117 protein-coding genes, 1 other RNA gene and 4 pseudogenes (1 of these 122 running past the window's edge) are annotated in these 115343 nt (G+C 39.1%); 77 read left to right on the top strand and 45 right to left on the bottom strand.

The window, feature by feature from the left end:
* The 8 genes from EXE09_RS12560 to EXE09_RS12525 all read left to right on the top strand — a co-directional run.
* On the top strand, nucleotides 1–2519 hold the 3' portion of the coding sequence (locus EXE09_RS12560) for a hypothetical protein (RefSeq protein ID WP_130117505.1). The gene continues 649 nt to the left of window position 1, outside the view; the window shows 2519 of its 3168 coding nt (coding positions 650–3168); the start codon falls outside the window, past its left edge; its stop codon occupies nucleotides 2517–2519.
* A gap of 94 nt (nucleotides 2520–2613) precedes the next feature.
* Nucleotides 2614–2946 carry a DUF4258 domain-containing protein gene (locus EXE09_RS12555; RefSeq protein ID WP_130117504.1) on the top strand — a complete coding sequence of 111 codons (333 nt, stop codon included), beginning with the start codon at nucleotides 2614–2616 and terminating at the stop codon, nucleotides 2944–2946.
* A gap of 2 nt (nucleotides 2947–2948) precedes the next feature.
* Nucleotides 2949–3398: a helix-turn-helix domain-containing protein gene (locus EXE09_RS12550; protein WP_130117503.1), complete on the top strand. Its 450-nt coding sequence runs from the start codon at nucleotides 2949–2951 to the stop codon at nucleotides 3396–3398.
* A 115-nt stretch (nucleotides 3399–3513) separates the two neighbouring features.
* Nucleotides 3514–3855, top strand: a complete 342-nt coding sequence (locus tag EXE09_RS12545; protein WP_130117502.1) for a hypothetical protein — start codon at nucleotides 3514–3516, stop codon at nucleotides 3853–3855.
* A gap of 2 nt (nucleotides 3856–3857) precedes the next feature.
* Nucleotides 3858–5510: a phage terminase large subunit gene (terL, locus tag EXE09_RS12540; RefSeq protein WP_130117501.1), complete on the top strand. Its 1653-nt coding sequence runs from the start codon at nucleotides 3858–3860 to the stop codon at nucleotides 5508–5510.
* Between the two features lie 10 nt (nucleotides 5511–5520).
* The gene (locus EXE09_RS19090; protein ID WP_228257208.1) at nucleotides 5521–7986 is read left to right on the top strand and encodes a hypothetical protein; all 2466 of its coding nucleotides are present in this window, start codon (nucleotides 5521–5523) and stop codon (nucleotides 7984–7986) included.
* A 74-nt stretch (nucleotides 7987–8060) separates the two neighbouring features.
* The gene (locus EXE09_RS12530) at nucleotides 8061–8441 is read left to right on the top strand and encodes a hypothetical protein (protein WP_130117500.1); all 381 of its coding nucleotides are present in this window, start codon (nucleotides 8061–8063) and stop codon (nucleotides 8439–8441) included.
* The gene (locus EXE09_RS12525; RefSeq protein WP_130117499.1) at nucleotides 8441–8998 is read left to right on the top strand and encodes a lysozyme; all 558 of its coding nucleotides are present in this window, start codon (nucleotides 8441–8443) and stop codon (nucleotides 8996–8998) included. The genes EXE09_RS12530 and EXE09_RS12525 overlap by 1 nt, the downstream gene beginning before the upstream one ends.
* An 11-nt stretch (nucleotides 8999–9009) precedes the next feature.
* Here EXE09_RS12525 and EXE09_RS12520 read toward each other — a convergent pair whose 3' ends face one another.
* Nucleotides 9010–10161 carry a tyrosine-type recombinase/integrase gene (locus EXE09_RS12520; RefSeq protein WP_130117498.1) on the bottom strand — a complete coding sequence of 384 codons (1152 nt, stop codon included), beginning with the start codon at nucleotides 10159–10161 and terminating at the stop codon, nucleotides 9010–9012.
* Between the two features lie 185 nt (nucleotides 10162–10346).
* Nucleotides 10347–10705, bottom strand: a transfer-messenger RNA (tmRNA) gene (ssrA, locus tag EXE09_RS12515).
* 130 nt (nucleotides 10706–10835) lie between these two features.
* Here ssrA and glpK point away from each other — a divergent pair.
* On the top strand, nucleotides 10836–12317 hold the full coding sequence (gene glpK, locus EXE09_RS12510) for a glycerol kinase GlpK (protein WP_130117497.1): 1482 nt from the start codon (nucleotides 10836–10838) through the stop codon (nucleotides 12315–12317).
* Nucleotides 12318–12661: 344 nt separating this feature from the next.
* Here the strand turns inward: glpK and EXE09_RS12505 are convergent, their stop codons facing one another.
* The 4 genes from EXE09_RS12505 to EXE09_RS12490 form a co-directional block, all read right to left on the bottom strand.
* Entirely contained in the window at nucleotides 12662–12850 is a 189-nt protein-coding gene (locus EXE09_RS12505) for a hypothetical protein (RefSeq protein WP_087554423.1), read from the bottom strand.
* A gap of 270 nt (nucleotides 12851–13120) precedes the next feature.
* Complete coding sequence (locus tag EXE09_RS12500; protein ID WP_130117496.1) at nucleotides 13121–13654, bottom strand: DJ-1/PfpI family protein; 534 nt, start codon at nucleotides 13652–13654, stop codon at nucleotides 13121–13123.
* Between the two features lie 169 nt (nucleotides 13655–13823).
* Nucleotides 13824–14342 (bottom strand): chromate transporter, encoded by a 519-nt coding sequence (locus EXE09_RS12495; protein ID WP_130117495.1) that lies wholly within the window; start codon nucleotides 14340–14342, stop codon nucleotides 13824–13826.
* Nucleotides 14343–14348: 6 nt separating this feature from the next.
* On the bottom strand, nucleotides 14349–14942 hold the full coding sequence (locus EXE09_RS12490) for a chromate transporter (RefSeq protein ID WP_130117494.1): 594 nt from the start codon (nucleotides 14940–14942) through the stop codon (nucleotides 14349–14351).
* Nucleotides 14943–15090: 148 nt separating this feature from the next.
* Between EXE09_RS12490 and EXE09_RS12485 the strand changes: the two genes are divergently transcribed.
* The 3 genes from EXE09_RS12485 to EXE09_RS12475 all read left to right on the top strand — a co-directional run bounded on the left by EXE09_RS12485 (nucleotide 15091) and on the right by EXE09_RS12475 (nucleotide 19790).
* On the top strand, nucleotides 15091–15978 hold the full coding sequence (locus EXE09_RS12485; RefSeq protein ID WP_130117493.1) for a LysR family transcriptional regulator: 888 nt from the start codon (nucleotides 15091–15093) through the stop codon (nucleotides 15976–15978).
* A gap of 187 nt (nucleotides 15979–16165) precedes the next feature.
* Nucleotides 16166–18238 carry a M13 family metallopeptidase gene (locus EXE09_RS12480; RefSeq protein WP_130117492.1) on the top strand — a complete coding sequence of 691 codons (2073 nt, stop codon included), beginning with the start codon at nucleotides 16166–16168 and terminating at the stop codon, nucleotides 18236–18238.
* A gap of 574 nt (nucleotides 18239–18812) precedes the next feature.
* Nucleotides 18813–19790, top strand: a complete 978-nt coding sequence (locus EXE09_RS12475; RefSeq protein ID WP_130117491.1) for a hypothetical protein — start codon at nucleotides 18813–18815, stop codon at nucleotides 19788–19790.
* A 34-nt stretch (nucleotides 19791–19824) separates the two neighbouring features.
* Here EXE09_RS12475 and EXE09_RS12470 read toward each other — a convergent pair whose 3' ends face one another.
* Complete coding sequence (locus tag EXE09_RS12470; protein ID WP_130114247.1) at nucleotides 19825–20307, bottom strand: hypothetical protein; 483 nt, start codon at nucleotides 20305–20307, stop codon at nucleotides 19825–19827.
* Nucleotides 20308–20454: 147 nt separating this feature from the next.
* On the opposite strand from EXE09_RS12470, the gene EXE09_RS12465 reads away from it, so the two are divergent.
* The 3 genes from EXE09_RS12465 (at nucleotide 20455) to EXE09_RS12455 (ending at nucleotide 22805) form a co-directional block, all read left to right on the top strand.
* A complete protein-coding gene (locus tag EXE09_RS12465) occupies nucleotides 20455–20976 on the top strand; it encodes a hypothetical protein (RefSeq protein ID WP_130114246.1) in 522 nt (173 codons plus the stop codon).
* A 234-nt stretch (nucleotides 20977–21210) separates the two neighbouring features.
* On the top strand, nucleotides 21211–22251 hold the full coding sequence (locus tag EXE09_RS12460) for a molecular chaperone DnaJ (RefSeq protein WP_130117490.1): 1041 nt from the start codon (nucleotides 21211–21213) through the stop codon (nucleotides 22249–22251).
* A gap of 170 nt (nucleotides 22252–22421) precedes the next feature.
* Nucleotides 22422–22805, top strand: coding sequence for an endonuclease domain-containing protein (locus tag EXE09_RS12455; RefSeq protein WP_265937152.1), 384 nt, complete (start codon nucleotides 22422–22424; stop codon nucleotides 22803–22805).
* A gap of 98 nt (nucleotides 22806–22903) precedes the next feature.
* Here the strand turns inward: EXE09_RS12455 and EXE09_RS12450 are convergent, their stop codons facing one another.
* From EXE09_RS12450 to EXE09_RS12440, 3 genes are all read right to left on the bottom strand, one after another.
* On the bottom strand, nucleotides 22904–23593 hold the full coding sequence (locus tag EXE09_RS12450; RefSeq protein WP_130117488.1) for an HNH endonuclease: 690 nt from the start codon (nucleotides 23591–23593) through the stop codon (nucleotides 22904–22906).
* Nucleotides 23586–25004: an AAA family ATPase gene (locus EXE09_RS12445; RefSeq protein ID WP_130117487.1), complete on the bottom strand. Its 1419-nt coding sequence runs from the start codon at nucleotides 25002–25004 to the stop codon at nucleotides 23586–23588. The genes EXE09_RS12450 and EXE09_RS12445 overlap by 8 nt, the downstream gene beginning before the upstream one ends.
* 72 nt (nucleotides 25005–25076) lie before the next feature.
* Nucleotides 25077–27971 (bottom strand): valine--tRNA ligase, encoded by a 2895-nt coding sequence (locus EXE09_RS12440; RefSeq protein ID WP_130117486.1) that lies wholly within the window; start codon nucleotides 27969–27971, stop codon nucleotides 25077–25079.
* Nucleotides 27972–28321: 350 nt separating this feature from the next.
* Between EXE09_RS12440 and EXE09_RS12435 the strand changes: the two genes are divergently transcribed.
* The 4 genes from EXE09_RS12435 (at nucleotide 28322) to EXE09_RS12420 (ending at nucleotide 31840) form a co-directional block, all read left to right on the top strand.
* Nucleotides 28322–29017 (top strand): hypothetical protein, encoded by a 696-nt coding sequence (locus EXE09_RS12435; RefSeq protein ID WP_068974436.1) that lies wholly within the window; start codon nucleotides 28322–28324, stop codon nucleotides 29015–29017.
* A gap of 353 nt (nucleotides 29018–29370) precedes the next feature.
* Complete coding sequence (locus tag EXE09_RS12430) at nucleotides 29371–30168, top strand: SDR family NAD(P)-dependent oxidoreductase (protein WP_130117485.1); 798 nt, start codon at nucleotides 29371–29373, stop codon at nucleotides 30166–30168.
* A gap of 58 nt (nucleotides 30169–30226) precedes the next feature.
* A complete protein-coding gene (locus EXE09_RS12425; protein ID WP_130117484.1) occupies nucleotides 30227–30976 on the top strand; it encodes a hypothetical protein in 750 nt (249 codons plus the stop codon).
* Nucleotides 30977–31066: 90 nt separating this feature from the next.
* Nucleotides 31067–31840: a hypothetical protein gene (locus EXE09_RS12420; RefSeq protein ID WP_130117483.1), complete on the top strand. Its 774-nt coding sequence runs from the start codon at nucleotides 31067–31069 to the stop codon at nucleotides 31838–31840.
* A gap of 25 nt (nucleotides 31841–31865) precedes the next feature.
* Here EXE09_RS12420 and EXE09_RS12415 read toward each other — a convergent pair whose 3' ends face one another.
* The 9 genes from EXE09_RS12415 to sdsA form a co-directional block, all read right to left on the bottom strand.
* On the bottom strand, nucleotides 31866–32273 hold the full coding sequence (locus EXE09_RS12415) for a hypothetical protein (RefSeq protein ID WP_130117482.1): 408 nt from the start codon (nucleotides 32271–32273) through the stop codon (nucleotides 31866–31868).
* A 13-nt stretch (nucleotides 32274–32286) separates the two neighbouring features.
* Nucleotides 32287–32721 carry a YbjQ family protein gene (locus EXE09_RS12410; RefSeq protein WP_130117481.1) on the bottom strand — a complete coding sequence of 145 codons (435 nt, stop codon included), beginning with the start codon at nucleotides 32719–32721 and terminating at the stop codon, nucleotides 32287–32289.
* A gap of 9 nt (nucleotides 32722–32730) precedes the next feature.
* A complete protein-coding gene (locus EXE09_RS12405; RefSeq protein ID WP_087553166.1) occupies nucleotides 32731–33081 on the bottom strand; it encodes a YbjQ family protein in 351 nt (116 codons plus the stop codon).
* Between the two features lie 112 nt (nucleotides 33082–33193).
* A complete protein-coding gene (gene adeK / locus EXE09_RS12400) occupies nucleotides 33194–34648 on the bottom strand; it encodes a multidrug efflux RND transporter AdeIJK outer membrane channel subunit AdeK (protein WP_068974443.1) in 1455 nt (484 codons plus the stop codon).
* Nucleotides 34648–37866 (bottom strand): efflux RND transporter permease subunit, encoded by a 3219-nt coding sequence (locus tag EXE09_RS12395; protein ID WP_130117480.1) that lies wholly within the window; start codon nucleotides 37864–37866, stop codon nucleotides 34648–34650. The genes adeK and EXE09_RS12395 overlap by 1 nt, the downstream gene beginning before the upstream one ends.
* A 12-nt stretch (nucleotides 37867–37878) precedes the next feature.
* Complete coding sequence (locus tag EXE09_RS12390; protein ID WP_068974445.1) at nucleotides 37879–39153, bottom strand: efflux RND transporter periplasmic adaptor subunit; 1275 nt, start codon at nucleotides 39151–39153, stop codon at nucleotides 37879–37881.
* The gene (locus EXE09_RS12385) at nucleotides 39153–39791 is read right to left on the bottom strand and encodes a phosphatase PAP2 family protein (RefSeq protein ID WP_130117479.1); all 639 of its coding nucleotides are present in this window, start codon (nucleotides 39789–39791) and stop codon (nucleotides 39153–39155) included. Before EXE09_RS12385 ends, EXE09_RS12390 begins: the two co-directional genes overlap by 1 nt.
* Nucleotides 39792–39952: 161 nt before the next feature.
* Entirely contained in the window at nucleotides 39953–42001 is a 2049-nt protein-coding gene (locus EXE09_RS12380) for a site-specific recombinase (RefSeq protein WP_165382065.1), read from the bottom strand.
* A 30-nt stretch (nucleotides 42002–42031) separates the two neighbouring features.
* Nucleotides 42032–43015: an All-trans-nonaprenyl-diphosphate synthase gene (gene sdsA / locus EXE09_RS12375; RefSeq protein WP_068974448.1), complete on the bottom strand. Its 984-nt coding sequence runs from the start codon at nucleotides 43013–43015 to the stop codon at nucleotides 42032–42034.
* A 428-nt stretch (nucleotides 43016–43443) separates the two neighbouring features.
* Between sdsA and rplU the strand changes: the two genes are divergently transcribed.
* The 8 genes from rplU to EXE09_RS12335 all read left to right on the top strand — a co-directional run bounded on the left by rplU (nucleotide 43444) and on the right by EXE09_RS12335 (nucleotide 51121).
* The gene (gene rplU / locus EXE09_RS12370; RefSeq protein WP_010113102.1) at nucleotides 43444–43755 is read left to right on the top strand and encodes a 50S ribosomal protein L21; all 312 of its coding nucleotides are present in this window, start codon (nucleotides 43444–43446) and stop codon (nucleotides 43753–43755) included.
* Between the two features lie 20 nt (nucleotides 43756–43775).
* The gene (rpmA, locus tag EXE09_RS12365) at nucleotides 43776–44030 is read left to right on the top strand and encodes a 50S ribosomal protein L27 (RefSeq protein WP_004828213.1); all 255 of its coding nucleotides are present in this window, start codon (nucleotides 43776–43778) and stop codon (nucleotides 44028–44030) included.
* Between the two features lie 245 nt (nucleotides 44031–44275).
* A complete protein-coding gene (gene lolA, locus EXE09_RS12360; RefSeq protein ID WP_130117478.1) occupies nucleotides 44276–44974 on the top strand; it encodes an outer membrane lipoprotein chaperone LolA in 699 nt (232 codons plus the stop codon).
* A 239-nt stretch (nucleotides 44975–45213) separates the two neighbouring features.
* Nucleotides 45214–46686, top strand: coding sequence for a carotenoid oxygenase family protein (locus EXE09_RS12355; protein WP_130117477.1), 1473 nt, complete (start codon nucleotides 45214–45216; stop codon nucleotides 46684–46686).
* Nucleotides 46687–46901: 215 nt separating this feature from the next.
* Complete coding sequence (locus EXE09_RS12350; protein ID WP_130117476.1) at nucleotides 46902–47711, top strand: RsiV family protein; 810 nt, start codon at nucleotides 46902–46904, stop codon at nucleotides 47709–47711.
* 108 nt (nucleotides 47712–47819) lie between these two features.
* Nucleotides 47820–49091 (top strand): serine--tRNA ligase, encoded by a 1272-nt coding sequence (serS, locus tag EXE09_RS12345; protein WP_087553174.1) that lies wholly within the window; start codon nucleotides 47820–47822, stop codon nucleotides 49089–49091.
* Nucleotides 49092–49180: 89 nt separating this feature from the next.
* Nucleotides 49181–50554, top strand: a complete 1374-nt coding sequence (gene cysG / locus EXE09_RS12340) for a siroheme synthase CysG (RefSeq protein ID WP_130117475.1) — start codon at nucleotides 49181–49183, stop codon at nucleotides 50552–50554.
* 87 nt (nucleotides 50555–50641) lie between these two features.
* Nucleotides 50642–51121 carry a tRNA (cytidine(34)-2'-O)-methyltransferase gene (locus EXE09_RS12335; RefSeq protein ID WP_130117474.1) on the top strand — a complete coding sequence of 160 codons (480 nt, stop codon included), beginning with the start codon at nucleotides 50642–50644 and terminating at the stop codon, nucleotides 51119–51121.
* 70 nt (nucleotides 51122–51191) lie between these two features.
* Here the strand turns inward: EXE09_RS12335 and EXE09_RS12330 are convergent, their stop codons facing one another.
* From EXE09_RS12330 to EXE09_RS12320, 3 genes are all read right to left on the bottom strand, one after another.
* On the bottom strand, nucleotides 51192–51563 hold the full coding sequence (locus tag EXE09_RS12330; protein ID WP_130117473.1) for a hypothetical protein: 372 nt from the start codon (nucleotides 51561–51563) through the stop codon (nucleotides 51192–51194).
* A gap of 15 nt (nucleotides 51564–51578) precedes the next feature.
* Nucleotides 51579–51950 carry a hypothetical protein gene (locus EXE09_RS12325; protein WP_130117472.1) on the bottom strand — a complete coding sequence of 124 codons (372 nt, stop codon included), beginning with the start codon at nucleotides 51948–51950 and terminating at the stop codon, nucleotides 51579–51581.
* A 107-nt stretch (nucleotides 51951–52057) separates the two neighbouring features.
* On the bottom strand, nucleotides 52058–52462 hold the full coding sequence (locus EXE09_RS12320; protein ID WP_087553179.1) for a winged helix-turn-helix transcriptional regulator: 405 nt from the start codon (nucleotides 52460–52462) through the stop codon (nucleotides 52058–52060).
* A 177-nt stretch (nucleotides 52463–52639) separates the two neighbouring features.
* On the opposite strand from EXE09_RS12320, the pseudogene EXE09_RS12315 reads away from it, so the two are divergent.
* The 3 genes and pseudogenes from EXE09_RS12315 (at nucleotide 52640) to EXE09_RS12305 (ending at nucleotide 55112) form a co-directional block, all read left to right on the top strand.
* A pseudogene (locus tag EXE09_RS12315) lies at nucleotides 52640–53377 on the top strand (SDR family NAD(P)-dependent oxidoreductase).
* Nucleotides 53378–53418: 41 nt separating this feature from the next.
* Complete coding sequence (locus EXE09_RS12310) at nucleotides 53419–53973, top strand: flavodoxin family protein (protein WP_087553180.1); 555 nt, start codon at nucleotides 53419–53421, stop codon at nucleotides 53971–53973.
* Nucleotides 53974–54161: 188 nt separating this feature from the next.
* Nucleotides 54162–55112, top strand: a complete 951-nt coding sequence (locus tag EXE09_RS12305) for a tyrosine-type recombinase/integrase (RefSeq protein WP_130117471.1) — start codon at nucleotides 54162–54164, stop codon at nucleotides 55110–55112.
* A 312-nt stretch (nucleotides 55113–55424) separates the two neighbouring features.
* On the opposite strand, the gene EXE09_RS12295 is transcribed toward EXE09_RS12305, so the two are convergent.
* The 8 genes from EXE09_RS12295 to EXE09_RS12260 all read right to left on the bottom strand — a co-directional run bounded on the left by EXE09_RS12295 (nucleotide 55425) and on the right by EXE09_RS12260 (nucleotide 60177).
* On the bottom strand, nucleotides 55425–55670 hold the full coding sequence (locus tag EXE09_RS12295) for a hypothetical protein (RefSeq protein ID WP_130117469.1): 246 nt from the start codon (nucleotides 55668–55670) through the stop codon (nucleotides 55425–55427).
* Nucleotides 55667–56287, bottom strand: coding sequence for a lambda exonuclease family protein (locus tag EXE09_RS12290; protein ID WP_130117468.1), 621 nt, complete (start codon nucleotides 56285–56287; stop codon nucleotides 55667–55669). The genes EXE09_RS12295 and EXE09_RS12290 overlap by 4 nt, the downstream gene beginning before the upstream one ends.
* Nucleotides 56268–57149 carry a phage recombination protein Bet gene (gene bet, locus EXE09_RS12285; RefSeq protein WP_130117467.1) on the bottom strand — a complete coding sequence of 294 codons (882 nt, stop codon included), beginning with the start codon at nucleotides 57147–57149 and terminating at the stop codon, nucleotides 56268–56270. The genes EXE09_RS12290 and bet overlap by 20 nt, the downstream gene beginning before the upstream one ends.
* Nucleotides 57150–57160: 11 nt before the next feature.
* Complete coding sequence (locus EXE09_RS12280) at nucleotides 57161–58174, bottom strand: hypothetical protein (RefSeq protein ID WP_130117466.1); 1014 nt, start codon at nucleotides 58172–58174, stop codon at nucleotides 57161–57163.
* Complete coding sequence (locus EXE09_RS12275) at nucleotides 58171–58605, bottom strand: hypothetical protein (RefSeq protein WP_130117465.1); 435 nt, start codon at nucleotides 58603–58605, stop codon at nucleotides 58171–58173. The genes EXE09_RS12280 and EXE09_RS12275 overlap by 4 nt, the downstream gene beginning before the upstream one ends.
* Nucleotides 58602–58940, bottom strand: coding sequence for a hypothetical protein (locus tag EXE09_RS12270; protein ID WP_130117464.1), 339 nt, complete (start codon nucleotides 58938–58940; stop codon nucleotides 58602–58604). Before EXE09_RS12270 ends, EXE09_RS12275 begins: the two co-directional genes overlap by 4 nt.
* On the bottom strand, nucleotides 58940–59287 hold the full coding sequence (locus EXE09_RS12265) for a hypothetical protein (RefSeq protein WP_130117463.1): 348 nt from the start codon (nucleotides 59285–59287) through the stop codon (nucleotides 58940–58942). The genes EXE09_RS12270 and EXE09_RS12265 overlap by 1 nt, the downstream gene beginning before the upstream one ends.
* A gap of 200 nt (nucleotides 59288–59487) precedes the next feature.
* Nucleotides 59488–60177, bottom strand: a complete 690-nt coding sequence (locus EXE09_RS12260; protein ID WP_130117462.1) for a S24 family peptidase — start codon at nucleotides 60175–60177, stop codon at nucleotides 59488–59490.
* A gap of 103 nt (nucleotides 60178–60280) precedes the next feature.
* On the opposite strand from EXE09_RS12260, the gene EXE09_RS12255 reads away from it, so the two are divergent.
* From EXE09_RS12255 to EXE09_RS12080, 36 genes are all read left to right on the top strand, one after another.
* A complete protein-coding gene (locus EXE09_RS12255; RefSeq protein ID WP_008303823.1) occupies nucleotides 60281–60466 on the top strand; it encodes a hypothetical protein in 186 nt (61 codons plus the stop codon).
* A gap of 23 nt (nucleotides 60467–60489) precedes the next feature.
* Nucleotides 60490–60741, top strand: a complete 252-nt coding sequence (locus EXE09_RS12250; protein ID WP_228257207.1) for a hypothetical protein — start codon at nucleotides 60490–60492, stop codon at nucleotides 60739–60741.
* 44 nt (nucleotides 60742–60785) lie between these two features.
* Complete coding sequence (locus tag EXE09_RS19085; protein WP_228257206.1) at nucleotides 60786–61691, top strand: helix-turn-helix domain-containing protein; 906 nt, start codon at nucleotides 60786–60788, stop codon at nucleotides 61689–61691.
* On the top strand, nucleotides 61684–62559 hold the full coding sequence (locus EXE09_RS12235) for a hypothetical protein (protein ID WP_130117460.1): 876 nt from the start codon (nucleotides 61684–61686) through the stop codon (nucleotides 62557–62559). Before EXE09_RS19085 ends, EXE09_RS12235 begins: the two co-directional genes overlap by 8 nt.
* Nucleotides 62556–62786, top strand: a complete 231-nt coding sequence (locus EXE09_RS12230; RefSeq protein ID WP_130117459.1) for a hypothetical protein — start codon at nucleotides 62556–62558, stop codon at nucleotides 62784–62786. The genes EXE09_RS12235 and EXE09_RS12230 overlap by 4 nt, the downstream gene beginning before the upstream one ends.
* A complete protein-coding gene (locus EXE09_RS12225) occupies nucleotides 62783–63046 on the top strand; it encodes a winged helix-turn-helix domain-containing protein (protein WP_130117458.1) in 264 nt (87 codons plus the stop codon). The genes EXE09_RS12230 and EXE09_RS12225 overlap by 4 nt, the downstream gene beginning before the upstream one ends.
* 33 nt (nucleotides 63047–63079) lie before the next feature.
* Complete coding sequence (locus tag EXE09_RS12220) at nucleotides 63080–63616, top strand: hypothetical protein (RefSeq protein WP_130117457.1); 537 nt, start codon at nucleotides 63080–63082, stop codon at nucleotides 63614–63616.
* A complete protein-coding gene (locus EXE09_RS12215; protein WP_130117456.1) occupies nucleotides 63613–64023 on the top strand; it encodes a hypothetical protein in 411 nt (136 codons plus the stop codon). The genes EXE09_RS12220 and EXE09_RS12215 overlap by 4 nt, the downstream gene beginning before the upstream one ends.
* Nucleotides 64016–64432 (top strand): hypothetical protein, encoded by a 417-nt coding sequence (locus tag EXE09_RS12210; RefSeq protein ID WP_130117455.1) that lies wholly within the window; start codon nucleotides 64016–64018, stop codon nucleotides 64430–64432. The genes EXE09_RS12215 and EXE09_RS12210 overlap by 8 nt, the downstream gene beginning before the upstream one ends.
* Nucleotides 64425–64877, top strand: coding sequence for a hypothetical protein (locus EXE09_RS19080; protein ID WP_228257205.1), 453 nt, complete (start codon nucleotides 64425–64427; stop codon nucleotides 64875–64877). Before EXE09_RS12210 ends, EXE09_RS19080 begins: the two co-directional genes overlap by 8 nt.
* Nucleotides 64870–65364, top strand: coding sequence for a hypothetical protein (locus tag EXE09_RS12200; protein WP_130117454.1), 495 nt, complete (start codon nucleotides 64870–64872; stop codon nucleotides 65362–65364). Before EXE09_RS19080 ends, EXE09_RS12200 begins: the two co-directional genes overlap by 8 nt.
* Nucleotides 65357–65713 (top strand): DUF1064 domain-containing protein, encoded by a 357-nt coding sequence (locus tag EXE09_RS12195; RefSeq protein WP_130117453.1) that lies wholly within the window; start codon nucleotides 65357–65359, stop codon nucleotides 65711–65713. The genes EXE09_RS12200 and EXE09_RS12195 overlap by 8 nt, the downstream gene beginning before the upstream one ends.
* 9 nt (nucleotides 65714–65722) lie before the next feature.
* Complete coding sequence (locus tag EXE09_RS12190; RefSeq protein ID WP_130117452.1) at nucleotides 65723–66166, top strand: antiterminator Q family protein; 444 nt, start codon at nucleotides 65723–65725, stop codon at nucleotides 66164–66166.
* Nucleotides 66167–66596: 430 nt separating this feature from the next.
* The gene (locus EXE09_RS18825) at nucleotides 66597–66755 is read left to right on the top strand and encodes a hypothetical protein (protein ID WP_165382064.1); all 159 of its coding nucleotides are present in this window, start codon (nucleotides 66597–66599) and stop codon (nucleotides 66753–66755) included.
* Between the two features lie 57 nt (nucleotides 66756–66812).
* Nucleotides 66813–66998: a hypothetical protein gene (locus tag EXE09_RS12185; RefSeq protein ID WP_130117451.1), complete on the top strand. Its 186-nt coding sequence runs from the start codon at nucleotides 66813–66815 to the stop codon at nucleotides 66996–66998.
* A complete protein-coding gene (locus EXE09_RS12180; RefSeq protein ID WP_130117450.1) occupies nucleotides 66976–67716 on the top strand; it encodes a terminase small subunit in 741 nt (246 codons plus the stop codon). The genes EXE09_RS12185 and EXE09_RS12180 overlap by 23 nt, the downstream gene beginning before the upstream one ends.
* Nucleotides 67717–67720: 4 nt before the next feature.
* Complete coding sequence (locus EXE09_RS12175; RefSeq protein WP_130117449.1) at nucleotides 67721–69265, top strand: terminase; 1545 nt, start codon at nucleotides 67721–67723, stop codon at nucleotides 69263–69265.
* 1 nt (nucleotide 69266) lies between these two features.
* Complete coding sequence (locus EXE09_RS12170; RefSeq protein WP_130117448.1) at nucleotides 69267–71513, top strand: portal protein; 2247 nt, start codon at nucleotides 69267–69269, stop codon at nucleotides 71511–71513.
* Complete coding sequence (locus EXE09_RS12165) at nucleotides 71503–72279, top strand: hypothetical protein (protein ID WP_130117447.1); 777 nt, start codon at nucleotides 71503–71505, stop codon at nucleotides 72277–72279. Before EXE09_RS12170 ends, EXE09_RS12165 begins: the two co-directional genes overlap by 11 nt.
* A 3-nt stretch (nucleotides 72280–72282) precedes the next feature.
* Nucleotides 72283–73479 carry a P22 phage major capsid protein family protein gene (locus EXE09_RS12160; protein WP_130117446.1) on the top strand — a complete coding sequence of 399 codons (1197 nt, stop codon included), beginning with the start codon at nucleotides 72283–72285 and terminating at the stop codon, nucleotides 73477–73479.
* A 60-nt stretch (nucleotides 73480–73539) separates the two neighbouring features.
* Complete coding sequence (locus EXE09_RS12155) at nucleotides 73540–74025, top strand: hypothetical protein (protein ID WP_130117445.1); 486 nt, start codon at nucleotides 73540–73542, stop codon at nucleotides 74023–74025.
* A gap of 1 nt (nucleotide 74026) precedes the next feature.
* Nucleotides 74027–74251, top strand: coding sequence for a hypothetical protein (locus tag EXE09_RS12150; protein ID WP_130117444.1), 225 nt, complete (start codon nucleotides 74027–74029; stop codon nucleotides 74249–74251).
* 10 nt (nucleotides 74252–74261) lie between these two features.
* Nucleotides 74262–74873, top strand: a complete 612-nt coding sequence (locus EXE09_RS12145) for a hypothetical protein (RefSeq protein ID WP_130117443.1) — start codon at nucleotides 74262–74264, stop codon at nucleotides 74871–74873.
* Nucleotides 74861–76327, top strand: coding sequence for a packaged DNA stabilization protein (locus EXE09_RS12140; protein WP_130117442.1), 1467 nt, complete (start codon nucleotides 74861–74863; stop codon nucleotides 76325–76327). Before EXE09_RS12145 ends, EXE09_RS12140 begins: the two co-directional genes overlap by 13 nt.
* Nucleotides 76328–76903 (top strand): hypothetical protein, encoded by a 576-nt coding sequence (locus EXE09_RS12135; protein ID WP_130117441.1) that lies wholly within the window; start codon nucleotides 76328–76330, stop codon nucleotides 76901–76903.
* Nucleotides 76900–77340 carry a GNAT family N-acetyltransferase gene (locus tag EXE09_RS12130; RefSeq protein ID WP_130117440.1) on the top strand — a complete coding sequence of 147 codons (441 nt, stop codon included), beginning with the start codon at nucleotides 76900–76902 and terminating at the stop codon, nucleotides 77338–77340. The genes EXE09_RS12135 and EXE09_RS12130 overlap by 4 nt, the downstream gene beginning before the upstream one ends.
* An 8-nt stretch (nucleotides 77341–77348) precedes the next feature.
* On the top strand, nucleotides 77349–78215 hold the full coding sequence (locus EXE09_RS12125) for a DNA transfer protein p32 (protein ID WP_130117439.1): 867 nt from the start codon (nucleotides 77349–77351) through the stop codon (nucleotides 78213–78215).
* 7 nt (nucleotides 78216–78222) lie between these two features.
* On the top strand, nucleotides 78223–79503 hold the full coding sequence (locus EXE09_RS12120; protein ID WP_130117438.1) for a hypothetical protein: 1281 nt from the start codon (nucleotides 78223–78225) through the stop codon (nucleotides 79501–79503).
* A gap of 39 nt (nucleotides 79504–79542) precedes the next feature.
* Nucleotides 79543–79923, top strand: a complete 381-nt coding sequence (locus EXE09_RS12115) for a hypothetical protein (RefSeq protein ID WP_130117437.1) — start codon at nucleotides 79543–79545, stop codon at nucleotides 79921–79923.
* A gap of 58 nt (nucleotides 79924–79981) precedes the next feature.
* Nucleotides 79982–80617 (top strand): glycoside hydrolase family 104 protein, encoded by a 636-nt coding sequence (locus EXE09_RS12110; RefSeq protein ID WP_130117436.1) that lies wholly within the window; start codon nucleotides 79982–79984, stop codon nucleotides 80615–80617.
* Nucleotide 80618: 1 nt separating this feature from the next.
* On the top strand, nucleotides 80619–82856 hold the full coding sequence (locus EXE09_RS12105; protein ID WP_130117435.1) for a hypothetical protein: 2238 nt from the start codon (nucleotides 80619–80621) through the stop codon (nucleotides 82854–82856).
* 9 nt (nucleotides 82857–82865) lie between these two features.
* Nucleotides 82866–83777, top strand: coding sequence for a hypothetical protein (locus EXE09_RS12100; protein WP_130117434.1), 912 nt, complete (start codon nucleotides 82866–82868; stop codon nucleotides 83775–83777).
* Nucleotides 83770–84693, top strand: coding sequence for a hypothetical protein (locus EXE09_RS12095; RefSeq protein WP_130117433.1), 924 nt, complete (start codon nucleotides 83770–83772; stop codon nucleotides 84691–84693). Before EXE09_RS12100 ends, EXE09_RS12095 begins: the two co-directional genes overlap by 8 nt.
* Entirely contained in the window at nucleotides 84680–86200 is a 1521-nt protein-coding gene (locus EXE09_RS12090; protein ID WP_130117432.1) for a hypothetical protein, read from the top strand. The genes EXE09_RS12095 and EXE09_RS12090 overlap by 14 nt, the downstream gene beginning before the upstream one ends.
* A 44-nt stretch (nucleotides 86201–86244) precedes the next feature.
* Complete coding sequence (locus EXE09_RS12085) at nucleotides 86245–86526, top strand: holin (RefSeq protein WP_130117431.1); 282 nt, start codon at nucleotides 86245–86247, stop codon at nucleotides 86524–86526.
* Complete coding sequence (locus EXE09_RS12080) at nucleotides 86523–87314, top strand: TIGR02594 family protein (RefSeq protein ID WP_130117430.1); 792 nt, start codon at nucleotides 86523–86525, stop codon at nucleotides 87312–87314. The genes EXE09_RS12085 and EXE09_RS12080 overlap by 4 nt, the downstream gene beginning before the upstream one ends.
* A 116-nt stretch (nucleotides 87315–87430) precedes the next feature.
* Here the strand turns inward: EXE09_RS12080 and EXE09_RS12075 are convergent, their stop codons facing one another.
* The 6 genes and pseudogenes from EXE09_RS12075 to rpoD form a co-directional block, all read right to left on the bottom strand.
* Nucleotides 87431–88816, bottom strand: coding sequence for an APC family permease (locus tag EXE09_RS12075; protein ID WP_130117429.1), 1386 nt, complete (start codon nucleotides 88814–88816; stop codon nucleotides 87431–87433).
* A 263-nt stretch (nucleotides 88817–89079) separates the two neighbouring features.
* On the bottom strand, nucleotides 89080–90267 hold the full coding sequence (locus EXE09_RS12070; protein WP_068974675.1) for an iron-containing alcohol dehydrogenase: 1188 nt from the start codon (nucleotides 90265–90267) through the stop codon (nucleotides 89080–89082).
* A gap of 3 nt (nucleotides 90268–90270) precedes the next feature.
* Nucleotides 90271–90804: a hypothetical protein gene (locus EXE09_RS12065; protein ID WP_130117428.1), complete on the bottom strand. Its 534-nt coding sequence runs from the start codon at nucleotides 90802–90804 to the stop codon at nucleotides 90271–90273.
* Nucleotides 90805–90884: 80 nt separating this feature from the next.
* A complete protein-coding gene (gene lipB, locus EXE09_RS12060; protein WP_130117427.1) occupies nucleotides 90885–91544 on the bottom strand; it encodes a lipoyl(octanoyl) transferase LipB in 660 nt (219 codons plus the stop codon).
* Nucleotides 91545–91735: 191 nt separating this feature from the next.
* Nucleotides 91736–92023 (bottom strand): YbeD family protein, encoded by a 288-nt coding sequence (locus tag EXE09_RS12055; protein WP_068974678.1) that lies wholly within the window; start codon nucleotides 92021–92023, stop codon nucleotides 91736–91738.
* Between the two features lie 132 nt (nucleotides 92024–92155).
* Nucleotides 92156–94054 (bottom strand): annotated as a pseudogene (gene rpoD / locus EXE09_RS12050) (RNA polymerase sigma factor RpoD); the annotation flags it as partial.
* 388 nt (nucleotides 94055–94442) lie between these two features.
* Between rpoD and EXE09_RS12045 the strand changes: the two are divergent.
* Together EXE09_RS12045 and EXE09_RS12040 are read left to right on the top strand one after the other, a co-directional pair.
* Entirely contained in the window at nucleotides 94443–94649 is a 207-nt protein-coding gene (locus EXE09_RS12045; protein WP_004722524.1) for a PA3496 family putative envelope integrity protein, read from the top strand.
* Between the two features lie 67 nt (nucleotides 94650–94716).
* Complete coding sequence (locus EXE09_RS12040; protein ID WP_068974680.1) at nucleotides 94717–95241, top strand: YecA family protein; 525 nt, start codon at nucleotides 94717–94719, stop codon at nucleotides 95239–95241.
* Between the two features lie 238 nt (nucleotides 95242–95479).
* On the opposite strand, the gene EXE09_RS12035 is transcribed toward EXE09_RS12040, so the two are convergent.
* Both EXE09_RS12035 and EXE09_RS12030 read right to left on the bottom strand, forming a co-directional pair.
* Nucleotides 95480–95749 carry a DUF4282 domain-containing protein gene (locus tag EXE09_RS12035; RefSeq protein WP_130117426.1) on the bottom strand — a complete coding sequence of 90 codons (270 nt, stop codon included), beginning with the start codon at nucleotides 95747–95749 and terminating at the stop codon, nucleotides 95480–95482.
* A 466-nt stretch (nucleotides 95750–96215) separates the two neighbouring features.
* Entirely contained in the window at nucleotides 96216–97025 is an 810-nt protein-coding gene (locus EXE09_RS12030) for a rhomboid family intramembrane serine protease (RefSeq protein WP_087553185.1), read from the bottom strand.
* 74 nt (nucleotides 97026–97099) lie between these two features.
* Here EXE09_RS12030 and mtgA point away from each other — a divergent pair, with 74 nt between their 5' ends.
* Together mtgA and ppk1 are read left to right on the top strand one after the other, a co-directional pair.
* On the top strand, nucleotides 97100–97774 hold the full coding sequence (gene mtgA, locus EXE09_RS12025) for a monofunctional biosynthetic peptidoglycan transglycosylase (RefSeq protein ID WP_130117520.1): 675 nt from the start codon (nucleotides 97100–97102) through the stop codon (nucleotides 97772–97774).
* A gap of 159 nt (nucleotides 97775–97933) precedes the next feature.
* Entirely contained in the window at nucleotides 97934–100015 is a 2082-nt protein-coding gene (gene ppk1, locus EXE09_RS12020) for a polyphosphate kinase 1 (protein ID WP_130113972.1), read from the top strand.
* 510 nt (nucleotides 100016–100525) lie between these two features.
* On the opposite strand, the gene oxyR is transcribed toward ppk1, so the two are convergent.
* From oxyR to rubA, 4 genes are all read right to left on the bottom strand, one after another.
* Nucleotides 100526–101431 (bottom strand): LysR family transcriptional regulator OxyR, encoded by a 906-nt coding sequence (gene oxyR, locus EXE09_RS12015; RefSeq protein WP_068974684.1) that lies wholly within the window; start codon nucleotides 101429–101431, stop codon nucleotides 100526–100528.
* Nucleotides 101432–101444: 13 nt separating this feature from the next.
* Nucleotides 101445–102383, bottom strand: coding sequence for an esterase EstB (estB, locus tag EXE09_RS12010; protein WP_130117425.1), 939 nt, complete (start codon nucleotides 102381–102383; stop codon nucleotides 101445–101447).
* A 74-nt stretch (nucleotides 102384–102457) separates the two neighbouring features.
* Nucleotides 102458–103648: an NAD(P)/FAD-dependent oxidoreductase gene (locus tag EXE09_RS12005; protein WP_130117424.1), complete on the bottom strand. Its 1191-nt coding sequence runs from the start codon at nucleotides 103646–103648 to the stop codon at nucleotides 102458–102460.
* Nucleotides 103649–103750: 102 nt separating this feature from the next.
* Nucleotides 103751–103915 carry a rubredoxin RubA gene (gene rubA, locus EXE09_RS12000; protein WP_068974687.1) on the bottom strand — a complete coding sequence of 55 codons (165 nt, stop codon included), beginning with the start codon at nucleotides 103913–103915 and terminating at the stop codon, nucleotides 103751–103753.
* 519 nt (nucleotides 103916–104434) lie between these two features.
* Here rubA and EXE09_RS11995 point away from each other — a divergent pair.
* On the top strand, nucleotides 104435–104971 hold the full coding sequence (locus EXE09_RS11995) for an adenine phosphoribosyltransferase (protein ID WP_171422363.1): 537 nt from the start codon (nucleotides 104435–104437) through the stop codon (nucleotides 104969–104971).
* 315 nt (nucleotides 104972–105286) lie between these two features.
* Here the strand turns inward: EXE09_RS11995 and EXE09_RS11990 are convergent, their stop codons facing one another.
* Nucleotides 105287–105805 carry a YqiA/YcfP family alpha/beta fold hydrolase gene (locus tag EXE09_RS11990; RefSeq protein WP_416332366.1) on the bottom strand — a complete coding sequence of 173 codons (519 nt, stop codon included), beginning with the start codon at nucleotides 105803–105805 and terminating at the stop codon, nucleotides 105287–105289.
* A gap of 253 nt (nucleotides 105806–106058) precedes the next feature.
* A complete protein-coding gene (locus EXE09_RS11985; protein ID WP_228257204.1) occupies nucleotides 106059–106733 on the bottom strand; it encodes a hypothetical protein in 675 nt (224 codons plus the stop codon).
* Nucleotides 106734–106869: 136 nt separating this feature from the next.
* On the opposite strand from EXE09_RS11985, the gene lysS reads away from it, so the two are divergent.
* Nucleotides 106870–108402 (top strand): lysine--tRNA ligase, encoded by a 1533-nt coding sequence (gene lysS, locus EXE09_RS11980; protein ID WP_130113966.1) that lies wholly within the window; start codon nucleotides 106870–106872, stop codon nucleotides 108400–108402.
* A gap of 345 nt (nucleotides 108403–108747) precedes the next feature.
* On the opposite strand, the gene trpS is transcribed toward lysS, so the two are convergent.
* Nucleotides 108748–109761, bottom strand: a complete 1014-nt coding sequence (gene trpS, locus EXE09_RS11975) for a tryptophan--tRNA ligase (RefSeq protein ID WP_068974692.1) — start codon at nucleotides 109759–109761, stop codon at nucleotides 108748–108750.
* A gap of 254 nt (nucleotides 109762–110015) precedes the next feature.
* Here trpS and EXE09_RS11970 point away from each other — a divergent pair, with 254 nt between their 5' ends.
* The 5 genes and pseudogenes from EXE09_RS11970 to EXE09_RS11955 all read left to right on the top strand — a co-directional run.
* Complete coding sequence (locus EXE09_RS11970; protein WP_087553191.1) at nucleotides 110016–110942, top strand: DUF808 domain-containing protein; 927 nt, start codon at nucleotides 110016–110018, stop codon at nucleotides 110940–110942.
* Nucleotides 110943–110994: 52 nt separating this feature from the next.
* Nucleotides 110995–111885, top strand: coding sequence for a neutral zinc metallopeptidase (locus EXE09_RS11965; RefSeq protein ID WP_130117422.1), 891 nt, complete (start codon nucleotides 110995–110997; stop codon nucleotides 111883–111885).
* Nucleotides 111886–112106: 221 nt separating this feature from the next.
* On the top strand, nucleotides 112107–113606 hold the full coding sequence (locus tag EXE09_RS11960; protein WP_068974695.1) for a cation:proton antiporter: 1500 nt from the start codon (nucleotides 112107–112109) through the stop codon (nucleotides 113604–113606).
* A 393-nt stretch (nucleotides 113607–113999) separates the two neighbouring features.
* Nucleotides 114000–114350 (top strand): annotated as a pseudogene (locus EXE09_RS19195) (BapA/Bap/LapF family prefix-like domain-containing protein); the annotation flags it as partial.
* 60 nt (nucleotides 114351–114410) lie between these two features.
* Nucleotides 114411–115343: pseudogene (locus tag EXE09_RS11955) on the top strand (Ig-like domain-containing protein); the annotation flags it as partial.

Genomic DNA, 115343 nt, shown 5'->3' with positions numbered 1-115343 from the left:
ATGAGTGGGTAAATCAATCTGAAAAGCTCATTGATACATCGAAATATGTTCATGAATCTGGTGAGCTATATTCTCAGCAAGAAATACGTGAATTGCTTGAATATGCGTTTGATACGCTCACCAGTAATGGTGCAAATAAAACTGAAATTGGTCGTCAAGCCACTGGTGGCATATCCAAAGTTACCAGCCGACATTCTGAAAGCCGTGTTTTACATTTTAAAGATGCTGATGCATGGATGGAATATCAAAATAATTTTGGTGGCATGCCCTTTGTTGATCTCGTTGAAGCTCATGTAAATGGACTTTCTAAAGATATTGCCATGGTTGAAAATCTAGGAAGTAATCCTAAAAATGCCATGCGTATTTTGATGGATGCAGCAGAAAAAAAAGACTGGTCAAACGGCTTAAGCCCGAAAGATACAACAGTATCAAGAAAGCGTGCTCAGACCATGTTTGAAGAATTCTCAGGGCAAAATACACCGCAATCAGAAGTATTAGCAAATCTAGGTTTAGCATATCGATCTATGAATGTCGCATCGATGTTAGGCGGTACAACACTGTCATCGATCACAGATCAAGCCATGATTGCTAAAACAGCATCGGTACACAATATTGCATTTCGCAAAACTTTTGGCGAGTTAATTAGTCAGTTAAACCCAGCAAATAAAGAAGATCGTGATCTTGCGCGTAGCTTAGGTTTAGCTACTGAAGAAATGCTAGGCTCTATCAATCGCTGGTCAGATGATGGATTGGCTTCTGTAAGTGGTAAATCAGAAAAAATTGCACGTGTGTCTAGTTCAGTAGCAACACAGGTCATGAGAATTTCAGGGCTAAATGCATTAACTGCCGCTTCAAAAGTCGGCTTCTCAAAAATGCTGATGGATAAATACGGTACTTTATCACGCTCAAAATCTTGGGATGAATTGACCGATATTGATCGTGAACTTATGACCAAAACTGGACTGAATGAGCGTGCATGGAAAGTCATGCAAGTGGCTGAACCTGTAGTTGATCGCAGGGGAAATCAACTCATGTCAGCAAAATCAATCTATGAAATTCCAGATGAGAAGATCATCGGCGCAATGGATGGAGATTTTAAAAAACTTCAAGATGATACAAACGCCCAGCTGGACGAACTTAATCAGCGTAATTTTGAAGATGAACAACGTATAGCAAACAAAGCACAACAGCATGATGACTTGAAACAACAGCTATCACAGCGATTACAGGACTATGCAAATCGAACAGATTCAAAAGCCAATGCAGAAAAACAGGCTTTGCAAAATCGAATTGATTTGATCGATTTACAGAAAGAAGTTGCTTCAGCTCAATCTGACATGAATGCTTATATTCAAACATTGAATCAATCAGATCGCATCCATGATTTTTTACAAGAAGTCGAAGATGGTCGTCACTCAGATCAAGTTGCTGTTGATGCTAAGAAGAATGTCAAACGCAATGCAGGGCAGTTTAATCGACGTGGTGAGGAAATAGGAAAGCGCATAGGTAACGCTGAACGCCGAATGACTGAGTTACGCGCCCAGATTCGCAAAGCTGAAAGTGAAGCAAATAAGGCAATAAATCAAAAATACAATGAACTTGATAAACGTGTGAATGCGTTAGATGAAGATTTTGCAAAATATCAAGAACGTCTCAATGAGCGTTTAAATAAGCGCTCACAGATCATAGTGAGCATCACAAACAGCATTGATGACAATCGCAAAGAATTGGCTCAAAAGATACGAGATGAGGTCGCTACACAGTTTCAGGCGCATATTTTAGATGAGCAAGGTATGGCCGTCATTGAAGCTGGCTTACGTGAGCGCACATGGATGAGTGGTGGTGCTAAAAAAGGCACAGTAATGGGGGAAATATTTAAGGGGATAACTCAGTTTAAATCATTCCCAACTGCGTTTTTAATGCGCCATGGCTCACGTGCTTTATCAATGGAAAAAGGTACATCTAAAGCAGCTTATGGCTTATCAATTTTTGCAATGACAACATTGTTGGGTGCTTTGGTCGTTCAACTTAAAGAAATCGCAAACGGTAATGATCCTCAAACAATGTGGGATAGCGACGACCCAAAAAAAACGGCACAGTTCTTTACACGATCAGCTGTTCAAGGTGGTGGTTTGTCTGTATTGGGAGATATTCTTGTGGCTGGTGCAGACCCATCAGGACGTGGGGTATCAGACTTTATTGTAGGTCCAGCAGGTGGAGATACCAAGACTTTGTTAGGTGTTACAGTTAGCAATGCATTGCAGGCTTATGAGGGCAAGGACACTAATGCTGCAAATGAGACATTTAAGTTAATTAAATCAAAAACACCTGGACAAAATCTTTGGTACACCAAAGCCGCTATGAATCGTATGATCTTTGATGAAATGCAAGATGTGATTGCACCAGGCTATCGTGAAAAATTATTGCGTAAAGCGGAACGTGAACAAGATCGCACACGTTTTTGGGGCGATGATATTGGCGATATTCAAGCGCCAGATTTTGAGAGGGTTGTTAAATGAGAATACATAAAAATAGTTAACAAATTTTCACCAAAATGTATTGCATATAAAAATGTATTATTCAATAATACCGTCAGAAACTGACGGTGCTGATATGAACCAACCCGACAATATTATAATGTTTTCAGACCTCTCAGAAGTGGTTGCTAAATCTACGCTGAGAGAGATTGCGAAAGATTCTAGTAAGGTTTTTCTTACAGATCATGTTCGTAAGCGTATGAAACAACGAAAAATAACCCTACCTCAAATACTTTGCTGTATGGAGCACGGTCAGTTTGAAGAAGGTCCTTACAGAGAAGCTAATGGATCTTGGAAAATGAAGTTATCTGTCATTAGTGCAGGTGATGTCATTAGTGTGGTTGTAGTATTGGACTACGATGATATAACTCAGAACCACTGTATTGTGGTTACTGTAATCAGAGGTTAATTATGTACCATTACACCGAAAGCGGGTTACGCGATGTTTGGTTAGTAAATGGTTACATCGAGAAAGATACAGCATACGGAAAAGTTGTTTCTTTTATAGATGTTGAAGGTTTACATCGTGTGATTGGACTTAACTTAGTTACCCATAAGCCTCGTTTATCGGGCGCTGAGGTTCGTTTTTTGCGCAAAGAGATGAATCTGTCACAAAATGGATTAGCTGAAATTTTAGGTGTTTCAGAGTCAAGTGTTAGAGCTTGGGAAACACATCGATCTAAAATTCCAAAACCAAGCGATCGTTTGTTGAGAGTTTTATACAAAGGCAGTGTTGAAAAAGGCAGTGATATTAGAAACATGCTTGATAAAATTGCGCATCTTGATCGTCAAAAGGGTGAGACTAAATCTAGTTTTTCGCATGAAAAACAAGGTGGATGGTCTGAGCAATTATTTGCATAAATAATCCAAACTAAAAGCTACCAAGTGTAGCTTTTTTATTGTAACTTGGTTGGACTCACCCAACAAACCATAACTCAAACCCTCGTATAACTTCTTATTATGCGAGGGTTTTTATATGTCAGATGAAAAGAAAAAAGTAGGTCACTTAAAGCCTGAAACAAAAGAAAAATTAGTTCTCTGTCTTGAGATGGCTGGTGGTGATGCAGTTGATTTGATGACTGAGGCTTATGGTCAAGATATTTTTAGCAAAGAGGGTCGAGGGGATAAGGTTTGGCTTTACAAAGGGGCTAAAGAAGCCCTCACATGTATGGAAAAGCTTAAGCGAATTTTGAATGATGATGAACTTTCTGTGGGTGATCCAAACGATAGAAAAGTATCTGCTGAGTCTCAAGCTGCTGAATTATTAAAGTCTGTAGCTGAAAAGCTTGAAGCGCGTAAAAATCAACGTCCAAGCTAATTATGATTCAAGTCGGCTTTGCTGCGTTCTACCTCGTTTATGCTGAAACGCTGAATTGGGTAGTGCCTGATTTTCATTTAGACGTCTGTGATTTCTTAGAGGATTACGGCTCGCTTGGCTTATTGATGATGCCACGTGGACACGGTAAATCGACAATTCTTGATATCTATAACGCTTGGAGGCTCTACAATAATCCTGATCATTTGATTTTGCACCAAGGCGCAACCGATCCTGATGCATACAAAGTCAGTCGAGGTACCGAACAAGTATTAGAACGGCATCCGCTTTGCCAATTATTTAATGTAAAAAAAGTACGTGGTGAAACTCAAAAATGGTGGGTCACTGGTTCAAGTGATGTACGTCACGGTTCTATTCATGCTCGTGGCATTATGTCTAACGTAACTGGTTCACGTGCCAATGAAATTCAGAATGATGATGTGGAAGTCCCAGGGAATATTGGTACACCTGAAGCACGTGAAAAGCTTCGCTATCGCCTAGGTGAACAGACGTTTATTTTAATACCGGGTGGACAAGAATTATATGTAGGTACACCGCACACACATGATTCTTTATATTCTGAAATCATGCAAAACCCTGACGCAAAATGTTTAATTTTCAGAATGTTTGAAAAAGAAAAACGTTTTGAAACGATCATTGAATGTTTTGTGGATTTTGCTCCAGTTTATATTTTTAGTGGGATTGGTCGAAATTCTAAATTATTGACTGCTGGTAAAGACTATCAAGTCCATAAAAGCGGTTCAGGTTTTAAAATCACATTTGATGAATCTCACGCCCTCCTCGATGTTTACAGTGAAGCACTTTGGCCAGAACGTTTTACTGCGAAAGAAATGCAGAAACGTAGACGTAAATGCCGAACTCTCAATGAGTGGGATTCACAGTATCAATTACATGCCAAGCCTGTCGGGGATGTTCGTTTAAATCCTGAAAAGCTTATTCCGTATGATGTAGAGCCAATTTTAAAACGTGCCAATGGTCAATATTACATGACTCTTGGTGAGCGTAAAATTGTTGGTATGACGTGTAGCTGGGACCCATCATCTGGAAAACTTAAGTCTGATACTTCTGCAGTTGAATTAGTGTTGCATGATGATATTGGCAATAAGTATTGGCATCGATCTATTGAGCTTACTGGTGAAGTTGTCACACATGATAGTCAAGGCAACATTACAGGCGGTCAAGTTTGGCAACTTTGCGATCTTGTAGAGCAATATAAAATTCCACGAATCACCATTGAAACCAATGGTATTGGGGGATTCGCACCATCTGCACTAAAAGGGGCATTAAAAAAACGTCGAATTCGATGTGGTGTAAAAACTCAGCATTCAAGCCAAAATAAAAATAAACGAATTTTAGAGGGGATTGAGGGGCCCTTAATTTCAGGCATGTTATGGGTACATGTTTCTGTGATCGACACGCCAGATGGTGAAAATACATCAAAACAATACAAACAAATGCAGCGTTTTAACCCTGCATTGACCGAGCAAGAAGATGATCATCTTGATTCTTTAGCGCGCGCAATCACTGAATCACCTGAACGTGTAGGTAAATTACACAGCAATCTTGAAGCGAATGAGTCGCCTAATTGGAGAATGGATGGTGGTGTCGTTGAAGCCACCTTAGATTTTGAACATTAAGGTGATAATCATGGCAGTACCTGAACAGACTCCATATAAAGAATATACAGCTAATGGTGTAACTAAAATATTCCCATTGGGGTTCGATGTTTTAGAGCAAGATCATTTGATTGTTTTGGTCAATGATATTGAGCCACCTGTGGGGAGCTGGTCTTTAGATGCTGTAAATGACACGGTTGTATTTAAAAATGCACCTGTCGACGGCGCTGATATCAAGATACGTCGTGACACACCTCTTAAACGATCCACAGACTATAAGACATATAACGCATCTCTCAACCCATCTTCTGTGAATACCGATTTCGATAATATTTGGCGAAAACTCCAAGAAATGGGTGTGCTTAATTGGATGGTCAATAATGATGTCAAGGACTTAAATGAATATGTTGACTCGTTGAATGATGAAACAAAAGCTCAATTTTTAGCAGAAATTCAAAAACAAGGAATTTCATTAAATCAACTTGAGAGTTTCACAAATCAAATCTATCAAAATTTGGCAAATGTGGCAGTAAGTAAAGGTTGGTTTGCTGAATTTGTCGCGGATGGTACAGAAAATCAAAAGCAAATTAATGATTTAACTACAAGATATTGCAAAAATATTAATGAATTAATAGCAATAAAAGTTAGAAAGAATGGACAAGAGGTATCTGTGTCTTGTTTGAGGCAAGGTGGTGTATTTTATTATGATGAGGATAGAAAAAATGAAAATAATAAAGGTACGTGTTTTAACGGTTGGATTCGTAAATATTTCGGATCAGTGTATTTAGATTGGTTTTGCGAAACAGACCCATCAACAACAGACTGTTCACTCTATCTAGAAAGAGCGTTAGCTGTATCAAAAAGTGTGAAATGTAGTGGGCGTGATTATCTGTTCACTGGACGCGTTGGTATCCCTGATATCGAGCAGTCAAACTATGCATTTAGATTGATAAAAATTCACGGTGATGGCGACACTGTATTTAAAATTGATTGTAAAACGCATGGTCGTGCTGTATTTACAAGTAGATTAGGAAAAGCAGACCCGACAAGCACAGCGAACAACTTTGTTGGAAAAGTTGATTTTAAAGAAATTAATTTTATCGGCGTTAATTCAAATTTAAAGCATGACCTGACTGAAGCTAACAAAAATTTAATTGATATAGTGTTCGATGGGGATCGTTTGTATAACAGCTTTGCGAGAGACTGTAATTTTATACATTTACGTTCGCCTTTAACTTGTGTTCAGAGCAGAGGTGCTAATGTAGAAGGAGGAAATGCTTACTCTCAATCTTTCTCTTTTTTGCATAATCACTTTTATCACAATCTAAACATTGTTGAAGCGGATCAATTGTTGAATTTCCGCTTTGTATTTAATAAATGTGAAAAAAATTATGCTGGATTTAAAGTTAAATCTAAAAGTTCTTCCCCAGCTTTGGGTGTTTGTACTATTGATTACAATTTATTTGAAGCTGGTGGGCAATTTATAGATATTTTTGGTGATGTAGTTGGTGGGGCAATCTGGAATAACTACCTAGAATATAATGTATTCGAAGATGTTCCTGTTAACTTATGTCAAATTTTGATTTCAGGTGCAGCCAATGGCTGTGTAATTGGCACTAATAATTTTGGAGGGCAGATTGATTTTACAGGCTATGATACAGAATATGTTGATATCAAAATACAGGGTGCAGCATACGATGATTCTTTTGGAACTGATTATAGTAAAACAAAGCCTGTCTTGATCGGCAACACTACAACTAGTCGGCAACTTAATAGCATGAGTCGAGTTATAGATATTTCTAATTCTTCACCTAATTTCACAGTGAATGGCTGGGGAAAAACAAAAACATTATCACACTTAAATTCAGCAAACATTAAAAGTCATCAAGAGTCTGATGTTACATTCAATCGCGGAATTTTTAATAAACCTCTAGAGTATTCAGCAGTTGCTAAAAATGGCACAACTGTTAAAACACATCGGGATTCTGATGCATCTGTGATTGTTGCTATTTTAGATTTGAAACAAATGGAAAATGGAAAGTCTAAAAATAAATTCTCAACAATTACAGGTGAGTTAAACGCTAATATAGAATTAATAAGAGATAATTTAAACATCGGACATGCGTCGGCACGTATACATGTTGCTATTTATGCTACAGGAAAAGGTATTGAAGAAGCATTACAATATAATGAAGTTAGAGTCCAAGCAAAATTATTATCTATACTTCAACCTTTTGATATTCCAATTTCTACTAATTTTCCAGAAACAAATTTATTAAAAAAACAGTTTGTAGAGCCCGATGTTAGCGCTGTTATAGAATCTCTTGGTGATGGTAGATATGCAGTACGTTTAACAAATTATCTTGGCGTAGGTGTCGGTACTTATGGAGCACCGTTAGAAATTTATAGCTCACTCACATGGCAAGCGAGTGTTGGTTGTCGAAATGTAATCGAGCAAATTGGAAATCGTGTTTCATTCATTGGATATTGGTGGTAATACACAACGAATCACACTAAACCCTGATCTTTAATTAGATCAGGGTTTTTTAATATCTAATTTGTGAGGTTTATATGCAAGAGAATACGATACTTGGGATGCTTAAAGTTATTCCTGCAGTCGTTGGGGCATTGGTTGCGCTTGTGTTGAGTGGTGATATTGATCGTGATGGAAAAATTCAAATTTCGCTTGGAGTGATTGGGAAGTTTGTTGCAAGTGTAACTATCAGTTTATACGGTGGTTCAGCTTTTATTGAACATTTTGATTTATTGGCTAAATCAACAATGTATAAAGGCTTTGTAATGTTGATCTTTGCTATCTTCGGTTTACTAGTAATTGGCATTGTGTATCAGTCGATTGCTTTATTAAAAGGAAAACCACTGTCTGAAGTAATCACAGAAATTAAAGCTGCTTTTATTTCAATTATTGGCAACAGTAAGGGAGGGCAGAACTAATGACTAAAGCATTTTTTGATGAAGCTCGCATAATTGCTGGTGGTAAATTGACTCAAAAACAGGTTGATACATTAAATAAAGTAATCACTGATCTAACACCAGTTCAGGCAGTGAAAAAATTAAGCGCGTCAGGTATTAAATTGATTCGCAGTTTTGAAAGTCTAGAACTGGAAGCCTATGACGATGGTGTAGGTGTATGGACAATTGGTTTTGGTACAACAATAGCTAATGGTGTGAAAGTCAAAAAAGGTGATGTATGCACACTTGAGCAAGCTGTAGCATACATGACTAATGATCTAAAGCGTTTCGAGCAAACTGTAAATAGTGCTGTGACTGTGCCCTTAAATCAGAATCAATATGATGCACTGGTTTCGCTGACATATAACATTGGCCAAAATGCTTTTAACAATTCCACACTATTAAAAAAATTGAATACGAAAGACTATAAAGGTGCGGCCGCTCAATTTGATGTTTGGAATAAAGCAGGTGGCAAAGTGATGAAAGGCTTAGTGAATAGACGAGCCGTAGAACGAAAATTATTTGAAACCCTCATTTGAGGGTTTTTCTTTTACAAGCCGCGCCATTGATCCACCTCATTAGCATACCAGTGCATTAATTCTAAACGCTCATCCCAGTACATTGCTCTGTTGTAAATTTTGCTTGTGGCATCATGTGTCGTTGATTTATTAACGTGAGCAATTTGATAATCAATCACTTCACCGCGAAACAACTTACTTTCATTAGCGTGTGTTGAAAGTAGAGATCGGAACCCATGTGTCACCATCTTATCTTTATAGCCCATTGTTTTAATCATTTTTAAAACTGATTCTGAGGTCATGTATTCATGTGGTTTTCCACGTTTCTTAAACAAATAACCATCATCTGTTCTGACATCATATAGTTGCTTAAATAAGTCATAAATTTGAGGAACCATTGGAACGAGCAAATCTTTTCTTCTTTTCATGCGCTCTGCTGGAATTATCCAAATCTTATTTTCCCAATCAAATTCACCCGAATCCCATCGAGCTTTTAATAATTCACTAATACGTGTACCTGTGTAGCAAACAAGATACAAAGCAGTCTTTACAAGTGAGCCTGATTTTGATGATTTAATATTTTTAAAAAACTCAGGCATTTCTTCAACTGGTAAACATGGATGACTATCAGAATCATAGTCAGGAATTACATCCTCAACTAACACACAAGGATTTTTCTGTGTGTAGTCTGAAGCAATGGCAAAATTAAATAATGCGTGCCCGAGTCGCAAGGTACGAGTGGCTGTTTCAAGTGTACCTTTCCCCACGATCTCTTTAATTTTTGCTGAAATTTGTCGGCGCTCAATTTCATCTATTGATTGATTTTCAAAATCTTCTGTTAAGTATTTAAGACGATATTCAACTGTTTCGTAGTATTTTTTACTTGACCACTGTGGCTTCATCATTGCAAGCCATTCCGTGCGAACTGATTTCACGGTTGGCGCATCAAGAACCTTTCCTGACAACTCAGTTTTAAAAGTACGCGCAAGTTGACGCGCATCCTTGCAACCAACTTCGGGGTATGTCCCAATGTTGCGTTGATTCTGTTTCCCATTTACCCGATATGACAAAACCCATCTTTTCTTCCCATTCGGCAGAACAGAAACATTCAACCCCTCACCATCGGCGACTGAATATCTTTTTTCTTTCGGCTTTAAAGCTTTAACTTGAGCATCTGAGAGCATGTTGTTATACCGTGTAACAGTTGTATAACACTGTATATTGATAAACATTGATTATCAATATTTAAGTTTGATCATGTTTAACTGATAAATAGGCAATAAAAAAGCCCTAAATCGTTAAGAATTAAGGCTTTTTCACTAAATTTGATTAACTTTAATTTACATTAATCAACTTTGATTTTCATATTTGGTGGAGATGGCGGGAGTTGAACCCGCGTCCGCCAACACTACACTCGAGAATACTACATGCTTAGATATCGTCAATTATTTTAACGCTAAGTGACCCGACGAACAGGGTACAAAACGCGATCCTCTAAATTTAGTACAAAGCCCCGAGGCTTGACTTTATACGGACTTGTGTGCGTGCGCTTCGGTCGGGTTCACTGACCACAAGTATTCAGTGAAGCGGACAAACTGCCCTTAGGCAGCTAGAGCGTAAGATTCGTCGTTTGCGACTAAAATATGCAAATTTGATTTACGAGAGAAAATGCGCTCTCGGCATGCATCTATGAGCTTCATCATCAGCGTCGAAGCCAATAACATCCCCAGATAACGACGCTATCATAACATAACTGTTGCAAATTAATCAGATAATTCACTACATTTATATCACATGATGCGCTTGTTTCTATAATTGCGTTACTATCACTATTTTTCAAGGGACAAATATAAAAAAGATGAGCTATTTACTCGCACTTGATCAAGGAACAACCTCTAGCCGAGCGATTATCTTCGATGAACATGGAAAAGTTCATGCAACAGCTCAAAGAGAAACACAAATTAAAACCCCGCATTCAGGTTGGGTTGAACAAGATGCAATGGAAATTTGGACCACACAGATTGCCGTGGTACAGCAGGCGATCGCTTCAGCACGATTGCTCGCTAAAGATATTAAAGCATTAGGTTTAACCAATCAGCGAGAAACCACGGTTGTTTGGGATAAACGCACAGGAAAACCGCTTGCACCTGCGATCGTATGGCAAGACCGTCGTGCGGCAGAGTGGTGTAATCAACTGCTTGAAAATAATCACGCAGAGAAAATTCATAAAACCACAGGTTTGCGCATCGACCCATATTTCAGTGCAGGAAAATTAGTCTGGTTGTTGGAAAATGTCGATGGATTAAGAGCGCTTGCAGAACAAGGGCATGTTGCTTTTGGAACCATTGACAGTTGGTTGATCTGGAACTTGACGCAAGGTTCAGAGCATGTGATTGAAGCGAGTAATGCATCACGTACCATGCTGATGAATTTAAGCACTCAACATTGGGATCAAGAACTTCTTAATTTATTTAATATTCCTGAAAATGTATTACCGAAAATTATTCATTCAGATCAATATATTGCCAATACAGCAACGGGATTATTAGGCGCTGAAATTCCGATTTCTGGCGTATTAGGTGATCAACAATCTGCATTATTCGGACAATCTTGTTTTGAAGCAGGTACAGCAAAAAATACCTATGGCACAGGTTGTTTTATGCTATTTAACACTGGAACAAAAATTCAATATAGCCAAAATCAATTACTAACAACACTTGCGTGGAATTGCCAAAACCAGACCAATTATGCACTTGAAGGTAGTGTTTTCATGGCAGGGGCAATTGTCCAGTGGCTTAGAGATGGTTTAGGCATTATAAAAAATAGTGCCGAAGTGGAAAAGTTAGCGTGCCAAGTCAATGATACCGATGGTGTGGTTTTAGTACCTGCATTTACAGGGTTAGGTGCGCCACATTGGGACACCGATGCCAGAGCTTTGCTTTGTGGTATGTCACGTGGAACCAATAAATCACATATTGCTCGAGCAGCCTTAGAATCCATTGCATTCCAAGTGTCGGACGTTCTTACCGCCATGCAGTCGGATATTGCACAACCTTTAAAAGAGTTGCGAGTCGATGGTGGGGCAAGTCAAAATGACATGCTGATGCAATTCCAAGCCGATATTTTAAATGTACCCGTATTACGTCCTAAGCTTTTAGAATCCACAGCATGGGGTGCAGCCGCGATGGCAGGATTGAAAATTGGAGTATTTTCAAATTTAGAAGAAATTTCTGAATCTTGGCAATTAGATCGGGCTTTTGAACCCAATATGAGTGATGACCAAAGACAACATCATTTAGTTTTATGGAATGAAGCTTTACATCGTGCTAAATCGCACTGATTTGGCTTTTAGATCGCTGAATATTCGTAATTGATGTTACGCACTTCAAAAGAACAGCATGTTTTAAACTGTTTTGAAGCTTACTTAGCGGAGTCTTACATCAAAAGTTTTAATTTCAGGATCAGCCTTCGGCTCGAGGTACTTTTGTTTTGGCAAAAGTACCCAAAACCATTGTCATCCGCAGAACTCGTCCACTACCGTCAAGTTATTGGAGACTTCGCAGAAACATTTATAATTAGAATGAGTCCTGCCTCAAACAATTGCGGATGACGCTTTCGCGTATCCACTTTTTTCGAGACTTTAAAATATGAATTTGATGTTACTGCGTAACACCAGTTTATAATTTATAGCTTTTGCCATTTCACATTTTCATCTGCAAAATTGACTAGAAATGAAAGACCTGTATCATCACCGACGAGATAAGAAGATTGGTTGACCATGAGAACTTTCAACAATCGACCTGATTCGACAACGATCGGTTGTAATTCTGCTTTCTTCAAAGTCACTGGCTCTAATAATTCAATGATTTCCATTTCTAAGGTTAACCTATTGTTAAAAAATAAAATTGATGAATTGATTATTACATAGAAGATTAGGACTATGCTGAATAGCAACTTAAAATTTGCAAATAATCTTCCAGTTCTTCTGTGTATTTTCAATCAAAAAATTAAAGCCAAGCGAAGTTTAAATCCAACTGATTTGGAATCAAACATCGCTTGGAAGCTGTCTTTTACCTTCTTCTTGAGTCTTTTCTGAATTTATAGCGTGATTGTTGCACCGAGTGCTTTGACAAATTGAGCCAATCAAACTGGATGCGCAGGCCAAGCTGGTGCAGTGACCAAGTGACCATCGGTAACTGCTTCAGTCACTGCAATATCAGCATATTGTCCGCCAGCAAGTTTTACTTCCGCTGCGCAAGCAGGATAAGCTGAACATAAACGTCCTTTTAAAACATCGGCAGCAGCGAGTATTTGCGCACCATGGCAAACTGCGGCAATGGGTTTTTTAACTGCATCAAATTCGCGAACAATTTCAATAATACGTGCATTCATACGTAAATACTCTGGCGCGCGTCCACCTGGGATTACTAAGCCAACATACTCCTCGGTATTCACATTGGCAAAATCATAGTTAATCGCAAAGTTATGACCACGCTTTTCACTATAGGTTTGTTCGCCTTCAAAGTCGTGAATCGCGGTTGCAACAGTGTCACCCGCTTTTTTATCTGGGCATACAGTATGTACCGTATAGCCTAATCCAGTGAGGAATTGAAACGGAACCATTGTTTCATAATCTTCAACATAATCACCAACTAACATGAGAATTTGTTTAGCCATTTTTATACCCTCTATAGAATCTTTATTCACGATTAAATGAGATAATCAGATCAGAAAATTAATTAAGAATTAAGTTAAAAATAGCATGCCAAGATTTCAGTTTTAAGTTGAATGTATACGGCTTTAGTCTTAATGAGGAAGACTAAACTGTAATAAAAATTATCCTATTTTAAAGCAATGCGACTCCAGCACCTGCACCAATCACCATTAACCAAACAGGGTGGACATTTTTAAATAAACTGAGTGCGATGGTAAGGATCACGATAGCGATGAGTAGAGCATTTTGAACTGATGCTTGTGCAATAATCCAAGCACTGATCAAGACTAAACCGACGGTAATTGGTTTCAGCGCTTTTTCAAATTGAAGTCGTAAAGGATTGTCTTTGAAACGATTCCAAAATTTCAAAGCATAGATGGTAATGATTGAAGAAGGTCCGAACTTCGCCAATGACGTGACCAATAAGCCCATTGGTCCTGCAACATGCCAACCAACAAGAGGGACAATCATCATATTCGGTCCAGGTGCAGCTTGTGCCATTGCAAACATTGAACTGAATTGTTCAGCAGTCATCCATTGGTGTACGACAACCACTTGATGTTGCATTTCAGGCAAGATCACATTTCCGCCACCAAAAGCCAATAATGACAATTGTGTAAATACTAAAGTCAGTGCAATGAGTACATACATTTTTGATTACTCCTGAATGTTGTTGGCTTGTTCGGAACGTCGTTTAAATGTCAGAACAGACATATTTATGGTCACGAGAATCAGTAAAGTCAGCGCCAAAGGAAGTTTGATCAACAGCATGAAAATAATAGTCAGTAGGATAGTGAAATAAGTCAGTTTCTTTTTCATCAAGGGTTTTAGCATTTTAAAACCTGTGGCAAATAACAAGCCTGCCGCAGCGGCAGCTAAACCTTGAATCATGTGTTGTACCAGTTGAATCTCTTGGAAATTAACATAGATTTGATAGAGCGAAATCACGATCACAGTTGGAGCGAGCATTAGCCCAAATACAGCACTGAAAGCACCTTTTGCACCTGCAAAATCATAGCCTATAGCAACTGCCATATTGACAATATTGCCACCTGGGAGGATTTGACAAACGCCGAGTAGATCGGTGAATTTGTCCGAGCTGAGCCATTTTTGCTCCTCAACAATCATGTGGCGAGCAAGGGGTAAAACACCACCAAAGCCCATAAGTCCAAGTTTCATAAAGCCTAAAAATAATGTTTTGCAATTTGGTACTACGAGGTTTTGTTGCATGGAAATAGCATCTGTATTCATTTCGGTCTCAAGTCACTCACATCATTCTGTCTATCTTGAGAATGATTATCTGCTTGTTGAGTTATGATGAAAAATGCTATTTTTGCTCTTATTCATACCTTAAAAGTATGAATTGGTGCTGAGATAATAATTAATCAAGGGATGGCAGATGATTGATATTCATAAATTGAAAGCTTTCGTTGCTGTGGTTGAGGAAAGTAATATTTCACATGCAGCCGTGCGTTTGAATATGCAACAACCGCCTTTGACGCGCTTAATCAAAAGTCTTGAAGATGAATTAGACACGGCATTGCTGACTCGTTTACCACGTGGCGTAGAAGTCACCGAAGCAGGTAAGGCGTTGTATCAGGAAGCATTAACCATTCTGGCGCATGCACAAGCGATTCCGAAACGAGTACAAAATATTTCCAAAGGTTTAGAAGGACAGATCAATATTGGTTTTACCAACTCCGTTGGATTGCATTCTTTTTTACCGAGTTTATTGCGGAACTTTCGTGAAGCCTTTCCAAATGTTTCGATTCATTTGGAAGAAGATGGCAGTAGTGCTTTAATTGACTCTATTCTCAATCAAAAGAATGGCATTGTCTTTTTACGCAAGCCTGCACCAATGAGTCTGGGGCTGACGAGTTTGCATGTCCTAGATGAGCCGCTGATTGTTGCTTTACCGAATAATCATCCATTGGCTGAACATGCAGATCCTATCCATTTATTAGACTTAGAACCCTATGATTTTGTGTTGTACCGTCGTTTAGCAGGGCAAGACCTGTTTGATAATATTTTGGCAAGTTGTTACCAAGCGGGTTTTAGTCCCAACATCGTGCAAGAAGCGCCACGTCTTACATCAAGTCTAAATTTAATCGCGGCAGGGATTGGTTTATCGATCGTGCCAGAAGCGATTCAGGATTTTTGGAATAAGCAAATTGTTTATAAAACGCTTGAAGCTGAAACGCCGTGTATTGCGCCAATTTATGCGATTTATAAAGAAAATTTAGACCATGTTCATTTAAAACATATTTTAAAATTACTGGTGGAATAGTTTTTATTCATAAAGTTCATTCAAAAATTTAAGCATTTGGAATAGGGAAAAAATCTATGTCGATGTTGTTGAACATTTCTAGAATATGAATTTGGCTTTATTACACTTTTCTACAATGAAAAGATAAAACTAAGCTTAGTATGAACAACTTAGCGTTCATCACTAAAAGAAAATTGAGGATAAAGCATTGAAAAACAGATGGGTAAAAAGTGTCTTAACTGTTGCAATCATGGCAGCATCGGCTTCGCTATGGGCAGAGACTGTGACTCCAGTCAGCCAATCTGTTCAAACTGTCACTAAAGCTCAAATCAAGTCAGGAATAGATAAGCAATACTTTGATCATGAAGTGCGTGCCAATGATGATTTTTTTAAACATACCAATGGCTTGTGGTTGAAAAATACTGAGATTCCAGCAGATAAAGCGGGCTGGGGAATATTCTATCAATTGGCAGAAGAGTCAATTGTAAGACTGCATGGTATTGTCGAAGAGCTTTCAAAGCAAAATAATGCCAAAGGCAGTACAGAGCAGAAAGTTGCAACTTTGTATGCAGATTTTATGAATGAAAAAGCCATTGAAGACTTAGGCATCAAACCCATCCAAGCTGAAATTGATCGTGTTGAACACATGAAATCGAAGCAAGATATTGCTCAAGTGGCAGCACATTTTTCCCGTATTGGCGTGACTAGCCCATTCGATGTGGGGATTGATCAAGATATGAAGCAATCGACGGAAATGATTGCCATGCTTGTGCAAAGTGGTTTAGGTCTACCAGACCGTGATTATTATTTAAAAGATGATGCGAAGTTTAAGCAAACGCGTAGCCAATACTTGGCCTATATCGAAAAAACCTTAACACTAGCAGGCGATCAACACGCGAAGCAACGTGCACAAGAGATTCTTAAACTGGAAACGCAAATTGCCAAAGCGCAATGGAGCAATGTTCAGAATCGTGATCTACCAAAACTCTATAATATTTATAAAGTTGAAGACTTAAGCAAACTTACGTCGAAAGTGGATTGGAAAGCCTATCTCGATGGACAGCAATTAAGCGGTAAAATTAGCAAAATCCAAGTGGCTCAACCGAGTTATTTTAAAAATTTAACGCCGATTATTAACAATACATCACTAGATGCATGGAAAGCTTATTTTAAATTCCATTTGATCAGCGATTTTTCGCCACTACTGAGCAAAGCTTTTGTGGATAATAGTTTCGAGTTTTATAGCCACCAATTACGTGACATTAAAGAACCTAAAGTTCGTTGGAAGCGTGGTGTGGCATTGGTGAATGGCACACTCGGTGAAAGCTTGGGGCAAGTCTATGTTGAAAAATATTTCTCTCCTGAGAAAAAGCAACGCATGGAACATTTGGTTCAAAACTTGATGAAAGCCTATTCACAAAGTATTGAACAATTGGATTGGATGAGTCCAACCACCAAAGTACAAGCGCAGAAAAAGCTATCCAGTTTTGCTGTGAAAATTGGCTATCCGAACAAATGGCGTGACTATTCTGCATTAGATATTCAAGAAAATGACTTGGTAGGTAACGTGTTACGTTCACGTGAGTTTGTCCATCAGTTTGAATTGAATAAATTGGGTAAACCCGTAGATCGTGATGAATGGCATATGACCCCACAAACGGTCAATGCATATTACAATCCATCCCTCAATGAAATTGTATTTCCTGCAGCAATTTTACAACCGCCATTCTTTGATATAGACGCAGATGATGCAGTGAATTATGGGGCGATTGGTGCAATTATTGGACATGAAATCAGTCATGGTTTTGATGATCAAGGAAGCCAGTTTGATGATGTTGGAAATATGAAAAATTGGTGGACTGCGGAAGACAATAAGAAGTTTAAAGAAAAAACCCAAGCACTGGTTCAACAATACAAGAGTTATGAAGTTGTGAAAGGCTACCATGTCGATGGTGAACTGACATTGGGTGAGAATATTGCAGATAACTCAGGACTGGCAATTGCGTATAAAGCTTATCAACTGTCTTTAAATGGTCAAGCTGCACCAGTATTGGATAATTTAACTGGTGAGCAACGTTTTTACATTGGTTGGGCGCAAGCTTGGCGTGAGAAGATGAAAGATGCACAACAAATTGAGTATTTAAAATCTGATCCACATTCTCCAAGTGCGGTACGTGCCAATGCAACATTGAAAAATCAACAACCGTTCTATGATGCGTTTAAGCTGAAAGAGGGCGATAAAATGTATTTGCCTGCCAATAAACGTGTGACGATTTGGTAAGTTAACGTCAGTTCGATAAATTATTTTAATAATTTCAGTAGGGTAAGGTTCATTGTGACGGAGTCTTATCGGTTTTGTTCATATATTAGGATTAGCCTTCGGCTCGACCACACTTTTGTTTCGGCAAAAGTGGGCAAAACCATTGTCCTTCGCAGAACTCGTCAGCTACCGAAATATATCAAGATTATCGCAAAAACATTAACTTGCAAGTTGAGCCTAGCCTCAAACAATTGCGAAGGACGTTTCCGCGTATCAAATTTTTGGAAGAAATCAACTCCGAACCTAGGTTAAGTCAATTTTATAAGCTGTCGTATTCTTATTGAGTACGACAGTTTGGTTCAGTATTCTTTAATCAAGCCTTCAAAGTTAATTTTCTAGACAAATAAGTGAAAAAATAATCACGACTAAATACAGCTATTTGCAGTTTCAATTGATTGGCTGTCACTCGTATGTTTTTATGTGATTTTCTTATCATTTTATTTAGATAAATAGTGAGTAAATTCAATGCAATAAGTTTGTTATTTTAAGTGATTTCATATATTTTCATTTGAAAAATATCATTGAGAAATGTGTCGTGAACTTAAAAATATTCTTATTGCTAGGTGGGATGGGCTTTGTATTGCATGGCTGTAGCAGTATGAATGCACTGACATCAGATAGTTTGAAAAGTTTTACATCTCCGCAGGATGTTATTGATAAAAAAAATATTAATGAAAACAATAGTTCTGCTAAAGAATATGTTTATGATTGGGGCAAGAATTACCCTGAGCGTCAGGTTGAGTCTTTAATCCCTCGAAGTTCATTGAGTAATTACTGTATTTCTCATGGTGGACGATTTTCATTGTTCCAAAAAAGTTCAATGCATTTGGTGAAAGATACAGGCTCAAAAAAATTACTCAACACTTATAGTAGTGTGAAACAAGGTATTGGCACGTATTATTGTAAGCAAAGTGACGGTCAGCAATGGTATGTTTCGATTGAACCTTTGTCTGAGCGTAGGATGGATAATGCAAGTCGCGTGGTCAATTTACAGACCAAAATCATGAACTTGGATGAGGTTAAAGCGTTTTATAGTAAAGCGCATACGACGACTACGCTTGCTGAAAAGAAACAAAATACTGTGAATAGTAAAACTCTAAATAATGTAACGTCTAAGACCACCACAGCGAAAGCGATCGAAGATAAAAAAGTGACTCAGCCTGTGGTCGAAGACACAAAAGTTCAGCAAACGACCAATACGGTGGTATCTACACCACAAACTCAACAGATGCAGTTGTATACCTCTGCACGAAAAGATTTAGGACGAGGTCAGAATCAAATCAATGCCTGTAATACTGCCGAGCGCGCATATAATTATGGACGTTTACGCGGTACAAGCAGTGTTAATGCTTATGCGGAATCAGGTATTTTGGTAGCAAAGTGTTTGACTTCAGTTCCGAGTTATAGCCGTCGTTTTTCCAATCCGAATGATCGTGCTAAACGTATTTTACAAAACTTAGCGACTAATCAGAATCATGCAGTGGCAAAGCATATGTTGAATCAAATGAAGTAGTTTAACTTGATCTTATTCTGTTGATGGTATCTTGTTAGATGCCATCAAATAGACGAAAAATTAAAAGAAAAAAGCCTTTAATCAAGAAGAAAATACCACGAATGATGATATTGAAAATAAGTTCAACGAAAATTTCTGCAATTACTTCTAGAATAAATTTAAGTATTTTAATGGCATAGCGTAAAAGCAGACGAATTAATCGGAATAATAACGCAAATGGGTAAATGATTATACTGATTAATATTCTCAATGGCTCTGCAATAGAAAATCCCCAGATTGATTTTGGAGTAAGTTCATCCCATTGCATATCGAAAATATGCTTTTGATGCGATTTCATTTCATCCACAGAGGCGGTATCAGGATTTATTTCGGGTGAGTGATATATTTTTTTCAGTGGTGGTAAGGGTTTTAGTTCTGTATGTGTTGGTATTTCATCTGTTTGTGAAAAGAATAATTTATAAAAAACGATAACTAAAAAAATCGCTAAACATGTGAATAGTATTGCAGTTGTTGTCATTACTTTTATTTTTCATTATTGGTGATTTCAGCATAGTATAAATTTGAAAATATTTTTTATAAAGTTGCACTGGCTTTACAGAGTCATAAAAGTGATGGAGATTCTTTTGTGTTAAAAAGGATTTAATTTCGAAAGAGTACGATTGTTATGTCTCGCCAAGTTTTTTTATCTGTTCAAGGTCATCTTTCACGATTCAGCCGTTCTGCTTTGGTTGCTGTAAGTTTATTGGGAACAGCTCAATTCGCTCAAGCCAGTCAAGCAGGTGATCAGCTCAGTGATTGTTTGGTCAAAGCCACCACAGCAACAGATAAAACCACAGTATTGCAATGGACGTTTGCAGCTTTGTCCGCACATCCAGATTTAAAAACGATGAGTAATATTTCTGATGATCAGAGAACAGCTCTAGATCAGAAGTTTGCACAAGTGGTTCAGCGTGTGATTGTGGAGCAGTGTTCAGCTCAAACGAAGGCTGTGATTCAGGCAGATGGGATTCAAGCTGTAGGTGAAAGTTTTCAAGCTTTGGGGCGCAGTACAGGTGAGGATATTTTAAAGAATCCAGACGTGAAAAAGCAGTTACAAGGTGTGATTCGCTATGTGGATATGGGCAAATTAGTCACTACTTTTTTAACCCCAGATATTTGGAATAAGTTGGGTGTAATACGCCAATAACTGAATGTTCATTTAAGTACGGTCTTTCCCAAAAGATGATTTAAATATTTAATATCGTATTAGAAATGATGCTCTATTTCCGTTGTGAGTTAGAGCATGTGCTTCATCGAATCGTATCCATATTAGAGACTCAAAGAAAATGAATATTTCAGTGTATTTGAATTGAATCGTAAAACGAATTTTTTATCTAAATATGAGTAGAATAGGGCTGTTGTCTTTTAAAAACATTGAGCTATGTCTTTCGAGTTACAAACCATTCTTCAGCCAGATACAGTGTCCACTCCACAGCAGAAAAAACTGTATCGCCTGATTGAAAAAATAGAACAGCAGAAGCTTGAACTGGCAAAGTGGCAACAGGCTAAAGATGAGGTTTTACAATATACCCGTAAGCATTTAATTCCAGTTTATCAGGAATTACACAACATTTTATTTAGTCAGTTGCAACAGCTTTGGGAGCACCTCAGTCATGGCGACTTTTCCAAAGCTGATACTGCTCTGCTGGATAATAAAATTCAGTCGCTTGCACAGTATTTAAAAAGCTCACAATCACTTTCCAGCGAACAGTTAAATAAAGTAGATGAGTTCCATCAGTACTATCAGCAATCATTCGAGCATGAAAAATCCAGGAAAAAGAAAGCGTCAGCAGATCAAACGAAAACTGTTGATCTGGACATTCATAATGATCCTGAAGCATCAGTTGAAATAGAGGACTGGGATCAGGAGCAATATCAGCAACTTCGTGAGCAAGCCAAACTCAAAAGACAGCAGGATAAAAAACAGCAAGCTGAAAAAATGGCGGAGCAGTCTTTAAAAACAGTCTATCTAAAATTAGCTTCAACGATTCATCCTGACCGTGAACCTGATGAAGCTAAAAAACTGGAAAAGACTGAAATTTTTCAGCATGTAAATACAGCCTATGAACAGCAGGATTTGTTTGCTTTACTGAAACTGCAAATACAGATTGAGCAGGATAACGGCTCAAATAAAAAGGGTTTAAGTGAAGAACAGCTTAAGTTTTATAAGATGGCACTGGACAGTCAAAGTCAGAAACTGGCAGATCAACTGGCTGAGTTGATTGATGCTTTGGTCTGGTCTGAAAAAGCTAAAATTAAGGTACGCAAAGCACAAGGGAAACTACAGATTTCTGATCTGTATGGGCAGATTGATGAAGATACTTCTGCGTTGAAACAGCAAGTGAAGTGGGAAAAAGAACGGCTGAAATATATGGGGAAAGTGAAAGGATTGGAGATGTTGTTGGGGAATGGGGTGCTATAAGGTTTGCTTTTCTCCCTTAAAATCACCTTTCCCTCACCCCAACCCTCTCCCAAAGGGAGAGGGAGTTGCATCTAATTAAATACCGTCAATCAGCTTAATAATGAATATTCCCTCTCCTTGTAGGAGAGGGCTAGGGAGAGGTTATAAAATTTGATAATCTAAAGGAAATAATAAAAGCAAAACATAATAAACTCGACCCCCAACTTTTAATTTTCGCCAAATCTATGCGCCAAACTGCCACCGATGCTGAAAACCTGATGTGGCAACTTTTACGTAATAAGCGTTTTATGAATCTTAAATTCCGCCGTCAGCATGTGATTGCGCCGTATATTGTGGATTTTTTCTGTCATGAAATTGGTTTAGTGATTGAGTTGGATGGCAGTCAGCATGGAACAGATGATGCGATTGAATATGACGCTGAACGAACTCAGTTTTTAGAGGCTTTGGGTTTGAAAGTGGTGAGATATTGGAATCATGAGGTGTTGGGGCGGACGGATGTGGTTTTGGAGGATTTGTGGAGTGTTTGCAATGAATTAAAAAGCACCTCTCCCTAACCCTCTCCTGAGAGGAGAGGGGACGCCATTGCGAAATTTATATAGGCGTTAAATCAAATGACGCTCCCTCTCCCTATGGGAGAGGGCTGGGGTGAGGGTTATGCAGGTTGTCGAAGCTTTAACTGTTCAATTTCTTCAAGAGCCGTACGCCATTTTGTATCTTTTTCTAAATAGCCACGAAGAATAGCTGAGAATGCATAATGAGATTTGAGACGATGTCTAATATCATCAGCTTTTTTTATCTTTTCGTCTTCTTGCCAATTATCTAGTTCTTTAAAGAATTCTCTTCTTAAAGTTAGAAAGTCATTATGAACTTCGAAAATTTTTTCTCTTAAATCTTCTTTACTTACTTCTTGGATACCACTATTTGCATTATTAAAGCATTTAGATATTAGTTCCTTGGCTGTTTCAGTTTTAGCATGATATGCATGATTATTAGGACAGGAATTAATTACTTCAATGTCCTCATCAGGCATTCTGTAATAGACTTTTATCCATTCTTCAACTAGATGATCATCATTACAACAATCTAACATATCATCGTAGTATTTATTTTTGATTGAATTGCATCTTGAACATGCGTAATAGAGATTGTTCCAATCAAGCTTAAGCATTTCATTATCTAAATGTGGAATGAAATGTTCAACATTTAGGTTCGGGAAATGCTTCTGTTCACAGATATAGCATTTACCATGGAAATCTTTCTTTAATTGCCTAACAACCACAGGATCTTTATAGTCTTTAGTAGTCCAATCTGTTGGTCTAGGAGATTTGGATACTTTAAACATTTAAATCCTCCAACTCATTATGATCTGCAAGTAGATTAATTGCTTGTAAATATAGATTTTTTAAACTTTTATCTAATAGATCATTTTTTTCTAGCTCGATTAAATTTTTGACAATTGATCTTATATTTTCATAATTGCTGGGGTTTTCATTTAATAGATTTTTTAGTGTGTTGATTAATTCTTTTGTGTCTGAACTAATAGGATTTACGTGGAATAATCCTTTAATAATAGATCCATAAGAATAGCGGCTTAAATCTTCTTCAAAAAATTCACCACTAGAAATGTCATAAACCACGGTATCGTTATCTGTTGATGTAATAACAAAAGGTGAATGTGTACTTACAATGAATTGGATTTCAGGAAACGATTGGCTTAAAAATGGAAGAATCTTTTTTTGAAGCGAAATATGCAAGTGAGCATCAATTTCATCAATGAGTACAACCCCATTTAATTCATTTGGTAAAATATTTAGTAATCTTGATCTCATTAACAGATCACTATAAATATCAAATATAGCAGTAAATCCTGATGAGAGTGATTGGAAAGTGAACTCTCGATAGGATTGCAATAAACTAAATTTTCTTAATTTATAATCGAATTTTAATTGAGTTGTTGGATCTTCAAATAAAAACTTTAGATCTTCATCAAATTTTTTAAACCACTGATCTATTTGATTGGCATGATTTGTATCTTGTTCTTCGGATAAAGCGAGTGATTTTTCAATTTTGATATTTAATAAATATTGTTCGAGGAACTGCCCTAACTTCGAAGAATAATCATGTTTTGCTGTATTAATATATTGATTTAAGTCAGTTGTATTTGTAGATGCGGTAATTTGTGATTGTCTATGAGCTGGGAAGAAATTAAATGTTACTTTCGATGCTTGAATATTTTCGCTCAAATTACCAATGCCAGTTACGATCAAATCAATATTTTCATGAGAATTCATAAAGCCTAATTGATGAAAGTAATGTTCAATCTGATGTATTTGTGAATTTCGGTGTCTGAAGTTACCATCATTTGATAAATTTTGATTTTGGATGATTATATTTTTTAACTCTTTTGCAATTTCTACAAATTTTTTATTTTCAATAATGTTATAACAATCTGTTTTAACTAATAAATTTTCTAATTTTGTCAAATACTGTTGGTAAATAATATTGGATGATAAGTTTTGAATCTCTGAACTTACTATATTAATAATTTGTTGCTTACATGAATAATGCTGTTGAGACAAACGTGGAATTTCATGAATTAACTTATTTAGAACTACACTATTTAATTGGCTCAAAAATCTGGTTTTACCGACTCCATTTTTACCAGTGAGAATTAAGTTACGTCCTTTTAGGTCGATATTTATATCATGATTAAGGAAGTCTAATTTTGCACTGATTTGTTGAATATATTTCATAGCTATTAAAATCAATAAAAGGCTGATTAATCAGCCTTTTATCTTACATCTTATTTATTAAATTACAACACATCAAAGCGCCGCAATCTGCTCCATATTCGCTTTAATCTTCGCTAACTGATCAGCAAATTCAGCAAGTTTCACTTTCTCACCTTCAACTACAGTAGCAGGCGCTTTCGCTACAAAACCTTCATTACCCAGTTTAGTTGCAATCTGGTCATGTTGCTTTTGAACTTTGTCGAAGTCTTTTTGTAGACGACCCAATTCAGCTTTAGGATCAATCAAACCTTTCATTGGAACAAATACAGACACATGACCAACTACACTCGATGAAGACAATGGCGGTTGTTCAGCATCTGCAAGGAAAGTAATGCTTTCAACTTTAGCCAATGCTTTAAACAACGGCTCAATACGTGAAATCTGTGCTTTCTCAGCATCAGTGGTATTTTGAAGCAACACAGGTAACAAACGTGCATTACCTAAGCCCATTTCACCACGGATGTTACGTACCGCACCAATCAAACCTTGAAGCCATTGCATATCTGCTTCCGCTTGATCATTGATCTTCGCTTCGTCAGCAACAGGGTACTTCGCCAGCATGATGGTTTCGCCTTGAATACCAATAATTGGTGCAAGCGTCTGCCAGATTTCTTCAGTTAAGTAAGGCATCAAGGGATGAGCAAGACGTAACGCAGCTTCCATCACAGATAAAAGCACACGACGAACTTCAGCTTTACGTTCTTCAGCGACATTTTCATCATTTAGAACTGGTTTAGTTAATTCTACATACCAGTCACAGTATTCATTCCAGATGAACTCATAAATCGCTTGAGCAGCCAAGTCTAAACGATAAGTTGCAAATGCAGTTTGAACCGCAGCTTCCGCTTTCTGTAAACGGCTCACGATCCATTGTTCAGGTAATTCCCAAAGATCAGGACGTGCAGTCTGACCAACAGTCTGACCTTCAACATTCATCAGAACGAAACGTGTACCATTCCAGATTTTGTTGGCAAAGTTACGGTAACCTTCAACACGTTTCATGTCGAATTTGATGTCACGCCCCGTATTTGCAAGCGCACAGAATGTGAAACGAACGGCATCTGTACCATAAGCCTGAATGCCTTCAGGGAATTCTTTACGGGTCGCTTTTTCGATTTTTGGTGCAGTTTTCGGGTTCATCAAACCAGTGGTACGTTTCTGTACCAAAGTTTCAAGATCAACACCGTCAATCAAATCTAATGGGTCAAGTACGTTCCCCTTAGACTTAGACATTTTCTGACCTTCGCCATCACGTACTAAACCGTGTACATAGACAGTTTTGAACGGAACTTGTGAAGTACCATCTTCATTTTTCATAAAATGAAGCGTCATCATAATCATACGGGCAACCCAGAAGAAAATGATGTCAAAACCAGTCACAAGAACGTCAGTCGGGTGGAACGTATTTAAGAAATAGTTTTCTTTATCTTTCGCTTCGTCACCCGTCCAGCCTAAAGTTGAGAATGTCCACAGTGCAGATGAGAACCATGTATCCAGAACGTCTTCGTCCTGTTTAAGTTCAACATCAGCGGCAATATTGTTTTTCGCACGAACTTCCTCTTCATTACGACCAACATAGATATTGCCTTCAGCATCGTACCAAGCAGGGATACGGTGACCCCACCACAATTGACGTGAAATACACCAGTCCTGAATGTTATTCATCCAAGCCATGTACATGTTGCTGTATTGCTCAGGTACAAATTTGATGTCGCCATCTTTTACCGCTTTGATCGCAGGTTCAGCAAGTGGCGCAATTTTCACATACCATTGGTCTGTCAATAATGCCTCAACGATTACACCTGAACGGTCACCGCGAGGTGGCTTCAATGTGTACGGTTGGATTTGATCTAACCAGCCTTCAGCTTCAGCTTGTTCAACTAACTTTTTACGTGCAGCAAAACGCTCTAAACCAACATATTCAGCAGGTGCTGCGATGGTTTTAGAAATCTGTTCGCCAGCTTTTGCGATATATTCAAACTCAGCCAGAATTTCAGCATTTTTGTTGAAAATGTTGATAATTGGCAATTCACAGCGTTTACCCACTTCATAGTCATTGAAATCATGTGCAGGGGTGATTTTTACACAGCCTGTACCGAACTCTTTGTCTACATATTCATCTTTAACAATCGCAACTGCACGACCTGTAATCGGCAGGATAATGTTTTTACCCACCAACGGTGCATAGCGTTCATCATCAGGTGCAACAGCAACAGCGGTATCACCAAGCAATGTTTCAGGGCGAGTGGTCGCTACTACGATGTAATCTTTACCATCGTGGGTACGAAGTGATTTATCTTCAAAGAAATATTTGAAGTGCCACAGTGAACCTGCTTCTTCTTTATCAGACTCAACTTCTAAGTCAGAAAGGGCGGTTTGTAGTTTTGGATCCCAGTTTACAAGGCGTTTACCACGGTAGATCAAGCCATCTTCATGCAGTTTTACGAAAACTTCTTTTACCGCATTGGATAAACCTTCATCCATGGTGAAGCGTTCACGTGACCAATCTACAGAAGAACCCAAACGGCGGATTTGGTTGGTAATGTTGCCACCAGATTGTTCTTTCCATTCCCAGATTTTTTCGATGAATTTTTCACGACCCAAGTCATGACGGCTTACACCTTGCGCACCAAGTTGACGCTCAACTACCATTTGCGTTGCAATACCCGCATGGTCAGTCCCCGGTTGCCATAAGGTATTTTTACCTGACATACGGTTGTAGCGAGTTAGGGCATCCATGATGGCATTGTTAAAACCATGACCCATGTGCAAGCTACCAGTGACGTTCGGTGGCGGAATCATGATACAGAATGATTCGCCCTCACGAGATGGTTTGAAGTAGCCATTCTCTTCCCAAGTCTTATACCATTTTTTCTCGATCTCAGTCGGATCGTAGGTCGTAGCAATATTTTGCGCTGAATCAGTCATAGTAAAAACAGATCAAAAGTGAGTAAAAATTGGATCTATTGTAGCAAAATATTTGTCAGGAATGTTGATTCCTGTAGTGGAGTATTGGTGTTGTTTTAATTTATTTGATCTTGCTCCACAGCTTTATTTTCTGTTTGGGAAATGAGAATTTCAGAAAAATAAAACAAATGTTGGATTTAAACCATATTATTCAGTTTGAAATGCGAATAAATGATTTTAAGTGTTTGTTTTAAATTAAGTATTTTTTAATTATAAATAATCATTTGGAGTCATTAAAAGACAATGCATCCATTTTCGAGTTTTGCTAATATCAGTTCAATCTCGTTAAAACAACAATAGGGAAAAGTAGGATGCAATATAAAATCGATTTATTGATCAAACAGCAGACTTACCAAGAATTAAAAAACATTACCCAAAGTTTGAATAATGGTGAAAAGAAAGATTTAGCCAAACAATTGGGTACAGCATTTACTGAAATGTCTTGCCAAGTTCTAGATCAAGTCTTTGGTTCTTTGTTAAATGAGCAACGCTCACGCAGTGACTTGGATGCTAACGGCAAGAAAAAGCTTAAAGAAGCGGAACAAATTTTTGACCAGATTGAAGGTGCTTTGAAAAAATACATGCCATGGTCGATTTCATTTTTTAGTAATGACCGTTTAAAACCAGTTGCAAACCATATTCTGAAAAAGTTTGAAGATTCCAATGCCAATGAAGTGGTGATGTATTATCAACTTGACCGTAATTTAGGTGAGCAAGCCAATGCCAATATTCAAAAAGTCATTGATGGTGATGTACATGCTTTACCAGCAGCATTAAAAGACTTGGTCAAAGTGATTGATTTAGGTGTTTCTGAGTTTATTCGTGATCCTAAAACATTATTGAAATTTAATTTTGTGGTCGATAAAACCTTGAATGGTGTGATCAATATGATCACCAGTACAGGGTATAAGCGTTTAGAAAAAGCGGGTGAAGAATATGACCCTGCCAATGTTGAAAAAGCACAGCATTATGCACAGCATTTTAAAAAGTTTTTGATTGTTGCTTAATTGCTTGAAAGCGCAATTGCTTTGATCAATCCTTTGAACTAATCTCATTGATATATAACGTAATGGTTTAAATTATACTTTGTGTATTAATGAGTGTGGATACGCGGTAACGTCATCCGCAATTGTTTGAGGCAGGACTACTTCTAATTAAGAATGTTTCTGCGAGGTGTCGAATAACTTAACGGAAGTGAACGAGTTCTGCGGATGACAGTGGTTTTGGGTACTTTTGCCGAAACAAAAGTACCTCGAGCCGAAGGCTAAACCCTGAATCAAAATTTTTGATGTAAGACTCCGTGAAATAAAAACTTTAAATTAAGTATTTGATATTATTTGTTAAATTTAGGAGTGGTGACATGGAAAGCTTAGAGGGAAAAGTCGTTTGGATTACTGGTGCATCTTCTGGGATTGGCAAGGCATTAGCGGCAGAATGTGCTCTGCAAGGGGCACAAGTGATTCTCAGTGCGCGACGTTTAGAAGAACTCGAAAATGTGCGCGTCAGTATTTTAAACCCTGATCGACATATTTCAGTGGCAATGGATATTACTGACGAAGCTCAAATGCGCCATGCTTATGAACAAGTATTGCAAGAAAAAGGGCGCATTGATTGGTTGATCAATAATGCAGGCTTGAGTCAGCGAGCTTTAATTGCAGATACCACCATGCAAACTGAACGTGCCATCATGGAAATTGACTATTTTTCTCAAGTCTTTTTGACCAAATTGGTTTTACCGACATTCTTAGCACAAAAGTCTGGACGTATCGCTTATGTATCGAGTGTGGCAGGTCTACTCGGTACACAATATCGTGCGAGCTATTCAGCAGCTAAAGCAGCGATTCACATGTGGGCAAACAGTCTACGTGCAGAAGTAGCACAAGATGGTGTCAATGTTTCCGTGATTTTCCCTGGTTTTGTCAAAACCAATGTGTCTTTTAATGCACTGAATGGTGCAGGTCAACCGCAGGCACATCAGGACGAAGCGATTGAAAATGGCTTAGAAGCTGATGATTTTGCAACACAAACAGTTTCAGCTTTGATGAAAGGTCAAGAATACATCGTTGTCGGTGGTCGTAAGGAAAAATTAGGCGTTTTAGTTTCTCGTTTATCGCCATCAACACTGTATAAAATGATTCGTAAAATGAAAGTTAAATAATTGTTTAAGAACATCTTAAAAATTTATTTACACAATGGTTGTCTTAGGTAAGTAGGAAATGTACGTCTCATTTTATCAATTAAATCGCTGTTTCCTTTTGATGTTATGTGTATTGTTGATTCCGTTTAGCACTTTTGCAAAACAAACAGGTCAAGAAGAAGCGCGGGCATGGGTAGAACCCTCAGATGAAGAAAAGCAAGGCTGGCGACCACGTGAACATTTTTTTGATTCACAAAAGTGGTTAAAGCCGGAGTTTTATAATTTGAAAAGTTCAGCTAAGACAACCCAAAGTCGTTTACCACCAGCCCAATTAGATACACGTCAAATTCCATATCGCTTTGAAATTTTAAATCATCAACAATATTTAAAGACGCCATCTGCAGATACGAAAAAGTGTCCTGTACGCTGTATTTTATTGAACGGACATATTTTTTCAGATCAATTGACGATTTTGAATAGCAGTTGGTTGAAAGAGGTTGGACGTTTTGTATATGCCGATACGACAGTACATATTATTGATATGCGTAATCATCAGTCACAATATTATGGTGGTATTGGTTTTTTGAGTATTCAAAATAATCAGATTAACTTTGAATATTTTGATGGTTTTAGAAAGGCTGTTGGCAACACCATGTACCGTATTCAGAATCAAGGTTTGGATATTAAAATGGATGATGGAACTTATCAGTCTATGATTCGATTCGATCAAAAGGGCTTTCACTTGACTGAATTGACGACTTATCCATTAGCGATGGAAACATGTACAGAGAAAAAAGATGGGAAATGGGAATGCGAGATGTCTCGTTAGTCGTGAACCATTTTACTGAACGAGTTAAGCAGTTTCATTTAATTTTAAGTCTAAGCGAGATTTGATTGTAATCTCGTGGGCGAGGTGGTCATGTTAAAAGTAAAATTTCGTCCCTTAATTGTTCCATTGGCTTTATCGAGTTATTTATTGTGCATGAATGAAGCGCGTGCTGATCTTTGCGATAGCAATGAATTGGTTGATAAAGTGATTGCACAGACCGAGATAGCCAATCGTGAGCAAGCCAGAATCGCCTGTAAAATTGACCCAACCAATACTTCAAATGTGATTATGGCGTATGCACAGTGGATTCCTGTTAAAGATGAACCAGAAAGTGGGACATATTATTTGACTTTGCTTAAGTTTGATCGGAACAACCAACAGGTGAATTATCGTTATCTTACAAGAAAAGCGATAGTTTCCGATGCAATTAGTTTAGATTCGATCGAACTAGATACAGCCAATTATAAAATTGCAAATCAGCAACGTGCTTTGGGCCTAAGATTGAATTATTCAGGGCATTCCCAACCGAATCCTTACGCAATGCAGTTGTTGAATCTCTATAATTTGCAGAATAAACAACAAGTTTTAGATAGCTTGATTGTAGAGCGTTACCGAGCTGAAACAGATACTCGTTGTAATGCTGATGTCGAAGAACGAAAAAGTATTTTAAAAATGCTGAATAGTACAAGCAAAAATTATTATGATATTCAGGTCAAAACTACAGCACAGAAGTCTAAATTTCGTGGTACTTATGATCACTGTCATGAAACCAAACAAAATCCAACTAAGCAGATTATGACGCTTAAATTTGATGGGAGGCAGTATCAGATTCCCACCCAGTATAAAGATGACTATGTCTATTGATGTAGGTTTTTAAATATTGATTTCGCTAGATAGAGCAGGAGGTTTGATTGACTGGAATGGTGAGCAATGTCGTTCCATTTTCATTCTTATAAATGTAATCATACTCAACCCCAAACTTAAAAGACGCTTTCATCAGTTCGCATAATTCAGCTTTTTTAGTTGCATTGGAAAAAGCAGGAAGTACGGACTGATCAATTTCGTAGGTATATGCGATTTTTAAATCTCGTCGATCAACTGCTGTTAGTGTTGAACTTTGTTCGATCTGCATTGGGATTTGTTGACGTAGCATATTTAATTCAGTATCAAGTGCTTGTGTTATTTCAGTTTGATTGGGCTGTTTATTTTTAAAAATCAAGGGTGAAATCAAGTAGTGGCTAATCAAATAGCCACCAATAATTCCGATAATAGAGCCTAAAATTTTCTTTTTATTCATTTTTCTACTCTGGTTAAGATTGAATCGCTGTACCATAGGCAAAAACTTCAACCATGCCACCTTGCATGCCGAGTTCAGTGGTACTTAAACGTAAGCCCATAATCTGTTTAGCACCGACATTTTCAGCCTGTTGTTTTAATCTGACAATTGCCTCACGCCGTGCGCGTTCAACCACGCTTTCATAGGTGGTGAGTCGCCCGCCAAAAAAGTTTTGGATTTGAGCAATGATATATTTAAAATAATCATGTGAAATCACTACATTACTACTGATCAGCTGTCCCTCTTTTTCAGAACTCTGAAATTTATGGGTATCAATACGGATATGCGCAAGGCGTCGTTCATTTTGCTCAAGTTCAATTAAATGTTTACGTTCAATATAGCGCCCAAATCCCCAGCCGATACAAAACAAAATGAGTGTGATGACGATTTTAAAAACTAATCCATCCATACGCGTCACCTAGTGTGAAAATGGGTCTGGAAGTGGATTTGAATTTGCTTGAACAATGACGGCTGTTCCATAAACAAATAGTTCTGAAGCACCTTGCGCAATATTTGAAGTGGAAAAACGAATTCCGACAATTGCATTAGCCCCTAAAGCGCGTGCTTTTTCAATCATTCTATTCATCGCTTCTTGGCGTGATTCTTCTAATAATTCGGTATAACCTTTGAGTTCACCACCGACAATATTTTTTAATCCAGCCATCAAATCACGTCCAACATGTTTACTGCGCACAGTACTGCCATAAACCACATCTAACTGCTGAATAATTTGGTGCCCTGGCACACTTTCAAGGTTGCTTAATTTCATGGTGTGGTTGATTTACTTCGATGAATGAGATGTATTGAACATAGGAAATAATTGATCAAAAAGCAATAAAAAAAGCCCACCGAAGTGAGCTTTCATTTAAAACGATGCAAACTTACTTTTTATCTTTTGAATGGTATTTCAATTCAGAAGAAGAAGCAGGTTGAGCGATTTGATCAGCAGTGTTGGCTTTGATCCCACCACCGAGTGATTTATACACTTCAACTTGGTTATTTAAGTTCGCTTGCTCTAAAAGTAATAGACCTTGTTCAGCTGCATAAGATGAACGTTGTGCATCTAAAACAGTCAAATAGTTATCAATACCCGCACGGAAGCGAGCATTTGAAAGTTTATAGGTTGTATTGGTTGCATCGACCAAGCGTTTTTGTGCAGTGAGTCGGTCACCGATATTTTGGCGAACCGCTAATGCATCATTCACTTCACGGAAAGCAGACTGAATTGATTTTTCATAATCAGACAACGCAATTTGTTGATCTGTTTCTGAAATCTTCACATTAGCTTTACGTGTACCCCAGTCCCATAAAGGAATATCGAGGCTAGGACCCAATGACCATACAAATGCGCCTGATTTAAATAAATCACTTAAATCAGTAGATGCATAGCCTGCAGAACCAGTCAAACTGATTGTCGGGAACATGCGTGCTTTTGCCGCTCCAATATTTGCACCCGCAGCTGAAAGTTTATATTCAGCAGCTTTTACATCAGGACGGTTATTCAACAAGTCACTTGGTAAACCAGAAGCAAATGCTGAGTTTGAGGTAATTTTAGTCACACGCTGTTTAGGCAATAAGTTGTCAGGAACTTGTTGACCTACAAGAAGGTTCAATAAGTTTTGAGCCTGAGCAACTTGTGTCTTATAGCTTGCAACATCATTACGCGCTGTTTCAACAGAAATCTGCGCTTGACGAAGTGGAACTTCACTGTCGATCCCAACATCAAAACGTTTTTTGTTCAGATTGTATGAATCAAGCTGTGCTTTTAAGGTTTGGTCTGCAAGTTTAAGTTGAGCTGTAGAAAAAGAATAGCTTAACCATGCTTGCGCAACCTGACCAATCAAACTGATTTGTGTTGAATCACGCGCACTACCCGTTGCAAGATAAGTATCTAAAGCATTGTCTTTGAGACTTTTTACACGACCCCAAAAATCAAGTTCGTATGCAGTCACCCCTAAACCAACATTGTAGGTCGTTTGAGCACCAGCACCTTGATCTTGACGAAGTACGCTACCACTTGCACCAATCGTTGGTAACTGATTGTTTGAAGTGATTTGATACGCTTGTTGAGCACGTTGAATGTTCAATGTCGCGGTACGTAAGTCACGGTTATTGGCTAATGCAAGATCAATCACCTGAAGTAGGCGTTGATCTGCAAAGAATTCCTTATAACCTTGTTCTGCGATAGATGTACCAGTGTTATTGTCAATATAACCTGTTGGTATGCTCGCTTGAGCTACGGGTTCTGGGCCACGCATGCTTTGACATGCAGTCAAAGCAAGCGCAAGTGCAGATACCGCAATGCTACGACCTGAGATAGACCATAAGTTTTGCATCACGATTTATGCTCCTGAAGATTTTGATTTTTAGGTTTATATTTAAAGATACTACGTACCCACACGAAGAATACAGGAATAAAGAAAATACCCAATAGTGTTGAGGTGATTACACCACCCAATACACCATAACCAACTGAGTGTTGACTACCTGCACCTGCACCATTTGATAATGCTAATGGTAATACACCAAAACCAAATGCCAATGTGGTCATAATGATTGGACGTAAACGCATTTTTGCTGCATGTAAAGTAGCATCAAATAGACTTTCGCCTTTCTCTTGCAGTTCTTTGGCAAATTCTACAATCAAAATCGCATTTTTTGCTGACAAACCGATCACAGCAATAAGTGCAACTTGGAAATAGATGTTGTTGGATAGATTTGCATCAGGTGCAAAATAAGTCCGACCAAACAAGGTAATTCCACCAAATAAACCTGTGTGCCCGAACATAGTTAATATGATCGCACCAACTACACCTAGAGGTACAACCAATAGGATCGAGAAGGGTACTGACCAGCTTTCATACAGTGCAGCAAGACAGAGGAATACGATCAATAATGAAAGGGCATATAAGAATGGTGCTTGTGAGCCAGATTCACGTTCTTCTAACGATAGACCTGTCCATTCATAGTCAAAGCCTTGTAAGCCCATTGATGGTAGTTTTGCAACGATTTCTTCCATCGCAAGCATCGCATCACCAGAGCTGGTACCTGGTGCAGGTGAGCCTTGGATGTTCATTGAGGCAATACCATTATAACGCTCTAAACGTGGTGAACCATAAGTCCATGTTCCAGTTGCAAAACTAGAGAATGGAATCATTTCACCTTTGTTATTACGTACATACCACTTGTTCAAGTCTTCAGGCATCATACGTGCATGAGCTTCACCTTGAACATAGACTTTTTTCACACGACCACGATCGATGAAGTCGTTGATATATGAACCACCCCACGCCATGCTCATGGTTGAGTTAATGTCCGCAATACTGACACCCATTGCCCCAGCTTGCGCTTGATCAATGTTAATTTGGTATTGAGGTGTATCTTCTTGACCATTTGGACGTACACCTGCAAGACGTTTGTCTTGAGCAGCTAGACCTAAAATGGTATTACGTGCAGCGAGAAGTTGTTCATGGCTTTGACCTGCAGATGCTTTTAACTGGAAGTTAAAGCCAGCAGTTACGCCTAACTCAGGCATTGCAGGTAATTGCAGCGGCATAACATACGATGCATCTTTTGCAATCATATTCAGCGCCATACCACGTTGGATCAGGCTACCGATTTGTTGCTCAGGGGTAGTACGTTTTTCCCAGTCTTTTAATTTTACAAACGCAAGACCAGCATTTTGACCAATACCTGTAAATGAGAAACCAGAAACACTAAACACAGATTCCACTGAGGCTTTTTCATTTTCCATGAAATAGTGCGTCATCGTGTTAATGACTTTGTCTGTACGGTCTAAGGTTGCATTTGGTGGTAATTGAACTAGTGTCATCACCACACCTTGGTCTTCTTCTGGTAAGAAAGACGAAGGTAACATTTTAAACAATACAACCAATACGCCAATTACAGCAGCATAAACAATTCCAGAGAACAGTTTATGATGTGTCATGAAATTAACACCCGTTTGATACTTCTCAGCAGTACGATCAAAGGCAGCATTAAACCAACGGAAGAAACGTGCAAAGATATTATTGCTTGGTTCTTTATTTGGATCGTGCTGTTTTAAAATGGTTGCACATAGCGCAGGGGTAAAGGTCACCGCTACAACCAAAGATAAGACCATTGCTGTCACCAGAGTGATCGAGAACTGACGGTAAATAACCCCAGTCGTTCCTCCAAAGAATGACATTGGAACGAATACCGCAGTCAAAACAGATGTCATACCAATCAAGGCACCTGTAATCTGCTTCATCGAAAGTTCTGTTGCTGCAACTGGATCTAAATGATCCTCTTGCATCACCCGTTCAACGTTCTCCACCACAACGATGGCATCGTCCACCAAGAGACCGATCGCCAACACCATTGCAAACATGGTGAGGGTATTGATCGAGAAACCAAAAATATTAATGATCGCAAAAGTACCCAATACAACAACAGGTACAGCCATCGTTGGAATAATGGTTGCACGCCAGTTCTGTAAGAACAAGAACATGACAAAGAATACAAGAATAATCGCTTCAATCAGTGTGTGTACCACACTTTCAATCGAAATTTTGATAAATGGTGTCGTATCAAATGCGAGTTTATCTTTCATCCCTGTTGGGTAGTTTTTACGCAATTCAACCATGCGTGCTTCAACAGCTTCTGATGTATCTAAGGCATTGGCACCTGTCGCAAGTTTAATTGCAACACCACCCGCAGGTTTGCCATTGAATTTAGAATCAAACTGATAGGTATCCGCACCTAATTCAACACGTGCAACATCACCTAACCGGACTTGTGCACCATCACTGGTGTTGCGTAGGAAGATGTTTTTGAACTGTTCAGGTGTGGTCAACATACTCTGTGCATTCACAGTTGCATTCAGTACTTGTCCTTCGATAGATGGCGCACCACCTAACTGACCCACAGCAACTTGAGAGTTCTGTGCACGAATTGCAGCTGCAACATCACTTGGAGTGATACCTAAGCTAGTTAATTTGGCAGGATCTAACCAAATACGCATGGCATAAGAACCACCGAATACTTGGACTTCACCTACACCAGCAACACGACTTAAAGGTTCGGAAATATTTGAGTTCACATAATCTTTAATGTCATCTGCAGACAAACTATCTGATTCAGAATAGAACGCTAAGACTTGTAAAAAGCTTGCACCAGACTTAGTTACTTTTACACCTTGACGTTGTACGTCTTCTGGTAAAAGTGCAGTTGCTGATTGCAATTTGTTTTGTACTTGAACCTGTGCGATATCTGGATCAACACCTTGTTCAAAGTTTAATTGGATTGAAGCTTGACCGTTCCCCGCACTGTTTGACGAAATATAACGTAAGCCATCCAAACCATTCATTTGCTGTTCAATGATTTGCGTTACTGTGTTTTCAACAGTCGAAGCTGATGCACCAGGATAAGTTGCAGAAATTGTAACTGTCGGTGGTGCAATCGTCGGATATTGTGCAATAGGCATTTTCGTCAGCGTGAGAATCCCCGCTAACATAATGACCAGTGCAATCACCCATGCAAAGATCGGGCGATGAATAAAAAATTGAGCCATTGAGTCTACCCCTTATGCATTTGAAGTAGCTTTTTGTTCAGTTGCTTTATCTTGCTGAGCAGGTTGGGCTGCTCCACCTGTTTTTTGTTGAGCCGCAGCTGGTGTTGCCCCTTGAGGCGCAGCAGCTTGTGGCTGATAAGGTTTAGCAACAACTTGTTGTTCAGGTTTAACTTTGGCAATACCGTCAACGATGACTTTATCACCAGTTGCTAGACCTTCAGTTACAATCCAGTTTTGACCTTGAACACCTACAGTTGTCACAGGACGAGCTTCAACAGCACCTTTAGCATTGACGAGCATTGCCATTGCTTGACCTGTAGGCGTACGTGTAATCGCAGCTTGTGGAATCAAATAAGCATTTGGAATCACACCTTGTACGATTTGCGCGTTGGCAAACATACCAGGAAGCAATAAATGGTTCGGGTTAGAAAATACAGCACGTAACGTCACAGAACCTGTATCAGGATTTACACTGGCATCAGAGAATGCGAGGTTGCCTTCTACAGGGTAAGTGCTACCATCTTCAAGTTTTAAGCGAACTTTAGTGTTATTACTACGGTCAATACTGCCTTTTGCAAGCTGTTGACGTAAACGTAATAACTCAGCACTTGATTGGTTAATATCAACATAGATTGGATCTAGCTGTTGAATGGTAACCAATGCATTGCTTTGACTTGCAGTCACTAATGCACCAGCAGTCACACTAGAACGACCAGATTGACCAGAAATCGGTGAGCGAACCGTTGAGTAACCGAGGTCAATTTGTGCATTTTTAACTGCAGCATTTGACGCAGCGATATCTGCTTCTGCCAATTTAATTTGTGCGACTAAATCATCATATTCTTGCTTAGAAACAGCATTGATGCCGACAAGCTGACGATAACGATTTGCCTTAACTTGCAAAGCATTTAAGTTTGCTTGCTGACGTACTAAAGCTGCTTTTGCGCTGTCTAAGTTTGCACGGTTGGTACTTGAGTCAATTTCATAAAGCGGTTGACCTTCACGTACAAAACTGCCTTCACTAAACAAGCGTTTTAAAATCACACCGCTGGTTTGTGGACGAACTTCAGAGATTTGGTACGCAGACGTACGACCTGAAAGTTCTACAGTTTGTTCCACGCTTTGTGGTTGAGCAACAATGACACCAACTTCAGTCGGCGGCATTTTTTGGGCAGCAGCACCGCCTTCTTGTGCTGCTTTTGGATCTTTGCTACAACCTACAAGTGCAATACTCGTTGCTAGAGCACAAGCAGTAAGGGCAGGTGCCCAAAGCTTTGCCGACATCATTATTCCACCTCGTTTAGATTTTTATCTAAAAATATTTTGTTCCGACTTAACGTTGCTGAAGATAGGATGAGCCATATCATTGCAGCCCAAATAAAACCTATGCCCCAACCTGCGAATACATCTGTAGGGAAATGTGCTCCCAGATATACACGAGAGATTCCCATACTAAAAAACCACAAAAACCCCATTAAGTATATAAGTTTAACTTGCTGATGTTTTTGAAAAATAAACATAATCGAACAACACAAAACGGCTGCATAGATACTGTGAGCACTGGGAAATGAAGCTCCATAAGTTTTCACTATTTGGAAGACTTCATCTGGTCTTGGTCGGTCGACTAGGTATTTTAAAATCCAACCTATTATTGAAGCACCGAGTAAGCCCAAACTCATCATCAGTATATTTGCGTACAGTTTTTGGCGTATGAAATATATGCTACATAGCCCAGTTATCACGATCATAGACGGTAAGCCGCCTAAATAGGAGAGGGCGAGTGTGATACCATTTAAAGCCTCTAAACGGTGTGTACTCATCCATACAACACTATTGAAATCAAAATGTTGTATTTGGTCAATATTTAAACCAATACCCCCAATAAGAAAACCTACACAGCCAATAAAGAGCAATACATAAGGCATATCACAACCTATGAGTATATTAATCGCGCACGTTAAGTTTAATTAATGCACTAAAGTGTACTAGTCAGTACACTTTTTTTCAAGTGAGTAGATTTAGGTAATTTATACTAATTTCTTTTTGCAAAAAAAATAAGAATTCGAACAAAAAATAACAATTAGTCTCAATGTTTTAGCTTTTTGTGAAAATGGTTCTCATCTTCAAGCTGCAAAGGCTGTTTCGGTGGCCAGAAAAAATCCATTGGGCGAGTTGAGAAATGTGTAAATATCAGTTTTGCAAGAGGTTTCCACTGAGAGAAACGAACTTGGCGTGCGCGAAGTGCCACAATGATGGTGAGGGTAAAGCTGACAAATAAATTGGTAATACCTATAGCAAGAACACCGATAAATGACACAATGATTAAGCCAATATCTGGTGAGCCATTGACGCACATCAGGCCTTGAATAAAGTTTGCTGAGGCGAAGGCAATATGGCGAATGTCTAAAGGTAATCCTAATATAAATCCGATAGTTCCCATACTTCCGAGCATGATACCGAAGAGAAAATTACCCGCTAAAGCACCTAAATTTCTTTCGATATAATTCGCAAATTTTTCAAGTTTTTCAGGGCCCATGATTTTTTTCAATTTTACATGGGCTTTTAAACGTGCACCAACTTTGCGGTACACTGCCATATTGTCGAAATATCCCGCAATTAATCCCGATAAAAATAAACAAATACCTGCAATGGCAGCATGTGGAATCGCCAGTGATGTGAATGGATTTAAACTATGCAATAAGGCATTGGCTTTGGCATGAGTCAATAATGGTTCATGGGTGGTCAGTTGCCATAAAAACGTAATTAATCCTGCTGTTGGAATTGCAATCGAAATATTTCCCAAAATTGCAATGAACTGAGTACGGATAATATTGATAATCAAACCCGCAAGTTCTGCAATTTGCGCAGTTTTAGACCCTTTTTGATGCTGTACAGTGGAAGCAAGTGCAGCAGCAGTCATTGCAGGCTGTTTTGTTGCAACAGTGAAGTGCAAAACATGAATTAGCATGAATCCCAATGAGTAATTCATACTATAAAAAAATGCATGTAAAAATGGGGCGAGTGCTAAACGAGAAAAAAGAATTTTAATGGTAGCCATTGTGGCAATGATGACACCAGCACCCGCTGCTGCCTGAAACATACCTAAAAAGCCTTTTTTATCTGTACTCACATAGTGCTCACCCGTTTTACTCGCATTCTCTGTGACTTGTAAGGCGATCAGTTCACTATTGGTTTTCAGTAAGTCGCGAACACTGGTTTCACTATAGTGGGCATAAACCAATTCAGTGAGTAGTTCACCACAAAGTTGAAAACGAATTAGGTTTTCTTCAACTAGGAGATTTAGCAATAACTCAATGCGGTCTAGACATTGTTCAAGCAGTGACAATAGATAGGTGAGACTTAGACTCACGCCAATACGTTTTGTTGCACGGCGAATTTTTAAAACAACAGCGCGACATTGTTCAATCATGACCAAGGCTTGATCAGCATCAGGGACAAGATTGAAATCAGGATCATGTCGATGTTTTTTCTTATAGGTTTCTATAAATTCGACAATTTCACGGTTTTGTACAAGAAAAGGTGATTCGTATTCTTGAAGTTCAGGATAGGCATTAATAAATTCAGGATATAAGCCAATACCACTGATACGATAGGATAAAACAGTAATCGCTTTGACAATTTCTCTTTTGATACCGAGCTTTTCATTTTCATAGTTCAAGCCTTGATTCAGTAACTTGAAAAATTCAATCCATTGCGAATCTTCAATATTATCGAGCCAGTATTTATCACTACGCTGATAAAAAACTTTACTGACTAAATCTTTAAGTTCAGATTCGTCGACGAGTAGTGGTAGAAAATGAGCGCCAAGCCTTTGTCCGAGCTGATTCCAAAAACCATCTAAAGATAAAATGCCACTGTCCGCATATAAGCTTGCTTGCTTATAATGATTAATGAGTCGTAGTAAGTAACCTTGAAATGCAGATGTTGCATTAGGTGTAATCAATAAGGCTCGGATTAAAGCATTAAATTTATTTTTTATTTCTTCAATATCATGAGTATCACTAGGTCTGATTCGGTTGACCAGTTCAATCAGAATACTGGCTTCAGGAACAGCGTTTAAATTATCAAGCTGTTCCTGCATGAGGAGAAAAAGATCATTAAATTGTATCTGCATAAGCACTTATAAAATGGGAGATATGTATATTTATTGAAGGCGATGTAACGCAAGTTTCGCTAAATTATACAATGCTTGACGGTATGCAGAGTCAGGTAAATGGTTTAAAGCTTGTAACGCAGCTTCTGTTTCTTCGGTTGCACGTTGGCTACAATATTCCAAAGCACCAGAGCTTTGTACAATCTGAATAACACGTTCCAAATCTGCTGTACCGCCAGTCGCAATGCTTTTACGAATGATTTCGTGTTCTTCACCTTGCGTATTGGCTAAAGCAGAGATTAACGGCAAAGTTGGTTTTCCTTCCATCAAATCATCACCGATATTTTTACCTAATGTTTCAGCATCGGAAGTGTAATCTAAAATATCGTCAATAATTTGGAAGGCATTCCCAAAGTGTCCTGCAAACAAGCGCATCGGTTCGCGGTACTCTGGTTTTCCAGCAATGATTGCCGCGCCTTCTGTTGCAAGCTCAAATAAACGAGAAGTTTTACCATGAATAATATCGAGGTAGGTTTGTTCAGTGGTTTCAGGCTGATGCTGTGCTTGAAGTTGTAAAACTTCACCTTCGGCAATTTCACAGGTTCCTGTCGAGAAGTCTTTGAGTAAAACCATATTGTCGAGGTCAACTAAAAGATCGAAAGCACGTGAAATTAAAAAGTCACCGACCAAAACTGCTGTTTGATTGTTCCATGTTGCATTTGCTGTAGGACGACCACGACGTAAACCAGATTCATCGACAACATCATCATGCACCAAAGTTGCGGTGTGTAGCATTTCGATAATCGCAGCCAACTTACGGTAGGGTTCCATTTGTGCATCAGTTGCACCACAAGCCTTTGCTGCAAGTAAACACATGATCGGACGCATGCGTTTACCGCCAGCTTCTACCACATGCTTACTGACTGCCATGACTAAAGCGACTTTTGAAGTGATCCCTTCATTAATAAACTTGTCCATCGCTGCAAAGTCTGTAGCTACAGGCGCGAGAATATCTTGCTTAAAGTCGATGGTCATAGGGTGGGAGCCTCATGCAAATGCGTTTATCTGACTAGTGTAACAATTAACATGGATGAATGTTGCCATAGAAAGCAGACATCGTGCCTGAATCTTAATGATTTGCGTTTTATTTGTCCAAAAAAGATAAAACAACAAACATTCAATTCATCTTTCTTATGCGCTACATAGTAGCGGATTTGATTTAAAAATCTATTTCAATTTAAGAGAGTTTTGAGAATATTTTTTATGTATTCAATGCTTAAACCCTAAAATGCATCTGATATTTAGATTAATTTGCATACAAACGTAATATTTGATGGAAATGACTTGTTGTTTAATTCATTATCACTTAAAATCTTTGCCCTTGTATAACCCCCAGTGGCGTTCGTTTTAAGATCGGTATATTCCTTTATCGGCACGACGACACGGGCAAGTTGGAGTACGTTATGTACGCAGTAATCCAAAGCGGTGGTAAACAGCACCGTGTTGTTGAGGGTGAAACCCTTAAAGTAGAATTGTTGAAAGCTGAAACTGGCGCAACTATTACATTTGATGATGTATTAATGGTTGTGAATGGCGAAAGCATTCAAATCGGTGCTCCAGTTGTTGCTGGCGCAAAAGTAACTGCAGAAGTGGTTGGTCATGGTCGTCACGACAAAATCCGTATTGTTAAAATGCGTCGTCGTAAACATTACCGTAAACAACAAGGTCACCGTCAATGGTTCACTGAGTTGAAAATTACTGCGATCGCAGGCTAATCCACTAGGAGTAAATAGACATGGCAACTAAAAAAGCCGGTGGTTCGACTAAAAACGGTCGTGACTCGAATCCTAAAATGTTAGGTGTTAAAATGTACGGTGGTCAAGCTGTGACTGCTGGTAACATTATCGTTCGTCAACGTGGTACAGAATTCCACGCTGGTGCAAACGTAGGTATGGGCCGTGACCATACTTTGTTCGCTACTGCTGACGGCGTAATCAAATTTGAAGTGAAAGGTCAATTTGGCCGTCGCTATGTATCTGTTGAAGTGTAAGCTTTAAGAGTACAAAAAAGACCCGCTTTATTGCGGGTTTTTTTATGATCTGGAAAACTATTTACGCTGAATCAGTGAGAACTAGATCTCCATCATCATGAATGAATTTCTACATTTCTATCCAATAACAATACAAAACTTCTTATTTTCTCAATTATTACCTGCCCAATTTGGTTTAAGATAGGTCATCGAATAAATAACAACTGTATCGACTTATTTGGTACAGGTATAGAAAAGGTGAACCTATGAAAATGCTTCGTAAAACGATGGGTGCAGTAGCAATGAGTGCGGCTTTGCTTGCACCAGTCATGATGAGCACAACAGTTTTTGCAGCAACTGCTGCATCGGAGCAACAAGCGACTGCGAACTTGGTGAAACAATTGAGTGGCGTGAAGAGCTTTACTGCAAACTTTGAACAAACGACCAAAGTAGCGCAAACAGGTAAAGTCGCTCAGAAGAAAGGTTTAACCGCGCAACATATGAATCAGACTTTTAAAGGTGTGATGAAAGTTGAACGTCCGGGTAAATTCTTTTGGCAAACTACAACACCATCAAAACAAACGATCGTGACTTCAGGACGTACAGTATGGATTTATGATCCAGACTTGCAGCAAGCAGTTCGTCAAAGCTTAGATGAGCAGGTTGCGAATACTCCAGCATTATTATTGAGTGGAAATGCGCAACAAATTCAAAAGGCATATCGTATTACTCAGCCAAATGCAGGCAAAACTTATTACACGCTTTATCCTAAACAAAAAGATGGTGCTTTCCAAAGTTTGACGATTAGTTTTGGGGCAAAAAATGCGCCGACATTGATGATTTTACAAGACTCATTGGGTCAAACAACGACTGTACGTTTTAACAATGTCAATGTAAATGCATCAATTCCAGCATCGACATTTAACTTTGTACCACCAAAAGGTACTGATATTATTGATCAATAATTGATGATTGTTCATTCGCTCATAAAGTGAATGATTTGATTATTTAAAAATTGATTTGGCATGATCAAAAGCAATCTTCGGATTGCTTTTTTTATGTCTAATGAAGTTGAGCAAGGCGAGATTGATTTTTATAGAGGTCTTGAACATGTTTTGTTTTATCTCTATTTTTCAGATATAAAAGAACAAGAATAAGTTCAAAAGCTAAAAGATATTCTCTGAAATAAAAAAAAGGTGCTTGAATGTCTCGTCATCAAGGTAAAAAAGAATTTCCCTATGCAAAGATGACGACTTTTAAATCATTGAAGAATAGGGTTTTCCAAAAAATAATTACAATAATTGGAACATTTTTAAGAAGACGTTCTACATCTACAGAACATCATATTTACCAAAACATAGTCTATCAGCCCGTCGCAGAATCAGAGCTTCGTGAATTCAAAATTGTTGGTGAAATTCCACAACATTTAAATGGATTATTGCTTCGTATTGGTTCAAATCCTATTCATGTTCAAAATCCCACTTTATTCGATTGGTACTTAGGTGATGGCATGATTCATGGTTTGAAGTTGCAAGACGGTCAAGCCATTTGGTTTAAAAGTACGATGATTGCAACGGATCGCATTCAAAAAATTAAGAATTTACCCCAAATTGCTGGTTATCGCCGTGGTGCACATGATGTGGTCAATACCAATATTTTCGGTCACGCAGGTGAGTTGTGGGCTGTGATTGAAGCAGGTGCATTTCCAATTTGTTTGGATGATGAGTTGAATGCGCAACGTTATCAGTTGTTTAATAGTGATGCAGATTTACCATTTACGGCACATCCAAGAAAAGACAATAAAACAGGGCATTTGCATGCGATTAGTTATGATGCTTTGGATGCTCAAAATGCCTATTATCAAGTGATTGATGAATATGGTGATTTGATTCACCTGACACAAATCCTATTACAGCATGGTCCAATGATTCATGATTGTTTAATCACAGAATTAGATGTGATTATTTTTGATTTCCCACTGACCTATTCATTTAAGCGATTATTACAGGGTAAAAGTGTGCCATATCATTGGAATAATCAGCATACTGCGCAAATAGGCATTTTGAAAAAATATGGCAATGCTCAAGATATTCAATGGATTGAGGTAGATCCTAGTTTTGTCTTTCATGCTGCCAATGCATATCGTGATCAAACAGGACAAATTGTTTTAGATGTATTGGTGCATGATACTGATTTTGAGCATTCACAACATGCTGCTTATGAGCAACAACAGGCGAAGTTAGAAAGATGGGTTGTTGATTCAGATCTAAAACATTTAAAAAGAAGTGTGCTGGATAATCGGATTCAAGAATTTCCAAAAATTGATATGCGCTTTAATGGTCTTGCGTATCGTTATCTTTATACATTAAGTTTTCCCGAATCAGGCTTATTTAACTTTCTGATTATTCATGACTTGGTTTTAAATCAATCTGTGACGTATGATTTTGGTGAAAAATGGGCGATTGGTGAAGTAAGTTTTATTGCAGAGCATGAACACTACACTGAAGGTCAAGGTTATTTGATGATGTATTTGCATCACTTGGATGGTGAAAGTTCAAAAGTGGTTATTCTCAAAGTAAATGGTTTAGAAATTCAAGAGCAAGCTGAAATTGATTTGGGTGTTCGAGTACCTTTGGGTTTTCATTGTAATTGGGTGAGTTTAGATATTATTCAATAAATCAAAATGATAAGTTAATATTTGTGTAGATATGGCATTGATATATGTTGGATTGTTATTGGTACATTTTAAAATTTGATTGGTTATATATTTAAACTGTTGCTGTTTTAAGCTATGAAATACGATAAAACTACACTTTTTAATTTCATTCAATAACAGAGATTTGTATAGTATCTAATTAGTAGATTTATAAAGTATAAAGGTCGAAACCAGACATGTTACTTCGTGCAAAAAAGCAATGGTTGTATGCGATTCCTGTATGTACAGCGGTTTTATTCGCAGTAGGCTGCCAAGAAAAACCTGCACCACAGGAACAAACAAGTGCGCCAACTGCTAAGTCAGAGCAAACACCGCTGATTCAAGCCAAAGTTGAACGCGTAGACGTACTTAAAAAACAGTTCTGCGATGAGGATGGCTGTACGCAGTATGATTTGCAAACTATCAAAAGTAATGTGCCGTGGATTGATGAGTATTTCTTAAATCGTATTAAAAAAGATGTGCCGAGTGCGTTTGAAAAAGACCAAGCCAATGCGCCAGCTCAGAGTGAAACACAGCCTTCACCAAAAGGTTTAAACCAAAATTCGATTTATGTGCGTTTTATTTCGCAACAAAATAATTTAGCGACATTTGTGATCCAAACTTATACCTACCCAGCAGGTGCAGCACATGGTATGTATCACAATGAATATGTGACCTTTGATTTGACTACGCAAAAACGTTTAGCACTCACCGATATTTTAAAACCTAATGTTGAAGCCAAGGTGGCTGAACAGTTATATGATGCTAATGCCAATTGGTTGATTCAAAAGGATATTACTCGTGATAAATTACAACTGAGCGATAACTATTATTATGGTGTAAATGGCATAGTCTTTGTTTACCCATTGTATGAGCTCACTTCCTATGCGGATGGTATGCCAGAATTAAAACTACCATACCAAGTGGCGAAAGATTTGATTAAAGCTGAGTATTTACCAAGCTTACCGCAAGTTGAGCCCGTTGTAGAAAAACCTATTGCCCCGTAAATTGCATTCAAATCATACAATTCATAAATGTCACATGCTCTGTCACTGTATTTTTTGCAGTGAAGAGCTTACACTATAGTAAGTTTTTTTCTCTTATTTAGATTGACTATGATCGACCCGAAATTAATCAGAAATAATATCGAGGCTGTAAACTTAGCCTTAGCCAAACGTGGTGTACAACTCAACGTTGAAGAATGGGCATCATTAGAAGCTCGCCGTAAAGACATTCAGTCGAAAACTGAAAACTTACAAGCGGAACGTAATTCGGGTGCGAAGCAAGTTGGTCAAATCAAGAAAGCAGGCGGTGATGCATCTGAAATCATGGCGCGAATGTCTGCAATTGGCGATGAGATCAAAGCTGCTGAAGTTGAATTGAATGAACTTCAAGCTGAACTTGATGCAAAACTCATGTCTATTCCAAACATGCCACATGAGTCTGTGCCTGAAGGTAAAGACGAAAGTGATAATGTTGAAATTTTGAAATGGGGTACACCTCGCCAATTTGACTTCGAGATCAAAGACCATACTGATCTTGGTGAAATGATGGGTGGTTTGGAATTTGAAACTGCAACCAAATTGACAGGTACACGTTTCAGCGTATTGAAAGGTCCATTGGCGCGTTTGCAACGTGCATTGACGCAATTCATGTTAGATACCCATACGCTTAAAAATGGCTATACCGAAGCCTATGTACCATATTTGGTCAATGCAGATTCTTTACGTGGTACAGGTCAATTACCTAAATTTGAAGAAGATTTATTCAAATTACAAGGTGAAAAAGAATATTACCTGATCCCAACAGCAGAAGTGCCTGTCACCAATTTCGTGCGTGATGAAATCGTTGATCCTGAGCGTTTACCATTAAAATATGCGGCACATACACCATGTTTCCGTAGTGAAGCGGGCTCTTATGGTCGTGATACGCGTGGTTTGATTCGTCAACATCAATTCGACAAAGTTGAAATGGTGCAAATCGTGAAACCTGAAGATTCTATGCAAGCTTTGGAAGACTTAACAGGTCATGCTGAAGGCATCTTGCAAGCACTTGGTTTGCCATACCGTAAAATCGTGTTATGTGGCGGTGACATGGGCTTTGGCGCTTGCAAAACCTATGATTTAGAAGTTTGGGTACCAAGCCAAGACACTTATCGTGAAATTTCTTCATGTTCAAATATGTGGGATTTCCAAGCACGTCGTATGAAAGCACGTTACCGCGCAGACCAAAAGAAAACTGAATTTGTGCATACGTTGAATGGTTCTGGCTTGGCTGTAGGTCGTACTTTATTGGCGGTGATGGAAAATTACCAACGTGCTGATGGTTCGATTGAAATTCCTGAAGTATTACGTCCGTATATGGCGGGTGCGACATTTATTGACTAAGCATTTAAAAGTCAAAAAGTCGATGATAGGTAGCGTGTTGTGCATGAATATTGCTGAGTACAATCAGATTTGAACTTTTGAGGAACACAGTGGAAATTTTCCCAATTTCATTAAAGCTACAGGGGCAACCTTGTCTGATTGTTGGTGGTGGGCACATTGCCTATCGCAAGGCAGTATTACTTGCAAAAGCAGGTGCAATTATTCATGTGATTGCACCTGAAATTGAAGAAAGTCTTTTAGATATTGTCCATTCTACACAGGGGCAATATCATCCTGAAAAGTTCAGTTCTGAACTTAGCCTAAGTAGTTATCGTTTGGTAATTGCTGCAACCAATGATAAAGCCGTCAATCAGTCAGTTTTTGAAGTCTGTGAAGATTTAAATGTCTTGGTCAATAGTGTCGATGATCCACCACATTGTCGATTTATGGTACCCGCAATTATCGACCGTTCACCGTTGGTGGTTTCTGTTGCGACCAATGGCGCTTCGCCTGTATTGGCGCGTCAAATTCGCACTCAACTTGAAGCTTCTATTCCGCATGGGATGGGCAAGCTTGCGGATTTTTCAGGAAAATGGCGCAAAGTTGTCAAAGAAAAAATTAGTAATCCTGATGAGCGTCGTATTTTTTGGGAAGACTTGTACGCAAGTCCATTGAAAGAACAAGTGTTTAATGACCATATTGATGAAGCGGATCGTTTAATCGAACAGGCTTTAACGGAGTGGCAAAAACCAAAAGGTGAGGTGTATTTGATCGGGGCGGGTCCGGGTGATCCTGAATTATTGACCTTAAAAGCACTGCGCCTGATGCAACAAGCTGATGTGATTATTTATGATCGTTTGGTATCACCTGCGATTATGGAGCTTTGTCGCCGTGATGCTGAAAAAATTTACGTCGGTAAAGCACGTTCCAATCACGCTGTACCACAAGAGGGCATTAATGCGTTATTGGTTAAATATGCGTCGCAAGGCAAACGTGTTTGTCGTCTAAAAGGCGGTGATCCATTTATCTTTGGACGTGGCGGTGAAGAAATTCAGGAACTCTTTGAGGCAGGTATTGCTTTTCAAGTGGTTCCAGGGATTACCGCAGCATCAGGTTGTTCTGCTTATGCAGGCATTCCACTGACTCATCGTGATTATGCACAAAGTGTTCGTTTTCTCACAGGGCATTTAAAAGAAGGCTCGCCTGAGTTGCCGTGGCAAGAATTGGTTTATGAAAATCAAACCCTTGTGTTGTATATGGGCTTAGTTGGTTTAGAGAAGATTTGTGAAAAACTGATCGCACATGGGCAACGTCCAAATATGCCTGTTGCATTGATTTCCAAAGGGACAACACCTGAGCAAAAAGTGGTGGTCGGTACTTTGGCAGATATTGCATCGAAAGTGGAAGAACATCAAATTCAAGCACCAACTTTAACCATTATTGGTGAAGTGGTGAGTTTACGTGAACAGTTAAGATGGCGATAAAATCTCCCCCGCCCCCTCTTTAAAAAGAGGGAGTTTCTCCCTTTGAAAGGGGAAGCTTGGTGGGATTAAGAGCAGTAGAGAAAATTTGTGATACATGTTGTTTTATACGAACCTGAAATTCCTGCAAATACAGGGAATATTATCCGTTTATGTGCCAATACAGGTGCGCAATTACATTTGGTCAAGCCGTTAGGTTTTGAATTGGATGATAAAAAGTTGCGCCGTGCAGGATTGGATTATCATGAATGGGCGCACATGAAAGTGTGGGAAAATTTTGCTGAATGTCTTGCGCATTTAAAAGTGCAAGGTATTGATCAAGATGCGATTTATCCGTTAACCACCAAAGGTTTTGAAACACCACATACCTCGAATTTAAATCGTCCTGTGGCTTTATTGATGGGACCTGAAACTCGTGGTTTACCTGAAGATGTACGTATGATGTTCCCTAAAGAACATTGGATTCGTTTACCGATGGCACCGAATTCACGTAGTTTAAATTTGTCCAATGCGACTGCTGTGATTTTGTATGAAGCATGGCGTCAGCAGGGTTTTCAGAAATTAAAATAATTTTCGATATTCAAATGCTCTCGGATGAGAGCATTTTTTTATGTCCTATTTCTCTCAATTCAGAATCAAACTATTCAGGATCTTTTAAATAAGTCACTGTTTCTGAATAAGGTAAGTTGGCATCTTCTTTAATCAAGATATTGATTTTAACTACTTGATCTTTATTGAGTCGAATTCGTTGATTTGAATTTAACGCCTTTTGGATGATTTCACCAATATAATGATCACAGCCTTGATCTGCTCGACCTGCAGCTTTTACGTTTAAAACAGTGCCATGAATGATAGTAGGCTGTGTTTGTTCCTGTTCCAAACCATTGCGATTGAAATAAATCGTTTGGCTCGAAGCATCTTCCAAGAGTTGCACTTCAAGATTGCATGAATTGACAAATGAAGCAAAGGCGGTGCAAGGGAAGATTAAACTTATGAATAAAAGTGTGCGCATAAGCCATTTCCTGCTTTATTCAGGTCGATAAATCTGCCCATCCTGACCATCTGCTACAGTGATACCCAATTGATTTGCCTGTTGGATAATAAAGGGTAAAATCTGTTCAACTTTGGAATAGACAATTGCCAACATGCCCATGTCGTGGCTGAAATTATTGATCATTGGACCATCCGCCCATGGCGAGTCATCCATAGCAGGATCATCCTCTGCAAAGTCGCATAGACAAGGATAGTGAGTAGTTAGTTGAGCATGTAGTTGTTGTAATTGTGCTGCAACAGGGCGTTCATCTTCATAATATGCTTCACGCAAGGCTTCAATTTCCTGCCATGCTTGTTGCTGATCAGCAGGTAATTTTTCAATAATTAAGTCAATGCTATAGCTCATAGGAATTCTAATGCTTGGTTGTTATTGAATAATTTATAGCCTATGGATCAGCTGAGATGGGTAAAGAATTGTATTTCCTGATACTCCCCAATAGTGATTTAACGTGTTCAACAGCTTTCGGTGCTTAAGTTGCTTTCGGGGATCGCTTGTGATGCATCAAACAGTCGCTGTGCGCGAATCACATGTTGCATATTCTCCTCTGCCCAATTTTTAAAAACCAAAGCTGTTCCTGCAAATTCAATTCCCAGTGGCGTCAGTGCGTACTCAACTCGAATCACGTTATTTTCATGAATCGTGCGGGAAATAAAACCATCACGTTCCAAAATTTTTAACTTTTGAGATAGCACTTTTGGAGAAATACCTGTGAGGCTTTTTTTTAGCTCATTGAAGTGCTGTGATTGACCATGCAGTCGGTAAATGATCAGAAGAATCCATTTATCTGCAAATTTATCAAAAAAAGATCGTGCAGGGCAGTCAGGGTGAAAAATATTAAAATTGAATGCCTTAGTCATAATTCAATCCTCTGTAATAACCATAATTCGCAATAAATATTCAGTTGAGTGACCAGTTACCAAGTGGTAACTAATTGATACTTAGTTTCAAAAGTATATCATAAATCTATTCTTTCATATCAGTCCCTAAAATTGATCAGTGCAGCATTTTCATTTGAAACTGAAAAGTCGTTTGAGATGTCGCAGATCAAAATTTACAAGAGTGCAAATACAATGAAAATAACAGATGCTGTGGTTTTTATAACAGGTGCCAATCGTGGCTTAGGGCTTGTACTTGCCAAAGAAGCAGTCCAACGTGGTGCGAAAAAAGTCTATGCAGGTATGCGTAATACCGACAATTTTCATGAGCAAGGCATGATCGCTGTACACGTTGATGTTACCAATCCTGAGTCAATTCAAAAAGCTGTGGCAGAATGTGGGGATGTCAGTATTTTGATTAATAATGCAGGCATTGCACGTCTGAATCAAAGCCCTGTAGATGCTGAAATTGTTGCAACTACACGTAAAGTTTTAGAAACCAATCTATAAGGCATGATCAATAGCACGCAACAATTTTCTCCTGTGTTATCCGCTCAGTCTGAAAGTTATATCGTCAATATCTTGTCCGATGTATCTTGGCAACCCAGTACATTTTTAGCCAGTTATGCCATGTCTAAAGCTGCGGCATGGTCTTTTACCAATAGCACACGACAATGGTTTGCCAAATCTAATTTGCATGTGATGGGTGTCCATGTTGGTTTTATCGATACTGATCTGACCCAAACACTAGATATTGAAAAAGTTTCACCGAAAGTCGTTGCTGAACATGTTTTTGATGGGATAGAGCGTAATGCTTTTGAAGTGGTGATTGGTGAGTCAAGTCAGCAATTGAAACAGGGACTAACAGCACCGATTCCAAGTTATATCAGCCTTTAATTTTACATTCTTTTTTATTCAACAGATCAAGAGGTTTTCACATGTCTAAAGTCGCCGTAGTTTATTATTCAGGTTATGGTCACACTAAAGTTGTGGCTGAAAATTTTGCCAATGAAATTCAGGCAGATTTAATTGCGATTGATCAACAGGGCAATATTTCTGAACAGGAATGGACAACTTTGGATCAAGCCGATGCAATTGTTTTTGGTGCACCAACTTATATGGCTTCTACGCCTTGGCAGTTTAAGAAATTTGCAGATGATTCTTCAAAGCGTTGGTTCATTCGTGCTTGGCAAGATAAAATTTTTGCAGGCTTTACCAACAGTGGCAGTATCAATGGCGATAAGCAAATGACACTGATTCAGTTACAGGCGCTTGCTTTGCAACATGGTGGTATTTGGGTGAGTTTAGGTATTCTGCCTTCCAATAAGAAGTCTGCTGCTCGCAATGATATTAACTATATGGGAAGTTTTGGTGGTGCGATGGTACAAAGCCCAGCGGATGCTTCAGCAGAGGAAATTCCACAAGGTGATTTGGATACGGTACGTGCTTATGCACAACGTGTAAAAACGATTACAGATAAATTTGTGGGTTGATCACAGCAAAGTGATTAAAAAAACAAAAGGCGCATTCAGCGCCTTTACTTTTTAAATCTATTTTTATTGTATTTCAATATCTTAATTAAAAACATTGATATATCGTAAGATTTGTTAATCTATTGCAATTGAATTAAAATGCTTTTTAAAATTAAGTGCAACATTTTTGCAACAGGATTGATTTTAAAATGGCAACATATCAAAAAAGAAAAAAAGGTATAACTGCTACAGTTAGGATCAAACCGCATCCATCACAATCTCAAACATTTACAACTATGAGAGATGCTAAATCTTGGGCACATGAACTGGAATTAAAATTAAAAAATGAAAAGAAAGGTGATTACAATCATATTTTATTTAAAGAAATTTTGGAAGAATATAGAGACAATGTTTCAGTTCTCAAGAAGGGTGCAGATCGTGAGCGATCTAGAATAAATCAACTTATAAGAATCATGGATGTTGAAACACCATTAATAAACATAGATTTTGATTACCTTGTTAGATATAGAGAATCAAGACTAGAAGAAGTTTCTTCAATGACAGTTAGAAGAGAGATGCAGGTTTTAAGTGCTGTGTTGACGTGGTGTGTAGATACGAAACTCTATTTAAAAGAATCCCCAATGCAAAAAGTTAGACTACCAAAAATCTCAGATCACCGTGAACGTGTAATCACAGATTGTGAAGTTGAAATACTACTCCCATTCTTAAACAACGAATTAAAGTCTATTTTTTTACTTGCGCTTGAGACAGGCATGCGTCAATCAGAAATTTGTGAATTGGAGTGGGAGAGAGTTCAGATCGATAAAAAATATTTGTTCTTAAAAACCACTAAAAATGGACGATCCAGAGAAGTCCCTTTAAGTAAAAACGCACTAGAGATACTATCTAAACTAAATGCAAGAAAATCAGGACGTGTTTTTAAATACGAGGCTAAATATGCTAGTTATGATTTTATGAAAGCACGCATTGAAGCAGAATTATTTGATATTGTATTTCACGATACTCGACATACGGCAGCAACACGAATAGCTTTAAAATTGCCTTTATTGGATCTGTGTAAAATGTTTGGTTGGTCAGATCCAAAGCGGGCAATGATCTATTACAATCCTACAGCTACCGAGATTGCATCGCGGCTTTAACCGCCTTTAACGAGTATTTCCCCTGAGTGTTGGTTAATCTCGTTGTTTTACACATATTTTTAAATATGTGTCGAGTTAAACCAGGGATGCGTTCACAGAGCTGACCAATGTTTAATAACTCGTCTTCTTTCTCTTCAAGTGCTTCTAGCACTGCTTTTTTGCACACACGATCGATAAGAGATTCAAGCTCGGATTTTGGCATAATTACCATGTCACTCCCCATCAACCCTCCTCCTTTTCTTTAAAATACGGTCTTTGCTCAACCCAAAATGCTTGTTTTTCTGCCAGTGTTGGCTTTTTTTGAATATCCATTCACGCCACCTGTCTTCTAAGGCTTTCAATAAACTTGCGACCATGTTTTAGATACAAATTTAGAAAGTTTTTATATGCTTCTTGCATCGGCTTATTCATCACACCGAAGCTGTTAATTTCCATTGTTTTTGAGCCTCTACGCCAGTACTGAACAATGGCCTGATGCCTTACAAAATTCGCTTTGCAACCAAAATTCAATAAGTGAACTTCAAAGAGGATAGCAAGGTTTGGGTGAATGTGTTTCATGCTGCCACCTCATATTCTGCATTCAACTCAGCCATTGCCTTATCAACAACAATATTGAAATTAATGACTGCTTGTTCAACACCTGCAATGTCCAAATCTTTTGCAAATACCCGAATAATCACAATTTGCAGATGCTCAGGCAGGCGAGGGTCAAAGCTAATAAAGTCACACCATTTACGACGAGTACACGCCAATTGCCAAGTGATCTGCGGAATGTATTCAGCAGGCACTTCTTTGGTGAGTAACGTGTTCAAATGAGTTGTTGTAGCAGGGCATTTAACCTCAATTTGACCATCTAAATTAATCAATCCATCTGGCGAAGCACCACTTAATTTAATAAACGGATGATCAATTAGCCCTGCGCCTTTAACAAAATTGCCTGTCTCATTTTCATAAGCGGCAATCGCATTTTCTTCCTGATCTATACCCCATTGCATTGCTTTTGAGGCTGGAGTTTCCTCCTGAACGCCAGTAATGCGCTCAGAAAGAATTGTTAATGTTAGGGCGTTGTATTTCTTACCTTTAACTGGTTTTGCGCCAATATCTTTAATACGACTTGCAGTCACTTTGCCGCAGCGATCTGCAAACCAACCTTCACTACGTTGGAGAATGGTCATAGGTTTCTCCTTGGTGTGATAAGGCTTGATCTGCGAGTTCAGCAACTTGTTTTAAAGCAACTGAATGAGTGGTCCAGAAGTGTTTTTTACAATCGCCTTTAGGTAGGGCGATATAAGCCTCCTGAAGTCGATTTGATCCGTATTGCGCCTCATTTTGAAAATGAGATAAAAACTCATCCTCAAATTCTTGATAGTCAGTAGGCACCGAACTCCCAATTGCTTTTTGAGTGTCAGTAAACAACTCAGATCCGCCGACCGTAATTTCCTTGCCTTGCATTTCTTCGACGGTGTATTCGTTTCCGATTTCCTCTGGAAAGGCTTTGCGCAAAGCACCAGCTTCAGCACATTTAGCTAATTGGCCACGCTTGCGCTTCGTCCACATTGAGTTCAGGCCGCCATCCTTAACAGTGGCGCATGCTTCTTCAAAATACTCGGTGTGGCAGAACGGAACCTTGTCACCATGGATGATCCGGTACACAGTCACGGTGCATGACTCTGGAACCGTGTGCACAACATTGCCAAACTTAATATCAACCATCGGGCCAAATACTGGTGCATCTTGACCTGCATACTGGTTGGTACGTGTTGCGGTAATTCGGTGCTCAGTGATAGACGGCATAATCACATCACGCCATTGCGATTGACCTGTTTTAGAGTCCTTCACGCTCATTGGTACGATATGGCAAGGCTTCTTCATGATGTCGAGATTACGTGCTTTCGCATACTCAACCGCCATGATGATTGACTCAGGTTTTGCACCTGGAAAGATTGAAGATGTAAGGGCAGACCACATCGATTCGTCAAGGTTATAATCTTTGATTGATAAGCCTAATTGACTTTCAACTTGAGCTACTGCATTCATATTCTTATTCCTTAAAATTTGATCGAAACGTGAGGCACTAAGCCTTTATTGATTGCGTTCAGAATGGCTTTACCCTGATCAACACTCACACCAAGATCAGTCAGACCTTTAAGTGCTTCACTGCAAATTAGTTTTTTATGAGCTTGGTCGGCTTCACGCGCTTCAGCTGCTTTACGTTCAGCCTCAGCTTTAGCAATCTGTTCAGCCTCAATACGCTTACGTTCATTTTCAGCAGCTTGAGCAGCACGCAATTCAGCAGCTTCTTTTTCAGCTTTTAATCGAGCTTCACGTTGTTCAGATTCTGCCTTTTCACGTTGTGCGCGTTCAGCTTCAAACCGTGCTTTTTCTTCCGCCTCACGAGTGGCTTTTTCAGCAGCTTCACGGGCAATTTGAGCTTCGCGCTCTTGTTGTTGGCGCAAGATTTCAGCTTGACGCAAACGCTCCAATTCAGCCTGTTCAGCTTCGTATTTTTGACGGTCAGCAATACCTTTTCTTAAAAGCTCAATAGCTTCATATTTCGCAAGCTTTGCAGCTTCTTCATACTCCTCATATGACGAGTCAATCACCAAATGGTTTTCAAGCCAGTCCAGACTCTGTTGTAATTCCGACAACATAGTGTCGACATACCAGTGAGCAGAGCTTTTAATTCTTTCTATTGAATTTTCATGCTTCGCCACACGATCCTTTTCAGCCTGCTCCCAAGCATCACGCGGTGCCAAGATTTCATTACGCAGTTCATCAAACTTCTTAACAGTCGCAATGCGGTCATCATCAATAAGCTTGATTTGAGCCTTTTGCTCGGCAACCAATTCCTTGCCACACTTCTCAATAAATGTCTTGGATTTACTAATTTTTAGAGCGAGTGAGCCAATCTGATCTCGTCCTTTTTTAGTGGTCACATCAGGCACATGTGAACGCGCTTCTTGAGCAATGCGCTCGAATAATTCAGCAGTACCGCCTGGTTTGCGAAATGCAGCAACAACAATGTTTTGATCGGCAATTTCTAATTCTAATTTCGCATTCATCCGTAAATCTCCTCTGCCATATCTTCCGCAACGTAAGTAGCTTGCTGTTCAGATTCCTTTAAAAACTGCTCTTCACACCAATCCACAATCGACACATTCAACACACGTAACTGCTCAGGAAGTAAGACAAATTCATTGCCTTCTTTGGTTGCTACGGCATCGGCTTTCACTACAGTTACCAGTGTGTTTTTAATTGCTTTAAAAGCAGGAATATCAATTTCATGGCAGTTTTGTGGATCTGAATCACCAACTGCAAAACCTTGTGTGCATTCAAGTAATGGCATACTGCATTCTATTGACGCATCACTGATAAAATCGAAGCGATACTGAAGCGTGAATTCCACCTTGCCATCTTGAATAACAATGTCCTCTGCCACTTCAAAATCAGGAAAGACAGGGGCAAGGATTAAAGTGTTAGCTTTGATGTTCATTGATCACCTCGCAAAATCGCAGCGTTAATTTCCTCAACCTTAAAATCCTCAATGTAGAGTTCTTTAAGGTTATAAAAACTTGTAGCTTCTGGTGGAGTGCTTAAACCCTTAGCCCATGATTGTTTGATGTACCCAAAAACATCATTGTTGCAATCGTCATAACCAAGAAGGACTAAGCGAGCAGCCTCTTTGTAAATATCATCAGAGTTCTTAACATCGAAGCTACAGTAATTAATGCCTTCAATATCTTCAGCGGAAGGGTTTGCTAGGCTTTCCGAAAGCTCGATTTCAATCTCAACCTCAACCGTCATGGTTACTAATTTTTTAATACCCATTAGCGCTCTCCCTTCGCAATCGCAGCGTTAATCTTTTGAATCTCATAACGATCAACATAAGCATTCACAGTCTCGTCATGACGTACGACATTGAGAATGTCCAGAAACTCTACTGAAGCACCATCAAGCTTGTACTCGACATAAATGTTGTAATCGTTGGCTTTGACAGTAGCGATACAGGTTTCAATGCAAGCACGGTTAAGCACTTCGTATTTTTGAGCTGTGATAATCACTTGATGACTATCATCAGCAACTTTGGCAGGCTGGAAAGCGTAAGCTACTACTATCCCCGCGCTGATTGATGCTGCAATGAATGCAGACTTGAGAATATTGAATTTAGTTGTCATAATGACCTCGTTGTGTTGAAGCCTGTTTGATGTGAGAGTCGGCAGGCTTTTTTGTGTTTACGAGGTTTAGTTTAGTAAACTAAACAAAACGAGTCAATACTTTTGTTTAGTAAAATGAACTTTTTTATTATTTTTCTGAACATTAATTTTTAAGCAATAAAAAACCTGACATATAGTCAGGCTGCATTTTTTGTGAGTGATTACCAACTTTCTAAGCTAGATATTTGCCAAACCCAACCGATAATTTCCAATTGCTGATCAACTACTTCTTGGGCATTTAAATGTATTTCTGGGAACTCTGTAGAATTATCAGAAACAATGCGCACACCGCCTAAAGGCAGGTTGTATAGTCTTTTGCAATAGAACAAGCCACCAAGACAAATAGCAAAAATTTTCCCGTCTTTTATATTCCTTCTTCCGAGATCAACATGGATCGTATCGCCATCTTTAATGGTTGGACTCATTGAATCACCGATTGCAGTCGCTGCCACAGCATTCTCTTTTGTAATAGATAGATTTCGTAGTGTTGCTTTAGACATTCTTAATTTGCGTGTTTCATTAGCGATGGCCTCGCCAATAGAGCCGCCACCACAAGCAAAAGAAAAATCTTTAAAGAATGGAATTTCAATCTCGTCATCATCAAGAGGGGTATTGCTATCCCAAGGCTCAACTTGTGTAAATTCAGGTGTTGAATTTCCAATTAATAACCAACTAGAGGTAGTTTTTAACACCTGGGCTAGTTGAACCAATCTCTTTCCAGTTGGATTGTTTACCCCGTTAATCCAGTTGGTAACAGTCCCCTTGCTCGCCCCAGTGGCAGCAACCAAGTCCTTGTGCTGAAGGCCAAGCTCTTTCATTCGCTGAGCAATTCTATCTGATGTGGTCTGCATAATAATAAAACCTTATGTTTGTTTAAAATACTAAACAAAAAAATTGACATATTCCTAAACTTATTGTTCAATAAACTAAACATAGTAGTTTAGGTAAATAAACATGACCGTAGATGACTTGCGAGCTTTCTATAAAGCTAAAAGTGACGCTGATCTCGCTCGAATCCTTGGTCGAGATAGATCTGTGATTAATTATTGGCGCAAAGGTATCCCGTTAAGCACCCAGGCGGTTTTTGAAATATCAACCAAAGGGAAACTAAAAGCCAAACTTGGAAAGCTAAGCGCATAGGTGGGCAAATGGGGGTGGACGATATGAATGAAGCACTGGAGGCGGGATTCCTAGATGGAAAGCTTTGCAATCCTGTGACTGTGAAATTTAACGACAACACAAACCAAGCGATTGAAACCATTTGCAACGCACAAGGCATAACTGTTGCTGAGTGGTTAAGAGATTTAGCCATAAAGAACCTCATTGCTCGTAAGCGTGAGTTTCATCGTATGGAAAAACTATGGGGGCAGACAAAGGAAACTTCGACTACCTCGGCAGACAAAGAAAAAGCCTGACGGTCTAGGTCAGGCTTTTGTATTCAAAACTTTAGGAGCATTGAATGAAATCAAATTTAGCACACGAACCACCATCCCCACAAGGTGAGGTTGTTCGTTTTCCAAAAAATGAGCGAAAAGCCATGTCGGAAAAAAAGTTTAATTACGTCACTAGTATTCGCTCAATCAAGATGCACTCAACTACAAAGCATGTTGCTTTAACTTTGGCTACTTATGCTGATTTTGAAACAGGCATTTGCTACCCAACAATCCAAACCTTAATGGATGACACTGGGTTATCAAACCGTGTTGTTAGTCACCACATTAAGCAACTCGAAAAACTTGGTTTTTTGTTGGTAAAAAGATCAAAAGGAAGCAATTCAAAATACAAGTTCGTTGTAGAAAACATCACTAAAGCAGTGACGCAAAGTCACCACCTTAGAAAAACAAGTAGTGACTTTGACGGCATGGAAGTAGTGACTTTAATGCAGGAAGTAGTGACTTTAAGCGCACAAAGTAGTGACGCAGAGTCACACAAACATTCATTAACTACCATTAACTACCATGAAGTATCAGATAGTGTACTCGCACAAGAAAAAACCACAGGCGAAGATCAAGCAAAACCAACCACAAAAAAACGTGAGTCTGGAAAGACAAAAACATCAATCCCTAAAAATTTCACAATCAGCGATCAAGTCCGAACCTGGGCGCTGGAAAAAAACTACAAACACCTTGAGCAGCATCTTGAGTATTTCACTGCCAAGTGTGAAGCCAATGGGTACAAGTACCTGAATTGGGATGCTGCTTTCAAAACAGCAATTCGTGATGACTGGGCAAAGCTAAACAACAATCAGCAAACTAGCTACCAATCAAAACCAAAAGTCCAGCAAGTCCCTTTGATTGGCTCTAACAAGCTTAGAGCGGAACGCACTGTGAATACTTTTGATGCTTTGGAGATGCGCGATGTTTGAGTCAACTTTCCCTAGAAAATGGGCTGAAGAAATCATTTCTCGGATGCAGCGATATTACAGAGCCAAGTTCTCAGCAACCTTTCCAATGATTGAGGGTCAAACAGCAGAGCAGTATGAGGATGATCTGATTGCAACCGCATGTGAGGTATTTGAGGGCTTATCACCTGATGACATCAAGCGCGGATTGACTCGGATGAAGCGTTCAACATTCTGTCCAACATTCCCAGAATTTGCAGGATGGTGCGAACCAAAGACCGATGAATGGCTTGGCTCACACGAAGCATGGGCGATTGCTGAAAAGTCGATTGGTTTTGATGGTCAGGAATTAACAGTGATTTGGACTGAGCAAATGGCTCAAGCATTCAGTCGTTGTGAAGACTTGATTAAGACTGGTGATAAATACCAACGCGCCGAAGCAAAGAAAATCTTTTGTGATGCTTATGACCGCCTTGTGACTCAAGCCAAAGATCAGGGATTGAAGCCAATTTATGTGACTTCGCTCGGTACAGACAAGGATCAGCAGATTGCAGCCATCAATCAGGCGACTGTAGACGGCTTTTTAACTGCACCCGATGCAACTGCACTGCTAGAGCATAAACAAACCAAATTGGAGCAACTGAGCGAATCTGAGCGATATAAAACGATAGCTCAGGAAGCATTGGCGAAACTTGGACCACTGATTAAGCGCAATCCAGTCAACAGGATGACGGAAGAACACAAAGAGCCACAACCATGGGAGTCAATCGAGGACGAGCATATTGATCCGTTTGACAACTTCGAGGAATACAAAGCGGCACTACGAGCTGAGCAAAAGCCATTGCCGAATGCGGTGCGTTTTTTGGATGAACAAGTAGGGGGTGGGGTGTGAATGATTACCTAGAAATGAATCTTGAGCAGCTTCAAAAAGAACATGCCGAGCTTCTTGCTTTTAATGAAAAGCTAGACCGTGAGCGTAATGGATATCGTGATGATGCTCGCAAGTACGCCAAGAAAGTGCAAATGATTGAAAGCCTGTTTGTTGTACCAGGTGATGATCCTGAATTAACGCTTAAGGCCATTAAGACGATTGTGGAGCAAGTAGGAGGTGGGGTGTGAAGAATAAAACCGAAGTAAATCAAATTGCAGTTTTTGAGCGCGTCATTGCGGTTTTACAAGCTATCCAAACTACGCCAGTCGCATCAACTTCTGAACTAAGAGAACAAGTATTGCCTGATTTAAGTCTGAGAAGCGCGCAAAGGTACTTAAAGGGATTAGAGCGTGCAGGATATGTGCGTCGAGTGTTGTGTGGTAATTGTGGAGATGCGCGATATTTTTTAACAGAAAAATCAAAACAACTATTTGGGGTGAAGGGATGAAAAAAGCGCAATAAGAAATATAACCCGAACAAAATGGCGAATCTGTACAAGTCGCAGTCACAGCAACTTCACACGCTTGAGATGTCATTCAATATCGATGAAGTGAATGAAAACATTGATGCGTGGCGTGAAGAAAACGATTTAGCTGATAAGGAGTTGACACCAAAGCATGTGGTTTATGACGTATATCACGGTGATCTGATTATCTGTCTTAAGAACCTGTTAATTCCACTTGAGCAAGAGTGGTTTTTTGGTGTGGATTCGCATTACTACTCAGTTGAAAAAGATGAAGTGCTGACAGTGCCGACCCAGTTTCAGATGCCAAAAATGAGTTTTGAGCAATTCCGTTTTGGTTGTGATTCAACTGTGTATCGTGGGCATGGGCTTAAAACACGATGGAAAGGTATTGGCGAAGAACTGGGCGCAATCTTAGAGCAAGAAACGCTAGAAGGTTTTGAGCGTGTGCGTAGTGATGCATTGTTGCGTGTAGAGACTGCATTTAACAATGTTGAGGATTATTTGTATTTCAAACAGGCGAAGTTGCTTAGAACGCAAGGAGTAGCGGCATGACCACAACTACAAACAACCTAATCGAGCAAGTGGGCGGCATTGAAAAGGCGAAGGCGATTGTGGAGGGTGCTACTTTCGGCACTCACTATCGAGTCGATACAGGCAGAGTTATCTGCTGTCATAACGAGAATCATTTTTACTTTGCTGATCAGGTAAGACTTGGTGTTGAATTTGTTCGGATTAACGACCTCCGCACCGCCATTGAGCACCACTATTACGGACGATCTGAGGCGGAAGAACTTGCAGCTTATGCAGAGTTAAGCCATGAGAAAATAGAAGGTGGTGCAATGTTGGTTGGTGATTTTAGTGAGGCTAGAAAGATCATTGATAAGCAACTTGAATCAGATCACGTCACCGACATCCGTAATCACATCTCGCCAAATACGAAGGTGATCAACCATGGATAAATTAACGATGGCGCATGAAATGGCTTTAAAGATAGCGGAAAGCGGTGTGAGTGTTGATATTTGCGCTGGTCTTGGGTGGCGTTATGCGGATGCAATGCAAGCCGAAGCGGATAAGCGTCAAGGCGGTGTACCTGAGGCGATTTTAAAAGCATCGAATTCGAGCCAATTAGAATGGCAACCTGATTGGAGTGTTGCGCCTAAACACATGAACTATTTTTTCATGGATAGAAATGGATCAAAGTTTTGGACTGTGAATGAGCCTGACAAACCAAACAGAACAGAACATGTAATGAACTTTACTGATTGTGGTGGTGATTGTTACGCATACGCATCAGATCAAGACTATAAGGGCGACTGGCGCAACTCATTAAGAAAACGCCCTGAAATGGAGGTGGAACGTCGTGGATAAATTTAAATCTTGCCCTTCATGTAACGAGCAATTGGACCAATGCCTTTCGTGCGCTTCTTATGTTGTGGATGGTGAGCGCATTTACTACGAGAAGCTAAAGGATTTTGGTGCAACTCAAGATCATGAATTACGTTTTATTAATCGCATTCAAAAACATCGTACAACAGCATTTTTTCATAATGGGAAATTATACATCCCAAGTCGACAGGGCAGATCAGTTCCTTTGGCTATTGGTTTGCAGTGGGAGGCTTGGCAAGAGCAACAGGCTGAGATTAATCGACTTGAAGAATGGAATTTAAATCAAGCTCAAAGCATTAAAACTTATCAAAACGAAGATAAGGATCTAAAAGCTTTGCTTCAAAAATTGATTGATGATGAGTACACAACCATGCGGCCAAGTATGGCTTATGAAATTCAAAAAGCCCTGCGAGGTGAGCATGAATAAAAATCCAGTTACAGAACAAGATATTCGCTTGCCACAATTCCGCGATGCAAAGCTTGAGGATCTAGAATTTGATGGTTCAGGCGAGGTCGTTCGTAAAGATCGTTTTGAAACATCAATGCTGAAAATCTCAGGCATGCTGCATGGCGTTAATGGATTGTCTGCTCGTAATGGTTGGACGTGTGAACAGGTAGTTGAGGCAGTGGATCAGCTATTGAGATTTAAGCAATTAGTGATAGCGATCAACACCGCTCCAGATGACGCTGAGTTTTATCATTTTGAAAATGGTGAATTCATTAAAGTTATTGATCAGGAGCATTTGCAGATAGCTAGAGATGATCCAGAAAAATCCCATCTTGTTAATCATGATGTTTTTCTAAACGGATCATGGGAGCTTACGAGTGCGTGGATTGAATATATAAATCACTTAATCAGCATTGATGATATGAGGAAAGAGATTGCTGAATTTTGGCGAGGTGACAATGCTTAAACCACGCAAGAAGCAAAAATTCAACAACCGTAAAGTAGTGCTAGAGGGCGCTACTTTCGATTCTCGTAAAGAAGCAAGGCGTTACAGAGAATTGCAGCTATTAGAGCGTACAGGCGAAATCAGTGAGCTACAGACGCAGTTTGCGTTTGTACTTGCTGAGTCTGTCAAGTTTAAGAGTGAAGCGAGAAGAAAGCCTGCATTGCGTTATTTCGCTGACTTTGTTTATCGGGCAAAAGGTCAATTGGTTGTCGAGGATGTCAAAAGCGAGATAACTCGAAAGAAAGATTCTTATCGTATTAAAAAGCACTTGATGATGAGTGTGCATGGGATAGAAATTTTAGAGGTTTAAGGGGAAATCATGAACGCAGTAGTTAAGAAGCATTTTACAGTGGCGATGGATTGGAAACAAAAAACACTTGAACAATGGCTTGAGCAATATGGGTCTTGGCTGCTGATTGATTGTCATTATGAGCGTTTAGGTTATAGCAATCAGATGGGGCGATTGATTGATATAGCTAATGGTGTAATGCGTGATAATCGTAGAAGATCACTACCAAGATGCAATATCACAGATGATCAAGCGCAAGCTGTTGAAGATATGATTAATCATTTGATGGATACGGAAAACAGCAAGGTGAAAAAATGGCTGACAATTATGATTGATTATCATGTGAATGCTTACTCAGAAGAGCAGATATCTAGATTTTATGACATGTCTCGTTTTGCTGTAACACGAGATAAGATGTTGGGGCTTGTGCGTGTAGCGACCAGATTTAAGATAAATTCTCATTTAACAGGGTGATATTTGACTTGCCGTCATTACTTTGATAAATTTCGGTTATAGTGCACGAAGTATGTAAGTTGCACAGCAAGAAGCTCATCGAAAGGTGGGCTTTTTTGTTGTCTGTGAAAAGACATCATATCCCTGCTGGAGTGCCGACCAGTAGAACATGCCTTCGAGTAAACTTCCCTTATGGGGCTTGACTTGGGTGTGGCGACCCAAACTAAAGAAGATTGAAAGCAAGTAAAGCAAACCGTGCATGTTAGGTTGGTGTGATTGTGAGTAGCGGTAGATTAGTTGCCGAGCTGATCAATATCGTAATGAAGGCAAGGGTTTCGTTTCGTACGAAGCCCTTTTTAAATTAGATCGATTTCGTCCCATTTAAACCTATCGAATTCGAAACCTTTAACCCTGCATGTCGGGGTTTATTAATGCTTAGAGGGAAGTGAAGATGAACGACAATGAAGAATTATTAGAAGCGCTTGAATCAGTTGCTAACTTCATGCGCGGCATGGGCTTAGACCCACGTATCCCTAATGACACTAAAGAGGCATTGGGAGAGCGCACATCTGATATAGATAAACTTGTTCAGAAATATTTAGAAGATTGATTAAGTCTAAATTTTACCTTACCCCGAAAGGGGTTTTATTTTGTCTTGGAGAAAGTCATGGACAAAATCGAAGCACGTAAGAATCTCGACATTCTCAAAGCAAATCGCAAACGTCTTGAAGAATACAATCATTTGTTTAGTAGTTATGCGTTTAAGCAAGAGTGTCAGATTGCTTTAAGAAAAGTGTGTGAACAGATTGGGAATATTGAGGTGAAATTAAATGGAAGACATTCCGCTCGGTAGTTTGCCGCTTGAAGATGACCGTCGTGAACGTTTGGCTCAAGAGTACTTAAAGTGTCTAAATATCGCTAAGTCAGGTGAATTGGCAGGGTATGCAGACAAGAGTACGTCGTGGCGAGCTTGGAGTCATCCCGAAGTTCAAGAGCGAATTAACTTTCTAAAAGCTGAGCGCGCAAAAGAATTACATATTGAACAGGTTGATGTGTTATCTCGACTTTGGTCAGTTGCAACCGCAGATCCTCGTGAATTAGTAAAACACAAAGTTGTAAATTGCCGTTTTTGTTGGGGTGTTGATCATCAATACCAGTGGCGTGATGAGGAAGAATTTGAAACTGCCATGCAGCAAGCGATAGCTGAAGAGAAAGCGATTCAACAAGATATGCCTGAATATCAAGCAACATATCCAACTGATGATGGTGGTTATGGATTTAAAAGAACTAAACCACCTCATCCCGAATGCATCAAATGTGATGGTGAGGGTAAGGGCTACATTCACATTGAAGATACTTCAACATTAAGTGAGTCGGCTCGGCTGCTATATGCAGGTGCCAAGCAAACCAAAGAAGGTGTTGAAATTAAAATGCATGATCAGATGACTGCTTTGAAGTTGGTCGGTCAGCATATTGGGATGTTTAAGGATAAGATTGAACATGATATTTCTGACCCGCTCAAAGATTTATTGCAGCGAGCAAGTGGAAATACTTTAAAACCAAAAGGATAGTGTCATGACAGCAGATGAGCTTGAAAAAAACTTGTCTGATCCGTGGTGGCGTTTGACAAGTGGGTTTTTATACAAAATCTTAATTAAGGGTGATGAGGAAACAGAGGGCTTGAAAGCACCCTTTATTCCTAATGAGCACCAACTTGATTTCATTAATAATCTGCATTATCGAAATGTAATTCTAAAAGCTCGTCAGCTTGGATTTACAACCCTGATAGCAATTTACTACTTAGATTGCTGTTTATTTGGGGAGGGTGATACACGCGCAGGTATGATTGCTCAAGATCGAGCAGCAGCAGAGAGCCTTTTTCGAGACAAGGTAAAGTTTGCGTACGATAATTTACCTGATGAAATTCGAGCAAGATTCCCACTAAAGCGCGACAGTGCAAGTGAGTTACTTTTTGCTCATAACAACAGCTCAATTAAAGTCGGAACATCAATGCGTTCAGGTACTTTGCAGTATTTGCATGTATCTGAGTTTGGTAAAATTTGTGCAAAGTTTCCAGATAAAGCAAAAGAGGTTTTAACAGGCTCAATTCCTGCCGTATCACCTAGTGGGATTATTGTTATTGAGTCCACCGCAGAAGGTGAGAGCGGTGCATTTTACGATATGTCTGAAACGGCACGTAAAAATAAAGAAGCTAATAAAGAATTATCGAAAAAAGACTATAAGTTTCACTTTTATCCATGGTTTGGTGCAAAAGAATATGCGCTTGATCCATACGGTATTGTTATTACTGAAAAAGATCATGCTTATTTTGATTCGATTGAGCAAGAGTGTGGTGTAACTCTTTCAATCGAGCAGCGTGCATGGTGGTGTGCGACACGTGACACTGATTTCAGTGGTGAATCTCAGTTGATGTGGCAAGAATACCCATCAACACCAAAAGAGGCTTTTAAAAAGTCAAAAGAAGGTTGTTGGTATACAGAGCAATTCACCAAAGTTCGCAAAGAAGGTCGTATTTGTTCTGTGCCTTATCGCTCAGGTATTCCTGTGAATACGTTTTGGGATATTGGCAACTCTGATGGTACTGCAATTTGGTTTCACCAAAGAGTTGCTATGCAAGACTTGTTCATATCATTTGATGAAGGTTGGGGTGAGCCTTATGCCTACTTTGTTGAGCGTATGCAAAAACGTGGTTGGGTGTGGGGCACTCACTATCTACCACATGATGGAGCACATGCAAGACAGGGCGAAAGTGCAAACCTATCACCACAACAAATGCTTAAGAATTTAGGATTGCAAAATATTCAAATTGTACCTCGTGTATCTGAATTAATTCACGGTATCACAAAGACTCGTGAAGCCTTAGTGAACGATGTTTGGTTTGATGAAGTGGGTTGTAAGGATGGTTTGATTCATATTGAAAATTACACTCGAAAATATAATAAGCAAACACAGTCGTACTCAAGCGAGCCTGTCAAAACCGATGGTAATTCAGAGGCAGCAGACGCATTTAGGCAGTTTGCGCAAATTCGAGATCAAATAGGTTTGGTTAGAAAACCCAAACCACCACCACTAAAAAATAATTCATCTTGGATGGGATAAAATGAGTAAAGATATTTTAGAACGAGCTAAAAAATTCCGAGATGAAGCTCAGGCGTATTGGCAACCGATTTATGACCAAGGGCGTGAAGATAAGCGCTTTGTCGTTGAAAAAGGTGCTCAATGGGATGCTCAAGCAATTGCAAAGCGTAAAGCTGAAGGAAAGCCGACACTTGAGTTTAATCTCGTACATACGTATTGCAGACAGCAGGTAAACACACACAAGCAAAATAGACCGCAGATTCAAGTTGTGCCAGTTGATAATGGTGCAGATGACGACAAAGCCAAGGTTTTAGGCGGTCTGATCAAAGACACTGAGGAGGCAAGCAATTTTGAAGATGCAAACGATATTGCAGTTGAAAATGCCGTTTATAGTGCAGTCGGTTTTATTCGTGTAGTTACTGATTATTTACATGAGAAAAGCTTTAACCAAGAGCCACGTTATAAAGCTGTGCATAATCCTGAAGCTGTTTTGATTGATCCATTGTCACGTGAGATGGACGGCTCAGATATGGCGCAGGCAATTGTCGGTGAGTGGGTTAGTAAAGATTCAATCGAGCGGCAATATGGCGAAGATGCTGTTTCTGATTTCGAAATGGAAGGCGTAGAAAACTGGTTCAACGATACCAATAGCACGGTATTTATCGCTGAGTATTTCTACAAAGAAGAGGTGAAAGACACCCTGATACAACTTGAAGACAATACGGTTGATTTTAAATCTGCATTGCTTGAGATGTTAAGTGAGGAAGAATTAAAAGCATTCACAGTCAACGAGCGTGAAACAACTCGAACCGAAATCAAGTGGGTGAAATTATCAGGTTGTAAAGTGCTTGAAGAAAGTATCTTCCCTGGCAAATACATTCCGATAATTCCAGTCTATGGTGAGGTAATTTGGATTGGTGAAAAGCGACACGTGTTTTCACTTGTGCATTTCGCAAAAGACCCACAAAAGCTATTCAATTATTGGAAATCTACAGAAGCCAACATCTTGCAGAAAAACCAAGATGAATGGACTGTTGTTGATAGCAAAGCAATCGAAGGCTATGACGAATGGGAAGACCCCGCAAAAGCGCGTTATTTGCGTTTTGATTTTATTGACGAAGCAGGAAAACAAAGACCCGCACCAATGAAAGTTGGAAGTGCCCAAGTGCCAGTTGGTATTTTAAATGCATCTGAGTCTGCGAAAGCTTTGATTGCAGATACATTGAATATGCATGCACCCCAGATGGGGCAAGAAATCAACCAACAATCAGGACGAGCAATTGGGTTATTGCAACGTCAGGGTGAAACATCACAGTTTCATTTTCAAGACAATGACAATAAATCAATTCGTCATTGTGGACGTATCTTGCTTGGTTTGTATCCAGTGCTTTATGACGTACCTCTAGTGAAGCGAATCATCGGCTTAGATGGTGAAGTTGAGACCGTGAAGTTAAATACTCCACCAGATCAAAACAATCCTGACGAGATGGAAAAAGCCATTAACGGTGTGCTCAATGACATGTCGATTGGTCGTTTCGATGTGCGTATGGATACAGGCCCATCATTCAATACGCAGCGTGAGCAATCATTCCAGCTATTGATGCAGTTAGCGCAGTTCGCACCAAACATCATGCAAAGCGCAGGTGACTTGATTCTTAAAGATTCACCTTTACTCAATGCTAAAGCGATTGCGGAGCGTGTTAAGAAGATGATGCCACCACAAGTCTTTGGTAATGAGCAACTCAATCCTGAGCAAGCAAAAGCGCAAATCACGCAACTCGATCAACTTGTGCAGAAACTCACAGGAGAACTTGATGCACTTCAAAAAGAAGTAGGTGATAAAACAGAAGATCGCAATGTTGAAATGCTCAAAGCGCAATTGCAGGCTGAAAAAGATATTCAAGTTGCTCAAATTAATGCATCAAGTCGTTCTGATGTTCAGGAATTGCGAGGTGTTGTTGAATTACTGAAGCAACGTATTGATTTAGCAAATGCACCGAACAACTGGTTGCAACAAGGCGAGGGTGTAGATGGTTACGCACCAAGTCAAAGTTATGAAAACCCGCAGTTAGATGGTTTTGATCCACCACCTGACATTGCGACTACAGACATTCAAAACCCTGCCATTGAGCAGGGTTTTTTAATGCCTAATGAAATGGATCAACAAAATTTCGCCCCTAACACTGATCAGGTTGGGGATAGCGCATTGATCAATCCTGACATTGAATTAATGTCAAATCCAAATAATGGAGAAAGCTATGACGTTTGAAACTGACGACAACGTTGACACAGGCGCAACGGAAAATACAGCCGCAGAAGTCGAAACAGAACAAACTCAAGAAACAGAACAGGTTGAAACTGAGACTGAAACTCAAGAAGTCAAAGAAGAACCTGTAAAAAAAGAAAAGCCTCGATCTCAGATTCGTATCGAAGAATTGGCACGTGAAAATGCTGAACTTCGTAAATACAAACAAGATCAAGAATCTCAGAAGAATGCACCGAAGCCACCTGAAAAGCCGAAAGTTGAAGACTTTGAAACATGGTCTGAATACGAAGACGCTCAGGAAGAATGGCGTATAAATGAAGCTATGCGTCGCTTGGAGGAGAAACAAGGGAAAACAACACAAGATAAAGCACAACTTGATCAGCAAGTCGCTTTTCAATCCGCAGTTGTTGAGCTTGAAACCGAAGGTGTAGATGTAAATAAATACATCGAACGTGCAAGCGAACTCCCCCAACTTCCGATTCAATTAGACCAATTTGGCTTATCTGCAAAAGATACGCTCAAGCTTGCAACGGAACTCTTAGATGATGAAGAGACTTATATTTCATTATCTCAAATGAATCCTGTTCAAGCAGCTGCAAAAATTGGTGCAATGATTGAAAGCAAGAAAACAAAAGCACCTTCACCTGTTTCTAAAGCACCTCCACCAATTAAACCTGTACAAGCGAATGCCACTGTTGCTCGTGACCCATCAAAAATGAGTGATGACGAGTGGTACAAAGCCGAAATCAATAAGCGAAAAGGTAAATAATTTATGAGTAATACAATTTTAACGCATCAAATGATTGCGCGTGAAGCGGCTAAAATGCTTGAAGAAGAAGCGCCATTTATTGCGAATATCAACAAAGGTCGCCAAGATGAATTTGGAAAAGACACGCAAGGTTATACCAAAGGCGACTCAGTAAAAATCAAAATCCCAACTGCAGGGCAAGTATTTGATGGTGCGAAGTTTGGTGGTGCAGGTGGCAATGCTTCAGATGTTATTGAAAACTCTGTAAACCTGACACTTGATACTCAAAAGCATGTCGCTTTGCAGTTTGGTGCAAAAGAAAAGTTGCTTGATCTAACTGACTTTAAAGACCGTATTTTACGCCCTCAAATGCAAACCCTATCATCTGTAGTTGAAGCGGATTTGATTGCAAAAGGTGTGCTTTTAGTTCCAAACCAAGTGTCAATGAATTTAGCTGGTGCGAATCCATCAAACGCATTGGCTTTGGCACAATCAAAGTTAAATCAGTATTTAACACCAAAAGGGGATCGCTCAACCCTATTGTCGAATGAAGCAAATATTGCATTGAGCGGTGAAGTTTCTCGCTTATACAACCCCACTCAAGTATCAAGCAAAGCGTATCTAAGTGGTTATGTTTCATCAGCTTATGGTACGGACTTATACAACCACCAATCTGTTGCAGTGCATAATAATGGTACAGCAGCGGGTATGACCTTGAGTGGTGCTGTATCAAGTGGCAATACAATCAATGTGACTGCAACTACAGGTGGCACACTGACCAAAGGCACTGTGTTTACCATTGCAGGTGTAAATGCTGTACACCCACTTACAGGTCAAGACTTTGGGGTACTACAGCAGTTTGTTGTTCAAGAAACTGTCACTGTTGGCACAGGCACGGCAGTTAAAATTTACCCTGAAATCAAACCAACAGCACCTGCGAAAACTGTCAGTGCAGCAGCGGCAAGCGGTGCAGCAATCACAGTTGCATCAGTCAATGGCTTCCAGAACCTTGAGTTCCACAAAGATGCGTTTACTGCGGCATTTGCGCCACTTCCAGTGCTCGCTTCATGTGAGGGATATACAGCTCGCTTGCCAAGCGGTATTTCAGTTCGTGTGATGACGTTTGGTGATGGTAATAATGACATTGAGCGTACACGTATTGACGTACTGTATGGCTTCCAAGTCGTTCGCCCGCTTCATGCATGCCGTATCACACAATAATTTAACCTTATGACAACACATGCCCTCATTTGAGGGCGTTGTCATTTTTGGAGCAATGAAATGAAATATCCAAAAATGCTTTATTCGCCTGATAGCGACACCGTGAATCATTCGGGTCGTATCGTACATAATGAAGTAGATGAGCAAGAGTGGCGTGAACGCGGTTTTGTTGATTATGCTGATTTGCCAGAACCTAAACCAAAGGTTGAAGAAACTGAAAAAGATGAAGCGCCTGTTGGTTTTGTGACAATTGAGCAATTTGACGCAGTTGCGGAACGATTGGCGGCAGCAGAACAGGAAATCGAACGCTTAAAAAATCCTGAGCCTTTTGTACCTGAAATGAAGTACGCGGATGGTACGGGTGCAAGTGAAGGAGGGTCAACGGATCCTGAACCGCAAATCACAACTCAGGCGGTTGATTACAACTCACTTACAACACCACAACTTCAAAAGTTGCTTGATGAAAAAGGCATTGCATATTTGAAGCGTGATGATAAAGCGACTTTGATTGGATTATTAACTCAACTTGTTAAAACGGAAGAATAAAATGCAAAATCAACATCAAAAAATTAAAGGTTATCGTGATTTATCTCAAGAAGAAATCGACTTAATGAATGAAATCAAAACCAAGGGCGCAGAACTTGGGGAATTGGTTGCAAAACTTCGTGCAACAGAAGGCTTGGATCAGCGTTGGGTAAGTATAGGGGCTACTGATCTACAAACAGGTCTAATGGCGCTAACTCGTGGTGTAGCCCAGCCAACAAGCTTTTAAGGATTAAATCATGAACGTCAGCAAACTTATTAACCTTTCTTTAAAACAACTTGGCGTTTTAGCTGCAGGTGAAAATGCAAATGCAAATGAGGTTGCTGACGCAGTTGATAGCTTACGGGCAATGCTTGCACAGTGGGCAACTCATCGACTGTATGTTTATAAAGTTGAGAAAATCTCAATTGCATTGAGTGGCGCAGGGCAATACTCACTGGATCAAACGATTCACTCAATTTCTGATTCGGCAAAACTGGATGATGAATCAATTTTGATGATTCGTGACACCAACCAATCTAAACCAAATACAAAAGTAATTTATTCGGTTGATGAGCCTTTTTGGAAGTTTAATGTTTTAGTTGATGCAAAATTGCTTGAGATTAATGCATTTACTCTACCCGCAAAGCTTGAAGCGCAAGACGATCTTCAATTACCTGATAAGTATGAGCGACCTTTAATTTTGAGTTTGGCGTTAGAAATTGCCCCAATGTTTGGTGTTGAACCTTCTATGTTGTTAATCAAAAATCAAGATAATGCGATTGAAATGTTAAAGCGTAGTAACTCTGTGCCTCGGCATTCCAATAACGATTTGCCTGTGGGGGTCGGGAGAACAGCATGGCAGTTATAGACATTCCTATCGTCGGGCAGTCGTATCACCTTAAAGACTGGGCGATTGATTGTCAGCGAACATTAAACCTATATCCACAGGTTGTTGAAAGTGGCAATACTCCTCAAGTTTCTGCACTTTTACCCACAGAAGGTTTGACTAAGCTTTTTGAATTTACGGGCAATGCAAATCAGTACGCAGCAAACGTTCGCGGTATTTACGCGTTAAATGATCGTGTTCTTGTGGTTGTGTCCATGCGTTTGGTTGTTATTCAAAACAGTGCTTGGCGCGATGTTGGATATTTGCGTGGGCTTGATAAAGTCACTTTTGCGGATAATGGTCTTGAAGTATTCATGACGGGAAATGATGAGTACGGCTTTACAGGTCATGTCTACAACATTGCTGATGACTCACTGGTTGAGGTCTTAGTTGATGATGGGACTACTGAAGATGGCAACGGTTTTTTTGGCGCATCAACTGTCACATTTCTTGATTCACGTTTTATCTGGACTGTACCAGATACGGGTAAAATCCAATGGTCAAAGCTATTGAGCCATGGAACTGATGCTTTGAGTTATGCGACTGCGGAAAGCCGATCTGACAAACTTGTCCGTGTTATTGCTAATAATGGTTTGCTTTGGCTTATTGGTGAAAAAACAACTGAAGTTTGGGTGAGTACAGGTTCAAGCGATTCGCCATTTGTTCGGCAAACTGGCGCTTATATACCGACAGGTTGTATCGCCAAAAACTCAATTGCAGAGTTTGGCTCAAGCTTAATTTGGTTATCCCAAACTGACTTTGGTGCGAATCAAATTGTCATGACACAAGGGTATGAAACGGTACGCATTTCAAATCATGCACTTGAATCTGAAATAGCACGTTATGAAAATACCAAGGATGCTTACGCTTTCTCGTATCAACGAGAGGGTCATGCATTCTATCTAATTTCATTCCCGACTGACCGCAAAACATGGTGCTATGACGCTACTACACAAATGTGGCATGAAAGAGCGTGGTACGACTTAGATACATCAAATCTTGAGCATCATCGCGCTTACTGTCATTGCTATTTCAATGGACAGCATTTAGTTGGTGATCGAGAAAACCCGATCATCTACATGCTTGATCCGCTTTCTGAAACAGACAATGAAGCACCTATTATTCGAGAGCGCACCACACCATGTGTTAGTCCAAACGGCACACGCATGGTTTTTGATGAGGTGCAGTTATTCTGTCAGGTTGGGCAGTCTAATAACACCAAACCAATGATCATGTTTGATTGGTCAGATGACCGAGGAAAGACGTGGTCCAATGATCGAATTGAAGAAATATCAAACGATATTGGCGCAATCGGTGAGTACGAAAAGCGTGTAATTTTCCGCAGACTCGGGCAATCATTTAATCGTGTTTTTCGAGTGCGAATGAGCGATGCAGGGCGATTAATTTTACTTGGTGCACATGCAAAGGTGAGATAGATGAATAAAGTCCCACAAGTTACACAAATCCCCTTGCGACAGCCGATGTTAGTGAACAATCAATTGCACCCTGTATGGGTGCTTTTTTTTGAAGAACTAAGCAAAGTAGCTAATGAAAACGCTATTTTTTCAATGCAAAAAATGAGCGGTGAAATTGGCGCTGTTGGTGATGAGGTACTTCAGATCAATGGAGATATTGACAATATCGCCCTGCTAATTAATGCGATAAATATCTCATTAAACGGGATTGATCAGAATATTTTAAGTTTACAGGCACGTGCGGACGGTTTTGACTCGAGTATTAAAAACTTAGCTGATCGGGCAGATGGATTCGACTCAAGCATATTCAATCTTGGCATATCTCTTTCAAATTTAAGTAGTCGCACATCCACAAATGAGACTGAAATTTCAAACATAAATAGCAGTATCTCAAATATCAACAATCATTTAGGAAGTGTGGATAACGCATTAAGCGATATTCAAGCGGACTTGATTACAGTCAATGAAAAACTCGATACACAAGCTACAGCGATTGCAAATCTAAATATTCGAGTCACAGCATTGGAGAAAAAATGATTTCGATTAGTCGTGAAAACTGGGCAGATTGTATTGATCAAATCATGTCGCTTTGCCAGCAAGTTTTTGATCTTGAGGAAGCTCAATTTACAGGTTTGAAACTTGATTTCGATGTAGATCAATATATTGATGCTGAGAAAGCAGGATATTTCCATTGTTTGGTTATGCGAAAAAATAATAAGCCGATTGGTTTTCACTGGATTGTGATTACACCAATGCCACGACACAAAGGTAAATTTCACGCTCATACGGACGCTATTTTTGTTGACCCCGAATACCGCAAATATTCCAATCAATTACTCAGTTTTTCTGAACAATACATTAAAGAAAAAGCCGATTTTTGGACTTTGGCAAATCTATCTGCAAATGATCGTCAAGCAATGTGGCAACGTAAAGGCTTTAAACCCATTGAAACTATTATGTTTAAAAAATTATGAGGTGATTTATGTCTTTTGTAGGCAAAGCAATAGGAAGTATCACAGGCTCCAATAAGCAAGCCAAGGCGGCAACACAAGCAGCTCAAACCCAAGCAGACGCTACGGATCGTGCAAGTCAAATCCAAAAAGAAATGTACGATCAAACTCGCAAAGATTTAAGCCCTTATACGCAGGCAGGAACAAATGCTTTAAGTCAGCTTACTGGGTTTAATCCGCAGTCATTTCAGGGTTCAGGATTCAACTATAACGGATCATCAAACCCAGCATACAGTAGTCAGCAGTTTGCAGCAGCAGCCCCATACCAAGCGAGTGAATTTAAGTTTGAAGAATCACCGAGCTATCAATTCCGCAAACAGCAGGGTATGGATGGCATTCAATCACAAGCAGCAACAGGCGGCGGTTTACTGAGTGGTGCGACATTAAAGGCGCTGAACAATTACAACAGCAACCTTGCATCACAAGAATATGATAATGCTTTTAATCAGTATCAGACTGACGAAAACAGACGTTTTAATCAATATAATACGACTGAAAGTCAGCGCTACAATCAATATTTAGGGCAGGAACAACTAAATCAAGGTCAGCACCAACAAGCATTTAACAATTGGCAATCTCAAGACAACAATGCGTACAACCGCTATATGACTGATCAAAACAACCAGTACAACCGTTTATACAACCTCGTCGGCATTGGTCAAAATTCCGCAGCACAAGTTGGTAACGCAGGCATGCAAACAGGACAGGCAGTAGCTAACAACACGATGGCGGGTGCAAATGCAACCGCAGCAGGTCAAATAGCAGCGGGGAATAAAACAGCTAATAATTTCAATACATTATTAGGTGCAGCAGGAACAATTGGTGGTTTATTTATATAGGTGATTTATGATTGATCCAAGAATCCCTTTGATGGGGCAACAACAAGCTGATCCATTTGAAACAGCTACAAAAGGTATTCAGTTTGGGCAAGGATTGCGTCAATTACTATATGGACGTCAAGCGGGCAATATGGCAGCTCTAAACCCCGAAGACCGTCAAGCATTTGCAAATAAATCAATGTTTAGTCGTGAACTGAATCAGCAATTAAAAGCAGATGCAGCGTCGCAACAAAAGCAAATGTATGATCAACTTAAGACTGAAGCCGAAATTTCTAAAATCGGCAGTGAAGCATATAAAAATAACCAACAAGGCGGTGGTTATGCTTTAGAAAACTCAGGTAAAAAATTAGGTGCTATTCAAGGTGCGTTTCAGCAAGCATCTTTGAGTGGCGATAAAGGGCAAGTGCTTTTAGGTTTAAATGCTTTGGTGCGTACTGGACATATATCTCCTGAAGACTACAAAAGTCAGGAAGCCATTGTTAATGTGATGTCGCCTGAAGAGCTGAAACAATATGCAGGCGGTATTAACTTTGCAAATGCTAAAGACCCCGCAGCACTTCAATATCAATCTGCTGATAATGCGGCAAACAACAAGCAATCAGATGTTAATAATCAACGCACAACTAATGCTTCGATTTATGGTACGGATGTGGCAGCGAATACAGCTGATAAGAATAGAGCACAGAGCCAAAACCAGTTTGAGCAGAATTTTGCTTTAAATCAGCAAAAGCAATTCTTTGAGCAAAATAAACCTATTGGTTTCGAAGTTGGTAATGATGGCTTCAAGTATGCCATCTACCCGAATGGAAAAGGTGTTCGTGTTCTTGGCGATGATGGTCAACCTCTTAAGGTACAAGTTGCTAATAATCCCGCTGCAACAGCTCAGAAAGAAGAAACGCAAAGACTTCAACGTGTTGATGCTGTATTGCCTGAGATCGAAAAGCTACTCCCTAAAGCTACCAATAGTTATGTTGGACGCGGTTTAGACTATTTAGTTCGTGGTTTTGGTGGATCTAATCAAGGAGACATCGCCACCGATCAGCTAAAAACTCTCTCAGGACAATTAGTCTCATTAATGCCGAAAATGTCTGGTCCGCAGTCTGATAAAGATGTGGCGATGTATAAGGAGATGGCTGGTAATTTATCTGATCCGACAAAGAGTGTTGAAGCAAGAATGGCAGCATTAGGAACTATACGAGATCTTAATGAAAAGTATAAGGAATTGAATCAGCAAAATAACACTGGTGTTCGACCTCCTACAATTAACTCCTACTCGTTTATGCCATGAGTTTGTGCTATAACTCCCTCATTGTTATGAGGGGTTATAATGAAAAAACTAATTTTGGCAATATCTATGCTTTTATTAAGTGTAAGTGCTTACACTGCTGATAATTGTTATGGTACTGAAAATATGCGTACTTGTACTGACTACAATACGGGTAATACATACACCGTGAATAAATTTGGAAACAACACTCAGGTTAATGGATATAACAGTCGAACTGGTTCTAACTGGAGTCAAAATACACAAACTTATGGTAACCAATCATATACCACAGGCAGGGATAAAGACGGAAATTCTTGGCGTCACAATACGAATCAAATAGGTAATACTCAGTATTACAATGGTAGTGATAGTCAGGGTAATCATTATAATGGGAACTGCAATCCATACACTGGTTGTTATACGAATGGCAAGAAACAATAAAATTACTCAAGACTAAAAAGCACCCTAGGGTGCTTTTTTTATTTCCTAAGGAAAAGTTATGGCTAAATTATCACAACTGCAACAAGCATATAGTAATCCAAATATGCGAAAAATGTTGAATCTTATCGCTGCCTCAGAGGGTGTGAAATACGGCTATAACACGCTCTTTGGAAACCAACATTTTGACAATCTTTCCACCCACCCAAACATAAGAAAGGCATTCAAACAAACAGATGGTGCAACTAACTACACTACCGCAGCGGGTCGTTACCAGTTTCTAAAGAGCACTTGGGATAATACCGCCCAAAAATATGGATTCAAGGATTTTTCACCCCAAAATCAAGATTTAGCCGCAATTTCACTTATTGCGGGTCGTGGTGCTTTAGATGATGTGCTCAAAGGTGATTTTAAAAATGCTATCTCAAAGCTTGGTCCGGAATGGGCATCATTGCCAAGTTCGACATACAAGCAAGGTAAGCGCTCTTGGGACTTTGTAAATAAACAACTTGGTCAAGATGTTGGTGGGGTGTCTGAACTATATAATCCCCAAATGGTTGATTTGAAAAAAGTTGGAATTAATCAACCTTCATACAAACCAGAATTCACCGATTTAAATAGTGTGGGCATTCAAGCAAACAAACAACAATCATATCAACCAGAAATGGTCGATCTAAAATCTGTGGGGATTGGCTAAAATGGCAGGCGAACAAACAAAAGCATTCATTGAAACGCAACGTAAAGCAGGCAAATCCGACCAAGATATTTTTCTTGCAATGATGGATAGCCCTAAATTTTCAGCAGGTATCCAAAGGGGTAACCAACAAGGACACTCAAACCGTGACATTGCGCTAGGTCTTGGCTTAAATTTACCTGAGCGAAAAGCTGTTGATTTAGACAAAGTCAAAAAAGATGCAATACTTGAAGAAGGTAAAAAAGCGGGTAAAACATCTACTCTTGATTCTATTAATATGGCATTAACTGGTGGAGTTGGTGGGGGTGCTGTTCAAGGAGTTTACAAACTAACTGATCTTGCTTCCGAGGGATTCAATAAAGTTGCAGGCACAAAATTACCAACTAACCATTACGTGAAGTTTACTCAACAGCGGAAAGATTTTGCAGACTTGCATAACGCACGTCGTGAAGCAAATAATCAAGGTTTTGATTGGGTGCAGTTAGGCACAGGTGTAGCAACTGAGTTTCCACTTGCAGCACTAGGGCGTGGATACCAAGGTGCAAAGATGCTGTCCAAGGCTGGCGCAAAAGTTGCAGCTCAAAACGCATTAGTCGGTGCTGGAATTGGTGGTGCGGGCTTTGCAGGCGACTCAAGCCAACGTATGTCGAATACATTGCTTGGAGGTGTTGGTGGAGGAGTCGGTGGTGCAGTAGGTGAGAAAATTGGTCAAGGCGTAGTTAAAGCAACTCAAAAGGCAAAAAACATTGCTAATAGATTCTCACCTGAGCAAACAAATAGGATTCTCCAATCCATAGATCAGAAGCTTGATGAAACACTTAAGCAAAATGGCATGTCTTTGAGTGACTTATCAGATGAAGTTGCAAAGGGTTTGCGTGCAGATGCTATGAAAGCATTTCAATCTGGTCATAATTTAAGTACTGAAGCAGTTGCACGTAAAACCGTACTAGATAAATTAGGAATCAAAGGTACTCAAGCGCAAATTTCAGGAAACGCTAAACAGTGGCAATCTGAAGCAGAACTTGCAAAAGTACAGGGTGCAGGCGATAAATTAAGAGAAAAATTCATTAGCGATAATGAAAATCTTAAAAAGTTATTAGATGCGGAGTCCGCTAGAACAGGCGGTAACTCGGTAGATCAGTATGGCGCAGGAAGGGATGCAGCAGAAACCTTGATGAGTCAACATGCTCAAAACAAGCAATTTGTTTCAGCAGCCTACGATCACGCAAAAAGTTTACCAGGTGGTGATGTCTTAATTAATGGTAAAGGGCTTGCAAACGATATTTTTACACAATTGGATGACAAAGCTTTAGCAACTTTTCTACCTCCTGATATTAGAAATATTGTTAACCAAATTGAAAAGAACCCTAATTATTTCACTTTAAGAAAGGGTGAAGAACTGATTAAGGTTTTAAATACCCACTATAAATCCTCATTGCAAAATGGCGAACCAACGGCGACAACACATGCGCTTGGTGTGGTTCGTGATGTTCTTGGCAAAAGGCAAGAGGAGGCGCTGCAAGGACTGTTGAGTACAGGCGGTAACGATGCTGCACAAGCTTATAATTTTGCACGAGAAGCTTACAAAATAAATGCGGGTCTAAAAGCCAAAATGCCGATGCTTCAAGATGTTCTGAAGCAACAGGGTAAAGATAGTGTTAATTACGATTCGATTTACAAACATCACGTAATAAATGGAAAAGTTGAAGAACTGGCTCAAACTCTTAATGTTCTGAAAAACACAAATCCTCAAGCAGTTGCCAATATTCAACAAGAATTTATTCAAGACCTCACAGCAAAATCGATCAATTCTAACGGTCAATTTAGCCCCGCAGGAATGAAGAAAGCCCTTGATGCTTTTGGGGATCGTAAGCTGAATACGTTATTTAGTCCTGAACAAGTTCAACAACTTAAAGACATTCGCATGGCGGGGCATTACCTAGTTTCACAACCTAATCATGCATACGTAAATAATTCAAACTCAGCCGCAGGATTGGCAAACCATTTCAGCAGGATTGTTAATGCTGCGAGTGATTTTGGTATGAAGTTACCCTTTGTGAACCGAGCTGTTGTTGAGCCAATTCAAATGGCTTCAAACTATCGACAGACTGCAAATGCATTGAAAGGTGGAAACATTGCAGATACAAACACGCCAATTGCCCAATCTCAACAAGACATGGCACTTATAGACCGACTTGTTAAAGCGGGCATTTTAAGTGGAGCAAATCTCCCAAATCAGTGAGGTATATATATGCTTCAACACCGCCTCGCAACACCTGTAATTCAGCCAAGAATGCGATTCTTTGACAAAGAAGGTAAACCGCTTGTCGGTGGCAAAGTTTACGCATTCAAAGTTGGAACAGAAGAATTCAAACCCACTTATCGTAATTCTGAGTTCACAGCATTAAATCAAAACCCTATTGTGCTCGACAATGCAGGTAGTGCTTTGATTTATTTGCGCGGATCTAATCAGCTTAGAATTTACGATAAAGACGGGAATCACATTGAAAATAGAATTGAGTATCAGCAACTCGAACGCGCTCAATTCTATGATGATTACGGCAAGCCATTGAAAAACGGCTTTGTTTACACGTATGACTATCAATCTACGATTAAGAAAACTTCGTACAGTATTGATGCAGTGACAAATCCGAATCCGATTGTGCTTGATGAAAATGGCACTGCTTTGGTCAATATTGTTGGTGCTTATCGCTTAAGACAGTACAACTCGAAAAATGTGTTTGTGGGTGATCAGGATTTTAAAAGACCGCCGATTAAGGCGCTGACGAGCTGGACTTATCCTGTTTATGCAGATGAAAACCTTACGACACACGCGAACGCGACAAACGCGGCACTTCACGACCCAATGCATTTTGAGCAACTTAGTGTTGGTTTAACTTTTAGTAATGCATTATTAAGACAAACTTTCTTCTTAAAAACACTGGATGCAGGTGTTGAAAACTTGAGCGCATCACTAAGAGTGTCGTATGGCCATTTGGCGCAATCATTTTTTCTAAGAACTTTTGATTCTGGTGTCGAAGATTTAAATGTTGAATTGAAAATTAAAGAAGCAAAGCTTTTGGATGGAATTACACTTCAACAAGAGTCAGAAAAAATATCAGCAAGATTAACAATAATTAGCGGAGAGATTAAAGATGTCTGAAATTGATTTAGTATTCCGAAATAAAGTGCATGCAATACTGAAACTCCAAGTGCGAAATGCATTTGGCGATATTACAAAAGAAACAGAATGGTTTAATAACCTTGTTTTAGATCAAGGGCTAAACCTTATGGCTACTGGTTTTTGGTTTAATGCTTGTCAAGTTGGTACTGGTAACTCACCCCCGCACAGGGGGCAAACAGGATTAGATAATCTTTTAGCAACATCAACAACAGTTGTATCAGAAGCAAACGGTGCGGCTGCTGCTGCGCCATATTACAAATGGACAAGAAAGACATTTAGGTTTTCAGCGGGCACAGCGGCGGGAAACTTATCCGAAGTATCTGTTTGTGGGGATAATTATCCCAACAAAACGTCGTGGAATAGGGCATTAATTAAAGATAACACCGGAAACCCAATCACGGTGACTGTGCTTCCAACTGAGACGCTTGATGTTATTGTTGAAATGAGAATGCATATTGATGCGACTGATAAAATAGGAGATATTGACTTTGGGAATGGTGTTGTTAGACAGTATACACTAAGACCAATGCTGATTAGCAGCATGGTTGCTAGCACAATACATAATCAAGGATTAGGGTTTAATTCTCCGACAGGACGTTACACACTCTGCTACACGGGTGGAATCAGTGACACTACTGGGAGACCGTCAGGTCAAATTGGTACGGGCGATGCATCTTCTCATAGTGCTCATTCTTACATCCAAAACTCTTACAGAATGGCTTGTACAAGCAAATTTAATCCCGGTGTAGCAACAGGAAACATTAGGTCGTTATCATTGGAATGGCCTAACGCATGTTTTTATCAATTAGAATTTGATAGCCCGATCACTAAAACAGCAACACACGAATTAAGCATTACAACTGAAATATCATGGGATCGTTATGAGCCTACCTGAAAATAAACTATCAACTCGCCCCATTTACGGGGCTTTTTTAGTGCCTGAGAAAGCTGAACCTCTTGTTGATTTTGAGTGGGGAGGTGTTGAATTACTTGACACATCACAAGGTTTAAATGTTTATATTTGGAAGTGCTACTACAAAGACAATTGGATTTGCATTGATAACGATATTGTCATTCACAAGTTGATCAATGTTGAAAACGTTAAATCTCTAAGTCTTTCATTTGACTTCAATATGCACCCGACTATTGCATATACCGTTGAACGCGAAGACAAAGAACGATCAACATTCTTGTATTGGTATGACACAGCTCAAGCAGCTCAAACAACAACTGAATACGGCACACAATACCACACACCTCAAGTTTCGCTTGATGACCATCGCTTACATCAATCTGCGAATGCCGACATTATTTTTGCGTATATCAAAAATGGGAATTTGTATTATCGACAGCAACGTGACCGCTTTTTAATAGAGCGATTACTAGCTGAAAACTTGGGAGATGCAGAACTCATTCAAATTGGAATGAGTACAAAAAATAGATTTCAGTTTGCGTTTGTGGATACAGAGCCAACCAAAACCCCAAGGCCGCCAGTGCCTGAATTTGACCCGCCATATAATCTTACTGTTGAGTTTAAAGATGATGGGGTTAATCGTTTAGAACTAAATTGGAAATTAGATGGTTTTGTTGATGAGCAGCGTTACTACTGCTCTGAAACACCCACTGATGTAAGTAGTTTGCCAGCACCCAAGGCTGTATTGCCGAATGGTGCGCGCACATACATAGATACAACTATTGCTGCAGGAAAGGCTTATTACATTCGAGTAGGGTCGGTTAGAAATAGTACTGAAAAGATTAGCTCCGAGTTTAAATTGTATGCAATTAAAAGTAGTAGTTATGTTTTTAACACATCTTTTGCATCAAACTTAATAGACAAAACTGGAAAAAATTGGACACCAATTGGCGGGGCTGGTGTAGAAAATGGAGCACTCAACCTTAACAATCAACAAAAATATTTAACAACCTCAAAAGAGAATTTTTCATTTATCACCACGGATGATGATTTTACTATTCGTCTTAAGTTAAAGGTTTCATCTATTTCAGCAATTAACGTCATATTATCGTTTCGTGACTATGGCAACTATAGCACAATAAAAGGGTTTGCTATGTATATAATTGATGGAAAATTACAATTTGAAGGTTTTAAGAACACAGATGTTGCTGCTGTATCGCTATCAGCACCTATTCCAAACTTCAGCACTTCTGTTAGAGACGTATCAATTGAAAGAAAAAACATGATTGTTTATCTTTATTATGATGGAATCCTGATAGGTCAAGCTACTCAAGTGGGAAATATTTATGCTCCTTTAAGAGCTGAACTACTTCCGTCGCTTGGCAGAATGTCTGATGATAGTCGGTATTATTTAGATGGCACTATTAGTGATTTTCAGATTATTAATTTTGCTGTGGGTGATGGACAGCCAACAACACCGAAACTTTAAGCACCCAACTGGGTGCTTTTTTATTGCCAAAAATAGGGGGATTCATGCAGGAGCATGAGAAAAATTTTCTACTCATTCTTGTTGTAGGGCTATGTATTGGATTCGCTAAATTGCTTGTCTCTGATGAAAAACTGACGTGGCGTTTAGCGATAGGTCGAACGATTTTAGGAGGGGCAACATCAACAATCGCGGGAGCAATTGTTCTGCAGATTCCTAACATCAATCCTCTTGCATTGATTGCAATAGCATCGGCATTAGGGATTTTAGGAAGCACATTTATTGAGTCTTGGCTAAAACGTCAAGCAAACACGTGGAGTATCAAATGAAACTAATCGATAACTGGAAACAGTCATACAAACTTAAATCAGTACAGATCGGCGCTATAAGCGCCATTTTTTTTGCTTTGAGTTTATTCTCTGAGCACTTTTTAACTCTATGGAGTGTTATCCCACAGGAAGTCAAAAACTCAATTCCCGAACAATGGAGAGAATACGTTGGTGCTTTCGTTGGTGTGGCTATGATTTTGGCACGTTTGAAAAAACAGCCTGAGTTGCATGAACCACAGTTGAATTTAACAGGTGTTAATACACTAATCTCAGCAACGGTATCAAATACAAATGATCTTGCTTGGATGATCGAAGCCAAAAAGCATTTAGGCTTGAGAGAGAATACAAGTAAAATAGCTCATAACCCAACAATTCTAAAATGGCTTAAATCGCTTGGTGCTTGGTGGCAAGAAGATGAAACACCTTGGTGCGGTACTTTTGTGGCTTGGTGTTTAAAAACCGCAGATATTGCATATCCAAAACACTGGTACCGCGCGTTAGACTACGTGAATTATGGCACCAAGCTCTTAAAACCCGCGTATGGCTGTGTTGCTATTAAATCTCGGAGTGGAGGTGGTCACGTTTGCTTTGTAGCAGGGCGTGATAGCAAAACTGGGAAATTGGTTTGTATTGGTGGTAATCAATCAAATATGGTTTGTTATGCACTTTACAATGATGCTGATTTTCAGGAATTTCGCTGGTATGGGAAAACTAGTCGACCTGCTGAGTCACGTTATAAGTTGCCAGTGTTGAGTGGTGTGAGTTCGACGAAGGCGAGTGAGGCTTAAAACATAAAAATTCAAATGCAACATAACTGCAACAAGTGAATATAATTTATTGATATTTATAATAGTAAAAGGCGCATTCAGCGCCTTTTGTAATTTTGAATCATTAAATCAATTTCTTATTCATGTTCATTATGTTGTGGTGCAGGGTAACGGAAGCCTTTGGTTTTATAACCTAAGTACAAGATACCGAACATTGCCCACCATAGACCGAATTTTAATGCAGTTTCTTCAATTTCAAGCCACATCGCAAAGATACTGATAAAACCAAGCAAAGGAATAATCACAAAACTGAGAATATCTTTGAATGATTTAGTACGACCATCACGAAGTGCATAGCGTGAAATCACTGACAAATTCACAAATGTAAATGCTGTTAAAGCACCGAAGCTGATCATAGAAATAACAATATCAAGATCCATGAAACCAGCAGTTAATGCAACAACACCAACGATGAGAATATTGTACGAAGGGGTGAAGTTTTTAGGGCTAATATGACCAAAAATCTTTTTATTGATCACGCCATCACGACCCATCACATACATTAAACGTGATACACCTGCATGTGCTGAGATCCCTGAAGCCATTACCGTCACAATCGCAAAATAAAGCACAACAGTTTTAAATGCGACACCACCAACAGCTTGTAAAATATCAGGCTGTGTTGCTGCGACATCCTCAAAGTAAGTTTTAGGATCATTCGGGAAGTAAATTTGCATGAAGTAGGTGCTGATAATGAAAATTATCCCTGCAAATAACGCTGTCATGAAAATTGCACGAGGCAAAGTCTTTTCAGTGTCTTTGGTTTCTTCAGCAAGTGAACTCAACGAGTCAAAACCTGTGAATGAGAAGCAAAGTAAGGTCGCACCTGTAATGAGTGCTCCAACACTGGTCATTTCATTCCAAAATGGTTCTAAACTCCATAACTGGTATTTCGCATTGACGAGCGTACCGTCTGCGTTTACACCACTTGAAAGTAGTTGATAAACCATCCACGTAAAGTACGCAATTACACCTAACTGTACGAAAACAATGAGACTATTGAAGTTCGCAACAAATTTTGCACCACGTAAGTTGACCCCCGTCATTACAGCCGTGAGACCAATCACCCAAACCCAATGGTTAACCTCTGGGAAAAGTGCCTCTAAATAGATCACAGCAAGGATGATGTTCACCATTGGAGAGAGTAAATAATCTAACCAAGATGACCAACCGACCATAAAGCCGACATTAGGGTGAATCGATTTTTGTGCATAAGTATAGGCTGAACCTGACGAAGGGTATCGACGGATCATGTGACCATAACTAATAGATGTAAATAAAATTGCTATCAAAGCAACAATATAAGACGTGGGTACATGGAAATGACTTTCTTCTGATACTAAACCAAAGGTATCAAAAAGCGTCATGGGTTGAATATAAGCCAAACCAATAATGATAATGTGCCAGAAGCCTAGCGTTTTTTGCAGTTTAGCTGCCGATTGAGTCCCAGTGTTAATTGTCAACGGCGTTATCCTCTTATCGTTGATCAAGGATCAGTCATATATCTAAGGATCGTTTGAGACGAACGATCCTCCCTAAGAATAAAACAAAAGTGCGCCAATCTACTCCAATTGCAAACTTTTGTCAGTAACTTTACGCTTTTTTTTAGCAGAAAATATGCCACTTGGTATAAAAAAAGCGCAGAAATTTTCTTCTATAAATGAAAAGCCCAATGTTCGAAAACATCAGGCTTATTTACAGCTTATATTGGCTTATTTTTCAACAATTACCAAGCTTTTTCTAAAATAGATTTGAGGTCTTTAAATGTAGCTTCTTTCGGATTATAAATAATCGAACCATCATTTAGAGCTTTGTCCGCAACCTCATCCAATTGTTCTTTAGTGATTTTACCTGTTTCGCTCAAAGTACGTGGTAATTTGGTTAAGGCATAAATACGGTCACGCATGGTATTGATATAGGCAATCGCTTTGTCTGCACGTTGATTGGCAGGGGTTTGCGCATAAATATCCGCACCTGCAAGTGGTAATAATAAATCAGCGATTTTATGACCATTGACTTCTTTATTGAATTCCAACACATACGGCAAGAATAGGTTCATACATAAACCATGTGGCAAGTGTGCAACTGCACCAAGTGCATGCCCCAGTGAATGTACCAAACCGACCATTGCATTGGAGAATGCAATGCCTGCCATTGTTGAAGCTTGAGCCAGTTCTAAACGACCATCGGCATCGGTTGGATTGTCTAAAACATTGAATAAGCTTGCGCTGACTTTTTTAATTGCAGCAGTTGCATAAGCATCTGAAATAGGATTCGCCGCCATGCAGGTATAAGCTTCAACTGCATGGGTCATTGCATCCATTGCTGTCATCGCTGTGAGATGTGGTGGCAAGGTTTGTGTCATGCGTGGATCTAAAATGGCTGCATTTGGCATGAGGTAGTTCGATGCAAATGGCATTTTGACATTTTTCTGATTATCCGAAACCACAGCAACCATGGTCACTTCAGAACCTGTTCCTGATGTGGTTGGAATCACAAAAAATGGTTTTAGCGGGCGTGGTAGATTGTGTGCGCCTGAATACTTCGTCAGGTCATCGCCACCTTCAGTCACCAAAATATTGGCTGCTTTAGACGTATCAATCACTGAACCACCGCCTACAGCAATGATCGCATCACAGTTGTTGGCACGATAAGCTTGTGCAACAGCACGTACTGTTTCCAAACTTGAATCAGGCGGAACATCATCAAAAATAAAACTGATTTCAACATCTGTCGAGGTAAATGCTGCTTCAATTGGTGCAAGTAGGTTGTTGGCACGGACACCTTTGTCTGTAATGATCATCGGGCGTTTTGCACCCAGTGATGATAATTCATAAGGAATATGTTCAAGTGCAGCATGACCAGCAATGACTTTTACAGGACAAAAAAATTCGTAATACGGTTTAGCAGCCATGCGTTATGCACTCCTTTTTAAATATGATTGGGCAACTTTGAGATAAATATTCGCTGCACCTGATAATTTTTCTTTTAGGCTGAGTTCAGTTGGATATTCTTTAACTGCAAGTTCTGCAACCATTTTGGGTAAAATTAATGCTTCCATTTTATTTAAGCAACGGACCAAACGAATTGCATTGGATAAATCTCCATCAGCGATCATACGGTCATTGGCAAAAGCTTGTGAGGTGCTTTCCTGAAATGAAAACACTAAAAAAGCATGGTGTATATGTTTAAACGTAATGGTGAGATCCGGTTTGCCTTGCAAAGAAGTCACTAGCTCTAGCTGATGTTTTTCATTCACTTTGGCAACAAAAGATGCTCCATTTGGAAAAACTTTCATTGAAAGTACAAAGCCGACAGGGAATTTAGATACTTCATGTCTAATTTCATCATCAACTTGGCTCGCTATGACCAAGCCTCTGCCAATCACGTCCATCATGAGTTTGACATAGGCTTGTTCTAAAGCGGGTTTTACAGATTTACTTGAAATCACTCGCTTATCCCTTCATTTGAGTTAATATTTATAATTTAGAGTATTTACTCTAATTTGTTTTTGTGCAAAAGGGAAGTGCTTTATTGTGAAATGACTTCTACGTCATTAAAAAAGCCACTTTCTTTAAAATATGTGCTGACATCATCTGTCAATTGATTGAATTTTGGATAATTTTCCATTAAATCACAAATCCGCACCATTTCCAAACCCGCATAGCCACATGGGTTGATGGTATGAAAACCATCCAAGTTACAATCAATATTCAGTGCCAAACCATGATAACTGCGACCTTTACGGATTTTAAATCCCAATGAGCCTATTTTCCGTTCATTGACATAGACTCCAGGCGCATCGGGTTTTGCATAAGCTTCAATGTCGTATTTTTTCAGTAGATCAATCATCAGATTTTCTGCATAAGTGACCAAGCTACGGACATTCCATTTTAAACGATTCAAATCGAACATGAAGTAAATCACCATTTGCCCAGGCCCATGCCAAGTCACTTGCCCACCACGATCTGACTGTACCACAGGAATATCTGTATGCATTAGGATATGTTCAGGTTTACCTGCTTGTCCTTGGGTTAATACATCATGATGTTGCAAAATCCAAAGTTGATCAGGAGAGTTTTCATCACGCTGTTCCGTAAAACTTTTCATTTCCTGAAAGCGATCAGCATAAGGAGTTAATTCTTGGTATTCGCGGATGATCAGATGGGGCTTTAGAACAGCATCGTTCACGGATTGGTGTCCTTAAAATAGATGTAAATAAAATTCATTATAAAGAAGTTTTATGCGAATGGGGCAGCGCAATGATTATGTAAAGAAATTATCATTTATAAAACAACTTTATATTTTGCAATGTTTTTCTTATCAGAGAATTTAAACATAAAAAAACACGCCATAGCGACGTGTATTTTTATCATTTCAAATTACAGTGCTGTACGAATATGTTCGCAAGCAGCAAGATCAGCGTAAAGTGCATGAACTTGTTCAAGTTCTTCAAAGCGTAACTGAGCTGTAATCGAATGGTATTTGCCTGTACGTGAAGGTTGTACAGCCAATGATGCTTCATCGAATTCTGGAAAATGTTTTACCAAAATCTCAATCACAGCACCACGCAATTCTTCACCCGCATTACCAATCAGTTTAATTGGATAATCCATTGGAAAAACCCAAAGATCTTCACGGAGTTCACGAGATGGAGTGCGGTCTAACATGTTTCACCTCTAATCTATTAACAATGCCCGCAAGAGTGCAGGCATTGTGTTTCTCTTAAATACTTAATGGGGTTACTCGATAAGTTTTCAAGTCCCCAAAGTATTCGCAGATTGATTATTTAAATTTAAAAATTAATCATTTTCCAAGAATGAACGTAAGTGTTCAGAGCGAGAAGGATGACGTAATTTACGTAATGCTTTCGCCTCAATCTGACGGATACGCTCACGTGTTACGTCAAACTGTTTACCCACTTCTTCTAAAGTATGGTCAGTTGGCATGTCGATACCAAAACGCATTTTCAATACTTTTGCTTCACGTTCAGTCAAGTTTTCAAGAACTTCACGAGTCGCTTCTTTTAAGCCTTCTGAAGTTGCAGCATCCACTGGAGAAGTAATGTTGCTGTCTTCAATGAAGTCTCCCAAGTGCGAATCTTCATCATCACCAATTGGCGTTTCCATCGAAATCGGTTCTTTGGCGATTTTAAGCACTTTACGAACTTTGACTTCGTCCATTTCTAGACGTTCGCCCAATTCTTCAGGTGTAGGTTCACGACCCATTTCTTGAAGTAATTGACGAGATACACGGTTGATCTTGTTAATGGTTTCGATCATGTGTACTGGAATACGAATAGTACGTGCCTGATCTGCAATCGAACGGGTAATCGCCTGACGAATCCACCAAGTTGCATAAGTTGAGAATTTATAACCACGACGGTACTCAAACTTATCTACAGCTTTCATCAAGCCGATGTTACCTTCCTGAATCAAATCAAGGAATTGTAGACCACGGTTGGTGTATTTTTTTGCAATCGAAATCACCAGACGTAAGTTGGCTTCAACCATTTCTTTTTTCGCACGACGTGCTTTGGCTTCACCAATCGCCATACGTTTAGAAATGTCTTTAATTTCTTTAACGTTAAGATCAAGATCTTTTTCAATATCCGCAATCTTTTGTTGGAATGCCAATACATCAGGACGAACTTTTTCTAAATAACCTTTTTGCTCAGCAGGTGCTTTTGCAATTTGTTCATCTAACCAAGCAGGATTTGATTCTTGACCTGGGAATGATGTACGGAATTGCGTACGATCCATACGACCACGACGCACGGCATAACGCATCACTTCACGTTCAGAAGTACGGATTTGCTCATGTGTACCACGAATCATTTCTGAAATAATATCAAATAAGCGTGGTGTGAATTTGAACATCATGAATACAGTTGCAAGCGCTTCCATTGCTTCAACACCTTGAGCACTATTGCGACCGTGTTGAGCAATTGTTGATTTTGCAGTATTCCAAACTGTTTCTAATTCTTCAAAACGCATTTTGGCAATTTCAGGGTCTGGACCAGATTCACCTTCAGAATCGTCATCGCTATCGCCTGACTCTTCTTCTTCGTCATCATCATCCAACTTCACATCTTTGGTTGGCTTATTTGAAGACGCTTCTTCCTCATCGATCTCTTCAGATTCTTCTTCTAAAACTTCAGGAATTTCTTCATCCGTTTCAGGGTCAAGATAGCCAGATAAAATATCAGCAAGACGGCGTTCGCCTGTTTCGTAATCTTTATATTCTTGTAAAACAACTTCTACCGCATTTGGCCAGTATGCAATTGAATGTAGAACGTCACGGATCCCTTCTTCGATACGTTTTGCGATGCTAATTTCGCCTTCACGTGTCAAAAGCTCAACTGTACCCATTTCACGCATATACATACGGACAGGGTCAGTGGTACGACCAGGTTCATTTTCTACAGAGGCAAGTACGGCAGCAGCTTCTTCTTCTGCAACTTCATCACCACCTTCATTATTCCCTTCAAACATGGTGTCGTCAGTTTCTGGCGCGCGCTCATGTACAGGAATACCCACGTCTTGAAGCATTTGAATAATGTCTTCAATCTGTTCGCTTTCAGTGATTGAGTCTGGAAGATGATCGTTAACCTCAGCGTAAGTTAAGTAACCTTGTTCTTTGCCTCGGCTAATAAGAGCCGCTACTTGCGAAGTAGGGGAATTCATTTCGCTCATCTTTACTCTCTTTTGGTTGAATCTGTGGCAGTCAAACTATGCAACTCATGCACAATCTATTGAAATATCTTTATGAATAGCGCACTCAATCCATCAGAATCATCAGCTAAAAACTGTTCCGATAAAATGTTGAGTATGTAAATTCAATGAAATAAATGGAGGTGAAATTGTTATTTTCAAGATCATTCCATACGATTAGCTATTCAAAATGACTTTAAAGTGTCATCAAACAGTAAAACGTAAGGTGGATTATATCATGGCATAAAAGTGGGGAATAAAAAAGCCTAATTTCAACTTTATATGTTAAAAATACAAATAAAACTTGACAAGTTTTTATAAGACAGATAAATAGCGCCTAGACCCATTCAATTTTTTTCATTATGAGGTAGTTTTAGTGTCTTCGACAGATTTTGAACTAGATGATAACTACGGTGATGATGATGTGAGTTTCGATGAGTCATCAAGCAAAATTAGCGCCAAAGAATCTTTAGAAAAGCGACGTTTGATCGATGATTTACTTGCACAACGTCGTTTAGAAAAAGACTTAAAAGATTTTGATTATGACATCGACGATGACGATGATTTCGACGACGAAGATTAAAAATGCTTTAGGCATAGTATGTGAAAATGCTATGCTTCAACCCTGATATAGAGATAGTGGAAACAAAATGAGTGCTTTAGATTTAGACCTACTGAGCGATTATCTAGATGGTGACCAAAATGAGTTTGGTCTAGATTTTGCAGCGACACATGGTTTTTTATGTGCAATTGCTGTGGGTCCTCATTTTGATAAATGGCTTGAAGAGCTGTTTGACAACAATCAAAAGAAAGTCCCTGCTGAAATTATTGCTCAAGTAAAAGCTTGGTTAGAAGCGCTTCGCCAAAACTTGGCCAATGAAGAAGGAATTGAGTTTCCTTTTGAAATTGAAGAAGCAGAAGTGGAATCGAGCTTAGGTGACTGGAGCGTTGGTTTTGTTGATGCGATGTTCTTAAATGAAGAAGCTTGGTTTGCTCCTGAGTTTGAAGAGCAAATCGTTGATTTGACTTTGCCTATGATGGTATTCAGTGGTATTGATGATGAAGATCCTCAAATGGAATCTTTCCGTCGTAATGGTCAGTTGATGGACGAAATCGCGGAAGAAATTCCTGAGAATTTGAACGAAATCTATCTCATGTATCATACGCCTGCTTAAGGATACATCTTGTGCCGCTACAGTCGTGGCTCAAGTATCTATACAACTGCGTAAGGAATATCTTGCGCTGTTGTAATCGGTAGCTTATGTATTAGATCGATTGTAAATCAGATTAAAAAAAGCATGCGACTTTAGGTCACATGCTTTTTTTGTTCTTGATTGATTGAAGCGCTCTTGTAAATATTAGCTATATACACCATAAAACTAGATCAATCTTGAACAGAACTTAACTTAGTCATCACGGTTGGCGGTCTGCAATTTTTTTCAAATTTTCATGGATTCTGAAAATGACAATTAAAAGTTCAGAATAAACACGGACTGCTAAACCACCAAAAACTAAAATAAGTACAGCGCTGATTAGGCGACTAAAAAAGCCAGCGTATGCACCGTAACCAAAGCCAAATAAAGTGGATAAAGTTGCAATCACTACACCGATTAAGCCTAACCAGTAAAGTACAGTCACGATTTTCGGGGTAAGCATGTCGTTTAGGGTGAGTAAATTATTCATATGGAATACCTATTTATATTATTAATATGCTGAGATGTGCATTAAGTTTTATAAGTGTTTAAAAAATACACGAAGTGATATTAGTGCAGTTTTTTTGATGAATCAATTTTTATTGGTTAGTATAGATTTACTATATTTATATTATTTTATTAAATCTTAATAATATCATATTGTTAAGTTTATTGTTTTGTGATTTTCTAGGTGGGGATATATTTGTAATAGCATCTGTGTAAAGGTCATTTAGATTTGAATTTTACTGGAGCTTTAAAAACATGGTCATTCTCTTGGACGTCAGATAGTGCTCACTGTTGAATTGCATATTGAATAAGAGAATGAGCGATTAAACTGAGTGATTGAAACTTTTAGGCGTACATACGGTGTTATTTTAGCAGCATAGCTATGCTATTCGGCTCTAAAAGTTTCAATGGTATTTCTAATAAGTGGATAACGACCATTCAAAATTAGACTAGAAACTAAATTGATTCCGCATTTGTGAAACAGCTTCTTGCCATAGTGGGCTAATCGGTTGAATGAGATGTTGGCAATATAAATATGCACCATAAGTGGCGATCACACCGATGATTAATATGATGATATTGACCACATGATTGGCTTTGGCTCTTTGGTTGAGATACCACAGTAGTGCCAAAACTGCGCCCATGATCATGCCACCAATATGTGCGGCATTGTTAATTCCAGAAGTGAAAAATCCAAATGCTAAGTTGATTGCCAAGACTGTGAGTAATGAGCGTTTATCGAGAATAAATCGTTGATGCGGTGTTGGTGGAAAGAGTGAGAGTAGGGTCAATGCACCCCCAAGTCCCATTACTGCACCCGATGCACCCGCAGATACGTGAGGGATCAGTTTTTGGTCAAAATTCTGTAGAAGCTCGTAGCTGTTACGAATGTCGAGATAACCACTGAGTAAGCTACCCATTAACCCAGCAAGTAAATAAAGTCCCAAAAAGTAAAAGCGTCCAAAGGTTTTTTCTGCAACATCACCAAAGATATAAAGTGCCCACATATTCATCATTAAATGCAGAATGCCGAAGTGAAAAAACATACTGCTAAATAAACGATAAGGTTCCTCTAGGAAAGTTAAAGGTGCATAATCAGCACCCCAACGCAGTGCATCCAATGTTGTTGGATCAGTAATATTAACCCCTGAAAGCACTTGGATGGCAAATAATCCGACATTGATAATAATCAGTAAGAGGGTTATTTTTCCTAGGTTTTTAATTGGGCTAGACGTTGAATAATCTTGTGAATTTGACATGCTATTGCTTAGCTTTTTTATAGATTTATTCAGCTTAACATGAAACATCAGATTTTTCGGAGTAAATGGCTGACATGAAAGCTTTTATTGTTCGTGCTTTGTTAATCATTGTCAGTATTTTGGTGATTATTCAGCTGTGGATTTTTTCAAGTCTAGTCTATTGGCGTACGCATGATGTTGAAACCACGATGTTTATGCGTTGGACTTACTTCTCGGACTTTAAGCCAATTCAGCATGAATGGCGGGATTATGATGACATTAGTGATAATTTTAAGCATGCAATCGTTGCAGCAGAAGATGCGCGATTCATTGACCATCATGGTTTTGATTGGGACGGGATTGAAAATGCGTTGCAGAAGAATCTGAAAAAAGACAAAGTGGTTGCAGGTGGTTCAACGATTTCGCAACAATTGTCGAAAAACTTATTTTTCTATAATCGCCGTTCATATCTGCGTAAAGGGCAGGAAACCATTGCTACAGCAATGATGGAGCGGATGTGGACGAAACGCCGTATTCTCGAGGTCTATATGAACTCTGTTGAGTTTGGTGATCATATTTATGGTGTGGAAGCGGCGGCGCAACATTATTTTGGGAAAAGTTCGAAGTCATTAACATGGGAACAAGCTGCATTTTTAGCAGTGTTATTGCCAAATCCGAAGTATTATCAAGATCATCATAATGATTCAAAATTACTTTATCGTAAGCGCATGGTTTTAAAATATATGCGTTATACGCGGATTCCAGATTGAAATTAAAGCACAAAATGATGTTTTTAAAATAGTTTTGTAAAAAGTAGATCAAAGCACATTTTTTTGTGCTTTTTTTAGGAATAAAAGTTATTTTTATGAAATTGTCACAAAATTGAAGCATACTAGAATTATGACATTTTTTTGATGCAGGTTGATTGCATGAACACCGCAGTGACGACAACAACACCTACAGAATATTCTTATAATGAACGATATATCAATCGTGAACTGTCGATTTTGGATTTCCATTTACGCGTATTAGAACAAGCTGTAGACCCAATTCATCCTTTGCTTGAGCGTATGAATTTCCTATTGATTTTCTCTCGTAATATGGATGAATTTTTTGAAATTCGCGTTGCTGGAATGATGGAGCAATTAACGCTCGGCAATGAAAGTCGTTCTCCAGATGGTCTAACGCCAAAACAAGTCTTGGATCAAATTTCAAAAACTGCACATGAAGCGATTGAGCGTCAGTATCGTATTCTCAATGATGAAATTTTTCCAAAGCTTCGCGAAGAAGATATTTGCTTCCTACGTCGTGGTGAATTAACCCCTGCGCAATCAGTGTGGATTAAAAAGTATTTCCAAGAGCAAGTTGCACCTGTTTTAACCCCGATTAGTCTAGATCCTGCGCATCCGTTCCCGCGTTTGGTGAATAAAAGCTTAAATTTCATTGTAACCTTAGAAGGTAAAGATGCCTTTGGTCGTCAGATTGATTTAGCGGTCGTTCCTGCACCTCGTTCACTACCACGTGTGGTTCGTTTGCCTGATGAATTGACAGGTGGTAAAGAGCATTTTGTGATGCTTTCAGCGATTATTCACGAACATGTTTCTGACTTATTCCCTGGAATGACAGCGACAGGTTGTTATCAGTTCCGTGTGACACGTAATGCTGATTTGGCTTTAAATGAAGATGTTGAAGACTTAGCCAAGGCACTTAAAGGCGAGTTAAGTTCACGTCGTTTTGGTCGTGCTGTGCGTTTGGAAGTGACGCAGAATTGTCCTGAACATATTTATGATTATTTATTGGATGAATTCGATTTAGAAGAAACTCAACTTTATAAGGTTGATGGTCCAGTGAATTTGGCGCGTTTGGTCTCTAACTTCAAACGTCCTCATATGCGTTATGACTCGCATGTACCTGCAATTCCAAAAGTTTTGAAGAAGTCTGAAAATATTTTTTCAGCAATGCAAAAACAAGACATTCTACTACACCATCCGTTTGAATCTTTTGCGCCAGTTATTAATTTATTACGTGAAGCGGCTCGTGATCCGCAAGTCTTAGCGATTAAACAAACCTTATACCGTAGTGGCGCAGACTCTGAGATTGTTCAGGTGCTTGCAGAAGCAGCACGTAATGGTAAAGAAGTTACCGCAGTGATTGAGCTACGTGCGCGTTTTGATGAAGAGTCAAATATTGCGGTGGCTAATGTTCTGCAAGAAGCGGGTGCAGTTGTTGTTTACGGGATCGTGGGATATAAAACCCATGCAAAAATGATCCTTGTGGTACGCCGCGAGAATAATAAATTGGTTCGCTATGTCCATTTAGGTACAGGTAACTATCATGCAACCAATGCACGAATCTATACTGACTACGGTTTGATGACCACTGACAAAGAGTTGTGTGAAGATGTACATCGTATTTTCCAAGAACTTACGGGTATGGGGAAAATGCCGAAGTTGAAAAAACTTCTACATGCACCGTTCACTTTGCATGCGCAATTGGTTGCGTTTATCGATGAAGAAATTGCCAATGCTAAAGCGGGTAAACCTGCGCAAATTATTGTTAAAGTGAATGCATTAACAGAAGTGCAGTTGATCAATAAGTTATATGAAGCATCACAAGCAGGTGTACAAATTGATTTACTGATTCGTTCAATTTGTTGCTTGCGTCCAGGCTTGCCGAATCTCTCTGAAAATATTCGTGTCCGTTCGATAGTGGGACGTTTCCTTGAACATACCCGTGTTTATTATTTTGGGAATAATGGTAATGCGCGAATTTATTGTTCAAGTGCGGATTGGATGGATCGTAACTTATTCAATCGTGTAGAGGTCTGCTTCCCGATAGAAGATCCTGCGTTGAAGAAGCGTATTTATCAACAAGGTTTAGTGAATTATCTCAAAGATAATACGCAAGCATGGTTACTCCAAGGTGATGGTACGTGGTTGCGCGCTCAACTGAAAGATGGTGAAACACCGTATAATGCGCAACAAACGCTGGTTGAGCATTTCTCAGCGTAGGTTGCTATAGATCAAATCAAGTGTATTTGTTAAAGCTCCCTCTAGATGAGGGAGTGTTTTATAAAATGAGTTATGCATTTTTATTTGTGTATTAACCTGAGTTCGGAGTTGATTTCTTCCAAAAATTTGATACGCGGAAACGTCCTTCGCAATTGTTTGAGGCAGGGCTCAACTTGCAAGTTAATGTTTTTGCGATAATCTTGATATATTTCGGTAGCTGACGAGTTCTGCGGTGAGAAGCAAAGCTTCACAAGATGGTTTCCTTGCGCAGTTTCACTGCTCATTTTGCCGAATGAGAAACATCGTTTCGTAAGAGTGTGGTCGAGCCGAAGGCTAATCCTAATATATGAATAAAACCGATAAGACTCCGTCACAATAAACCTTACAAAAACCTTACCCTACTGAAATTATTAAAATAATTTATCGAACTGACGTTGTATTAACAAAACAGCGCATGTTTAGAAAAACAAAAGGAGCCAAATTTGGCTCCTTTTGTTTTATGCATATTGATTAGTGCAAATTCGCCATAATTTTTTGTAGAATTTGTACCAAGACATCAAATTCACTTTGTAATGGTGTACTTTTACGTGTCACCAAAGCTAGCGTACGTGATGGAGCATTCTCAATTGGTTTAACCACAATCTGATCATTGTTCTTCAACATGTGCGCATGAATCGCAATTTCAGGAAGTAGGGTATAGCCTAAATTTGAGCTGACCATTTCCACCAGTGTAGGTAAAGAACTTGCTTTTAAACGGTGATCATTTTTACGTTCACCGATCGGGCAAACACTTAGAGTGTGATCACGTAAGCAATGACCTTCTTCCAATAACATTAAATGAGAAAGATCTAGGTCATCTAAGCTACGTGCATTGATCGCATTCTGATCTGCTCTGTTGCAGACCAAGAAAAGGTCTTCTTTGGCAATTTCAGCAACTTTTAAACCACGCGTGTCGAATGGCAAAGCCAACATGATTACATCAAGATTACCGTGCTCAAGTTTTTCGACAATCTTTTCACTTTGTGCTTCATGCAAATGCAATTGAATCTTTGGAAGTTGCTTATGCACTTCTTCTAAAAGTTGCGACAAAATAAATGGTGCAATCGTCGGGATAATCCCTAAATGCAAATCACCCGTTAAAGGTTCACTCATTTCACGACTTAGACGCATTAAGTCTTGTGCATCGGCGAGGAGAACACGAGCTCGGGCAACAACTTGCTCACCAAGTGGAGTTAAACGTACGTTTTGGCGATCACGTTCTACGAGTACGCCACCCAATAAACGCTCTAACTCCATAATACCACCAGATAAAGTGGACTGAGTGACGAACGAACGGCGCGCTGCTTCAGTAAAGTGCAACGTCTCAGACAATGTCACTAAGTATGACAGCTGTCGTAGGGATGGTAATGCAGCCATAGTGTCCTAATGCTTATGATTTAAAGTGATGTGCAAAAAAGCCGCTAATTTGAGGAACAAAATGCGGTGGAATATCATGCCCCATTCCTTCAATTAATTCAAATTTTGCGTCTTTAATTGCTCTTGCAACAGCCTTACCGTGACTTGGAGGTAATAAGCGATCTTTAGAGCCGTGAAGCACTAAAGTTGGCTTGTTAATCTGTTTATCCAATTTTAGTAAGGAACCTGTACATAATATTGCTAAAAACTGTTGAAGTACACCCGCTGGATGATAACTACGACGATATAATTTTCTTGCTGTCTGAATTGCATCAACTTGATTGATGTAGCCAGGTGAACCAATTGTTTGAAATATCTTGAGTGAGTGGCTCACGATCCCATCTTCATCTCGTGAAGGTGGTTTGCCTATTAGACTAAAGAGTTGCTTTGGAAATGGTGGCGGAAGCAAAGGTTGGTTATTACTGGTAAATAACAAACCGACTTTTTCAATTTTTTCTGGATATTTAGCCGCGACAATTTGCGAAATCATCCCACCCATTGAAGCGCCTAAAATACTTACTTTGCTTAAACCTAGACGATCAATCAATAGCGCAACATCATCTGCCATATCGAAAAGGTTATATGGCGCACCATCATTGGGTAAGCCTAAAGCAAAACGGCTCATCAGTTTGTAAGAATTTAAACGAGGGCCTTTGTGGCGAATTTTAGAAGATAAGCCAATATCACGATTATCAAAGCGAATCACATGGAAGCCTTGATCAATTAGAGATTTACAGAAAAAATCAGGCCAAAACAACATTTGCGCACCCAAACCCATGATCAATAAAATCGTCGGATGTTCAGGATTACCACCTGTTTCAATATGGAGTTGAATACCATTGCCTAAATCGACTTTGGTTTCTTTCATAAAAGAAGCATACGGTGAAACTTGAAATTGAAGTGCGCTATTCATTTTTATTTTCCTAAGCGAGGATATTTTTTAGTAGATAAACTTCTTGATTGAAAAATATCCTTGCTATTTAAACCTTAAACTGCTGCAGGAATCAAGTCTGGAACAAGTTTAGTTAATGTTAGACGTTGTTTGCCTGCAGTTGCACCTAAAAGTACAAAACCGCGTAAGGTACCTTCAGCATCGGTTGCTTTAGACAACATACCGTCATCAAATTCTTCATTTTCCCAAGTTACTTCAACATCAATTGGAGCAGGGAGAACTGTTAATGGTGCAGCTGGCGTTTTCACAGCAACAGGCATTGCAGGGTAGTGTACCTGAGTGGTTTGACCACTGAGTGTTTTCGCCAAAGCACGTGCTTGTTGCATGATTGGCATGACAAATGGAAGAAGCGTTCCATTGACTTCAGCACAGTCACCAATGGCAAATACATCTGCTTGATTGGTTTCGAGTAAAGTATTGGTAATTACACCGCGGCTGGTATTAATTTCGGCTTCTTTGGCTAAAGCAATATTTGGCTGTAAACCGACAGCTGAAAGTACGACATCTGCGGGTAATGATTGACCACTTGCCAATGATACGATGTAGCCTTGAGCTGCTTTAGATACTTTTTCTACAGTCGTACCCAGTACAAATTTAATGCCTGATTCTTCAAGATTTTGTTTAAAGGCTTGTGCTACATGGCTTGGCAATAAACGGCCGAGTGGTTGTGGTGCGAGATCAATCACGGTGACTTGATGCCCCGTATTTTGTAAGTCATTGGCAAATTCACAACCAATTAAGCCTGCGCCCAAGATCACAACTCGTTTATTGCCACACTCACCTGTACTACAGTTTTCTAGCGTTTCACGGAAAGCGCGGTAGTCGATTAATGAGTTAACTACATGAATGTCATCGCTTCCATCACCTGCGATTGCAAGGTGAATTGGATTTGCACCTACAGCAAGGATCAATTTCGAATAGGCTTGGGTTGAAACTTGTCCATCTTTTTCGATGCTGAGTTCATGTTTTGCTGCATTAATATTTTTTACCCAAGTTTCTTTTTCAATACGCATATTGAGTTGCGTACTCATTTTTTCAGCATCACCTAAGCCAATTTGCTCGGGTGCTTTTTTACCAACAAGGGCATTTGAAAGTGTCGGTTTTGCATAATTCACCGCATCGTCTGCGCAAATCATTACCAATTCTTGTTCAGTATCTAATTTACGAAATTCTCTTGCAAGGGTATAACCCGCCATGCCAGAACCGATGATGACGATTGGTTGCATATCTTTCTCCATACACATTTAAATAAGAGTGAATATTAATTGATTATTATTGTAGAAATACACGTAAAAAAGACCATGTAAACATGGTCTTTACGTAATCTGTTAGATCTCTACCATTTCAAAGTCTGCTTTAGAAACACCGCAGTCTGGGCAAGTCCAGTCATCTGGGATGTCTTCCCATTTGGTACCTGCTACGATGCCATCTTGTGGCCAACCTTCTGCTTCGTCATAAATCCAACCACAAACGATGCATTGATACTTCTTCATCTGATTCTCCAATTTCTGACAGGCGATTTTTTATACTCTGTCAGTAAAATTCCATCTACTGCTTTGACTCAATGAATATGCAAAAAGGTACATATTTGTTTAAATTTTTACGCAGTTCTATACCTAATGTAAAGTAATATCGCAGTTTATATGACTTATTTAAAAGCTGTATGGCAGTAAAGGCCAAAAGCGCTGTTGATTAAGCTAATTTTTTGATAAATTGTCTAACAATTCAAATAGTACGAGTTTAGACTTTTTTGTTCTAAATTTTATGATTGCTTAAAATATGCGCTAAATCATGGTGTTTCGACTAAGGTCTAGCAGAAAATATGTGCTTAAAAGCTTAAAATATAATGGCTATTTTTCTATACCCATTATTTTGTATAAAAATGGCATCAATAATATCAATAACTTACATTTATGGAATATTTAAGTGTCTGAGTCAAACTGTCTTTTTTGGTTAAAAAGTAGTAAAATTCACGTATTCCTTTTCCTTTACAGCTCTCCCTTATTATGAACATGTCTACTGTTTTGTGGTCAAGTATCCGTACTGTCCAAGATTTTCCAAAACCAGGTATTTGTTTTTATGATTTAACTCCATTGTTTATGAACAATTTGGTTGAATTGACTGATGCACTCATTGCAAGTATTCCAGCAGAGCAATTGGCGGAAGTAGATAGTTTTGTTGCTGTAGAAGCGCGTGGTTTTGTATTGGCAAGTTTGTTGGCACAACGTACTGGCAAAAGTTTATTGCTCGTTCGTAAAGCAGGTAAGTTACCGCCTCCAGTGATTGGTGTGGGTTATAGCTTAGAATATGGTTTAGATCGTTTGGAAATGTCTGCTGACATCGAACCACAAAAAGTGATTATTGTGGATGATGTTTTGGCAACTGGTGGTACATTGAAAGCGGTTAAACAGTTGATGAGTAAATGCGAACATACTGTGCTAGGTGCAAGTATTTTCCTTGATCTTCCAGATTTGCATAAAGATTTGGGTATGACAGTTTGGTCTGTGTTAGATGAAACGTCCAAACCTGTTGAAGAAGCAGTTGCTTAATTGTTGTTTTGATACGGAAAAGCCTTGTTGATACAAGGCTTTTTATGCGCTGCATTTCAGTCTTGATGATTTAAAATTATTATAATCAATAGACTTCTTGCGAAAGTTAATTTCGGCAAGATTTGAATCAATATTGAATGTTCCCTCTCCTTTCTGGAGATGAGCAGTACTACTGCGCAAGGGAGAGGTTTTCTACTTTAACACCCTCATCCTAGCCCTCTCCCAAAGGGAGAAGGAACTCCCAATATTCTTTTTGATATGTTTTGACTCTAAAATTTGAACATTTTCCAACTTACGCAAGAGATCTAATAAAAATTAATCAATAAACGTATGTTGCATATAGTCAATTAAACGATTGAGGTTTTCAGGTTGAGCAAGGCGATGGTGCCCACCTTCAACGGTTTCCACTTGCATATACGGTTCAAGTTGTTCAGCAACTTGATACATGTCGAGAACTTCATCACCCAATTCAATATATGCGATCTGCGGAATATCATGCTCTAAATCATGTTCATTAATCGCAGGGTAATCTGTGCGGAAGTCAGGGCTCAGACTTGGATTGGCAATAATGGTTGGAATGCGGTGACTTTGAGACATTTTTAATGCCCAATACGCACCTAAACTATGTCCGATCAATAAATCAGGCTTAATTTTTTCGATAATATCGTGATAGAGATTTTCGACAGTTTTATAATTTAAATTACGGTAGTCGATCTCGATACAGTATTTTTTCCCAGACTGAATGGCATGAAACTTTGTTGATTCTTTGGAAGAATCAAGTCCATGTAGAAATAGAATTTTAGTATTTTCACAGTTCATTGTTATCGCATTCATACTGTCTTTATTCACAAAGATAGAAATAGTGTTAAGGAAATATAAAACGTTCCATTTCCACTAAATTTGTATCCTTGTAGTGTAATCAGCTCTACTGCTTTTATAACTTAGCTATTGGTCTAAGGTGTGCTGAAGTAAATATTATTCATTTTATTTGAATTTATTTATCGTATTAATTTTAAAATAAAATTTTAATCATCGTTTTAAGCTTGATCAGAAAAAAGCGTCAAAATTAGACTTATGAATATTTTATTCAATGGCATTGAATGATCAGTGGTTGTTCAATGGAAAATGACTTTAGAACTCCATATTCATTGCGTGGGTAAAAACGAATTTTTTTAACTAAAGGTTCGAGGATATTGCTAATTTTAGGTGCAATCGCTGGAATATATTGAATATTTTGAATTTGACCTTGAGTATTTACAAACAGTTTGGCATTGATTTGAATATCACCTTGCTCATCAAATCTCAGTTTGTTGTCTTGTTGGCGATTACAGAAGGGTTCAAGTGCACTTTGTAAATGTGAAAAATTAGGTTTTACCGCATACTGCACGGATTCAGGGAATTTAATAAATAAAGTGTATTTCCCATAATAGTATTGCGTTCTGGCAATGGTATTTTCATCTGAGTTAAGCACTCTATTTTGAAAATCATTATTGACCTGCGGTAACTGATCTAAGGTGATTTTTTTAGCAATTTCCAATGCTCTCGTATTGAGCATACTTTTGTTAGGATTTGGATTTAAGAGTTTGGCTTGTACTTGGCGGGTATTTTGATTCGGTATGATTTCAAATTGCCAAACATACCCCTGGTTAGAGATATTCGTTGTTTCGATCTTCATTGGAAGATCTTTGCGTGTATTACTCATGACGATGATCTGTTCCGCAGTCACCACTGTTGAACAGAATAAAACACCAAGAATAATCATACTTCGGGCGAATCCATGCCAGTATTTATTCATATTTTTTAATTTTTAAATGCTTCGTTGAGTTATATTCATACGCATTATGTTGTAAATCTGCTATGCTATGCAACTTCCGTTTTTTAATATAATCGAGGCAGAGATGACGCAACATAACGCTCAATCGACTTCTGAACAACACATTTCCGAAAACGATTTAATTGCACAGCGTCATGCCAAGTTAAAGCAAATCCAAGATCACGCCAAGGAAACTGGTGTTAGCCCATGGCCTAACGCATTCAAACGTGAACATTATGCGCAAGATTTGCAAGATCAATTCGCTGAAAAATCAAAAGAAGAAATTGAAGCTGGTGAACAAGTTCATGTTTCTGTAGCGGGTCGCGTGATGTTGAACCGTGGTTCATTCATCGTGATTCAAGACATGACTGGTCGTATTCAACTTTATGTACCACGTAAAGAGCTTGCTCCTGAAGTTTTAGAAACTGTAAAAAGTTTAGACTTGGGTGACATTATCGCTGTTTCAGGCTATATCGGTCGTTCAGGTAAAGGCGATTTATATGTGCATATTGAACATTTTGAATTGTTGACCAAATCACTTCGTCCGCTTCCAGATAAATTCCATGGCTTAACAGATACAGAAGTAAAGTATCGTAAACGTTATTTAGACTTAATTGTGAATGAAGAAACACGTAAAACTTTTGAAGTTCGTGCGAAAGTGATTTCTGGCATTCGTAATTACCTAATCAATGAACGTTTCATGGAAGTTGAAACCCCTATGATGCATGTGATTCCAGGTGGTGCGTCTGCACGTCCATTTGAAACACATCACAATGCATTGGATATGCCTTTATTCTTACGTATTGCACCTGAACTTTATTTAAAACGTTTAGTGGTTGGTGGTTTTGAGCGTGTATTTGAAATTAACCGTAACTTCCGTAATGAAGGTGTTTCTACACGTCATAACCCAGAATTCACCATGATCGAATTCTACCAAGCTTATGCAGACTACAAAGACTTAATGGCTTTGACTGAAAGTATGCTTGAAAAATTGGCAATCGATATCTTAGGTTCAACTGATGTGCCTTATGGTGAAGAAGTCTATAGCTTCAAAGGCCCATTCAAGAAGATTTCAATGTTTGATGCGATTCTTGAACATAACCCAAGCTTCACCCCTGAAAATGTTGCAGATCGTGAGTTTCTTGCAAACTTCGTTCGTGAAGAATTGAAAGAGCAAGTAAAACCAGGTTTTGGTTTAGGTAAACTTCAAACCATCGTATTTGAAGAAACGGTTGAAACTCAATTACGTCAACCAACATTCATTACTGAATATCCAGCGGAAACTTCTCCATTGGCACGTCGTAATGATGATAATCCGCACATTACGGATCGTTTTGAATTCTTCATTGGTGGTCGTGAGTTGGCAAATGGCTTCTCAGAGTTAAATGATCCAATTGATCAAGCTGAACGTTTCCAAGCGCAAGTTGCGGAAAAGGATGCGGGTGATGATGAAGCGATGCATTTCGATGCGGACTTTATTGAAGCTTTAGAATATGGTTTACCTCCTACAGCTGGTGAGGGTATTGGTATTGACCGTTTGGTTATGCTGTTTGCCAATGCGCCAAGTATTCGTGATGTGATTTTATTCCCACACATGCGTATTAAAACGAACCCTTAATTTGATTTAATGTAAAAAAGCCACTGAATTTAGTGGCTTTTTTCTAAGTTTAAAATTTTAGGTGTTGGACTGTTCGAATAAATCAAGTTAATAAATCTCCCCCTCTTGCGAAGCAAGCTTCACATCTTTAAAAAGAGGGGAATTTTGCGTATCAGTTAAAATTGATTCGTAACACTCCTCCCTTTGAAAAGGGAGGTTGGGAGGGATTGACTAGCAAGATGTGGATTCTTTTTTATATTGAAATGATTCAAAGTTTGGAAGATTCACGTTGCTTGAATTTTTCTGTATAAAAAGCCACTGAATTCAGTGGCTTTTTATTCATTCAAACTGTATTTGCTGTATTACTTAGAAGTGGAATACACCTAAACCATTTTTGATTTCATCCAAAGTATCTTGAGTAATGATACGGCATTTATCTGTGCCTGTTTTCAAGATGTCCATGATGTAGTCTGGATCTTTTGCAAGTTCCATACGACGTTCACGAATCGGTGTAATCAATTCTTTTAACACACCCTCAAGACGTTTTTTCACCGTACCATCGCCTAAACCACCACGACGATAATGTTCTTTCAGTTCTTCAACTTCTTCTTTGTTTGGATCAAAAGCATCTAAGTAAGTAAATACAATATTACCTTCCACCTGACCTGGATCTTCGATACGAAGATGGTTTGGATCGGTATACATTGCATTCACTGCTTTTTTGATGTCTTTGTCTGTCGCATCTAGAACGATGGTATTCCCTAAAGACTTCGACATTTTTGCTTTACCATCAAAACCTGGTAAGCGACTCATATTTGAAAGTAAGACTTTACATTCAGGGAGTACATCGTGCCCAATTTGACGGTTCAAACGACGAACAATTTCGTTGGTTTGTTCAATCATTGGAATTTGATCGTCACCGACAGGAACAACAGTTGCTTTAAATGCAGTGATATCCGCTGCTTGAGCAACAGGGTAGCAGAGGAAGCCAGCAGGAATATCACGTTCAAAACCACGCAATTGAATTTCTGCTTTAATGGTTGGGTTACGTTCTAAACGTGAAACAGTCACAAAGTTTAGATACAACATAGTCAGTTCATTCAGTGCGGGTAAGCATGATTGAACACAAATCGTTGTTTTGGTTGGGTCAATACCTACAGCCAAATAATCAGTTGCGACTTCGATAATGTTACGACGAACTTTTTCAAAGTTATCGGCATTATCTGTTAAAGCCTGTGCATCAGCGAGTAGAAGATGTTGATGATGAGAATCTTGTAAGCCTACTCGTGAGCGTAAAGAACCTACAAAATGTCCCAAGTGTAGTTGTCCTGTAGGACGGTCACCTGTCAAAATCACAGGACGATTATCTTGATTCGTCATTATCGCTTCCAAAGTCTTCGTTTAAGACAGTCGTGTTTTATGAATGGGAAGTATTGTACGAGATAATTAATTTTAATGTCAGCGAAAATTGATATAGAACTTGTTTTGTAATGATTCACGATCCGATTAGGCTAAAAATCTACAAAAAAATCTATAGAAAAATAATTTTTCAATTTAAAATGGGGCAAATTTATTGGCAATACTTTGTTGAAAGGTGAGCCGTTTCTATATAACTAAAAACTTCGGATAAAATAATGGCGAGTAGTTTATTAATATTATTAGATGATATTGCGGCAGTATTAGATGATGTTGCAGTCATGAGTAAAATGGCGGCAAAGAAAACAGCAGGTGTTTTGGGGGATGATTTAGCCCTCAATGCGCAACAAGTCAGTGGTGTACGATCTGAGCGTGAACTGCCAGTGGTATGGGGCGTTGCGAAAGGCTCCTTTGTCAATAAATTAATTCTTGTTCCCTTGGCATTATTGATTAGTGTGGTTGCACCGTGGTTAATCAATCCTTTGCTAATGATCGGTGGTTTATTCCTTTGCTATGAAGGTGTGGAAAAAGTTTTACATAGCCTACATCATAAAAAAGCCAAAACTGAAGAAGCAGCGCAGGAAGAATTGGAGCAAATTGAAACAGATTTAGCGACTTTTGAAAAAGATAAAATCAAAGGAGCAATTCGTACAGATTTTATTCTTTCAGCTGAAATTGTAGTGATTTCTTTAGGTACTGTCGCTGCCGCAACTTTCGGTACGAAAGTTATGGTTTTATCTGTGATCGCGATTTTAATGACAGTGGGCGTTTATGGTTTTGTCGCAATGATTGTTAAAATTGATGATCTTGGTTTGTATTTAACGCAACAAGCTTCAAGTCTAAAACAAACAATTGGTCGTGGATTATTGGCATTTGCGCCAAAGTTGATGAAGACATTGACAATTGTTGGAACGATTGCAATGTTCTTGGTTGGTGGCGGGATTATTACCCATGCTGTTTCATCTTTACATCACTGGACTGAAGAAACCGTTGATCATATTGAGCATATTCCGACTGTGGGCAGTATTATTGGAGCGCTCGCACCGACTTTGATTAATATGGTGATTGGTATTGTCGCTGGACTTATTGTATTGTTAGTAGTCAATCTTATTCAAAAAATTCGTGGTAAATCAACCACTGCATAATTGAATAAAACATCGTAAACTACAAGCAACCTAAAATAAAAAGGACAGAACTATGCGTTGGAAAGGACGTCGTGTCAGTGACAATGTAGAAGATCGCCGTGGCGGTGGGGGAGCTAAAGCGGGTGGTATTAGTATCATCGGTTTGATCGTTGCATTTGTTGCTTGGAAGTTTTTCGGTGTAGATCCACAACAAGCGTATCAGGCAACCAAGCAAGTGACTTCATCTGGTGCGACTCAAGGCGCAGCACCAGCGAATTTGACCGCTGAGCAAAAAGAAGTATCCGATTTTGTTGGAACAATTTTGGCGGATACAGAAGACACGTGGACGCCTATTTTAAAGGCGAAAGGTGTGCAATATGTTTCACCCAAATTGGTGATGTTTAGTGGGGCTATTCAGTCAGGCTGTGGTGCTGCACAATCTGCTATGGGACCCTTTTATTGTCCAGCAGATCAAAAAGTATATATTGATACCCAGTTCTTTAAAGATATGCGTCAACAGATGGGTATCTCTGGTGAGCAGAATCAAACAGAGCTTTCTGCAAGAGATGAAGCAGGTGATTTTGCGCAAGCTTATGTGATCGCACATGAAGTTGGGCACCATATCCAAAATATATTGGGAATTTCTGGACAAGTCCAACAACAACGCCAACGTGTAAGTGAAGCTCAGAGTAACCAGTTATCTGTGCGTTTAGAATTACAAGCGGATTGTTTGGCAGGCGTTTGGGCAAATAGCACACATCAACGGACTCAGTTCCTTGAACAAGGTGATATTGAAGAGGCAATGGATGCTGCTGAAAAAATTGGCGATGACTTTTTACAGAAAAAAGCACGTGGCTATGCCGTACCAGACAGTTTTACGCATGGGACGAGTCAACAGCGTATGCAGTGGTTTAACACTGGCTTAAAATCAGGTGATATTGATCGTTGCGATACCTTTAATTAATCCAAGTATAAGAAAGAAAAAAGAGCTAAAATTAGCTCTTTTTTCTTTTAAATTAGCGCTTAGTTCAAATTTTTATGTTAAAAAATATAACTAGCAAAAGGCAGATTTAAAGTTTTTTTGTACAATTATAGCGTTTGTTAAATGGTCTATTATTTTATATTTTACTAAGAAATGATTGAGTGTTTGATGTGTAGTTATATCTAAATAGAAAAAGGTTTCAAATGGGCAATTATTTTTTTCTTCAGGTCTTTACGGTCGTATTTGCACTCTCTATCGCAACAACAATTTTTAATAAGCGAATATTAGGTTTCCCACAGGCGATTGGCGTTCCCATCGTTTCAGCAATTTTTGTCTTCATATTGCAATGGGGCGCAAGTTTGCTGAATGGCAACCAATTTATTTCTATTAATATTCACAATATTGAAGAAGCCGTTCGTCATATTGATTTTTATGATTTTTTAGTCAATGGCGTGATCTGCTTCATTCTGACCTCATCAGCATTAAAATTTAAAGTTTCTGACTTAAAAGTATATTGGAAACCGATCAGTATTTTAGCGACGATCGCTTTGTTGCTATGTGCTGTGTTTTTTGCTGGTTTGGTTTTTGGATTCCAATATTTAATTGGAAATCCTGTTCCGATTCTCGTGTTATTACTTTTAGGTTCTGCACTTGGCGCGACTGACCCGATTGGAATTAAAGGCGTACTCAGTTCTGTGCGTGCTCCACACCATTTGATGGTTAAACTTGAAGGCGAATCACTGTTTAACGATGCAATGTGTATCGCAGTCTTTATGACTTTATTGAATGTACTTGAAGGTGAGCACTTCAGCTTGATGGCAACCTTACAAACTTTCCTTTACGAAATTGTTGTTGCAGTAATTATCGGTTGGGCATTTGGTTTAGGGATTCTGCGTCTTATGCGTGGTAAGCATGAAATGGAATCACTTATTTTGACGACTGCTTTATTGGCATGTGGTTCATACTTGGTGGCATTATTCGCACATGCTTCCGCGCCAATTGCCTGTGTGATCGGTGGTTTGATTGTTGGTAATAAATGGAAAGAAATTTTACAAGATCGTGAAATTCGTGAAGTGAATCATTTCTGGCATACCGTTGAAGGGATTATCAACTCATTCTTATTTACGCTAATCGGACTGGAAATCTTTATTTTAGATTTAAGTACTAGTTTGATTCTTGGTGGTATATTTGCTTTCTTTGCTTTGCATTTATCACGTTTCGCTGCAAATTTTTTATCATTCGCATTTTTCCCATCATTCCGTAAAAAAAGCTATAACGGTAGCTTGGCGATTCTTTCATGGGGTGGTGTACGAGGAGGGATCTCTTTAGCATTGATCCTAGCAGTTGCCAACGTGCCTGAGCTACGTGATTATAGTAGTATCTTAATTGGTTATACATTTATTAGTGTATTGTTATCTGGTGTGGTCTGTGGTTTAGGCTTGCCTGCGGTGATGAATGCGTTCTATTACAACCCAAATGAAGAAACACAAGGATTCAAAGGGTGGTATCAGAGAATGTGTAATAAAATGAATCGTAAAGGAATTAAATATATTGTTGGTGAAGATGCTGAAGGGCATGAGACGATTACCATTTATAATCCTGAAGCCTTAGTCGATAAAAAGTCTTCAGACGGTGTTGCATCTGTACATCATCCTGAGAAAGCACAAGAGGTTAAGCGATTGGAAAACCCTGCAAACTTTTAAACAAACAGCCACTTTTAAGTGGCTTTTTTATTGCCGAATGGATTGCAAAGAAAGAATTTAAGTTTGGGAAAAATAAACTTACAAACTTACTATGTCCATGACTCTATAAATATGGGTCTTAAATGTCTGGATTAAGGAGAAATTACATACTGTAATTCAAGTAAAAAAATGTGAATAAATAAACAATTTTTATTAAATACCCCTTTATTTTATAACAATATATTTAAGTCTAATTAAATAAATAACATGAATTGTAGTGCAAATTTGCACACTATTTATAAAAAGTGTGATAATGGTCATATTTTTAAGATATGGCGGTTGCTGTACTATCTTTTATTAAAAATAAAAGCAATGTCCAGAACACATCAAAAATAAACTTTAAAGGCTAAAATTATGACAAATATAACGATCATTGGAAAAGAAAGTCACCAAGTATTAGAGCTTGTTGGTGTAAATAAAATTAGTTTACAAGACAATTCAGTCGTCATTCTAAAAATTCCAAAAGACGATGTAAAATCAATGGTTCGAGAAGGCAATTCATTGGTCATCACACTAAAGAATGGCGAAACAATAACAATAGAGAATTATTATAATAATCAAAATAATGCGGATAACACAGTTGTTTTCCAAGAGAATGATGGATCATTATTTGTTCCAGGGGAAATGACACCTGAAGGGGTTATTGTAAATTATAATCCAATCGATTCTATAGAGCCGCTACTTTATCATGATGGTATTGCTCCTGTCGTACCTTGGATATTGGGGGCAGTTGGTGCTGGAGCGGTTGCTGCTATTGCGGGTAGTAGTAATGGTGATGATAATAAAGATACTACAGCACCAGTAAAGCCAGTAATTGACCCAATTGAAGCAGGCTCAAAAGACCCAATTAAAGGTACGGGAGAGGCAGGTGCGGAAGTCACTGTAACTTATCCAGATGGCAGTACGGTAACGGCTACCGTTGGTACAGATGGTAAATGGTCAGTGCCGAATCCAGGTTTAAAAGATGGTGATAAAGTCACTGCGGTAGTCACTGATCCAGCCGGTAATAAGTCCGATCCTGTCACTGCTGAAGTTAATGATACAACTCCGCCAGATCAGCCAGTGCTAAATCCAATTGAAGCGGGTTCAAAAGATCCAATTACAGGTACAGCGGAGCCTGGTTCAGAAGTTACAGTGACTTATCCAGATAAAACCACAGCGACAGTTACAGCAGGTACAGATGGTAAATGGTCGGTTGTAAACCCTGGCTTGGAAGAGGGTGAAAAAGTAACCGCAGTAGCGACTGACCCAGCAGGCAATAAGTCTGATCCTGTAACTACAGAGGTTAAAGATACAACTCCACCAGATCAGCCAGAGCTAAATCCAATTGAAGCGGGTTCAAAAGATCCAATTACTGGTACAGCAGAGCCTGGTTCAGAAGTTACAGTGACTTATCCAGATAAAACTACTGCCACTGTTACAGCGGGTACAGATGGTAAATGGAGTGTACCGAATCCTGGTCTAAAAGAAGGTGGAGAAGTCATTGCAACAGCGACAGATCCGTCAGGTAATGAATCAAAACCAGCCACAGAAATTGTAGGAAAAGATGTTACAGCCCCTGAAACCCCAGTAGCCCCGACACAGTACTTGGACAATACCGATCCCGTACAAGGCATATTCGGTACAGGTACAAGTACCAACGATAGCACCCCAGGCTTGATCATCCCTGCACCAGCCGCGGGTGAAACACCAAAATTA

The organism is Acinetobacter sp. WCHAc060025 (assembly GCF_004209355.1).
In the GTDB taxonomy this organism is placed as follows: domain Bacteria; phylum Pseudomonadota; class Gammaproteobacteria; order Pseudomonadales; family Moraxellaceae; genus Acinetobacter; species Acinetobacter wuhouensis.
The sequence above is the reverse complement of the archived record's forward strand: the minus strand, read 5'-3'. Positions and strand labels throughout refer to the sequence as shown.

Bases quoted from the DNA above. Each gene is read 5' to 3' on its own strand.
- EXE09_RS12555 (WP_130117504.1), top strand. From the start codon at position 2,614: ATGAACCAACCCGACAATATTATAATGTTTTCAGACCTCTCAGAAGTG.
- EXE09_RS12550 (WP_130117503.1), top strand. From the start codon at position 2,949: ATGTACCATTACACCGAAAGCGGGTTACGCGATGTTTGGTTAGTAAAT.
- EXE09_RS12545 (WP_130117502.1), top strand. From the start codon at position 3,514: ATGTCAGATGAAAAGAAAAAAGTAGGTCACTTAAAGCCTGAAACAAAA.
- terL (WP_130117501.1), top strand. From the start codon at position 3,858: ATGATTCAAGTCGGCTTTGCTGCGTTCTACCTCGTTTATGCTGAAACG.
- EXE09_RS19090 (WP_228257208.1), top strand. From the start codon at position 5,521: ATGGCAGTACCTGAACAGACTCCATATAAAGAATATACAGCTAATGGT.
- EXE09_RS12530 (WP_130117500.1), top strand. From the start codon at position 8,061: ATGCAAGAGAATACGATACTTGGGATGCTTAAAGTTATTCCTGCAGTC.
- EXE09_RS12525 (WP_130117499.1), top strand. From the start codon at position 8,441: ATGACTAAAGCATTTTTTGATGAAGCTCGCATAATTGCTGGTGGTAAA.
- EXE09_RS12520 (WP_130117498.1), bottom strand. From the start codon at position 10,161: ATGCTCTCAGATGCTCAAGTTAAAGCTTTAAAGCCGAAAGAAAAAAGA.
- glpK (WP_130117497.1), top strand. From the start codon at position 10,836: ATGAGCTATTTACTCGCACTTGATCAAGGAACAACCTCTAGCCGAGCG.
- EXE09_RS12505 (WP_087554423.1), bottom strand. From the start codon at position 12,850: ATGGAAATCATTGAATTATTAGAGCCAGTGACTTTGAAGAAAGCAGAA.
- EXE09_RS12500 (WP_130117496.1), bottom strand. From the start codon at position 13,654: ATGGCTAAACAAATTCTCATGTTAGTTGGTGATTATGTTGAAGATTAT.
- EXE09_RS12495 (WP_130117495.1), bottom strand. From the start codon at position 14,342: ATGTATGTACTCATTGCACTGACTTTAGTATTTACACAATTGTCATTA.
- EXE09_RS12490 (WP_130117494.1), bottom strand. From the start codon at position 14,942: ATGAATACAGATGCTATTTCCATGCAACAAAACCTCGTAGTACCAAAT.
- EXE09_RS12485 (WP_130117493.1), top strand. From the start codon at position 15,091: ATGATTGATATTCATAAATTGAAAGCTTTCGTTGCTGTGGTTGAGGAA.
- EXE09_RS12470 (WP_130114247.1), bottom strand. From the start codon at position 20,307: ATGACAACAACTGCAATACTATTCACATGTTTAGCGATTTTTTTAGTT.
- EXE09_RS12465 (WP_130114246.1), top strand. From the start codon at position 20,455: ATGTCTCGCCAAGTTTTTTTATCTGTTCAAGGTCATCTTTCACGATTC.
- EXE09_RS12460 (WP_130117490.1), top strand. From the start codon at position 21,211: ATGTCTTTCGAGTTACAAACCATTCTTCAGCCAGATACAGTGTCCACT.
- EXE09_RS12450 (WP_130117488.1), bottom strand. From the start codon at position 23,593: ATGTTTAAAGTATCCAAATCTCCTAGACCAACAGATTGGACTACTAAA.
- EXE09_RS12445 (WP_130117487.1), bottom strand. From the start codon at position 25,004: ATGAAATATATTCAACAAATCAGTGCAAAATTAGACTTCCTTAATCAT.
- EXE09_RS12440 (WP_130117486.1), bottom strand. From the start codon at position 27,971: ATGACTGATTCAGCGCAAAATATTGCTACGACCTACGATCCGACTGAG.
- EXE09_RS12435 (WP_068974436.1), top strand. From the start codon at position 28,322: ATGCAATATAAAATCGATTTATTGATCAAACAGCAGACTTACCAAGAA.
- EXE09_RS12430 (WP_130117485.1), top strand. From the start codon at position 29,371: ATGGAAAGCTTAGAGGGAAAAGTCGTTTGGATTACTGGTGCATCTTCT.
- EXE09_RS12425 (WP_130117484.1), top strand. From the start codon at position 30,227: ATGTACGTCTCATTTTATCAATTAAATCGCTGTTTCCTTTTGATGTTA.
- EXE09_RS12420 (WP_130117483.1), top strand. From the start codon at position 31,067: ATGTTAAAAGTAAAATTTCGTCCCTTAATTGTTCCATTGGCTTTATCG.
- EXE09_RS12415 (WP_130117482.1), bottom strand. From the start codon at position 32,273: ATGAATAAAAAGAAAATTTTAGGCTCTATTATCGGAATTATTGGTGGC.
- EXE09_RS12410 (WP_130117481.1), bottom strand. From the start codon at position 32,721: ATGGATGGATTAGTTTTTAAAATCGTCATCACACTCATTTTGTTTTGT.
- EXE09_RS12405 (WP_087553166.1), bottom strand. From the start codon at position 33,081: ATGAAATTAAGCAACCTTGAAAGTGTGCCAGGGCACCAAATTATTCAG.
- adeK (WP_068974443.1), bottom strand. From the start codon at position 34,648: ATGCAAAACTTATGGTCTATCTCAGGTCGTAGCATTGCGGTATCTGCA.
- EXE09_RS12395 (WP_130117480.1), bottom strand. From the start codon at position 37,866: ATGGCTCAATTTTTTATTCATCGCCCGATCTTTGCATGGGTGATTGCA.
- EXE09_RS12390 (WP_068974445.1), bottom strand. From the start codon at position 39,153: ATGATGTCGGCAAAGCTTTGGGCACCTGCCCTTACTGCTTGTGCTCTA.
- EXE09_RS12385 (WP_130117479.1), bottom strand. From the start codon at position 39,791: ATGCCTTATGTATTGCTCTTTATTGGCTGTGTAGGTTTTCTTATTGGG.
- EXE09_RS12380 (WP_165382065.1), bottom strand. From the start codon at position 42,001: ATGCAGATACAATTTAATGATCTTTTTCTCCTCATGCAGGAACAGCTT.
- sdsA (WP_068974448.1), bottom strand. From the start codon at position 43,015: ATGACCATCGACTTTAAGCAAGATATTCTCGCGCCTGTAGCTACAGAC.
- rplU (WP_010113102.1), top strand. From the start codon at position 43,444: ATGTACGCAGTAATCCAAAGCGGTGGTAAACAGCACCGTGTTGTTGAG.
- rpmA (WP_004828213.1), top strand. From the start codon at position 43,776: ATGGCAACTAAAAAAGCCGGTGGTTCGACTAAAAACGGTCGTGACTCG.
- lolA (WP_130117478.1), top strand. From the start codon at position 44,276: ATGAAAATGCTTCGTAAAACGATGGGTGCAGTAGCAATGAGTGCGGCT.
- EXE09_RS12355 (WP_130117477.1), top strand. From the start codon at position 45,214: ATGTCTCGTCATCAAGGTAAAAAAGAATTTCCCTATGCAAAGATGACG.
- EXE09_RS12350 (WP_130117476.1), top strand. From the start codon at position 46,902: ATGTTACTTCGTGCAAAAAAGCAATGGTTGTATGCGATTCCTGTATGT.
- serS (WP_087553174.1), top strand. From the start codon at position 47,820: ATGATCGACCCGAAATTAATCAGAAATAATATCGAGGCTGTAAACTTA.
- EXE09_RS12330 (WP_130117473.1), bottom strand. From the start codon at position 51,563: ATGCGCACACTTTTATTCATAAGTTTAATCTTCCCTTGCACCGCCTTT.
- EXE09_RS12325 (WP_130117472.1), bottom strand. From the start codon at position 51,950: ATGAGCTATAGCATTGACTTAATTATTGAAAAATTACCTGCTGATCAG.
- EXE09_RS12320 (WP_087553179.1), bottom strand. From the start codon at position 52,462: ATGACTAAGGCATTCAATTTTAATATTTTTCACCCTGACTGCCCTGCA.
- EXE09_RS12310 (WP_087553180.1), top strand. From the start codon at position 53,419: ATGTCTAAAGTCGCCGTAGTTTATTATTCAGGTTATGGTCACACTAAA.
- EXE09_RS12305 (WP_130117471.1), top strand. From the start codon at position 54,162: ATGGCAACATATCAAAAAAGAAAAAAAGGTATAACTGCTACAGTTAGG.
- EXE09_RS12295 (WP_130117469.1), bottom strand. From the start codon at position 55,670: ATGAAACACATTCACCCAAACCTTGCTATCCTCTTTGAAGTTCACTTA.
- EXE09_RS12290 (WP_130117468.1), bottom strand. From the start codon at position 56,287: ATGACCATTCTCCAACGTAGTGAAGGTTGGTTTGCAGATCGCTGCGGC.
- bet (WP_130117467.1), bottom strand. From the start codon at position 57,149: ATGAATGCAGTAGCTCAAGTTGAAAGTCAATTAGGCTTATCAATCAAA.
- EXE09_RS12280 (WP_130117466.1), bottom strand. From the start codon at position 58,174: ATGAATGCGAAATTAGAATTAGAAATTGCCGATCAAAACATTGTTGTT.
- EXE09_RS12275 (WP_130117465.1), bottom strand. From the start codon at position 58,605: ATGAACATCAAAGCTAACACTTTAATCCTTGCCCCTGTCTTTCCTGAT.
- EXE09_RS12270 (WP_130117464.1), bottom strand. From the start codon at position 58,940: ATGGGTATTAAAAAATTAGTAACCATGACGGTTGAGGTTGAGATTGAA.
- EXE09_RS12265 (WP_130117463.1), bottom strand. From the start codon at position 59,287: ATGACAACTAAATTCAATATTCTCAAGTCTGCATTCATTGCAGCATCA.
- EXE09_RS12260 (WP_130117462.1), bottom strand. From the start codon at position 60,177: ATGCAGACCACATCAGATAGAATTGCTCAGCGAATGAAAGAGCTTGGC.
- EXE09_RS12255 (WP_008303823.1), top strand. From the start codon at position 60,281: ATGACCGTAGATGACTTGCGAGCTTTCTATAAAGCTAAAAGTGACGCT.
- EXE09_RS12250 (WP_228257207.1), top strand. From the start codon at position 60,490: ATGAATGAAGCACTGGAGGCGGGATTCCTAGATGGAAAGCTTTGCAAT.
- EXE09_RS19085 (WP_228257206.1), top strand. From the start codon at position 60,786: ATGAAATCAAATTTAGCACACGAACCACCATCCCCACAAGGTGAGGTT.
- EXE09_RS12235 (WP_130117460.1), top strand. From the start codon at position 61,684: ATGTTTGAGTCAACTTTCCCTAGAAAATGGGCTGAAGAAATCATTTCT.
- EXE09_RS12220 (WP_130117457.1), top strand. From the start codon at position 63,080: ATGGCGAATCTGTACAAGTCGCAGTCACAGCAACTTCACACGCTTGAG.
- EXE09_RS12215 (WP_130117456.1), top strand. From the start codon at position 63,613: ATGACCACAACTACAAACAACCTAATCGAGCAAGTGGGCGGCATTGAA.
- EXE09_RS12210 (WP_130117455.1), top strand. From the start codon at position 64,016: ATGGATAAATTAACGATGGCGCATGAAATGGCTTTAAAGATAGCGGAA.
- EXE09_RS12200 (WP_130117454.1), top strand. From the start codon at position 64,870: ATGAATAAAAATCCAGTTACAGAACAAGATATTCGCTTGCCACAATTC.
- EXE09_RS12195 (WP_130117453.1), top strand. From the start codon at position 65,357: ATGCTTAAACCACGCAAGAAGCAAAAATTCAACAACCGTAAAGTAGTG.
- EXE09_RS12190 (WP_130117452.1), top strand. From the start codon at position 65,723: ATGAACGCAGTAGTTAAGAAGCATTTTACAGTGGCGATGGATTGGAAA.
- EXE09_RS18825 (WP_165382064.1), top strand. From the start codon at position 66,597: ATGAACGACAATGAAGAATTATTAGAAGCGCTTGAATCAGTTGCTAAC.
- EXE09_RS12185 (WP_130117451.1), top strand. From the start codon at position 66,813: ATGGACAAAATCGAAGCACGTAAGAATCTCGACATTCTCAAAGCAAAT.
- EXE09_RS12180 (WP_130117450.1), top strand. From the start codon at position 66,976: ATGGAAGACATTCCGCTCGGTAGTTTGCCGCTTGAAGATGACCGTCGT.
- EXE09_RS12175 (WP_130117449.1), top strand. From the start codon at position 67,721: ATGACAGCAGATGAGCTTGAAAAAAACTTGTCTGATCCGTGGTGGCGT.
- EXE09_RS12170 (WP_130117448.1), top strand. From the start codon at position 69,267: ATGAGTAAAGATATTTTAGAACGAGCTAAAAAATTCCGAGATGAAGCT.
- EXE09_RS12165 (WP_130117447.1), top strand. From the start codon at position 71,503: ATGACGTTTGAAACTGACGACAACGTTGACACAGGCGCAACGGAAAAT.
- EXE09_RS12160 (WP_130117446.1), top strand. From the start codon at position 72,283: ATGAGTAATACAATTTTAACGCATCAAATGATTGCGCGTGAAGCGGCT.
- EXE09_RS12155 (WP_130117445.1), top strand. From the start codon at position 73,540: ATGAAATATCCAAAAATGCTTTATTCGCCTGATAGCGACACCGTGAAT.
- EXE09_RS12150 (WP_130117444.1), top strand. From the start codon at position 74,027: ATGCAAAATCAACATCAAAAAATTAAAGGTTATCGTGATTTATCTCAA.
- EXE09_RS12145 (WP_130117443.1), top strand. From the start codon at position 74,262: ATGAACGTCAGCAAACTTATTAACCTTTCTTTAAAACAACTTGGCGTT.
- EXE09_RS12140 (WP_130117442.1), top strand. From the start codon at position 74,861: ATGGCAGTTATAGACATTCCTATCGTCGGGCAGTCGTATCACCTTAAA.
- EXE09_RS12135 (WP_130117441.1), top strand. From the start codon at position 76,328: ATGAATAAAGTCCCACAAGTTACACAAATCCCCTTGCGACAGCCGATG.
- EXE09_RS12130 (WP_130117440.1), top strand. From the start codon at position 76,900: ATGATTTCGATTAGTCGTGAAAACTGGGCAGATTGTATTGATCAAATC.
- EXE09_RS12125 (WP_130117439.1), top strand. From the start codon at position 77,349: ATGTCTTTTGTAGGCAAAGCAATAGGAAGTATCACAGGCTCCAATAAG.
- EXE09_RS12120 (WP_130117438.1), top strand. From the start codon at position 78,223: ATGATTGATCCAAGAATCCCTTTGATGGGGCAACAACAAGCTGATCCA.
- EXE09_RS12115 (WP_130117437.1), top strand. From the start codon at position 79,543: ATGAAAAAACTAATTTTGGCAATATCTATGCTTTTATTAAGTGTAAGT.
- EXE09_RS12110 (WP_130117436.1), top strand. From the start codon at position 79,982: ATGGCTAAATTATCACAACTGCAACAAGCATATAGTAATCCAAATATG.
- EXE09_RS12105 (WP_130117435.1), top strand. From the start codon at position 80,619: ATGGCAGGCGAACAAACAAAAGCATTCATTGAAACGCAACGTAAAGCA.
- EXE09_RS12100 (WP_130117434.1), top strand. From the start codon at position 82,866: ATGCTTCAACACCGCCTCGCAACACCTGTAATTCAGCCAAGAATGCGA.
- EXE09_RS12095 (WP_130117433.1), top strand. From the start codon at position 83,770: ATGTCTGAAATTGATTTAGTATTCCGAAATAAAGTGCATGCAATACTG.
- EXE09_RS12090 (WP_130117432.1), top strand. From the start codon at position 84,680: ATGAGCCTACCTGAAAATAAACTATCAACTCGCCCCATTTACGGGGCT.
- EXE09_RS12085 (WP_130117431.1), top strand. From the start codon at position 86,245: ATGCAGGAGCATGAGAAAAATTTTCTACTCATTCTTGTTGTAGGGCTA.
- EXE09_RS12080 (WP_130117430.1), top strand. From the start codon at position 86,523: ATGAAACTAATCGATAACTGGAAACAGTCATACAAACTTAAATCAGTA.
- EXE09_RS12070 (WP_068974675.1), bottom strand. From the start codon at position 90,267: ATGGCTGCTAAACCGTATTACGAATTTTTTTGTCCTGTAAAAGTCATT.
- EXE09_RS12055 (WP_068974678.1), bottom strand. From the start codon at position 92,023: ATGTTAGACCGCACTCCATCTCGTGAACTCCGTGAAGATCTTTGGGTT.
- EXE09_RS12040 (WP_068974680.1), top strand. From the start codon at position 94,717: ATGAGTGCTTTAGATTTAGACCTACTGAGCGATTATCTAGATGGTGAC.
- EXE09_RS12035 (WP_130117426.1), bottom strand. From the start codon at position 95,749: ATGAATAATTTACTCACCCTAAACGACATGCTTACCCCGAAAATCGTG.
- EXE09_RS12030 (WP_087553185.1), bottom strand. From the start codon at position 97,025: ATGTCAAATTCACAAGATTATTCAACGTCTAGCCCAATTAAAAACCTA.
- mtgA (WP_130117520.1), top strand. From the start codon at position 97,100: ATGAAAGCTTTTATTGTTCGTGCTTTGTTAATCATTGTCAGTATTTTG.
- ppk1 (WP_130113972.1), top strand. From the start codon at position 97,934: ATGAACACCGCAGTGACGACAACAACACCTACAGAATATTCTTATAAT.
- oxyR (WP_068974684.1), bottom strand. From the start codon at position 101,431: ATGGCTGCATTACCATCCCTACGACAGCTGTCATACTTAGTGACATTG.
- estB (WP_130117425.1), bottom strand. From the start codon at position 102,383: ATGAATAGCGCACTTCAATTTCAAGTTTCACCGTATGCTTCTTTTATG.
- EXE09_RS12005 (WP_130117424.1), bottom strand. From the start codon at position 103,648: ATGCAACCAATCGTCATCATCGGTTCTGGCATGGCGGGTTATACCCTT.
- rubA (WP_068974687.1), bottom strand. From the start codon at position 103,915: ATGAAGAAGTATCAATGCATCGTTTGTGGTTGGATTTATGACGAAGCA.
- EXE09_RS11995 (WP_171422363.1), top strand. From the start codon at position 104,435: ATGTCTACTGTTTTGTGGTCAAGTATCCGTACTGTCCAAGATTTTCCA.
- EXE09_RS11990 (WP_416332366.1), bottom strand. From the start codon at position 105,805: ATGAATGCGATAACAATGAACTGTGAAAATACTAAAATTCTATTTCTA.
- EXE09_RS11985 (WP_228257204.1), bottom strand. From the start codon at position 106,733: ATGATTATTCTTGGTGTTTTATTCTGTTCAACAGTGGTGACTGCGGAA.
- lysS (WP_130113966.1), top strand. From the start codon at position 106,870: ATGACGCAACATAACGCTCAATCGACTTCTGAACAACACATTTCCGAA.
- trpS (WP_068974692.1), bottom strand. From the start codon at position 109,761: ATGACGAATCAAGATAATCGTCCTGTGATTTTGACAGGTGACCGTCCT.
- EXE09_RS11970 (WP_087553191.1), top strand. From the start codon at position 110,016: ATGGCGAGTAGTTTATTAATATTATTAGATGATATTGCGGCAGTATTA.
- EXE09_RS11965 (WP_130117422.1), top strand. From the start codon at position 110,995: ATGCGTTGGAAAGGACGTCGTGTCAGTGACAATGTAGAAGATCGCCGT.
- EXE09_RS11960 (WP_068974695.1), top strand. From the start codon at position 112,107: ATGGGCAATTATTTTTTTCTTCAGGTCTTTACGGTCGTATTTGCACTC.